This is a genomic window from Nocardiopsis akebiae (assembly GCF_018316795.1).
Classification (GTDB): Bacteria; Actinomycetota; Actinomycetes; order Streptosporangiales; family Streptosporangiaceae; genus Nocardiopsis; species Nocardiopsis dassonvillei.
In genome coordinates this window covers 1-113,382 of record NZ_CP074132.1, presented here as the reverse complement: position 1 = coordinate 113,382, position 113,382 = coordinate 1, and the positions used below count along the sequence as shown (strand labels likewise).

101 protein-coding genes, 4 tRNA genes, 3 rRNA genes and 2 pseudogenes are annotated in these 113,382 nt (G+C 69.8%); 61 read left to right on the top strand and 49 right to left on the bottom strand.

From position 1 onward, the window contains the following. Positions 1 to 243 precede the first annotated feature (243 nt). The 3 genes and pseudogenes from KGD83_RS00545 to KGD83_RS00535 all read left to right on the top strand — a co-directional run bounded on the left by KGD83_RS00545 (position 244) and on the right by KGD83_RS00535 (position 2,532). A tRNA-Ala gene (locus KGD83_RS00545) sits at positions 244 to 316 on the top strand. Positions 317 to 1,213: 897 nt separating this feature from the next. Beyond that, positions 1,214 to 1,507: pseudogene (locus KGD83_RS29065) on the top strand (WhiB family transcriptional regulator); the annotation flags it as partial. A 383-nt stretch (positions 1,508 to 1,890) separates the two neighbouring features. Next, positions 1,891 to 2,532 carry a DUF1707 and DUF4870 domain-containing protein gene (locus KGD83_RS00535; protein WP_212642018.1) on the top strand — a complete coding sequence of 214 codons (642 nt, stop codon included), beginning with the start codon at positions 1,891 to 1,893 and terminating at the stop codon, positions 2,530 to 2,532. 250 nt (positions 2,533 to 2,782) lie between these two features. Here the strand turns inward: KGD83_RS00535 and KGD83_RS00530 are convergent, their stop codons facing one another. After that, positions 2,783 to 3,415, bottom strand: coding sequence for a hypothetical protein (locus KGD83_RS00530; protein WP_212642017.1), 633 nt, complete (start codon positions 3,413 to 3,415; stop codon positions 2,783 to 2,785). Positions 3,416 to 3,820: 405 nt separating this feature from the next. Between KGD83_RS00530 and KGD83_RS00525 the strand changes: the two genes are divergently transcribed. Together KGD83_RS00525 and KGD83_RS00520 are read left to right on the top strand one after the other, a co-directional pair. Further along, positions 3,821 to 4,345 (top strand): peptidylprolyl isomerase, encoded by a 525-nt coding sequence (locus KGD83_RS00525; protein WP_212642016.1) that lies wholly within the window; start codon positions 3,821 to 3,823, stop codon positions 4,343 to 4,345. Positions 4,346 to 4,382: 37 nt separating this feature from the next. Next, positions 4,383 to 5,303, top strand: coding sequence for a rhomboid family intramembrane serine protease (locus tag KGD83_RS00520; RefSeq protein ID WP_249352063.1), 921 nt, complete (start codon positions 4,383 to 4,385; stop codon positions 5,301 to 5,303). A gap of 238 nt (positions 5,304 to 5,541) precedes the next feature. Here KGD83_RS00520 and KGD83_RS00515 read toward each other — a convergent pair whose 3' ends face one another. The 8 genes from KGD83_RS00515 to KGD83_RS00480 all read right to left on the bottom strand — a co-directional run bounded on the left by KGD83_RS00515 (position 5,542) and on the right by KGD83_RS00480 (position 15,225). After that, entirely contained in the window at positions 5,542 to 5,796 is a 255-nt protein-coding gene (locus KGD83_RS00515; RefSeq protein ID WP_013156232.1) for a cell division protein CrgA, read from the bottom strand. Positions 5,797 to 6,040: 244 nt separating this feature from the next. Continuing rightward, on the bottom strand, positions 6,041 to 7,882 hold the full coding sequence (gene pknB / locus KGD83_RS00510) for a Stk1 family PASTA domain-containing Ser/Thr kinase (RefSeq protein ID WP_212642015.1): 1,842 nt from the start codon (positions 7,880 to 7,882) through the stop codon (positions 6,041 to 6,043). A gap of 78 nt (positions 7,883 to 7,960) precedes the next feature. Beyond that, entirely contained in the window at positions 7,961 to 9,472 is a 1,512-nt protein-coding gene (locus KGD83_RS00505; protein ID WP_212642014.1) for a serine/threonine-protein kinase, read from the bottom strand. Next, a complete protein-coding gene (locus KGD83_RS00500; protein ID WP_212642013.1) occupies positions 9,472 to 10,926 on the bottom strand; it encodes a peptidoglycan D,D-transpeptidase FtsI family protein in 1,455 nt (484 codons plus the stop codon). Before KGD83_RS00500 ends, KGD83_RS00505 begins: the two co-directional genes overlap by 1 nt. Then, positions 10,923 to 12,332: an FtsW/RodA/SpoVE family cell cycle protein gene (locus KGD83_RS00495; RefSeq protein ID WP_212642012.1), complete on the bottom strand. Its 1,410-nt coding sequence runs from the start codon at positions 12,330 to 12,332 to the stop codon at positions 10,923 to 10,925. The genes KGD83_RS00500 and KGD83_RS00495 overlap by 4 nt, the downstream gene beginning before the upstream one ends. 6 nt (positions 12,333 to 12,338) lie before the next feature. Then, positions 12,339 to 13,688 (bottom strand): Stp1/IreP family PP2C-type Ser/Thr phosphatase, encoded by a 1,350-nt coding sequence (locus tag KGD83_RS00490; protein WP_212642011.1) that lies wholly within the window; start codon positions 13,686 to 13,688, stop codon positions 12,339 to 12,341. After that, a complete protein-coding gene (locus KGD83_RS00485; protein WP_200904095.1) occupies positions 13,685 to 14,200 on the bottom strand; it encodes an FHA domain-containing protein FhaB/FipA in 516 nt (171 codons plus the stop codon). The genes KGD83_RS00490 and KGD83_RS00485 overlap by 4 nt, the downstream gene beginning before the upstream one ends. A 257-nt stretch (positions 14,201 to 14,457) precedes the next feature. Then, a complete protein-coding gene (locus KGD83_RS00480) occupies positions 14,458 to 15,225 on the bottom strand; it encodes an FhaA domain-containing protein (protein ID WP_449411439.1) in 768 nt (255 codons plus the stop codon). A gap of 230 nt (positions 15,226 to 15,455) precedes the next feature. Here KGD83_RS00480 and KGD83_RS00475 point away from each other — a divergent pair. Then, positions 15,456 to 15,538 (top strand) — tRNA-Leu (locus KGD83_RS00475). A gap of 672 nt (positions 15,539 to 16,210) precedes the next feature. Here the strand turns inward: KGD83_RS00475 and KGD83_RS00470 are convergent. Next, positions 16,211 to 18,631 (bottom strand): beta-xylosidase/alpha-l-arabinosidase, encoded by a 2,421-nt coding sequence (locus tag KGD83_RS00470; protein ID WP_212642010.1) that lies wholly within the window; start codon positions 18,629 to 18,631, stop codon positions 16,211 to 16,213. A gap of 350 nt (positions 18,632 to 18,981) precedes the next feature. Between KGD83_RS00470 and KGD83_RS00465 the strand changes: the two genes are divergently transcribed. Next, positions 18,982 to 19,605 carry a TenA family protein gene (locus KGD83_RS00465; protein WP_130395953.1) on the top strand — a complete coding sequence of 208 codons (624 nt, stop codon included), beginning with the start codon at positions 18,982 to 18,984 and terminating at the stop codon, positions 19,603 to 19,605. Positions 19,606 to 19,865: 260 nt separating this feature from the next. On the opposite strand, the gene KGD83_RS00460 is transcribed toward KGD83_RS00465, so the two are convergent. Then, the gene (locus KGD83_RS00460; protein WP_212642009.1) at positions 19,866 to 20,393 is read right to left on the bottom strand and encodes an SSI family serine proteinase inhibitor; all 528 of its coding nucleotides are present in this window, start codon (positions 20,391 to 20,393) and stop codon (positions 19,866 to 19,868) included. A gap of 78 nt (positions 20,394 to 20,471) precedes the next feature. On the opposite strand from KGD83_RS00460, the gene KGD83_RS00455 reads away from it, so the two are divergent. From KGD83_RS00455 to pheA, 7 genes are all read left to right on the top strand, one after another. Continuing rightward, on the top strand, positions 20,472 to 20,804 hold the full coding sequence (locus KGD83_RS00455; protein ID WP_212642008.1) for a rhodanese-like domain-containing protein: 333 nt from the start codon (positions 20,472 to 20,474) through the stop codon (positions 20,802 to 20,804). 74 nt (positions 20,805 to 20,878) lie between these two features. Continuing rightward, complete coding sequence (locus KGD83_RS00450) at positions 20,879 to 22,864, top strand: sensor histidine kinase (protein ID WP_212642007.1); 1,986 nt, start codon at positions 20,879 to 20,881, stop codon at positions 22,862 to 22,864. Between the two features lie 124 nt (positions 22,865 to 22,988). Further along, a complete protein-coding gene (locus tag KGD83_RS00445; RefSeq protein WP_212642006.1) occupies positions 22,989 to 23,603 on the top strand; it encodes an ATP-binding protein in 615 nt (204 codons plus the stop codon). Positions 23,604 to 23,711: 108 nt separating this feature from the next. Continuing rightward, complete coding sequence (locus tag KGD83_RS00440; protein WP_013156254.1) at positions 23,712 to 24,068, top strand: STAS domain-containing protein; 357 nt, start codon at positions 23,712 to 23,714, stop codon at positions 24,066 to 24,068. Positions 24,069 to 24,079: 11 nt separating this feature from the next. Next, on the top strand, positions 24,080 to 24,928 hold the full coding sequence (locus KGD83_RS00435) for a glycosyltransferase (RefSeq protein WP_212642005.1): 849 nt from the start codon (positions 24,080 to 24,082) through the stop codon (positions 24,926 to 24,928). Positions 24,929 to 24,964: 36 nt separating this feature from the next. After that, positions 24,965 to 26,248, top strand: a complete 1,284-nt coding sequence (locus KGD83_RS00430; RefSeq protein WP_249352062.1) for a DUF4446 family protein — start codon at positions 24,965 to 24,967, stop codon at positions 26,246 to 26,248. Between the two features lie 101 nt (positions 26,249 to 26,349). Continuing rightward, a complete protein-coding gene (gene pheA / locus KGD83_RS00425) occupies positions 26,350 to 27,297 on the top strand; it encodes a prephenate dehydratase (RefSeq protein ID WP_212642004.1) in 948 nt (315 codons plus the stop codon). 127 nt (positions 27,298 to 27,424) lie between these two features. On the opposite strand, the gene KGD83_RS00420 is transcribed toward pheA, so the two are convergent. Continuing rightward, positions 27,425 to 27,598 (bottom strand): mechanosensitive ion channel, encoded by a 174-nt coding sequence (locus tag KGD83_RS00420; RefSeq protein WP_212642003.1) that lies wholly within the window; start codon positions 27,596 to 27,598, stop codon positions 27,425 to 27,427. Positions 27,599 to 27,709: 111 nt separating this feature from the next. Here KGD83_RS00420 and serS point away from each other — a divergent pair, with 111 nt between their 5' ends. Further along, entirely contained in the window at positions 27,710 to 28,981 is a 1,272-nt protein-coding gene (serS, locus tag KGD83_RS00415; RefSeq protein WP_212642002.1) for a serine--tRNA ligase, read from the top strand. A 98-nt stretch (positions 28,982 to 29,079) separates the two neighbouring features. Here the strand turns inward: serS and KGD83_RS00410 are convergent, their stop codons facing one another. Together KGD83_RS00410 and KGD83_RS00405 are read right to left on the bottom strand one after the other, a co-directional pair. Next, positions 29,080 to 29,625 (bottom strand): bacterial proteasome activator family protein, encoded by a 546-nt coding sequence (locus KGD83_RS00410; protein WP_212642001.1) that lies wholly within the window; start codon positions 29,623 to 29,625, stop codon positions 29,080 to 29,082. A 33-nt stretch (positions 29,626 to 29,658) separates the two neighbouring features. Next, positions 29,659 to 30,633 (bottom strand): NAD(P)H-quinone oxidoreductase, encoded by a 975-nt coding sequence (locus tag KGD83_RS00405; RefSeq protein WP_212642000.1) that lies wholly within the window; start codon positions 30,631 to 30,633, stop codon positions 29,659 to 29,661. A 180-nt stretch (positions 30,634 to 30,813) separates the two neighbouring features. Here KGD83_RS00405 and KGD83_RS00400 point away from each other — a divergent pair, with 180 nt between their 5' ends. The 3 genes from KGD83_RS00400 (at position 30,814) to KGD83_RS00390 (ending at position 34,987) form a co-directional block, all read left to right on the top strand. Further along, a complete protein-coding gene (locus KGD83_RS00400; protein WP_212641999.1) occupies positions 30,814 to 32,877 on the top strand; it encodes a MinD/ParA family ATP-binding protein in 2,064 nt (687 codons plus the stop codon). Positions 32,878 to 32,985: 108 nt separating this feature from the next. After that, positions 32,986 to 33,894, top strand: a complete 909-nt coding sequence (locus KGD83_RS00395) for a universal stress protein (protein ID WP_212641998.1) — start codon at positions 32,986 to 32,988, stop codon at positions 33,892 to 33,894. Positions 33,895 to 34,060: 166 nt separating this feature from the next. Further along, positions 34,061 to 34,987 carry a universal stress protein gene (locus KGD83_RS00390; RefSeq protein WP_212641997.1) on the top strand — a complete coding sequence of 309 codons (927 nt, stop codon included), beginning with the start codon at positions 34,061 to 34,063 and terminating at the stop codon, positions 34,985 to 34,987. A 59-nt stretch (positions 34,988 to 35,046) separates the two neighbouring features. On the opposite strand, the gene KGD83_RS00385 is transcribed toward KGD83_RS00390, so the two are convergent. From KGD83_RS00385 to KGD83_RS00375, 3 genes are all read right to left on the bottom strand, one after another. Beyond that, positions 35,047 to 35,421 (bottom strand): VOC family protein, encoded by a 375-nt coding sequence (locus KGD83_RS00385; RefSeq protein WP_212641996.1) that lies wholly within the window; start codon positions 35,419 to 35,421, stop codon positions 35,047 to 35,049. Positions 35,422 to 35,495: 74 nt separating this feature from the next. Further along, entirely contained in the window at positions 35,496 to 35,699 is a 204-nt protein-coding gene (locus KGD83_RS00380) for a hypothetical protein (protein ID WP_212641995.1), read from the bottom strand. Beyond that, the gene (locus KGD83_RS00375) at positions 35,689 to 35,931 is read right to left on the bottom strand and encodes a GntR family transcriptional regulator (protein WP_212641994.1); all 243 of its coding nucleotides are present in this window, start codon (positions 35,929 to 35,931) and stop codon (positions 35,689 to 35,691) included. Before KGD83_RS00375 ends, KGD83_RS00380 begins: the two co-directional genes overlap by 11 nt. Before the next feature lie 157 nt (positions 35,932 to 36,088). On the opposite strand from KGD83_RS00375, the gene KGD83_RS00370 reads away from it, so the two are divergent. After that, positions 36,089 to 36,433: a hypothetical protein gene (locus tag KGD83_RS00370; RefSeq protein ID WP_212641993.1), complete on the top strand. Its 345-nt coding sequence runs from the start codon at positions 36,089 to 36,091 to the stop codon at positions 36,431 to 36,433. Beyond that, positions 36,430 to 36,663: a hypothetical protein gene (locus tag KGD83_RS00365; protein ID WP_249352061.1), complete on the top strand. Its 234-nt coding sequence runs from the start codon at positions 36,430 to 36,432 to the stop codon at positions 36,661 to 36,663. The genes KGD83_RS00370 and KGD83_RS00365 overlap by 4 nt, the downstream gene beginning before the upstream one ends. A gap of 248 nt (positions 36,664 to 36,911) precedes the next feature. On the opposite strand, the gene KGD83_RS00360 is transcribed toward KGD83_RS00365, so the two are convergent. From KGD83_RS00360 to KGD83_RS00350, 3 genes are all read right to left on the bottom strand, one after another. Beyond that, positions 36,912 to 37,166, bottom strand: a complete 255-nt coding sequence (locus KGD83_RS00360; RefSeq protein WP_212641992.1) for a hypothetical protein — start codon at positions 37,164 to 37,166, stop codon at positions 36,912 to 36,914. Between the two features lie 41 nt (positions 37,167 to 37,207). Continuing rightward, entirely contained in the window at positions 37,208 to 37,447 is a 240-nt protein-coding gene (locus tag KGD83_RS00355) for a hypothetical protein (RefSeq protein ID WP_212641991.1), read from the bottom strand. A gap of 458 nt (positions 37,448 to 37,905) precedes the next feature. Continuing rightward, positions 37,906 to 38,400 (bottom strand): hypothetical protein, encoded by a 495-nt coding sequence (locus tag KGD83_RS00350; RefSeq protein ID WP_212641990.1) that lies wholly within the window; start codon positions 38,398 to 38,400, stop codon positions 37,906 to 37,908. A gap of 723 nt (positions 38,401 to 39,123) precedes the next feature. Here KGD83_RS00350 and KGD83_RS00345 point away from each other — a divergent pair. Beyond that, a complete protein-coding gene (locus KGD83_RS00345) occupies positions 39,124 to 39,984 on the top strand; it encodes an abortive infection family protein (RefSeq protein ID WP_212641989.1) in 861 nt (286 codons plus the stop codon). Positions 39,985 to 40,467: 483 nt separating this feature from the next. Here KGD83_RS00345 and KGD83_RS00340 read toward each other — a convergent pair whose 3' ends face one another. The 3 genes from KGD83_RS00340 to KGD83_RS00330 are packed head-to-tail and all read right to left on the bottom strand — an operon-like array spanning position 40,468 to position 44,116. Continuing rightward, positions 40,468 to 42,123: a DUF262 domain-containing protein gene (locus KGD83_RS00340; RefSeq protein WP_212641988.1), complete on the bottom strand. Its 1,656-nt coding sequence runs from the start codon at positions 42,121 to 42,123 to the stop codon at positions 40,468 to 40,470. Between the two features lie 21 nt (positions 42,124 to 42,144). Beyond that, positions 42,145 to 42,711: a flavoprotein gene (locus KGD83_RS00335; RefSeq protein WP_212641987.1), complete on the bottom strand. Its 567-nt coding sequence runs from the start codon at positions 42,709 to 42,711 to the stop codon at positions 42,145 to 42,147. Beyond that, the gene (locus KGD83_RS00330) at positions 42,704 to 44,116 is read right to left on the bottom strand and encodes a helix-turn-helix domain-containing protein (RefSeq protein WP_212641986.1); all 1,413 of its coding nucleotides are present in this window, start codon (positions 44,114 to 44,116) and stop codon (positions 42,704 to 42,706) included. The genes KGD83_RS00335 and KGD83_RS00330 overlap by 8 nt, the downstream gene beginning before the upstream one ends. A 158-nt stretch (positions 44,117 to 44,274) precedes the next feature. On the opposite strand from KGD83_RS00330, the gene KGD83_RS00325 reads away from it, so the two are divergent. Beyond that, positions 44,275 to 44,706, top strand: a complete 432-nt coding sequence (locus KGD83_RS00325; RefSeq protein ID WP_212641985.1) for a hypothetical protein — start codon at positions 44,275 to 44,277, stop codon at positions 44,704 to 44,706. Between the two features lie 267 nt (positions 44,707 to 44,973). Here the strand turns inward: KGD83_RS00325 and KGD83_RS00320 are convergent, their stop codons facing one another. The 5 genes from KGD83_RS00320 to KGD83_RS00300 all read right to left on the bottom strand — a co-directional run bounded on the left by KGD83_RS00320 (position 44,974) and on the right by KGD83_RS00300 (position 46,610). After that, positions 44,974 to 45,168 carry a hypothetical protein gene (locus tag KGD83_RS00320; RefSeq protein WP_212641984.1) on the bottom strand — a complete coding sequence of 65 codons (195 nt, stop codon included), beginning with the start codon at positions 45,166 to 45,168 and terminating at the stop codon, positions 44,974 to 44,976. A gap of 175 nt (positions 45,169 to 45,343) precedes the next feature. Further along, a complete protein-coding gene (locus KGD83_RS28375; RefSeq protein WP_249352060.1) occupies positions 45,344 to 45,730 on the bottom strand; it encodes a hypothetical protein in 387 nt (128 codons plus the stop codon). Between the two features lie 41 nt (positions 45,731 to 45,771). Continuing rightward, the gene (locus tag KGD83_RS00310) at positions 45,772 to 46,053 is read right to left on the bottom strand and encodes a hypothetical protein (protein WP_212641983.1); all 282 of its coding nucleotides are present in this window, start codon (positions 46,051 to 46,053) and stop codon (positions 45,772 to 45,774) included. Next, positions 45,998 to 46,252 carry a hypothetical protein gene (locus KGD83_RS00305; RefSeq protein WP_212641982.1) on the bottom strand — a complete coding sequence of 85 codons (255 nt, stop codon included), beginning with the start codon at positions 46,250 to 46,252 and terminating at the stop codon, positions 45,998 to 46,000. The genes KGD83_RS00310 and KGD83_RS00305 overlap by 56 nt, the downstream gene beginning before the upstream one ends. 269 nt (positions 46,253 to 46,521) lie before the next feature. After that, positions 46,522 to 46,610 (bottom strand) — tRNA-Ser (locus KGD83_RS00300). A gap of 144 nt (positions 46,611 to 46,754) precedes the next feature. Between KGD83_RS00300 and KGD83_RS00295 the strand changes: the two genes are divergently transcribed. Both KGD83_RS00295 and dnaN read left to right on the top strand, forming a co-directional pair. Then, a complete protein-coding gene (locus tag KGD83_RS00295) occupies positions 46,755 to 47,213 on the top strand; it encodes a hotdog fold domain-containing protein (protein WP_212644208.1) in 459 nt (152 codons plus the stop codon). Between the two features lie 259 nt (positions 47,214 to 47,472). Next, positions 47,473 to 48,615 (top strand): DNA polymerase III subunit beta, encoded by a 1,143-nt coding sequence (gene dnaN, locus KGD83_RS00290; protein ID WP_249352369.1) that lies wholly within the window; start codon positions 47,473 to 47,475, stop codon positions 48,613 to 48,615. 212 nt (positions 48,616 to 48,827) lie between these two features. Here the strand turns inward: dnaN and KGD83_RS00285 are convergent, their stop codons facing one another. From KGD83_RS00285 to KGD83_RS00275, 3 genes are all read right to left on the bottom strand, one after another. Continuing rightward, positions 48,828 to 49,631 carry a DUF2786 domain-containing protein gene (locus tag KGD83_RS00285; RefSeq protein ID WP_212644207.1) on the bottom strand — a complete coding sequence of 268 codons (804 nt, stop codon included), beginning with the start codon at positions 49,629 to 49,631 and terminating at the stop codon, positions 48,828 to 48,830. Between the two features lie 87 nt (positions 49,632 to 49,718). Continuing rightward, positions 49,719 to 50,138, bottom strand: coding sequence for a hypothetical protein (locus KGD83_RS00280; protein ID WP_212644206.1), 420 nt, complete (start codon positions 50,136 to 50,138; stop codon positions 49,719 to 49,721). A 196-nt stretch (positions 50,139 to 50,334) separates the two neighbouring features. Further along, positions 50,335 to 50,847: an NUDIX hydrolase gene (locus tag KGD83_RS00275; protein ID WP_212641980.1), complete on the bottom strand. Its 513-nt coding sequence runs from the start codon at positions 50,845 to 50,847 to the stop codon at positions 50,335 to 50,337. A gap of 865 nt (positions 50,848 to 51,712) precedes the next feature. Here KGD83_RS00275 and KGD83_RS00270 point away from each other — a divergent pair. Beyond that, a complete protein-coding gene (locus tag KGD83_RS00270) occupies positions 51,713 to 51,892 on the top strand; it encodes a hypothetical protein (protein ID WP_212641979.1) in 180 nt (59 codons plus the stop codon). Between the two features lie 132 nt (positions 51,893 to 52,024). Next, positions 52,025 to 55,012: an AfsR/SARP family transcriptional regulator gene (locus KGD83_RS00265; RefSeq protein WP_256448839.1), complete on the top strand. Its 2,988-nt coding sequence runs from the start codon at positions 52,025 to 52,027 to the stop codon at positions 55,010 to 55,012. A gap of 9 nt (positions 55,013 to 55,021) precedes the next feature. On the opposite strand, the gene KGD83_RS00260 is transcribed toward KGD83_RS00265, so the two are convergent. After that, a complete protein-coding gene (locus tag KGD83_RS00260) occupies positions 55,022 to 55,879 on the bottom strand; it encodes an oxygenase MpaB family protein (RefSeq protein ID WP_212641978.1) in 858 nt (285 codons plus the stop codon). 215 nt (positions 55,880 to 56,094) lie between these two features. Beyond that, entirely contained in the window at positions 56,095 to 57,150 is a 1,056-nt protein-coding gene (locus KGD83_RS00255) for a DUF4037 domain-containing protein (protein WP_212641977.1), read from the bottom strand. Positions 57,151 to 57,751: 601 nt separating this feature from the next. Between KGD83_RS00255 and KGD83_RS00250 the strand changes: the two genes are divergently transcribed. From KGD83_RS00250 to KGD83_RS00240, 3 genes are all read left to right on the top strand, one after another. Next, on the top strand, positions 57,752 to 58,270 hold the full coding sequence (locus tag KGD83_RS00250) for a lytic polysaccharide monooxygenase auxiliary activity family 9 protein (protein ID WP_212641976.1): 519 nt from the start codon (positions 57,752 to 57,754) through the stop codon (positions 58,268 to 58,270). Between the two features lie 252 nt (positions 58,271 to 58,522). Continuing rightward, the gene (locus tag KGD83_RS00245) at positions 58,523 to 60,064 is read left to right on the top strand and encodes a serine hydrolase domain-containing protein (RefSeq protein ID WP_212641975.1); all 1,542 of its coding nucleotides are present in this window, start codon (positions 58,523 to 58,525) and stop codon (positions 60,062 to 60,064) included. An 815-nt stretch (positions 60,065 to 60,879) separates the two neighbouring features. After that, positions 60,880 to 62,586 (top strand): AIPR family protein, encoded by a 1,707-nt coding sequence (locus KGD83_RS00240; protein ID WP_212641974.1) that lies wholly within the window; start codon positions 60,880 to 60,882, stop codon positions 62,584 to 62,586. Between the two features lie 442 nt (positions 62,587 to 63,028). Here the strand turns inward: KGD83_RS00240 and KGD83_RS00235 are convergent, their stop codons facing one another. The 3 genes from KGD83_RS00235 to KGD83_RS00225 are packed head-to-tail and all read right to left on the bottom strand — an operon-like array spanning position 63,029 to position 65,770. Further along, complete coding sequence (locus KGD83_RS00235) at positions 63,029 to 63,793, bottom strand: hypothetical protein (RefSeq protein ID WP_212641973.1); 765 nt, start codon at positions 63,791 to 63,793, stop codon at positions 63,029 to 63,031. 14 nt (positions 63,794 to 63,807) lie between these two features. After that, complete coding sequence (locus KGD83_RS00230; RefSeq protein WP_212641972.1) at positions 63,808 to 64,365, bottom strand: flavoprotein; 558 nt, start codon at positions 64,363 to 64,365, stop codon at positions 63,808 to 63,810. Beyond that, positions 64,358 to 65,770 carry an XRE family transcriptional regulator gene (locus KGD83_RS00225; RefSeq protein ID WP_212641971.1) on the bottom strand — a complete coding sequence of 471 codons (1,413 nt, stop codon included), beginning with the start codon at positions 65,768 to 65,770 and terminating at the stop codon, positions 64,358 to 64,360. The genes KGD83_RS00230 and KGD83_RS00225 overlap by 8 nt, the downstream gene beginning before the upstream one ends. A gap of 474 nt (positions 65,771 to 66,244) precedes the next feature. Here KGD83_RS00225 and KGD83_RS00220 point away from each other — a divergent pair, with 474 nt between their 5' ends. The 9 genes from KGD83_RS00220 (at position 66,245) to KGD83_RS00180 (ending at position 73,551) form a co-directional block, all read left to right on the top strand. Then, a complete protein-coding gene (locus KGD83_RS00220; protein ID WP_249352059.1) occupies positions 66,245 to 66,505 on the top strand; it encodes a hypothetical protein in 261 nt (86 codons plus the stop codon). After that, entirely contained in the window at positions 66,502 to 66,933 is a 432-nt protein-coding gene (locus KGD83_RS00215) for a hypothetical protein (protein WP_249352058.1), read from the top strand. The genes KGD83_RS00220 and KGD83_RS00215 overlap by 4 nt, the downstream gene beginning before the upstream one ends. 215 nt (positions 66,934 to 67,148) lie before the next feature. Then, complete coding sequence (locus KGD83_RS00210; protein ID WP_212641970.1) at positions 67,149 to 67,889, top strand: GntR family transcriptional regulator; 741 nt, start codon at positions 67,149 to 67,151, stop codon at positions 67,887 to 67,889. Between the two features lie 113 nt (positions 67,890 to 68,002). Further along, positions 68,003 to 68,410: a plasmid replication, integration and excision activator gene (locus tag KGD83_RS00205; protein ID WP_212641969.1), complete on the top strand. Its 408-nt coding sequence runs from the start codon at positions 68,003 to 68,005 to the stop codon at positions 68,408 to 68,410. Positions 68,411 to 68,513: 103 nt separating this feature from the next. Further along, on the top strand, positions 68,514 to 68,765 hold the full coding sequence (locus KGD83_RS00200) for a hypothetical protein (protein WP_212641968.1): 252 nt from the start codon (positions 68,514 to 68,516) through the stop codon (positions 68,763 to 68,765). Continuing rightward, positions 68,765 to 70,186, top strand: coding sequence for an FtsK/SpoIIIE domain-containing protein (locus KGD83_RS00195; protein ID WP_212641967.1), 1,422 nt, complete (start codon positions 68,765 to 68,767; stop codon positions 70,184 to 70,186). The genes KGD83_RS00200 and KGD83_RS00195 overlap by 1 nt, the downstream gene beginning before the upstream one ends. 241 nt (positions 70,187 to 70,427) lie before the next feature. Beyond that, the gene (locus tag KGD83_RS00190) at positions 70,428 to 72,119 is read left to right on the top strand and encodes a replication initiator (RefSeq protein WP_212641966.1); all 1,692 of its coding nucleotides are present in this window, start codon (positions 70,428 to 70,430) and stop codon (positions 72,117 to 72,119) included. Next, entirely contained in the window at positions 72,116 to 72,325 is a 210-nt protein-coding gene (locus KGD83_RS00185; RefSeq protein WP_212641965.1) for a helix-turn-helix transcriptional regulator, read from the top strand. The genes KGD83_RS00190 and KGD83_RS00185 overlap by 4 nt, the downstream gene beginning before the upstream one ends. Before the next feature lie 26 nt (positions 72,326 to 72,351). After that, positions 72,352 to 73,551: a tyrosine-type recombinase/integrase gene (locus KGD83_RS00180; RefSeq protein ID WP_212641964.1), complete on the top strand. Its 1,200-nt coding sequence runs from the start codon at positions 72,352 to 72,354 to the stop codon at positions 73,549 to 73,551. Positions 73,552 to 73,662: 111 nt separating this feature from the next. Here the strand turns inward: KGD83_RS00180 and KGD83_RS00175 are convergent. Then, positions 73,663 to 73,736 (bottom strand) — tRNA-Pro (locus KGD83_RS00175). A gap of 73 nt (positions 73,737 to 73,809) precedes the next feature. Continuing rightward, on the bottom strand, positions 73,810 to 74,730 hold the full coding sequence (locus KGD83_RS00170; protein WP_212641963.1) for a metallophosphoesterase: 921 nt from the start codon (positions 74,728 to 74,730) through the stop codon (positions 73,810 to 73,812). Between the two features lie 158 nt (positions 74,731 to 74,888). Here KGD83_RS00170 and KGD83_RS00165 point away from each other — a divergent pair, with 158 nt between their 5' ends. Next, a complete protein-coding gene (locus KGD83_RS00165; protein WP_061082867.1) occupies positions 74,889 to 75,344 on the top strand; it encodes a GatB/YqeY domain-containing protein in 456 nt (151 codons plus the stop codon). 108 nt (positions 75,345 to 75,452) lie between these two features. Here the strand turns inward: KGD83_RS00165 and KGD83_RS00160 are convergent, their stop codons facing one another. Beyond that, the gene (locus KGD83_RS00160) at positions 75,453 to 77,822 is read right to left on the bottom strand and encodes a penicillin-binding protein (protein WP_212641962.1); all 2,370 of its coding nucleotides are present in this window, start codon (positions 77,820 to 77,822) and stop codon (positions 75,453 to 75,455) included. 440 nt (positions 77,823 to 78,262) lie between these two features. Between KGD83_RS00160 and KGD83_RS00155 the strand changes: the two genes are divergently transcribed. Further along, positions 78,263 to 78,586 (top strand): WhiB family transcriptional regulator, encoded by a 324-nt coding sequence (locus tag KGD83_RS00155; protein WP_212641961.1) that lies wholly within the window; start codon positions 78,263 to 78,265, stop codon positions 78,584 to 78,586. Between the two features lie 14 nt (positions 78,587 to 78,600). Here the strand turns inward: KGD83_RS00155 and KGD83_RS00150 are convergent, their stop codons facing one another. Further along, the gene (locus tag KGD83_RS00150) at positions 78,601 to 79,746 is read right to left on the bottom strand and encodes an ArsA family ATPase (protein ID WP_212641960.1); all 1,146 of its coding nucleotides are present in this window, start codon (positions 79,744 to 79,746) and stop codon (positions 78,601 to 78,603) included. Continuing rightward, on the bottom strand, positions 79,743 to 80,789 hold the full coding sequence (locus KGD83_RS00145; RefSeq protein WP_212641959.1) for an ArsA-related P-loop ATPase: 1,047 nt from the start codon (positions 80,787 to 80,789) through the stop codon (positions 79,743 to 79,745). The genes KGD83_RS00150 and KGD83_RS00145 overlap by 4 nt, the downstream gene beginning before the upstream one ends. Before the next feature lie 151 nt (positions 80,790 to 80,940). Between KGD83_RS00145 and KGD83_RS00140 the strand changes: the two genes are divergently transcribed. The 4 genes from KGD83_RS00140 to KGD83_RS00125 all read left to right on the top strand — a co-directional run bounded on the left by KGD83_RS00140 (position 80,941) and on the right by KGD83_RS00125 (position 83,428). Then, positions 80,941 to 81,114 carry a DUF4177 domain-containing protein gene (locus tag KGD83_RS00140; protein WP_013156298.1) on the top strand — a complete coding sequence of 58 codons (174 nt, stop codon included), beginning with the start codon at positions 80,941 to 80,943 and terminating at the stop codon, positions 81,112 to 81,114. Further along, positions 81,114 to 81,575: a RidA family protein gene (locus KGD83_RS00135; protein ID WP_212641958.1), complete on the top strand. Its 462-nt coding sequence runs from the start codon at positions 81,114 to 81,116 to the stop codon at positions 81,573 to 81,575. The genes KGD83_RS00140 and KGD83_RS00135 overlap by 1 nt, the downstream gene beginning before the upstream one ends. 71 nt (positions 81,576 to 81,646) lie before the next feature. Then, positions 81,647 to 82,540 carry an NUDIX hydrolase gene (locus tag KGD83_RS00130; RefSeq protein WP_212641957.1) on the top strand — a complete coding sequence of 298 codons (894 nt, stop codon included), beginning with the start codon at positions 81,647 to 81,649 and terminating at the stop codon, positions 82,538 to 82,540. 81 nt (positions 82,541 to 82,621) lie between these two features. Next, positions 82,622 to 83,428, top strand: a complete 807-nt coding sequence (locus KGD83_RS00125; RefSeq protein ID WP_212641956.1) for an MBL fold metallo-hydrolase — start codon at positions 82,622 to 82,624, stop codon at positions 83,426 to 83,428. Between the two features lie 348 nt (positions 83,429 to 83,776). Here KGD83_RS00125 and KGD83_RS00120 read toward each other — a convergent pair whose 3' ends face one another. Beyond that, entirely contained in the window at positions 83,777 to 84,463 is a 687-nt protein-coding gene (locus KGD83_RS00120; RefSeq protein WP_013156302.1) for a Crp/Fnr family transcriptional regulator, read from the bottom strand. A 289-nt stretch (positions 84,464 to 84,752) separates the two neighbouring features. Here KGD83_RS00120 and nth point away from each other — a divergent pair, with 289 nt between their 5' ends. The 3 genes from nth (at position 84,753) to KGD83_RS00105 (ending at position 87,730) form a co-directional block, all read left to right on the top strand. Then, positions 84,753 to 85,499, top strand: coding sequence for an endonuclease III (gene nth, locus KGD83_RS00115; protein WP_013156303.1), 747 nt, complete (start codon positions 84,753 to 84,755; stop codon positions 85,497 to 85,499). 377 nt (positions 85,500 to 85,876) lie between these two features. After that, positions 85,877 to 86,530: an NUDIX hydrolase gene (locus KGD83_RS00110; RefSeq protein ID WP_212641955.1), complete on the top strand. Its 654-nt coding sequence runs from the start codon at positions 85,877 to 85,879 to the stop codon at positions 86,528 to 86,530. 21 nt (positions 86,531 to 86,551) lie between these two features. Beyond that, positions 86,552 to 87,730: a MarP family serine protease gene (locus KGD83_RS00105; protein WP_212641954.1), complete on the top strand. Its 1,179-nt coding sequence runs from the start codon at positions 86,552 to 86,554 to the stop codon at positions 87,728 to 87,730. A gap of 281 nt (positions 87,731 to 88,011) precedes the next feature. On the opposite strand, the gene KGD83_RS00100 is transcribed toward KGD83_RS00105, so the two are convergent. Both KGD83_RS00100 and KGD83_RS00095 read right to left on the bottom strand, forming a co-directional pair. Continuing rightward, positions 88,012 to 88,560: an ATP-binding protein gene (locus KGD83_RS00100; protein WP_212641953.1), complete on the bottom strand. Its 549-nt coding sequence runs from the start codon at positions 88,558 to 88,560 to the stop codon at positions 88,012 to 88,014. Positions 88,561 to 88,573: 13 nt separating this feature from the next. After that, on the bottom strand, positions 88,574 to 88,921 hold the full coding sequence (locus KGD83_RS00095) for an STAS domain-containing protein (RefSeq protein ID WP_013156307.1): 348 nt from the start codon (positions 88,919 to 88,921) through the stop codon (positions 88,574 to 88,576). 233 nt (positions 88,922 to 89,154) lie between these two features. On the opposite strand from KGD83_RS00095, the gene KGD83_RS00090 reads away from it, so the two are divergent. From KGD83_RS00090 to KGD83_RS28370, 5 genes are all read left to right on the top strand, one after another. Further along, positions 89,155 to 91,449, top strand: a complete 2,295-nt coding sequence (locus KGD83_RS00090) for a DEAD/DEAH box helicase (RefSeq protein ID WP_212641952.1) — start codon at positions 89,155 to 89,157, stop codon at positions 91,447 to 91,449. Positions 91,450 to 91,712: 263 nt separating this feature from the next. Further along, positions 91,713 to 91,904, top strand: a complete 192-nt coding sequence (locus KGD83_RS00085; RefSeq protein ID WP_212641951.1) for a DUF4244 domain-containing protein — start codon at positions 91,713 to 91,715, stop codon at positions 91,902 to 91,904. Next, entirely contained in the window at positions 91,882 to 92,232 is a 351-nt protein-coding gene (locus KGD83_RS00080) for a TadE family type IV pilus minor pilin (RefSeq protein ID WP_212641950.1), read from the top strand. The genes KGD83_RS00085 and KGD83_RS00080 overlap by 23 nt, the downstream gene beginning before the upstream one ends. 5 nt (positions 92,233 to 92,237) lie before the next feature. Further along, the gene (locus tag KGD83_RS00075) at positions 92,238 to 92,594 is read left to right on the top strand and encodes an Rv3654c family TadE-like protein (RefSeq protein ID WP_212641949.1); all 357 of its coding nucleotides are present in this window, start codon (positions 92,238 to 92,240) and stop codon (positions 92,592 to 92,594) included. Next, positions 92,591 to 93,247, top strand: coding sequence for a hypothetical protein (locus tag KGD83_RS28370; protein ID WP_249352056.1), 657 nt, complete (start codon positions 92,591 to 92,593; stop codon positions 93,245 to 93,247). Before KGD83_RS00075 ends, KGD83_RS28370 begins: the two co-directional genes overlap by 4 nt. A 40-nt stretch (positions 93,248 to 93,287) precedes the next feature. Here KGD83_RS28370 and KGD83_RS00065 read toward each other — a convergent pair whose 3' ends face one another. The 5 genes from KGD83_RS00065 to KGD83_RS00045 all read right to left on the bottom strand — a co-directional run bounded on the left by KGD83_RS00065 (position 93,288) and on the right by KGD83_RS00045 (position 99,363). Continuing rightward, positions 93,288 to 93,998, bottom strand: coding sequence for a type II secretion system F family protein (locus KGD83_RS00065; RefSeq protein ID WP_212641948.1), 711 nt, complete (start codon positions 93,996 to 93,998; stop codon positions 93,288 to 93,290). Positions 93,999 to 94,321: 323 nt separating this feature from the next. Then, on the bottom strand, positions 94,322 to 95,002 hold the full coding sequence (locus KGD83_RS00060; RefSeq protein ID WP_212641947.1) for a type II secretion system F family protein: 681 nt from the start codon (positions 95,000 to 95,002) through the stop codon (positions 94,322 to 94,324). After that, positions 94,987 to 96,138, bottom strand: a complete 1,152-nt coding sequence (locus KGD83_RS00055) for a TadA family conjugal transfer-associated ATPase (RefSeq protein WP_212641946.1) — start codon at positions 96,136 to 96,138, stop codon at positions 94,987 to 94,989. Before KGD83_RS00055 ends, KGD83_RS00060 begins: the two co-directional genes overlap by 16 nt. Further along, entirely contained in the window at positions 96,135 to 97,508 is a 1,374-nt protein-coding gene (gene ssd, locus KGD83_RS00050; protein WP_212641945.1) for a septum site-determining protein Ssd, read from the bottom strand. The genes KGD83_RS00055 and ssd overlap by 4 nt, the downstream gene beginning before the upstream one ends. A gap of 1,042 nt (positions 97,509 to 98,550) precedes the next feature. After that, positions 98,551 to 99,363 carry a Fic family protein gene (locus KGD83_RS00045; RefSeq protein ID WP_212641944.1) on the bottom strand — a complete coding sequence of 271 codons (813 nt, stop codon included), beginning with the start codon at positions 99,361 to 99,363 and terminating at the stop codon, positions 98,551 to 98,553. A 242-nt stretch (positions 99,364 to 99,605) separates the two neighbouring features. Here KGD83_RS00045 and acs point away from each other — a divergent pair, with 242 nt between their 5' ends. The 9 genes and pseudogenes from acs (at position 99,606) to rrf (ending at position 113,258) form a co-directional block, all read left to right on the top strand. Then, positions 99,606 to 101,576 carry an acetate--CoA ligase gene (acs, locus tag KGD83_RS00040; protein ID WP_212641943.1) on the top strand — a complete coding sequence of 657 codons (1,971 nt, stop codon included), beginning with the start codon at positions 99,606 to 99,608 and terminating at the stop codon, positions 101,574 to 101,576. 241 nt (positions 101,577 to 101,817) lie between these two features. Next, the gene (locus tag KGD83_RS00035; protein WP_212644201.1) at positions 101,818 to 102,294 is read left to right on the top strand and encodes a phage holin family protein; all 477 of its coding nucleotides are present in this window, start codon (positions 101,818 to 101,820) and stop codon (positions 102,292 to 102,294) included. Positions 102,295 to 102,408: 114 nt separating this feature from the next. Beyond that, positions 102,409 to 103,110: pseudogene (locus KGD83_RS28365) on the top strand (alpha/beta fold hydrolase); the annotation flags it as partial. Between the two features lie 144 nt (positions 103,111 to 103,254). Then, the gene (locus KGD83_RS28360) at positions 103,255 to 103,788 is read left to right on the top strand and encodes a DUF309 domain-containing protein (RefSeq protein ID WP_249352365.1); all 534 of its coding nucleotides are present in this window, start codon (positions 103,255 to 103,257) and stop codon (positions 103,786 to 103,788) included. Between the two features lie 607 nt (positions 103,789 to 104,395). Continuing rightward, entirely contained in the window at positions 104,396 to 106,816 is a 2,421-nt protein-coding gene (locus KGD83_RS00025) for a sodium-translocating pyrophosphatase (protein WP_212644200.1), read from the top strand. 201 nt (positions 106,817 to 107,017) lie between these two features. Continuing rightward, positions 107,018 to 107,491 (top strand): SixA phosphatase family protein, encoded by a 474-nt coding sequence (locus KGD83_RS00020; protein WP_212641941.1) that lies wholly within the window; start codon positions 107,018 to 107,020, stop codon positions 107,489 to 107,491. Between the two features lie 580 nt (positions 107,492 to 108,071). Next, a 16S ribosomal RNA gene (locus KGD83_RS00015) occupies positions 108,072 to 109,604 on the top strand. A gap of 339 nt (positions 109,605 to 109,943) precedes the next feature. Further along, positions 109,944 to 113,038 (top strand): 23S ribosomal RNA (locus KGD83_RS00010). Positions 113,039 to 113,142: 104 nt separating this feature from the next. After that, positions 113,143 to 113,258 (top strand): 5S ribosomal RNA (gene rrf / locus KGD83_RS00005). The 16S, 23S and 5S rRNA genes sit together here, the layout of an rRNA operon. Positions 113,259 to 113,382 lie beyond the last annotated feature (124 nt).

The following is a 113,382-nucleotide window of genomic DNA, read 5'->3' as shown; positions in this document are numbered from 1 at the left end:
CCGCCCGAGCGGCCATGGGGCTTCCACAGGGCGAACCGGGGACCGGCGTGAGCCGTCCCGGCCCGCTCGTGAGTGACACGAAGACGTGGGTGGGCCGATGATCCCGAGGTGCGACCCACGGCTTTGTGCTGCTCCCGAGCTGTGAACCGTGGCTCCGCGTGCGGGATCCCGGCCGGGTGAGCGGGACCGCCCTCCGATGAAGGTATGCTCTCCAGAGTGACCAGGGCTCGCGCCCGGGTCCATGGGGCCATAGCTCAGCTGGCAGAGCGCCGGTTTTGCATACCGGAGGTCAGGGGTTCGACTCCCCTTGGCTCCACCCAGGAAAAGCGCGGAACAGGCGTTGTGACGGGGACTCCCTACGGGGGTCCCCGTTTTCCGTTGCGGGCGGCCGGACGCGGGCCGTGCGGCGGCGGAGCCCGCCGTCCCCGAAAGCCCCCGGGGCGCCCCTTCCTCCGCGCTCCGGAGAACCGCGGGTGCTCACGCGGCGCGGCGCCAGCGGGCGCGGCCGGGTCCGCGCCGTGCTCCTGACCGAGGGCCCTCCGGCCCTCCCGCGCGGGCGGCGCGGCTCTTGGAAGATACGTCACTAAAAAGCGGAATGGGCGTTTCGTGTCGACCCGTAAAGGCCCTTCCGTCATCGAAGTGCACACAACTGATTTTGTTACTAATCGGTAGTTCCGGTTCGTCCGTCAAGGTGCGAAATGGGGGGCGGGTGTGGTCGCACGGTACGTACGACCGAGGGGTCTGTATAGCCCGTTCGGATGACATGGATGACGCAGAGTCCACTTCGCCCGGTCGCGTCCGGGTACCCGGTCCCACTGTGTCAGCGCTATGAATCCGCAGGTCATCGCCCATGTAATGGAAAGCCGGGGAGGTGCCTTCGCGTCTTCGCGCATCGGGCTCGCCCCTACCATATGCAGTTACTCTGCGTGTGTGTATGATGACACTTCCCCTTAGTGCAATGGTCCTACTGGGCCATATGAGAAATAGGCCTCTTGGGGTCTGTTGGTGAACTGGGACGAACCGTAGTTTCGACACCAGCGACAACGAGGAAGACAGCGCGCCGAAACGATCGACCCCCGAAGGCGAGCCTGGCGGCCCCCGCCCGGCCTCGTAACACCGTCCTCGGATCGGCCCGCTTCTCCTCACCCGCCGGCGGTCGCGCCAGCCGGCGGATTCCGATCACCACACATGCTGATCTTGGGAGTGGGGCAACATGTGGAATGAGAAGATGGCGGCCCGTGCCAAATGCCGCGAGATCGACCCGGACGCGCTGTTCGTGCAGGGCGCTGCGCAGAACCGCGCCAAACTGATCTGCCGGGGCTGTCCGGTCCGGACACAATGCCTGGCGGAGGCGTTGGACAGCCGTATCGAGTTCGGTGTCTGGGGAGGCATGACCGAACGCGAGCGCCGCGCCCTGCTGCGCCGGCGCAAGGACGTCACCAACTGGTACGAGCTGCTCACCAGCGCCGAGCGCCAGTACGAGCGGGAGCAGGCCGAGCAGGAGCCCCCGACCTCTCCGGCCCCGACCTCCTCGCCCGCTCCGGACCCGGCGCCGGTTCCCGTTCCGGATCCGGTCGCGGCCGGGGACCCGGCCAGGGCCGTCTCGCCGGTCCCGACCCGGCTTCCCGCCGCCGTCGCCGCCAGGTGACCACGGGCTCCCGGGGAGGGGAGCCCCAGCGGTCCGGGGCACCGGGCCGTGGCGGCCCGGCGGCCCGACGGCCGGGAACCCGACAGACGAAAGTCGATGCGGCCTCCACCGAAAGGGGGAGGACCGGATCAGGGGAGGATCAGGGACGGCCCCGATAGCCGTAGCCGTTCCTATGGCGCATCATGAGGGGAGTACGGCCGATCCGTGCCGTACTCCCGTCGCCGTTGGGAGTGGGAGTGGCTGTGCAGGACCCTCAGTATCCGGCGAGGCGCCCCTGGGAACCGCAGGCCAGGCCGCAGATCCGCCTCACCGACGCCGAACGCGACGCCGCGATCAAGGTCCTCCAGGAGGCCTTCGGCCGCGGCCAGCTCGACGAGGAGGAACTCGACGAGCGCACCGACAGGGCCATGCGGGCCAAGTTCGGGGCCGACCTGGCCCCCCTCACCGAGGACCTGGGCGTCACCCCGGCGGGGACGCCCCAGGCGGCCCCCGGCCCCTTCGGCCGGTTCACCGGTCAGGGCGGCAGCCAGAGCGCGGACTCGCGTGAGCCCCTGCCGAGCACCCCGGTCGACCGGGTCGTGGCCGCGGTCGGGCACGCGGGGAACTACTTCCTCCCCGTCATCGCCCCCCTGCTGCTCCTCCTCGTGAGCGACAGGATCTCGCCCTACGTGCGGCGCCAGGCCATGGAGTCGCTCAACTTCCAGCTCTTCTGCGTCATCGCCGGACTCACGAGCCTGGCCCTGTTCTGGCTCGTCGCGCCGCTGCTGGTGACGCTGGCGGTCGCCCTGGGCTGGGCGATCCTCCCGGCCATCGCCAGCATCTCCAGCCTCTTGGGCAACAACTGGCGCTACCCCTTCACCGTCCGCGTCCTCAAGGACTCCTGAGGGCCCGCCCGGAGGCGGGGCGGGGGCGCGACGGGGAACGGACTCCGAGCGCCCCGGAGCCGCGCGCTGCGGGCCGCACGGACGCCTGGGGGCCGACTCGTCGGTCCACACGCGTACCCCGCCCGCGGACACGCCCCCGACACGACGAAGCCGGGACGGAAGGATCCGTCCCGGCGGAGGGAGGGTAGCCAGTCCGGGGTCGGGGTCTCCCCCGCACGGCACGGCTGTCCGTCTCTCGTCGCTCCCGCGATCAGCCCTGGTGTCCGGGCTTGCCGTTCTCCTTGGCCCGGTTCTCGCCCGCGGCGGTGCGAACGGTCTCCTTGGTCTTGTTCTTCGCGGTCTTGGCCGCCTTGGCGGTCTCCTCCGCGGCCTCCGCGGCCTTGTCCGCCGTCGCGGAGGCCCGCTCCTCCAGGTTCTCCCGCGTCTCGCGGACCTGGTCGCGCGCCTGGTCCAGGTGCTCCTGCCACTCGGCGTCCTGGGCCGCCTGGCGCATACGGACCAGCGAGTACACCACGATGCCGCCGACCACGGCGGCGCCGCCGATCAGGACTCCCCGGGGGACCCGGCGGTTGCCCCGCCGGAGCAGCATGAGCCCGCGACGACCCGGGTTCGGGTCGACGCGGTGGGCGGCCGCGGTGAGCACCTCGGCGACCCGCGGTGCCACGGTGTCCTCCACGCGCAGCGCGGCGTTCTCCAGCCGGGGTGCGGTCCAGTCGCGCGCCTGGAGGAGCTTCAGAGCGGCCTGGTCGCGTGCCTGGTCGGCGTACGGGCCCAGCCGTTCGGCCTGTTCCCGGGCTTTCTCCCGGGCCATGCCCTGCAGGCGAGCCAAGCTCGCCTCAGTCTCCTTCTTGCGTGCCTTGAGTCGCTTGGAAGAGATAGGCACGTCGTCAGCTCCTTCGGTCGTTCACCGGTTCTGCGGTCTCCACCCGGTGCGGCCGACGCTCGACGCCACACGGATGGTTCCTCCGTCGTCCTTACCCGTTACCCGGGTGTTATCTCAACATACGTCCTCTCCGTGTGTGATCTTCGTTTCGACACCGGCCGAGGGTTTTTCTCCTGTCCGCCCGCCGCGAACGGAGAACCCGGGAGGAGGAGTCGCCACCCTCCGGATCCGAGCGGACGCCCGGAGTGGGGGAGGGGCCCTTCCGAGGCGGGCGGAGTCCCAGGCGCCGGGGCGCAGGAGGGGCGAGCTGCCCGGACGCCGCGCAACCGCGGCGGATCCAGGACGAGCGCGGGGGACGGACGGGTAACGTGAGCACGTAAACGAAGTCGACCGAAAGGCACGTAGGTGTCCGACTCCACGGCTCAGCCCACCGCGCGGCTGAACACCTCCAAGGGAACCATCGTCATCAGGCTGTTCGAGAATGAGGCACCGAAGACGGTCGCCAACTTCATCGGCCTGGCCGAGGGCTCGAAGCAGTGGGTGGACCCCACCACGGGCAAGCCCTCCAACAGCAGCCTCTACGAGGGCACGATCTTCCACCGCGTCATCGACGGTTTCATGATCCAGGGCGGTGACCCGCTCGGCACCGGTCGCGGCGGCCCCGGCTACAAGTTCGAGGACGAGATCCACCCGAACCTGCGCTTCGACCGCCCGTTCCTGCTGGCCATGGCCAACGCGGGCCCCGGCACCAACGGTTCGCAGTTCTTCGTCACCGTGGACAAGCCGTACTGGCTCGACGGCCGCCACACCATCTTCGGTGAGGTCGTCGAGGGGGACGACGTGGTCACCGCGATCTCCAAGGTCGCCACCGACTCCCAGGACCGTCCCACCGAGGACGTGGTGATCAACAGCGTCGAGATCACCCGATAGCGGTGACGGCGCCCCGGCTCCGAGGAGGAACCCGCCCATGACCGCATCCCCACCGCCGTCCGGAGCGGCTCCGGAGCCGGAGCGCCCGGCCCCGCGCACCTGCTACCGCCACCCCGACAGGGAGACCGGGGTCAGCTGCAGCAGGTGTGAGCGGCCGATCTGCCCGGACTGCATGGTCGAGGCGTCCGTGGGCTTCCAGTGCCCCGGGTGCGTCTCGGAGGGGAACCGCGGGGTGCGCCGGGCCAGGACCGCCTTCGGAGGCAGGGCCGTCGCCAAGCCGTACGTCACCTGGACGATCCTCGGCATGATGGTGGCCGGGTTCCTCGCCCAGCTGGGTACGTCCACCCCGATCGGGCAGGCGGGCGCCTCACCGCTGGTCTGGGAGTTCGCCATGCTCGGCGTCGGCCGGGTCGAGGACGGAACCCTGCTCGGGGTGATCCCGGGCGAGTGGTACCGGCTCCTCACGGCCGCGTTCCTGCACGGCAGCGTCTTCCACCTGCTGTTCAACGGGTACGCCATGTACCTGCTGGGCACGCAGCTGGAGCGCTGGCTGGGACACGTCCGCTTCCTGACCCTGTGGGTGCTCGGCGCGCTCGCGGGATCGGTGCTCAGCCTCCTGGCGGAGCCCAACCAGTTCTCCGTCGGCGCCTCCGGAGCGATCTTCGCCCTGTTCGGGGCGGTGCTCGTCATCGGCAGGCGGCTGCGCCTGGACCTGCGCATGATCGGCGTCCTGCTGGCGGTCAACCTCGTGTTGACCTTCGTGGTCCCCAACATCTCGTGGACCGCGCACATCGGCGGTCTGGTCGCCGGGCTCGTGCTCGGCGCGGTGTTCGCCTACCTGCCCGGAGGGTCCGCCGGGAACCGGGCCCGTACGGTCACGCACGTCCTGCTGGCGGCTGCGTTCGCCGCCCTGCTCGTGGCCCTGGTGGCCACGGCGCCGCTGATCATCCTCCGCTGAGGGCGGAGAGGTCGGGGCCCGGAGGAGGCCTCCTCCGGGCCCCGACCTCCGCGGAAACCCCCGCGCGGTCTCCGGTCCCTGTGCGCGGGCATGGCGAAGAGAGCTACCCACAGCCTGTGGATAACTCTGTGGAAAACCCGTGTCGCTGCTGTTCAGCCGGGTGCGGACATGCCAGTGGAGAGCACCCGGAGAAAGGGTCCGCCGTCGTCGCCGGGCGCTCCGACCGCCCGGCCGGGGGTCAGTGCCAGCGCGTGGAAAGGATGACGGCCACGATGATGCCGCTGAAGCCGATCAGCAGGTTCCAGTTCTGCCAGTCCTGCATGTAGGGGATCTGGCTGCCCGCGATGTAGTAGACGGCGATCCACAGGATGCCCAGCGTGAAGAAGCCGAGCATCGCCGGGGCCAGCCAGCGCGGACTGACCTTGGGCTTCTCCTTCGAAGGAGGCGGCGTGTAGACGGCCTTCTTCTTGCGATCGCTGCGGGACTTGGGCACGGTCGCTGCTCCAGTACGTGGGGCGGGTTCCTGAACGAGAACACAGTCTACGCCCCGGGGGGAGCCCCCGTCACCGGCGGGAGGGCACCGGTTCCGCGTCGGTTTCCGGGGGCGCCGGATCGCCCCAGTACAGCCCGGGGGACCCGTCCACGGCGGCCGACCTCCGCCCCGGACGGGCCCCGCACACGAAGGCGGGCCGCCCCGTGCTGTCGCACGGAACGGCCCGCCGTCACGTCCGGTCCGCTCAGTCCCTGCGCATGGACGGGAAATCGAAGCCGCCGTCGTCGCCGCCGGGCGGGGTCTGGCCCCCGTCCTCGCCGTCGGGAGGGGACTCCCCGCCCTCACCCGGAGGGGACTCGCCGCCGTCGTCGCCGTCCGTCGGCCCCTCCGTGGCCGGTTCGGTGGCGAGCACGACGTTCACCGTGCTCCCGGGAGCCACGTTCTGCCCCGCCCCCGGGTCCTGCCGGATGACCGTGCCGACCGGGCCCTCCCCGCTCGGCTCCTCGGAGAAGGAGGCGCTCAGGTCCCTCTGCGCCAGCGCCGACTCCGCGCCCTCGCGGGTCATGCCGACCAGGTCGGGCACCTGCACCTGGTCGGGGCCCGAGGAGATCAGCAGCGTGATGTCTGTGTCCGGTGCGACCGACTCCCCGGCGGCCGGGTCGGTGCCGATGGCCTGTCCCTCGGGCACGCTGTCGTCCGCCCTCTGCTCTGAGGTGACGTTCTCGAAGCCCGCGTCGTTCAGCGTGCCGGTCGCGTCGGACTCGGACTGGCCCTGCACGGACGGGATCTCCAGGGCGTCCGGGCCGCTGGAGACGTACAGGACGATCTCCTCGTCCACCGGGACCTCGTCGCCGGCGGGCGGGTCGGTCTCGATGACCTGGCCCTCCTCGACGTCCTGGCTCGCCTGCTGCTCCTGGGTGACGCTCTCGAAGCCCGCCTCGCTGAGGGAGGACTGGGCCTCCGCGACGGTGGACCCCGCCACGTCCGGTACCGCGGCCGTCTGCGTCTCGGAATCCCCTCCGCCCAGGTTCATCAGCACGAACACCAGGATCAGGGAGGCGATCACGCCGACGCCCAGCAGGACCCACAGCGCGGTCTTGCCGCGGCCGTCCTTCCCGCGGTCGTCGTACCGGTCGTCGTAGTCGTCGTCGTAGTCGTCGTAGTCGTCGTACCGTTCGGCGGGCGCGGGCGGCATCGCCGTCGTGGCGCCGGCGGCGGCCATGGCCATGGTGCCCGCCTGGGTGGGCATCCCCGCCAGGCCGCGCTGGATGTCGGCGCGCATCTCGGCCGCGTTCTGGTACCGCTCCTCGCGGTTCTTGGTCATCGCCCGGAGGGTGACGTCCTCCAGCCAGTGGGGGATCTGGGGGTCGATCTCGCTCGGGGGGACCGGCTCCTCGCGCACGTGCTGGTAGGCGATCGAGACGGGAGAGTCGCCCGTGAACGGCGGACGGCCCGTGAGCAGCTCGTAGAGCACGCAGCCGGTGGAGTAGATGTCGCTGCGCGGGTCCACCCGCTCACCGCGCGCCTGCTCGGGGGACAGGTACTGGGCGGTGCCGATGACCTGCGAGGCCTGCGTCATCGTCGCCTGGTTGTCGTCCATGGACCGCGCGATGCCGAAGTCCATCACCTTGACGTCGGCGTTGCGGGTCAGCATCACGTTCGCGGGCTTGATGTCGCGGTGGACGATCCCGTTGTCGTGGCTGTACTCCAGAGCCTTGAGGATGCCGTCGACCAGCTCCGCCGAGCGCTCCGGCAGGAGGCGTCGGTCGTCGTCCAGCAGCTCCTTCAGGGTCCGCCCGTCCACGTACTCCATGACGATGTAGGGGATGGACACCCCGTCGATCATGTCCTCGCCGGTGTCGTACACCGCGATGATGGCCGGGTGGTTCAGGGAGGCGGCGGACTGCGCCTCCCGTCTGAACCTGGCCTGGAAGATGTGGTCCCGGGCCATGTCGTGTCGGAGGGTCTTGATGGCGACGAGCCGGTCGAGACGCAGGTCGCGTGCGCGGTAGACCTCGGCCATGCCGCCACGCCCGACGATGGTGTCGAGCTCGTAGCGTCCGCCGAGGAGCCGGGGCTGGGACATGTCGTGTAGTGATCCTCGTGTCTTCCGGAGGCCGCCCGCGGGCCGCCGCCTACCCTGAACGTCTCTCGCTCACGGTCTCTAGGTGGTGCCTACTTCTTCTCCGCCGCCGTTTCCGCCGCCGTTGTTGCCGCCGCTGCCGCCGTCATCGCCGCCACCGTTGTCTCCCCCGCCGTTGTTCGGCGGGGGATCCTGGGGCTCACCCGTGCCGGGGTCGGGTGGAGGGCTCTGGCCGCCCTCGGAGTCGTCGTCCTCACCGTCTTCGGGGGCGTCGCTCTCCTCGGCCTCCTCGTCCGGAGGGGGGCTCGGACTCCCCACCGGGTCCTGCGGCTGCGTGTTCCAGCCGGTGTCGCCCTCCGGAGCCGCGGGGACGTCCGCCGGGGCGGACTCCACGGGCTCCTCGGTCTCCTCCGGGGAGGACGAAGGGGGCGCCGCGGGAGGGTCGACGGTGTCGCGCATGTTGCCCACCTCGGACCTCCCGTTGGACAGGAATCCGGCCACCACCGCGGCCGCGATGATGATCGCCGCGGCCGCGGCCGCGATGATCACGGGCACGCTGACGCGGCGGCGCTCCGGTGCCCCGGCCAGCCTAGCCGACGCGTCCTCCTGACCGGCGACGGTGGTCGGCTGACCCCCGGTCCGGTGCGTCATCGCGCCCGAGCCGGGCCCGGTCACCGCTCCCACCACGGCGGTCTGCGCCATGCCCTGGAACCCGGTGGAGGGCGTGGGCGGACCGGTTCCGGCGTTGGAGCGGATCACCGCGGCCGTGTGCGCGACCTCGCTGGCCGAGGCGGGGCGGTCCTCGGGCTCCTTCAGCAGCAGGGAGGACACCAGGTGGTCGACGTCGTCGGGCACGTCCTCGGGCAGCTCCGGCGGCTCCTCGCGGGTGTGCGCCAGAGCGAGCGCCACCGGGGTGTCGCCGGTGAACGGCGGTGTTCCGGCCAGGCACTCGTAGGCCACCACGCCGAGGGCGTACAGGTCCGAGGAGGAGGTCGCGGGCCTGCCCGAGGCCTGCTCGGGGGAGATGTACTGGGCGGTCCCCATGACCATGCCGGTCTGCGTGAGGGTGACCGACATGTCGCCGCGGGCGATGCCGAAGTCGGTCAGCTTGAGCTGGCCGTCCGGGGTGACCAGCAGGTTGCCCGGCTTGATGTCGCGGTGCACCACGCCGCGCGCGTGCGCGGCGGCCAGGGCCTTGGCCGCCTGGTACACGAAGTCCAGGGTCTGGTCCGCGCTGAGGTGGCCCTGCTCGCGCAGGACCTGCGAGAGCGGTTCGCCGACCACGAGTTCCATGATCAGGAAGGCGCGGCCGTTCTCCTCGCCGTAGTCGTAGACCTGGGCGATCCCGGGGTGGGAGAGGCCGGCGGTGATGCGGCCCTCGGTGCGGAACCGCTCCCTGGCCGTCGGCTCGGCCATCTGGGAGGGGTGCAGCAGTTTGACCGCCACGGGCCGGTTGAGCAGGGTGTCGGTGGCCTTCCAGACCGTGCCCATGCCACCGGAGCCCACCTGCTCCTCCAGGCGGTAGCGGTCGCTCAGAACGGTCCCGGTGAGGTCACCGGGACCGTTCTGGGAAGACGGTTCGTAGGCGCTCACTACTGAACCACTGCCTCCATCATCTGCCGGGCGATCGGCGCGGCCAGCTCGTTGCCGCTGCCGCCGCCGAACTCGACCACGACCGCGACCGCGACCTGCGGGTCGTCAGCCGGGGCGAAGCCGATGAACCAGTTGTGGGTGGGGTTTCCTTCACCGGTCTCGGCCGTACCGGTCTTGCCCGCGACCTCCATACCGGAGATGGCCGCGTTGGTACCCGAGCCGCCCGGGCCGGTGACCAGGGTCATCATCTCGGTGAGGTCCTCGGCCGTGCTGGCGCTGACCGCCTGCGAGTAGCTCTCCGGGCTGGTCTGGGTGACCACGGACAGGTCCGAGTCGCGCACGGTGTCCACCGCGTAGGGCTTCATGACCTCACCCGAGTTGGCCACGCCCGCGGCGACCATCGCCATCTGGAGCGGGGTCGCCTGCACGTTGGACTGGCCGATGCCGGCGCGGCCCAGGATGTTGCGGTCGGTCTCCGCCGGTGCGCTGCTCGGGATCACCGGCAGCGGGACCGTCAGCTCCTCCTCGCGGTTGAACCCGAACGCGGTGGCCTGCTCCGACAGGGCCTCGCCCCCCATCTCGATCGCCCAGTTGGCCATCGAGGTGTTGCACGAGATCTGGATCGAGTGCGCCAGGGTGTCGGGCTGGCCGCCGTTGCAGGTCCCGCCCGGCGTGGCGTTGGGCAGCGTGCCGCCCAGCTCCAGCACGTCGGGCGCCTCCTGGGTGCTCTCCGGGGTGGCGCCCATGTGCTCCATGGCCGCCGCGGCGGTCACCACCTTGAACGTCGAACCCGGCGGGTAGAACTCGTGGAGGGCCCGGTTGAGCAGCGGCTTGCGCGGGTCGGCCTCCAACTCCGTGTAGTTGGCCACGGCCGCCTCGGTGTCGGTGACGCTGACGACCTCGTTGGCGTCGTAGGACGGGTAGGACACCGCGCCGAGGATCGCCCCCGTGCTGGGGTCGAGCGCCACGGCCGCGCCGTTCTTGTCGCCCAGGCCCTGGAAGGCCTCGTAGCCCGCCTGCTGCACCTCCGGGTCCAGGGTGAGCTGGACCTGGGCGCCCTCGGGCTCGCGGCCGGTGATGATGTCGCGGAAGTTGCGCACCGCGAGCCGGTCGTCGGTGCCGTCGAGGAGCGAGTTCTCGGTGAGTTCGATGCCCGAGGCGCCGTAGGTGCGGAAGGACCCGACGATCGGCGTGTACAGTCCGCCGCCCTGGTACATGCGCTGGTACTGGGGGGACTGGCCGTCGTCGGCGATGTCCTCCGAGTAGGCCACGTTGTCGTCCGCTACCAGGATGGGACCGCGGGCCTCGCTGAGCCGTTCGGTGAACTGGCGCCGGTTGAGCGGGTCGTCCTTGATCGCCTGCGCCTGGAAGCCCTGGAGCCAGGTGACGTTGGCCATCAGGATCAGGATCAGCAGGAAGGCGAAGATGCTGAGTCTGCGGATCGGTGTGTTCATCGTTGGATCACCTGTGTCGCGCCCTCGTCCTGGATGGCCTGCGGTGCCGGGCGCCTGGCGTTGTCACTGATGCGGAGCAGGATCCCTATCATGATCCAGTTCGCCATCAGCGCGGAGCCGCCCGCCGCCATGAAGGGCGTGGTCGAGCCGGTCAGCGGGATCACCCGGGTCAGGCCGCCCAGGACGATGAAGACCTGGTAGGCGAGAAGGAAGGCGACACCGCTGGCCAGCAGCTTGTTGAACGCGCCGGTGGTCGCGAGCGCCATGCGCATGCCGCGCTCCACCAACAGGCCGAGCACCATGAGGATGGCGAGCAGGCCGGTCACGCCCAGCTCCTCGCCGACCGTGGCGAGGATGAGGTCGCTGTCGGCGGCGAAGGTGTCGTACAGCTGCCCCGCGCCGAGGCCGGTGCCGAAGAGGCCGCCGTAGGCCATGGCCACCAATCCCTGCACCAGCTGCGCGCTGCCGCCGACCGCGTCGTAGACCTCCTGGTCGAAGGCGTTGAACCAGATGTTGACGCGGGCCTGGACGTGCCAGAACAGCAGGTAGGCCACGAACGCGCCGCCGACGAACAGGACGAGGCCGATGGTCACCCACGAGGAGCGCTGGGTGGCCACGTACAGCATCGCCAGGAACGTGCCGAACAGCAGCAGCGAGGTGCCCAGGTCGCGCAGGAGCACCAGCATGCCGATGGCCAGCACCCAGCCGACCAGGAGCGGCGCCAGGTCGCGCGCCCGGGGCAGTTCGATGAGCGTGAAGCGGCCGACCTTGATCGGCTTGCCGACGATCTGCAGGACCTGGCGTTTGCTCATCAGATAGGACGCCAGGAAGATCACCAGGGCGATCTTGGCGAACTCCGACGGCTGCATGGTGAACGGCCCGATGCCGATCCACAGCCGGGCGCCGTACACCTCCTGGCCCAGGCCGGGGATGATGGGCAGGGCGAGCAGGATGATAGCGACCAGGCCGCTGATGTAGGTGTAGCGCTGGAGGACCCTGGGGTCCTTGAGGAAGATGATGATGAGGAAGCACAGGACCAGGCCGACCGCGGTCCACATCACCTGCGAACCGGCCCCGGCGCGCTCGATGTCCTCGGCCTCGCCGGCCTGGATCCGCCAGATCATCGCCACGCCGATCCCGTTGAGGAACAGCGTGCAGGGCAGGATCAGCGGGTCGGCGTAGGGCGCCACGAAGCGCATCGCCACGTGCGCGGCGGCGGACAGGGCCGCGAAGGTCAGGCCCACCGTCCACATCGCGCCGGGGACCTGGCCGTTGAGGTTGACGCCCGCGATCGCGATGCCCGCCATGGTGATGACGATGGCGAAGAGGATGAGGACCAGTTCGGCGTTGCGCCTCTTGACGGGCGGCAGCGCGGTGGGAGCCTCGGGTTCGGAAGCCTTACTCACGCGGGCTCACCCGGACCCTTCCTCGGCCCGGGACCCGGACGTGCCCTCGCTCAGCACGTCCACGCTCGCCCGGGCGTCGTCCAGGCTCTCCGCGGGCAGGGTGTTCTCCACCGAGCCGCGGTCGGCCTCCGAGAGCGAGTCCAGGGTGATCCGGGTCTCCTCCACCTCCTCCGACAGGCTGAAGCCCGCGATGTCGGTGTTGATGCCCTGGTAGATGCTGACGGTGTCCCCCGAGGGGGAGGGGCCCACGTAGTACTGGCTGTTCACGTAGCGGCTGCCGAAGTAGTACGTGGCTCCCGCGACGACGGCGACCACGACCACGAACACCAGCACCATCGGCCACCAGCGCCTGCGGCGGTACTCGGGTTCGGGACGGCCCTGCCGGTCGGCCGGCGGGGCCTCGTAGTCGTCGTAGTCGTCGTTGTAGGGCTCCTGGTAGGCGCCGCCCGCGGCGTAGGCGTCCGGGCCGGGTTCGTCGCGGACGGGGTCCATCTCCGCGGTGTCGCCGGATCCCCCGCGCAGTTCCTGCGCCCGTCTGGCGGGTGTGTCGTTGCCCTGGTCGACGTTCTCGCGGCGCTGGTCGGCTGCGCCGACCACCTGGGAGGTGCGGGTGGGCCCCTCGCCGTCGGTCTCGGCCTCGATGACGTCGGCGACGACCGCGGTGATGTTGTCCGGGCCGCCTCCGCGGATGGCCAACTCGATGAGCTTCTTGGCCGCGCCGCGCGGGTCGGCCTCGGTGGCGAGGGTCTCGTGGATGGTCTTCTTGCTGACCACGCCGGAGAGCCCGTCGGAGCAGAGCAGGTAGCGGTCGCCCGCCTTGGCCTCGCTGATGGAGATGTCGGGGTCGACCGGGCTCTTGCCGTCCAGGGCGCGCAGGATGAGGGAGCGCTGCGGGTGGGTGGCGACCTCCTCCTCGGTGATCTTGCCCTCGTCCACCAGGGTCTGCACCAGGGTGTGGTCGTGGGTGATCTGCTCGAAGCGGGGGCCGCGCATGAGGTAGGCGCGGGAGTCGCCGATGTGGATGAGCGCCACCCGCGGACCGGCCCAGAGCATGGCGGTCAGGGTGGTGCCCATGTTCTCCAGCTGGGGCTCCTCCATGATCCTGCGCGACAGGGAGGCGTTGGCCTGTTCGACGGCGCGCTGGAGCACCTCGGCCATCTCGTCGGACCGGGGCGGCTCGGAGTCGAGGCGGCGGATCGAGGAGATCGCGATGGAGCTGGCCACCTCGCCGCCCGCGTAACCGCCCATGCCGTCGGCGACCGCGAGGAGGTTCTGGCCGGCGTAGCCGGAGTCTTCGTTGCCTTCGCGGAGGCATCCTACGTCGGAGTACGCCGCGTATCGGAGAGCGATTGTCATTTGCGCAGTTCCAGGACGGTTTTGCCGATACGGATGGGCTGTCCCACCGTGATGGGCTGGGGGCGGTTCAGCTTCTGCTGGCCGAGGTAGGTGCCGTTCGTCGAGTTCAGGTCCTCGACGAACCAGCGGCCGTTGTCGGAGTAGACGCGCGCGTGGCGGCCGGACGCGTAGTCGTCGGTGATGACGAGCGTGGAGTCCGGGGCGCGTCCGATGAGGATGGGCTGCGAGGCGAGGTCGACGCTGGTGCCCTTGAGCGACCCCTGGGTGACGACCAGGGCCGTGGGCTCGTTCCGGCGCGCGCGGGGCTGCCGCGGCGGCCGGGCGGGCTGCGCCGACGAGTACGACGCGGAGGGGTCCTGGTCCCGGCGCGGCGCCGCCGGGCGCGGTTTCCTCCGGGGCTTCTTCTTGGAGCCGAAGAGATCCGTGCGGATCACACCGATCGCGGTGAGGACGAACAGCCAAAGCCCCGCGAGATACACGATCTTGATCAGTATGAGGGTCAAGTTGGACATCGAACTGCTCTTCAGCCCCTGTCGTGCTTCGGCCGGGATGGCGGTCATCTGCGCCGCCACCGTGTCTGCCCACCTTCGGGTCGGTGAGTCTCGAGGTCGCTGGACGCGGCCTGCGGCCGCGGCCATTGTGCCCGATCGGTCAGGTCTTCGCGGAGACTACCTTCCCGGCCGGATGTCCGACAGCGGGCCTGAGCCCGGCCCGCCCCTTGTCAGACGCCGGCGGAACCGCGTTGGTTTTCCGGTTCCGCCGCCGGACGTCAGTCGCGGCGGAACGTCATGGTCGTGCGGCCGAGGCTGATCCTGCTGCCGTCCACCAGGCGGGCCTGCCTGACCTGTTGTCCGTTGACGAAGGTCCCGTTCGTGGACCCCTTGTCCACGAGGACGGCCTCGTCGCCGTCCAGCCGGATCTCCACGTGGTGACGGGAGACGCCGTTGTCGACCAGGCGCAGGTCGCAGTCGGTGCCGCGGCCCAGGAGGGTGACCGGGGTGGTCAGCTCGAAGGACTGCTGCATCCCGTGGCTGGCGATGGCGCCCTCGGCGGCGGCGCCGCCGGGGGAGATCAGCAGGCGCGGACGCCCGGCCTGCTGCTGGCCCCCGCTCGGGCCGGGGTCGCCGACGGGCTGGCGGACCTCGCCGTCCTTGCCGACCATGGTGCCGCGCACGACGCCGGAACGGATGCGGAAGCGGCCGGTCTTGAGGCCTTCGTCGGACCTGAAGTGCACGCGGACCGGCCCGACGAAGGAGTAGCCCTGCTCCGTCGCGTAGTCGCGTGCCAGCTTGGACAGCTCCTGCCCCAGGCTGTCGGCGTAGACTTCGAGGCGCTCCTTGTCGCTGCTGGCCAGCTCGACGATGAAGTCGTTCGGAACCAGGGTGCGGCCCTGGGCGACGATGGCCGCCCGCTCGTCCATCTCACGCTGGACGGCGCTCGCCACCTCGACCGGTTGGAGCTCGGACTTGAAGGCCATCGCGAAGGTGCCTTCGATCATGCCCTCAAGCCTGCGCTCGAAGCGTTGGAGCACTCCCACGAGGTACCTCCCTTTGTACTCCACTTCGTATGTGTAGACGATCGTAACCGGGTCAAGGTGCCCCTGGTTTCAGGCGCACCCCCGGGACGGCCGCCCGGGGGCCGCGGACCGGTGGTCCGAAAAGCGTGTGCGACCCACCTTCAGACCGTGCTAGCCTTATGCATGTCGCCAGGGGGAAACGGCCGAAAAGCCCGGTTCACCTGGCAACACAACTGAATGGCATGTCACTCGGGCGGGTGGCGGAACGGTAGACGCGCACGGTTCAGGTCCGTGTGTCCGAAAGGATGTGAGGGTTCAAATCCCTCCTCGCCCACGTTGCGCGGGTTGCTGCTCGCCGACCTCCGGTCGGCTCGCGGCAGCCCGCGATCTCTTTTTCGGGGGGCGACCCCCGTGCCCCCGGTCGGCGCGGGTCGCTGCTCGCCCACCTCCGGTCGGCTCGCGGCAGCCCGCGATCTCTTTCTCGGGAGGCGACCCCCGTGCCCCCGGTCGGCGCGGGTCGCCGCTCGCGGTCAGTCTTGGGGCACGACTTCTTCGTACCCCGGTGGCGTCAGGTTATCCGGCGAGGGTCGTTCGACCCCTCCACCGGTTTCCCGCTTCCTCTGGTCTCCTCCCCGGTCCCGCGGCCGGACCGGGAGCGCGCCACGGACCGGAACCGGGCGGCGTCCCCGCCCGGCCCGGTCCCGGCGCCCGTGTCCTCGGCTCCGGTCCTCCCTCTCCCCTCTCGGTCACCCACTCCAGCCGTTCGCAGATCGAGACCCGTTCCGGTGAGGCCTCGATCCGATCGGAGGAGCGGTGCTCTGCCGAGCCGTCGTCGGCGGGCTGCCGGTACCCCGCGTCCCGGAGACACGTCCGGGGCGCGTGTCGACGTCGACGACGAACCCGGCCCGGTCCGGTCCGGCAGGGACGGCAGCGCCTCCGCGTGGAAGCGGGCGGTGTTCCCGGTCACCACGAGGGCGACGCGGGCGGGACCGCGGACCCCCGGCGCTCAGCCGCGTGCGGCCACCTCCCTCCAGTCGGACCCGCCGGGCTGGTCGACGGGGTCGAGTCGGACACCGCACGCCAGGCGCCGGGTGTGGTCCACGGCGCGCGTGGGCCCGTCGAGCAGGACCGGCACGGTGTGCCGGACGTCCTCGCTGGACGCGGACAGCAGCAGCTCCAGGCGGCCGGGTTCGACGAGGCGCCGACCGTCCGGGCCGGTGTAGGAGGCCAGGTCGGCGTGGACGGAGAAGTCCACCGCCCGCGCCTCCCCGGGCTCCAGGTGCACCCGCGCGTAGCCGATCAGCTGTCTGCGGGGCCTGGCCACCTGGGCGACGGGGTCGTGCAGGTAGAGCTGGACGACCTCGGTCCCGGCGGCGCCGCCGACGTTGCGGACGGTGCAGCCGACGGTGACCTCGCCGTCGGTGCCCACCCGGGGTACCTCCTCCGGTCGGACGGCGCCCGTGTCCACGCGCGGGTCCTCCCAGACGAACCGTGTGTAGGACAGGCCGTGGCCGAAGGGGTGGCGAGGGGTGGGGTCCACCGAGCTGACCTCGCTGCGGTGGGCCAGGTCCGGGCCCAGGTAGGTGGTCGGCTGGCCGCCGGGCGCGCGCGGCACGGACACCGGCAGGCGTCCGCTGGGGTTGACCCTGCCCGAGAGCACCCCCGCCACGGCGGGCATGCCCTCCTCGCCGGGCAGGAAGGCCTGGACGACGGCGGCCAGCCGGTCGGCGACCGGGCCCAGCGCGTAGGGCCGTCCGGACACCACCACCGCGACCACGGGGGTGCCGGTGTCGGCCAGGGCCTCCAGGAGCTCCTGCTGGACCCCGGGAAGGCGCAGGTCCTCGGCGTCGCAGCCCTCGCCGGAGGTGCCCCGGCCGAACAGGTCGGAGCGGTCGCCCACCACGGCCACGCACACCCGGGCGCGCCCGGCCGCCGACACGGCCTCGGCGAAGCCGTCGGTGGAGTCGCCGTCCACCGAGCACCCGGCGCGGTGCTCGACACGGACGCCGGGCAGTTCGGCGCTCAGGGACTCCAGCAGGGTGGGGATCTCCACGCCGACGGCGGTGCCGGGGTGGCGCCTGCCCACGTGGGCGGGGAAGGAGTAGCAGCCGAGCACGGCGTCGGCGGTGTCGGAGAGCGGACCGACCAGGGCCAGGTCCCCGGTGTCGGCCAGGGGGAGCGCGTCGTCGGTGTTGGAGAGCAGGACCACCGAGCGCTCGGCGAGTTCGCGGGCCAGCGCGCGGTGTTCGGCGGGGTCCAGGTCCACGGGGGCGGCGGGGTCCCCGGGCTCCGGGGCCCAGTCGGCGTCGAGCAGGCCCAACTGGCACTTCTGCGTCAGCACGCGCCGGGCTGCCCGGTCGACCAGCTCCTCGGGCACCTCGCCCGAGCGGACCAGGGCGGTGAGCCGGTCGCCGTAGCAGTGCACGGTGGGCAGTTCGACGTCCACGCCCGCGCTCAGGGCCAGGGCGCCGGCCCGCTCGGCGGAGTCGGCGACGCGGTGCAGGGTCTGGAGGAAGGCGACGCCGAAGTAGTCGGCCACCACGGTGCCCTCGAAGCCCCACTGGTCGCGCAGCAGGCCGGTGAGCAGGCGCGTGTCCGCGGCGGCGGGCACCCCGTCGTTGTCGTTGTAGGCGGACATGACCGACCCGGCGCCTCCGTCGCGCACGGCCATCTCGAAGGGGGGCAGCAGGACGTCGGCGAACTCGCGCGGGCCGATCGAGACCGGCGCGAGGTTGCGGCCGCCGCGGGAGGCCGAGTAGCCCGTGAAGTGCTTGAGGGTGGCCACGATCCCGGCGGACTGGAGGCCGCGCACGTAGGCGGTGCCCACGGTGGCCACGAGGTGGGGGTCCTCGCCGATGGTCTCCTCGGTGCGGCCCCAGCGGGGATCGCGGGAAACGTCCAGGACGGGGGCCAGGCCCTGGTGGACGCCGACCCGGCGCATGCTCGCGCCGATCTGCGCGGCCATCCGCTCGACCAGGTCGGGGTCGAAGCTGGCGCCCCAGGCCAGGGGGACCGGGTAGATCGTCGCGGTCCAGGCGGCGAACCCGGCCAGGCACTCCTCGTGGGCCAGGGCCGGGATGCCGAAGCGGTTGGCGGCCATGATCTCCCGCTGGCTGCGGGCCAGCGACGCCCGGCCGGCGGCGGGGTCGACCGGGGCGGTGCCGAAGGGCCGGGTGAGCTGGCCGAGGCCGTGCTCGATGACCTTGTCCCAGGCGGGGGGCTCCTGGGTGAGGTCGTGCTGGTGCGGTGCGACGGCCTCGCCGGAGGCGTCCGCGCTCACCCACACACCGTGAAGCTGGGCGACCTTCTCCTCCAGGGTCATCGATCCCAGCAGTCGCTCGACGCGCGTCGCGCCGGGGAGGGAGGGGTTCCGCCAACCGTGGTCGGCGGCCTCCCGGTCCGCGACGTGTTCCGAGGGTCCGGTCATGTGGGTGGGCCTTTCTGTGCTCAGTGGGGATGCGGGGGAGTGGTGTGTCCGGGTGGTGGCCCGCGCGCCATGGAACTTCGAAACTTTCGAATCTAGTATCGAAACTTACTGACGGAGAATGTACGTAGTCGCGGTAGGCAGGTCAACCCCCGCGAGAGATATGCGTCACAGGAAGGTGGTGGCCTGCAGTGTCGCGGGGAGGGCCTGTGGGCAGCGGAGAAGGGGTTTCGTCAGCCGCGTCCAGGGGAACCCGGAGGAGTCCGAAACTTTCGGAAAGGCGACCGGGGCCAGCCGCGCGGGCCGTGCGGGCCGCCCGGAATCTCCGAAGGGGCGGATGGGACACTTCGGGCGTGGGAATTCTCGAACGACTCCATGAGATCGGGCGGCCGCTGGTCGCCGAGCAGCTGGCGCACCCGACCGTCGCCGGGATCGCCCGGGGCGACCTCGACGAGCGCGCCTTCCGGTACTGGCTGGAGCAGGACCACCTCTACCTGCTCGACTACGCGCGGGCCTTCTCCCGGCTGGCCTGGCAGGCCCCCGACGGGCACCTCGCCGACCTGGTGGGCATCGCGCACAGCACCCTCAACGAGGAACTGGAGCTGCACCGCTCCCTGTCCGGGGAGTTCGGCGCCGACCTGACCACCCGGGACAAGGGCCCGGCGTGCGCGGCCTACACCGCCTGGCTGCTCGACGCCGCCGCCGACTACCGCGACGGGCTCGCCGCGGTGTACCCGTGCATGTGGGGCTACAACCAGCTCGGGCTCGCCCTCGCCGAGAGCCGCCCGGAGGAGCCGCGCTACCGCCGGTGGGTCGACACCTACGCCGACCCGGAGTTCACCACCCTCACCGAGCACTACGGGCGGATGCTGGAGGAGGCCGCCCCGGAGCCCGCGCGCGCCGAGCGCCTCTTCCTGGAGGGCATGCGCCACGAGGTCGCCTTCTGGGACACGCCCCACACCGCGCGCACCGCCTGAACCGCGCGCACGCGCGACGGGGCCCGCGGTCGTCCACAGCACGGAGAACGTTCCGGTGCCGCTTGTCGGCGGGCGCCTAGCCTTGATGCGGGGGGACCGGGTTCCGCCGACGGGCGCCCCACGCGCCCCCGTGTCCATGGTCTCCCGGTCGGCCCTTCGGAAGCGATCCCCTTCCGCTGCCTGTGGACGAACGGCGCACGCGCCACGGGGAGCCGGGCGGCGCGGCCCGGCTCCCCGCTCTGCCGTCGGGTGCCGCCCCGTCAGGGGTTGAGTACCGTGGACAGGGTCTCGAAGCGCTCGATCTCGCAGCCGTTGCGCTTGTTGAACTCGGTGTCGACCTCGGTCCCGCCGACGTGCCCGGTCACGTGGACGACCTCGGGGCCGCCCACCTGCATCGTGCACATCGTGTCGGAGGTGTCGCCGCTGCTGAAGGGGCCGGTGCCGACCGCCTCGATCTCGGCGCAGGCCGCCTCGGGGTCGGGGTGGTCGCCGCCCGCGGGGGAGCAGGTGAGGGTCCACACCCCCTCCTCGTAGCCCTCCGCGGGCTCCAGGCCCTCGTCCCCGCTGAGGGTGCGTTCGATGGTGAGGCTGGTCTCGGCCTCCCCGCCGCCGTTCTCCCCCGGGGACGGGGAGGCCGCGTCGGAGGCGGAGGAGCTGGTGTCGTCGGGTGCGGACTCGGGTGCGTTCACCTCGGCGGGTTCGTTGCCGCAGGCCGTGAGGAGCAGGCCAAGGGCTGCGAGGGCGGCGAGGCGGACCGGCAGGGCCGTCGCGAAGGTGTGCTGAGCCATACAGTTCGGACGCGGGGGGTTTCCGACGGGTTCCCCCGCTTCTCACATTTTTCGGAGTACACGGATACAGGGGGTCACATGTTCGGCAGCGGTGTTCCGGAGGCCAACGCCACCGAGGTGCCCGAGGGCGCCTACCTCCTCGACGTCCGCGAGGACGACGAGTGGAACGCGGGCCACGCGCCCGACGCGACGCACATCCCGCTCGGCCAGCTCAACGAGCGCGCGGGCGAGATCCCGCGCGACCAGCGGGTCTACGTCGTCTGCCGGGTGGGGGGCCGCTCGGCGCAGGCCGTCACGGCGATGAACCAGGCCGGGTGGGACGCGGTCAACGTCTCCGGCGGCATGCAGGCCTGGCAGCACGCCGGACGCGACATGGCCGCGGAGGGCGGCGCGGAGCCCCGGGTGATCTAGCGCGCGGGAGCCGATTTGGCTCCGATTGCGCAAAGCCCTGCCCCCGGGCCGCTTCCGGGTGGCACTATGACGTCGTGAGTTCCGAGCGCGCGCCCCTCAGCGCCGAAGCCGTGCTGGCCGCCTCAGCGGACGCGGTGGTCTGCGTCGACAGCGAACTCCGAGTCACCCTCTGGAACCCGGCCGCCGAGCGGTTGTTCGGCTGGCGTGCGGAGGAGGTGCTCGGGGGCGAGCTGCCGATCGTCCCCGCCGAGCTGAGGGCCGAGCACGGCGCGGTGCTCGAACACGTGCGCGCCGGAACCCCGCTGTCCATCCACACCCGCCGGGTGCGCAGGGACGGCGCGGTCGTCGACGTGCGGATCAACACCAACCGGGTGCCCGGCGCCGACGGCGGCGTGGCCGGGTGGGTGCTCAACCTCTACCCCTCCGACAGCGACGTGCGGGCCCGCTCCTCGGCGATGGAGCGGGCCCGCCTCGTGCGGCGGCTCACCGACGTGGTCGTCGACATCAACGCCGACCTCAGCCTCAAGACCGTGCTCGACCGCATATCCCGCGGCATCACCGAGCTCACCGGGGCGGACGCGGGCGGCTTCGTCCTGCTCAACGAGGACCGCGTGGAGCTGGTCAGCATCTCGGAGCTGTCGGAGGACCTCCAGGGGTTCAGCTCGGCGCTGGACGACAGCCTGTTCGGCGAGCTGCTGCGCAGCGGCAAGTCCGTGCTGCTGGCCAACGAGGACACCCGCGGCCTCCAGGACCTGGTCTGGGCCGACCTGCCCGGGCTGCACACCATCGCGCTGGGCGTGTCCAACGTGCACGGCCGCCCCTACGGCGCCCTCTACGCGCTCTACAGCCAGCGCAAGGTCGGGCACGTGGAGCTGGAGCTGCTCGAACTGCTCGCCGCGCACGCCGGGGTGGCGATCGGCAACGCGCTGGCCTACGAGGAGCTCAACCGCCAGCGCGTCCACGAACAGGCCGTGGCCGACTCAAGCGCCGACGGGATCGCCGTGCTCGACTTCGGCGGCCGGGTGCGCAAGTGGAACCGGTCGGCGGTGGAGCTCACCGGCTACCCGGCCGAGGTGATGGAGGGGCGCCACCCGCCCTTCCCTCTGCCCGCCTGCCACGGCCAGCCCGTCAAGCACAAGCTCCGCGACGGCCGCTGGCTGGAGATCCTGATGGCGCAGATCCCGCGCACCCACGAGTGGGTGGTGGACTTTCGCGACATCACCGCGCAGAAGGCCATGGAGGACGAGCGCGAGGAGTTCCTGGCCACGAGCGGACACGAGCTGCGCACCCCCATCACCGTCATCCACGGCTACGCCACCACTCTCCTGCGCAAGTGGTCCCGGCTCAGCCCGGACTCGCAGTACCAGGCCGTCGGCACCATCGCGGAGCGCTCCTCTGCCCTGGCCGCGCTGGTGGACCGGCTCCAGCTGGGCTCGGACGTGGCGCGCGGCGAGATGCGGGTCGGCCGCGACCGGTTCGACCTGCCCGAGGTGCTGCGGCAGGCGGTCAGCGCCTTCCGGCCCCTGTCCGACCGGCACGACGTCACCCTGGACGACCTGCCCGACATCCCGCCCACGGCGGGAGACCCGCTGGCCACGAGCATGATCATGGACCAGCTGCTGGACAACGCCCTCAAGTTCTCGCCCCGGGGCGGGGCCGTGCGCGTCAGCGCCCGGAAGGAGGGCGACGCCGTCGCGGTCGTGGTCGACGACGAGGGCGTGGGGCTGCGCCCGGGCGACGAGGAGCGGATCTTCGACCGCTTCGTGCAGTCCGGGGTGCGCGGTGAGGAGTCCCGCTTCGGCGGGTTCGGTCTCGGCCTCTACATCGTGCGCCAGCTGGCCAGGGACCAGGGCGGCGACGTGACCGCCCAGCGCTTGGAGTGCGGGACGCGCATGCGGTTCACCGTTCCGCTGCACTCCGGCGGGGACACGGGGCCCTCCGCGCGCGGCGAACCGCTCCACAGGCAACCTGAGTCCCAGGAAACAACAAAAACCTCACCAACCCCTGAACCCCTGTCCCGTCAGCGTTCCCCGCGCCGACGTGCGAGCCGTACGCCGTGATTCACCTCGCGGTGGGTTTCCTTCCGAGGTGAACGGGGCATTTCCACCCCTGGTGGAATTCGCTGGCACACATCGGGCGGGTTCCGGACGGCCCGAGAAAGCACCAACGCGCAGGGATTTCGACGTGTCAGGAGACCACACCCCACTCGACGCGGGGGACAGCCCGCACAAGGTCGAGCGGAGCGTCACGCTCCCCCACACCCCCGCCACCGTGGCCGGTGCCAGGCAGCGGCTCTGCCGCGACCTCCGCGCCATGTGCGTCAGCGAGGAGTGCGTGGACGACGCGGCCCTCGTTCTCAGCGAACTCGTCAGCAACGCCCTCCGCCACGCCCGTCCCCTGCCCACCCCCGAGAACCCCGAGGACAGCGTCGGTGTGTCCTGGCGGGCCGAGGTGGACCACGGGTCGGGGGCGTGCGGCTGGGTGGAGATCGCCGTACGCGACGGCGGCTCCAGCACCATGCCCCGGGTGGCGCGCCCCTCGGTCTCCGGCCTGGGCGGCCGGGGCCTGGGCATCGTCCAGTCCCTGTCCGGCCGCTGGGGCACCGAGATGGACGCGACCACCACCACGGTGTGGGCGGTCCTGGAGATCCCCGCCGAGGACTCCGCCGCCGAGGAGGAGGACACGACCCGGGGGCTGCCGGAGGGTCTCGGGGCGAACCCGTCCCCGAACGCCGCCGACGTCGTCGAGTTGCGGCTGGGCTCCGCCGAGGACACCAGGGCCCGCAGCGCCCTGCTCTGAGGCAGGCCGCCGCCGGGCGCCGCCGCCACCGCGGAGGAACGTCACCGATGTCGCGAAACACCGCCAACGAGGTGGCCCGGCGCTGGTGGGGCCGCTACAGTCACGACTGTGGAGTTGAAGATATCAAGCCGGTCTCAGCAAGACGTCGCGGTGGTAACCGTTGGCGGTGAGATCGACCTGTACACGGCACCCCAGTTGCGTGACGAGCTCATCGGAGCCCTGGAGGACGGGGCGCGACGTCTGGTCGTCGACATGTCGCGTGTGGAGTTCTGCGACTCGACCGGCATCAGCGTGCTGCTCTCCGCCATGAAGCGCTCCCGCGACAAGGACGGCGACCTGGAACTCGTGGCTCCCAGGCCCGCGGTGACCAAGGTCCTGGAGGTGACCGGGCTCGACGCGGTGTTCGTCATCCACCCCGACCTCGACGCGTTGCCGGTGGCCGCGGGAACCGGCACCGCCCAGTAGACGGGACGCGCGTGCTTCGTGAGGAGGGCGCCGGTCCCGAGGGGACCGCGATCGCCGTTGTCATCGCCGCCAAGGACGAGGCGGCGCGCGTGGGCAGTACCGTCGAGGCCGCCCGCGCACTGCCCGGGGTGGACCTGGTCGTCGTGGTCGACGACGGCTCCGCCGACCGCACGGCCGAACTCGCGCTCGACGCCGGGGCCCGGGTGATCAGGCACAGCCGCAACCGCGGCAAGGGGGCCGCGATGGAGACGGGCGCGGAGGGCGTCCGGCTCATCGAGGAGCACGAGGCGGGGGACGGAGCCCCGCGCTCCCCCCGGCACCTGCTGTTCCTGGACGCCGACCTGGAGGCGACCGCCGCGGAGGCGGCGCCGCTCGTCGAACCGGTCCGCGGCGGCAAGGCCGACATGACCATCGCCCTCTTCCCCGCGACCCGCATGCGCCTGGGCGGCCACGGGTTCGTGGTGCGCCTCGCGCGCGGCGGCGTCCGCAAGGCCACCGGGTGGGAGCCCGAGCAGCCCCTAAACGGACAGCGCTGCCTCACGCGCGCGGCCTTCGAGGCGGCCAGGCCGCTGGCCCCCGGCTTCGGCGTGGAGACCGGCCTGACCATCGACGTGCTGAGGGCGGGCTACCGGGTGCTGGAGGTGGAGGTGCCGCTGGAGCACCGGGCCACCGGCACCGACCTGCGCGCACAGCTGCACCGGGCCCACCAGTTCGCGGACGTGGCCCGGGCCCTGGCGGTGCGCGAACTTCGGCCCACCGTGCGGCGCGGGTGGGACCGCGCCCGTGGGCGCACGCGCACGGCGGGACGGCAACTGTCCCGCAAAATCGGGCACATGACTTGGAGAAACCGCCCGAAGTAGCCACATGGGTGCACTGCGTAGCTATACGCTCGCTCCGTGTTCACTACGATCCTGGCTTTGACGGGAATGCTCTCGGGACTGGGCGCGCTCGCCCTCGGCTGGCACGCGCTGTCCAGTGCCCGTGCGGTCGGCAGCGAGTCCCGGGCACTCGCCCAGCGGGCGGCCGCGGTCGGCGCCTCGGGCGTGGACCCCTTCGCCGTGCGCGACGTGGCGGTGCTCCACTACGACGCCCTGGAGGAGATGTCCGGCGCCCGCTCCTTCTCCCTGGCGCTGCTCAACAGCGAGGGCGACGGCGTCGTCGTCACCTCCATCAACGGCCGCACCGAGTCGCGCACCTACGCCAAGGCGGTGGTGGGCGGGGAGTGCGACACCCTGCTCAGCCCGGAGGAGTACCGGGTCGTGCGGTCGGCCCGCCTCGGGGAGGGCGTCGGCGCAGCCGCGACCGCGGAAAGCCCCTCGTCGCACGGGGTCTCCTCCCCCGGAGGACTGCCGAAGCCCCCGTCCGCCGACCGGGAGGAGCCCGGGTCCCCGTCGTCCCGGGACGGGGACCGGGGCGCGAGGGAGGACGCGGAGGCCGTTGACGCGGCTCCGGTCCGGGAGCGGGAAGAGGACGCTCCGGCAGCCTCAGCCGCCCCGAACGGCACGGGCGCGACCCGGGCGAACGCGGAACCGGCTCCGGCGGACCCGTCAGCACGGACGGCCCGCGCCACCGAACCCGCCGCGGACGACGAACGAGAGGCTTCCGAGGTCGTACCGGCCTCAACCGGCACGGGAGCCTCGGCCGCCCCGGGCGACAGCCGCGAGGCACCGGACGCGGCTCCGGTCTTCTCGAACGCCACGGGAGACCAGCGGGGCGCTCCGGCCGCCGGAGCCGCTTCGGCCACGGGAACCCCAGCCGCCACGGAGGTCGCCGCCGACAGCCACGAGGGAGCCTCGGCAACCCCGGCCAACCCGTCAGTCCGGCCCGCCTCAACCGCTCCGACAGCCCCGGCCAACCCGGCAGCCCCGGGCGGCGACCGGGAGGAGCGGGGGCCCCGCGGTCTCGTCTCCGTGATCCGCAGGACCATCGGGCGCGTCGGCGCCGACCGTCGGCCCCCCGTCGCGGCCGTGCGTTCGGGCGTCGGAGCGGCCAGGCCGATCGCCTCCGCCAACGTCACGGTGCGGCCGGGGCCCTGCGCCACCGAGGCGGGGAGCACCGGGGCCCCGGCCACCGGGAACGCCACGGCCGCCCAGCCGCGTCCGGAGGCCCCGGCCTACGAGGAGACCGGCGGGAAGGGCGCCCGGGAGACGGAAGCCCCCGCGTCTGAGGCGCGCGGGTGACCGCTCCGACACGGCCCGGACTCCGGTCCGACCCCGGACGCGGGCCCGTACCGCGTCCCGAACCGCCGCACCCGGCGCACCGGTCCGTATAGCCTGGTGCTATGCCCAACCGCTACGCCTACCTCGGCCCCGAGGGCACCTTCACCGAAGCCGCGCTGCGCAACCTGCGTCCGGACGCGCCCGACGAGGCCCGCGTCCCCTGCGAGGGGGTCGCCGCGGTCTTCGACGCGGTCCGCTCCGGGGCGGTCGACGGCGGAGTCGTCCCCCTGGAGAACTCGGTCGAGGGCGGTGTCACCGCGACCATCGCCGAACTCGTCAACGGCGCCCCGCTCCTCGTCACCGGCGAGACCGCGGTCCCGGTCGAGTTCTCCCTGTTCGTGCGGGGCGGGACGGCGCTGGAGGACGTCAAGCGGGTGGCCACCCACCCCCACGCCCTCGCCCAGTGCCGGGGCTGGCTCTCCCGCAACCTGCCCGACGCGGACACGCACACCGTCTCCTCCACGGCGGCCGCCGCGCGCGCCGTCTCCGAGCCCGGCGCGCCCTACGACGCGGCCATCTGCGCCGTGATCGCCGGGGAGCGCTACGGCCTGCACGCCCTGGCCTCGGGTATCGGCGACCGCTCCGACGCGGCCACCCGCTTCATCTACCTGTCCCGGCCCGGCGTACTGCCCGCGCCCACCGGGGCCGACCTGACCTCGCTCGTCGCCTTCATCGCCGACGACCACCCCGGAGCCCTGATCGAGGTCCTCAACCAGTTCGCCGTGCGCGGGGTCAACCTCACCCGGCTGGAGTCGCGCCCCACCGGAGACCGGCTCGGCAGCTACTGCTTCTGCATCGACGCCGAGGGTCACGTGGCCGAGGCCCGGGTCGGCGAGGCCCTCATGGGTATCCGTCGGGTCTGCCGGGACGTGCGCTTCCTGGGCAGCTACCCGCGCAGCGGCCGCACCACCGAGAACGACCCGCCGCTGCGGCCCCGACCGGCCACCGACGCCGACTTCGCCGAGGCCGAGCAGTGGCTGGCGCGCATCCGCGTCGGCCAGGTCGACTGAGGCCGGGCCCCGGCTCCGCCGGCGGCTCCCCGCGCGGCGCGCGAGCGCGGGCGGCCCCGACCGCTGGCCGCCCGCTCCCGCCCGATCCCGGGTTCGCGCTCCCCACGGACCCCGGGACCGGCGGCCCTCAGGCCCGGACCACCTCCCTCGGGACGCCCCGGCGGACCTCCTCCCCCGCGTCCGCGCGGTCCAGCTCCAGGCACAGCGCCAGCCTCAGCGCGAAGTCCTCGGGGCGCGTCGCCCCCAGCACCTCCAGCGCGCTGCTGAGCTCCTGCGCGGTCATCTCGTTCAACGGCTTCACGATCGTCCCCCTCCTCGGTCTTTCAAGGGAAGGACGAGGTCAGCGGGCATCCATGACGCGGTTGCGGAAAAGATGTCGGGAGGATCGGGCCCGGACGGTAACCTGCAAGACGTGATCGACCTTCGCGCTCTTCGAGAAGACCCCGAACGACTCCGCGCCTCGCAGCGGGCACGGGGGGAGGACCCCTCCGTCGCCGACCGCCTGCTCGGGCTCGACGCCGACCGACGCTCCGCGCTGTCCCGGTTCGAGACCCTGCGCGCCGAGCAGAAGAGCGTGGGCAGGTCCGTCTCCAAGGCCTCCCCGGAGGAGCGTGAGCAACTCCTGACCCGCGCCAAGGCCCTGGCCGCCGAGGTCAAGGAGGCCGAGGCCGAGGCGGGCCGCCTCGCCGACGAGCTGGACGCCCTCCTGGTCGGCGTGCCCAACCTCGTGGAGGAGGGCGCACCCGAGGGCGGCGTGGACGACTTCAGGATCCTGGAGACCGTCGGTACCCCCCGCTCGTTCGACTTCACCCCGCGCGACCACCTGGAGCTGGGCGAGATGCTCGGCGCCATCGACATGGAGCGGGGTGCCAAGGTCTCCGGGGCCCGGTTCTACTTCCTCACCGGCGTGGGGGCCCAGCTGGAGCTGGCGCTGCTCAACATGGCCATGAACCAGGCCGTCCAGGCGGGCTTCACGCCGATGATCCCGCCGGTGCTGGTGCGGCCCGAGACCATGGAGGGCACCGGGTTCCTCGGTTCGCACGCCGACGAGGTCTACCACCTGCCCGCCGACGACCTCTACCTCGTGGGCACCTCCGAGGTGCCGCTGGCCGGGTACCACTCGGGGGAGATCCTGCCGGCCGACGCCCTGCCCAACCGCTACATCGGCTGGTCGCCGTGCTTCCGCCGCGAGGCGGGCTCCTACGGCAAGGACACCCGCGGCATCATCCGCGTCCACCAGTTCAACAAGGTGGAGATGTTCGTCTACACCCACCCCGACCAGGCGCACGAGGAGCACAAGCGGCTGCTCGCCTGGGAGCGGGAGATGCTGGACAAGCTGGAGCTGCCCTACCGCGTGGTGGACATCGCCGGCGGCGACCTGGGCACCAGCGCCGCCCGCAAGTACGACTGCGAGGCGTGGGTCCCCACCCAGGAGACCTACCGGGAGCTGACCTCCACCTCCAACTGCACCGAGTTCCAGGCCCGCCGCCTCAACGTGCGGTTCCGGGACGAGGACGGCAAGCCCCGCTTCGCCGCCACCCTGAACGGCACGCTGGCCACCACCCGCTGGATCGTCGCCATCCTGGAGAACCACCAGCGCGAGGACGGCTCCGTGGTGGTTCCCGAGGCGCTGCGCCCCTACCTGGGCCGCGACGTCCTGGAGCCGGTCGCCAAGGGCAGGTAGCACCCGGGACCCGGCACCCGTACACCCGGGTAGCGGGGCCCCGGCTCCGGACACGCGAGGAGCCCGCCCCCGGCCGGGGGCGGGCTCCTCGTCCGGTGCTACAGGTACGGTCCGGAGCCGTGCCGCTCCTCGTCCAGGCCGCCTGGGACGCCGGGCCCCTGGGCCTGAAGGCCCGCGACGCCGGGCGGCAGGGCCTTGCGCATGTTCTCCAGCTGGGCGCGGGCCGCCATCTGCTGGGCGAACAGGGTGGTCTGGATGCCGTGGAACAGCCCCTCCAGCCAGCCCACCAGCTGCGCCTGCGCGATGCGCAGCTCGGCGTCGCTGGGTGCCGCGCCCTCCGCGAACGGCAGGGTCAGCCGCTCCAGCTCCTCGATCAGCTCGGGGGCCAGACCGTCCTCCAGCTCCTTGATGGACGAGGTGTGTATCTCCTTGAGCCTGGCCCGGCTCGCCTCGTCCAGGGGAGCGGCCTTGACCTCCTCCAGGAGCTGCCGGATCATGCTGCCGATCCGCATCACCTTGGCGGGCTGCTCCACCATGTCGGCGAGGGTGCGCGGCTCCTCCGCGCCCTCCTCGCCGTCCCCGTCGCGGTCGGTTCCCATGACCAGGATCCGAGCCTGCTCCTCCGGGTTCTCTGCGCTGCTCATCAGTCCCCTTACGTGGATGTCACCGGCACGCCGTCAACGGGGAAGAAGGATCTTTCCGGTGTGCGCGCTCGTTTCCATGACGCGGTGCGCCTCCGCCGCGTTCCGCATCGGGACCGAGCGGTCGACGACGGGGCGGACGACTCCCTGTTCTACCAACGGCCACACCTGCTCGCGTACTCCCGAGACGATGGCGGCCTTCTCCTCCAGGGGGCGGGAACGCAGGGTCGTCGCGTGGACGGAGAGCCTCTTCGCGAGCATACGCCCCAGATCGGCCTCGGCGCGGCGCCCGCCCATCAGCGCGATGATCACCAGGCGGCCGTCGGTGGCCAGCGAGCGCAGGTTGGCGTCCAGGTAGGAGCCGCCCATGATGTCGAGGACGAGGTCCGCGCCGCCCGCCTCGCGCACGCGCTCGGTGAAGTCCTCCTCCTTGTAGTTGACCAGGATCTCCGCGCCCAGTTCACGGCAGCGCTCCAGCTTCTCCCGGCTGCCCGCCGTGACCGCCACCCGGGCGCCCAGGGCGCGGGCGAACTGGACCGCGAAGGTGCCGATGCCGCTGCCGCCGCCGTGGACCAGGACGGTCTCCCCGGCGCGCAGGCCGCCGACCATCACCAGGTTGGACCACACGGTGCAGGCCACCTCGGGCAGCGCGGCGGCCTCCACCAGGTCCACGCCCGCGGGGACCGGCAGCAGTTGGCCCACCGGAACGGCGACCTTCTCGGCGTAGCCGCCCCCGGACAGCAGTGCGCACACCCGGTCGCCCACGGACCAGCCCGAGTCCTCGGTGCCGGGGCCGAGCTCGGCGACGGTGCCAGAGCACTCCAGCCCGGGGTACTCGGAGGCGCCGGGCGGGGGCGGGTAGGCGCCCTGGCGCTGGGAGACGTCGGCCCGGTTGGCCGCGCTCGCGGCCACGTCCACCAGGACCTCCCCCTCGCCGGGGACGGGGTCGGGAACCTCGGTCCAGGCCAGGACCTCGGGTCCGCCCGGTTCACTGATACGGATCGCGTACATGAGCCAGACAGTACCCGGGGAGGTTCCGCGGCAGGCAACGGATTCCTCTGTTCACCTGCTCGTAAGGATGCTTCGGTGGGGGCGGGCGGGTAAGAGTGATCCCAGGGAGCGGATCCCGTCTCTTCCCCGCTGGGGTATCCCTCCCTCCACAGCACGCCCCCTTCAAGCAGGAGAACTCCGGTGGCACACCAGGAACACAACGGGTCGGGTCGAAGCTCTGAGACGGGCCCCGGACCCGCGGCCGGGGAGCACGTCGAACCGGACCGCTCGGCGGGTGACCCGGAGGAGCACGACCCGGACGCCGCCGCACCGGGGCCGACCGCGCCCGAGCCCTCGCCCCACGACCAGTGGTTCGGCGGCTTCGAGGGCGAGGCGCCGCCTCCGCCGCCCTACGCCAGGCTGCCCGAGGACACACCGCTGCTGGGCATGGGGCACCACACGCCGCCTCCGCCGGACGGGGCGGGCGGGGCGGAGGGGTTCGGCGGTGAGCCGGAGCGGCCGGCCTCCGCTGCTCCCGAGCCTTCGGGGCCTTCGGCCGTCCCCGATCCGGAGGGTCTCCCCGAGGAGCCCGAGGCCGATGTTCCTCCGGCCCCTTCCGGTGCTCCCGGGACTTCCACCGGGACTCCCGAGGGCCCCGCCGACGCCACCGGGCCTTCCGGAACGTCCGAGCCCCTGCTCCCCCCGCGGACCCCCGGGGCCTCCGGGCCCCCGGAGTTCCCGGCGGGTTCGGAGACCGACGAGACCGCCGCCGCTGCCGAGCCCGCCGACGACAACGGCGACGGCGAGGAGGAGGGCACGGTCCGCCTGACGCCGGGGGCTGCGCGCAGACGCCCGCAGCGCCCGCAGCGGCAGCGCCTCCAGCGCCCCACCCGTCCGGGCGAGGACCCGCTGGCGCCCCGCAGGCTGCGCCGCGACCCCGACGTGCCCGAACCGGAGCAGCTGCCCCCCCTGGACACCGAGCGCGACGACGCACACGGCGGACCGCGGACCACGGAGCCGGTTCCGACGGAGACGGGATCGGGTCCGCTCGCCTTTCGGACACCCGGATCGAGCCCCGTCCGGGGACCGGGGGGCGGTGGGCCGGTCACGGACTCCGAGCCCCGGCCCGCGCGGGACACTGGGCCGGGCGCGTGGCTGGACGAGGACTCAGGGCCGTTCCGGACCGCGTCGCCACCGGGCGAGCCCGTCCCTCCGGCGCCGCCCCGCACCCCCGAACCGCCGTCCGCGCTCACCGGGCCCCGGGCCGACCTCGCGCCGCCACCGCCCCCGACCGCTCCGCCGGGTTCACCGGACCGGCGCCCCGAACAGGAGCGGCAGACCTCAGACGCGCTCAACGCGGCCACCCTCGTGCGCAACCGGCGCCAGGGCCCCAGCGGCGGGTGGCGGCGTGCCGTGCACGCCGCCACCCTGGGCCTGGTCAACCCGGGGGAGTCGGCCAAGGTGCTGCGCCAGCGCGAACTGGTGGCCCGGGCGAGCACACCCGTGGCTGCCGGGCACCACCGGGTGGCCGTGCTCAGCCTCAAGGGAGGGGTGGGCAAGACGACCACCACGGTCGCCCTCGGCGCGACGCTGGCCTCCCTGCGCGGCGACCGGGTGCTCGCGGTGGACGCCAACCCCGACCGCGGCACGCTGTCGGACAAGGTGCGGCTGGAGACCGCGGCGACCATCCGCGACCTGCTCAACGAACGCCACCTGGTGTCGCGCTACGCCGACATCCGCGGGTTCACCTCGCAGGCGCCCAGCCGGCTGGAGATCCTGGCCTCCGACCGCGACCCGGCGGTCTCCGAGGCATTCAGCGACGCCGACTACCGCGAGGTCTCCCGCATCGTCGAGCACTTCTACTCCATCTGCCTCACCGACTGCGGAACCGGCCTTCTGCACTCGGCGATGCGCGGGGTGCTGGGGCTGGCCGACCAGGTCGTCCTGGTCAGCTCGGCGTCCGTGGACGGGGCCCGCAGCGCCAGCGCCACCCTGGACTGGCTGGAGGCGCACGGCCACGGCGGCCTCGTCCGCGACGCCGTGGTGGTGCTGTCGATGGTGCGCTCCGACAGCAAGAGCAGCGTGGACCTGAACCGGCTGGAGGAGCACTTCTCCGGTCGGTGCCGCGACGTCGTGCGGGTGCCCTGGGACGGCCACCTGGAGGAGGGCGCGGAGGTGGACCTCGAACGGCTCTCCCCCGCCACACGGGACGCCTACCTCCAGCTGGCCGCGTCGGTCGGGGAGGCGTTCGCCTGGCAGAGGTGAGGCGATCGCGGGCGGGGCGCGGCGCGCGCGGCCCCTCCCCCCGCCCCCGCCCTGGTTTTCCGGAGCCCGCTTTCGGACAGGGGAAGGGCGAGGGGGAAGGGGTTGGGGATGAACGCACAGGAACGCCCGCCCGCGGTCGTGGTCGGCGTGGACGGCACACCCGCCTCCCACGCCGCCCTGCTCTGGGCGACCGAGGAGGCGGCCAGGCGCGGCACACAGCTGCGGATCGTGCACGGCCTCGGGATGCCGGTGGTCATCGGCGCCTACGGGGCCGCCGGGCGCACGGCCGTCGAGGACCAGCGGGAGGCGGGGCACGACCTGCTCACCGCGGGCGCCGCGTACGCGCACCGGGCCCGGCCCGGCCTGGACGTGGCGACCGTCCTCGCTCCGGAGGACGCGCCCGCGGTCCTGCTCAACGACGCCCTGCCCGAGGACGTCGTCGTGGTCGGGTCGCGGGGACTGGGCGGTGTCCGGGCGATCATGCTGGGCTCGATCAGCGTGCGCGCCTCCTCCCACGCGCCCTGTCCCGTGGTGGTCGTCCCCAACCAGGAGAAGCCGCCGCCGCGGCGCGGCCGCGTCGTCGTGGGCGTGGACGGGTCCGGGTCCTCCCGCCGGGCGCTGCGCTTCGCCCTCCACGAGGCGCTGTCGAGCGGCTCGGAGGTCGTGGTGGTCAACAGCTGGGAGGTGCCGCTGCCCGCGGACACCGAGTCGCTGGCCGCCGACGCACGGGTCCCGCGAGAGCAGATGTTCGACCGCCAGTCGGAGGAGATCGTCGCGGGCCTGCTCGCGGAGGTGGTCGACGAGCGGACCGAGCACCTGGAGATCAGTGCGCTCAGGACGCAGGCCAACCCCGTGGACGCCCTTCTGGAGGCGGGCCGGGAGGCGGACCTGCTGGTGGTGGGCTCGCGCGGACGCGGAGGCGTGCGGGGACTGGTGATGGGTTCGGTCAGCCAGGGGGTGCTGCGGCACGCGCCGGTGCCCGTGGCCGTCCTGCCGCCGCTGGCGGAGGACGAGTGACCGGCGGGGAGGGACGGACGAGCGAGGGGAGCGTCCCAGGGGGGAACGGAGGCCTGAGGGAAGTGGGCGGCCCGGTGGGAGCAGGCGGTCCGGAGCGTGACCGTGCCGTTCCCGGGAACTGCCGCCCTCCCCGGCGATGATGGACAGCGTTACCAAGGGGGAAACCATGCCAAGCAACGAGGAGCACTCGTCCAGGGTCGTGGTCGGCGTCGACGGCTCCGACCACTCCCGGGCGGCGCTGGAGTGGGCGGCCGCCGAGGCGGAGCGCAGGGGCGTGCCGCTGCGGGCCGTCCACGCGCTGGGAATGCCGCTGATCGTGTCGGCCGGCTCCGTACCCGCCCGTTTCGACCCCACCGCGGAGATCTCGGACCAGGCCGACGAGGTGCTCACCAAGGCCGCGGAGCACGTGCGCCGCGTCCGGCCGTCGGTGACGGTGGAGACCGAGACCGCCCTGGAGGAGCCGCCGCTGGCGCTGCTGAGCCACAGCCGGACGCATGACGTGCTCGTGCTCGGCACGCGGGGACTGGGCACGTTCGCTTCGGTGTTCGTGGGTTCGGTGAGCATTCGCGTGGCCGCCCAGGCGGCCTGCCCGGTCGTGGTGGTGCCCTCGCACGGGGGCAGCCCCGCGACTACCTCGCTCGGCCGGGTCGTGGTCGGCGTGGACGGGTCCAGCAACGCCCGCCGGGCGCTGCGCCTGGCAGTGGACCTGGTGCGGGAGAGCGGTGGCGAACTCGTCGTGGTCAACAGCTGGGAGGTGCCCTACCCCTACGACCCGATCGCGATGACCTCCATGGGCTACGAGCCCCAGGAGAAGCTGTTCGACCGCAAGTCCGAGGAGCTGGTGGGCGAGATGCTGCTCGACGTCACCGGCAGGCGGCGCGAGGACCTCGACTTCGAGGTCAGCGTGGTGCGCACCCAGGACAGCCCGGTCAACGCGCTGCTGGGGGCCGCCGAGGGGGCCGACGCCATCGTGGTGGGCTCCCGGGGCCGGGGGAGCGTGCGCGGACTGCTCCTGGGCTCGGTCAGCCAGGGCGTGCTGCACCACTCCGAGATCCCGGTGGTGATCCTTCCGCACCACGCGGAGGAGGAGTAGCGAGTAGCCCGTAAAGCCCGTCCGGGCGTCCCCGGACGGGCTCAGGCGTTCCTGGCGCCTCAGGCGCCTCTTGCGGCGTACTCCAGGCAGAAGGGGTGCCCGGCGGGGTCGGCGTAGACCCGGAACAGGTTCCGGGGGTCGTCCTCGGCGACCGCGAGCCTGCGCGCCCCGAGCGCCAGCACGCGCTCCTCGGCCGCCTCGATGTCCTCCACCCAGACGTCGAGGTGCGCCTGCTGGGGCCGTTCGGGGTCCGGCCACGCCGGGGCCTTGTGGTCGGGCGCGTGCTGGAAGGCGAGCCGCGGCCAGTCCTCCCCGACCACCACCCAGTGCTCCTCGCGTTTGGTGACGGTGAGTCCGAGCAGTTCGGCGTAGAAGCCCGCGAGCGCGCCGGGGTCGGGGCAGTCCAGGGCGATGGTGTGCAGTCGTCCGATCATGGCTTGCACCTGCCCAGCCGCATCGGAACGATGCGGCGGCATGTCGACACGTCACCAGGGCGGTCGGGCGCCGGTCACTGCCGGGCGCGGGGCTTCCTCGGTCTGGTGCGGCCGTGGACGGCGAACCCCAGACAGACCAGCCAGGTGATGAGGACGTCCCAGGCGAGGAAGGTCAGCCAGACACCCAGGTCGGGGCCCACCGCGATCCACGCTGCGCTGCACGCGACAATGGCGATGCTGAGGAGTAGGAACCAGGGGCGCGGCCGCTCAGGGCGCATGTCGTGGGGACTCCCGGACAGTGGACCCGATCCCCGGTTCGGTGCGCGTCAGCCCCCGATCGCGCAGCCCGGAGAGCGCCTTCTGCGCCGTCGCGGAGGCCACCTGGAACTCGTCCATGAGCTTGAGCACCGACGGGACGCGACTCCCGGGCGGGTACTCGCCCTCTCGGATGCGCCTCTCCAGTTCGTCCGCTATCTGCACCCATCTGGGCAGACCCTCACGCCACTCCATGTCAGGGACGCTAGGCACCCTCAGAACACCTAGCAATGCTGGCATGCCTAGCGTGCTATATGTGAGCTGGTCTATTATCAGGAATTGAACATGAAGCGGCCCGGTGGTGCGGCGAACACCCCCGGGCCCAGTCCACCTGGTGAAAGCAGGCAGACAAGTGCACATCGTAACGGCCCTGGTGGCCGTCCTCCTTCGTTGCCTCCGTCCGGCACGGGGCCTCCACGCGGCACCCCGCGTCCTCGCCGCAGAACTGCGCGCCGAGGCCCGCAGGCGCCGCGCCTCCCGGGTGCGCCGCTACGCCGCCGACCCCGGCACGGTCGCGAGCGCACCGGCTTCCCCTCCGGTCCCCGCTCCGCGCCCGGCTCCCGACGACGCCCGGCGTGCCCCGCTGCCTCCGGTCGATCCGCCGGAAGCCCTCGTACGCGGCTACTACCTGGCCCACGAGGCGCGGCGCCAGCCGGTGGGGGACCTTCTGACGGGTCCGGGGGTGCTCGTCTCGTGAGTGTGCCGATTCCGCCGGACCGCCCCGGGCCCGCACCCGGACCGGACACCGCCACGGACCTGTACGACACCCTGTCCGAGGCACTCCGGACGCGACCGCGTCACGCCGGTGAGGCCTACACGGCGCTGCACGAGGCCGATCGATTGCTGTCGCTGCTCGATACCCACCTGCGCGCGGGCGGGCCGCTGCCCGAGCCGTGGCGCACCGCAGGAGGCCGTCGCGACGGGTAGCGATCGGGCCTGAAGAAGAGCACCCGCGGTCGACAAGGGCTGCTCAGCGGACTGACAGAAGGGGGTGAAGGCCCTTGGCTCCGCGGGGTCACGGGATACGAACCCACGAAACCCCGCTGTACCGAGGGCCTTGACCATCTGTCGACAAAACGACGAATCGGCTGGTGGATGGGTGCGTGGACACGGTGGCGGTCGTCATTCCGGCGTCGACATGGCGGAGTGACCGTGCCCTCGCCGACGCGCGCGGTCTACTCCCGATGTGACTCCGGGCCGTCGTCGTTCGGGGTGCCGCCATTCCCGCGTCGCCGTGCGGCAAGGGAGTCCTCGCGGTCCTGCCTGCGGAACCTGAGGAGGTAACCGAGGCCCGTCCCGCCGAAGCACAGCGCGGCCACCGCGCTGGCCCACGCCGCCCACGTGGACCCCTCCAACGCGAAGCGGCCCACGGCCTGGAACGCCCATACCCCGCCAGTCACCAGGTTGCACCAGACGAGGAAGGGTCTCATCCATCCGGTTGGTCCCCGACGCTCGGGCTGACGACGCATGGCTACGACTCCTCGTGCGGGCGGGCGGCACGGTGGCGTCGTCGCCGGTACAGCAGAAGCAGCACGTACACCTGGACTCCGAGCGCGACGAAGACCAACAGAGCGCAGAACGCCAGGAAGCCGTAGTTTCCGTTTGCGTAAGCCGAGGTGCCGCCGGACAGCATGGCCACCATGCCCAGGAACGGGCTGAGCAGGTGTACTGGCCGCACATGGTCGGGGGAGTTGTCAGCGATGGTTCTCACGGAACCTTCCGTGGTCACTGCCGGTTGCGATCCGGTGCTGGCCCGAGCAGGCGGTGGAAGCGGGTCAGGCAACCCGGCTTCACCGGCCGGTGAAGCCGCAGAACGGACCGCGAGCCGACAAGGGGGTGTGTGTCCGGTCGCTCTCCCCGAGAACTACCTGTCCCGCTCCGGGCCAAACCGGAACCGCCGAGGGGAGGTGGGGGCGGGGTTTGAACCCGCCGAGCCCCGTTGCACCGAGGGGCCTTGGCGACCTGTCGACAAACCGACCAGCTGCGTCGTGGCGTTCGGTCCGATCAGAGGGAACCTTGAACGGAACGCCTACCCATCAAAGTTTCTGTCCTTATCCTTGAATCGGCGAGCCGGCCTATGGCCTGTGCTGGCGCTTCAAAGGGTTTCCGGCGGCTCCAGCTTCTTTCCGGAGTCCCACACATACTGAGTGCGCGCTGCGACGGTGCCGTCTACGGCTCAGGCCAGAACTGTGCGAGGTACTGCTCGCGGCCCTCGAGGTCGCGCTTGGCGGCGGCGAAGCCCGCTCCGCGTATGTCGCCGAACCTGTCAAAGAGAGCCATGTAGGCCTCGCTGACCAGGCGGCGGTTGCGGTGCGCGATCCGAATCCGGTAGCGGCCCGGTGCGGGGAGGGTGAGCAGGTTGTGCTGCGATCCGTACGTCAGCTCGCTGACGCCGATCACGCCGCTGGGAAGGGTGACGGCTGTGGTGTGGTCAGCTTCCCACTCCCCGCCCAAGGCGGGGGGTTCAGATCGCCAGGACTCCAGGTCGAGGCGGACGCGAAGGTTGGTCTGGAAGCTGCGGAGGAACACGGAGTGTTTACCAACGCTGAAGTCGTCGTGTCCGGGCAAGGGGGCATCCGGTTCGTCCTGAGCACAGTCGATGATTTGGAAGATCCCGTAATCGGGGTAGACGAGTGCGTAACGCGTGGATAGAGGGCGGCTCACAGCGCTCTTCCGTCCCTATAGGGGGCATAGGCCACCGAGAGTAGTCTCTGCTGCCGTCAGAACGTCTTGTGAACCCCGCTCATGAGATAACTACGTACGCTCCCCGTCCCCGCTGTCCGTTTCCGCTCACACGACGCTTGGACCGGCCCCGATCCCTGAAACGCCGAGGACCGGCGGGCCCGAGCCATGACATGGCCCTAACCCACTGGTCCCGGTCACTGCGGAGAGTGTGGGATTTGAACCCACGAAGTCCCGTTGTGCCGAGGGGCCCTGGCGACCTGTCGACAAACCGACGAAACGCCTTGTGACCTGCGCGGATGTTCCGAGGGCTTCCCAGCGCTTCCGGCCCCTTCCCGGAGCCATGTGCGATGAATGTGCGATGCGGTGGGGTGCGCTGCTGTGGTCCTGGCTGCACACGCGGATGGCGGTGACGTCCTTAGCTTAGGAAGCCGAGAACACCTATGGCGGCTGTCCTCGTGACTCGCTCACCTGCGCTGACGCGGATTGTCTGCCTGTGAGCCCCCGTGGTTTCCCGCTGTTGACCACCCTGCGTAGCACGGAATCATGATGGTCGTCGGTCAATGATTGTGCCCGAGGGTGACAGCTGAAGGACATGAGGAGTCCGAAACGCTGACATGCCAGAGCCTCCACCGTATCTAAGATGAAACAGTTGTTCTGAAAAAGTCTATGACGCTGTCAGGGTCTGCTTCTATGCTTCACGTCATGACTGTCACCGTGCGGCGGGAGCTCGTGAGCCCTGCGACTCGCAACGCCTTCCGATCTCTTGCCACAGACTTGACCATACGGATCGTGGCCGAGCTATGGGAGGATCACGGGTTCGCCCCCATCCCTCCAGACGAGCTGAAGTACCAGGACTCAGGCCAACGGCGGACCGAATTTATGCTCTATGCAGAGGGGGTTGACTGGTCGGATCCGAACCAGGTTCGACGTGCTCTCCTGGTCTTCGAGGACTTCATCCGTGCTCATAGAAGCCCGGACGAACAAGGAATGCCGAAGTGGCTGGACGACATCAGGGTCCGCTTGGAGCGGGATGGGTTAGCTCTGGACAAGGATGGGAAAATATCCTCGTCCAATCCTCCTGTGCTAGTTCGTGGTCTTAGCAACCTGAGTGAAGCATCCGGGATCATGATCGAGTTGGAGCGTATTCGGAGGGATCTGAATGCTGACCCATCTGGGGCCATTGGTGCGTCCAAGCAACTCATCGAGGCAACAGCTAAGACCGCTCTCCGAGAGATGAATATCGAATTTGACCGAAATACTGCGCTCCCAACTTTGATCAGCACTGTCCAGAAGGCACTAAAGCTCGACGCTGGCTCAGCTCCTGAAGGGCCTGACGGCAGTAAGGCTGTGAAGAAGATACTTTCAGGTTCAGTGAATATCGCGGTTGGGGTCGCTGAACTGCGTAACCAAGGCTTCGGCAGCGGTCACGGTCAGGTGAGCGCACCCTCCGGGCTTGGAGTGCGCCATGCCCGTCTGACGGTCAATGCTGCTGTAACCTGGTGTGAACTGATTCTTGACACGCTCTCTGACCCTGCCGCGCCGTGGCGCGGGGCTAATATATAATCGCCCCCAGAAGCTCTCGATTCAGATCAGAATGCATCTGTGGTCACATCTTCTGGAGTGGTTTAAATTAGTGGGGCCTCATTCTTTGAGGTCCCTCATTCCAGGGAACAGGACCACCGTTTCGGTCCCGCGCGGGTTCTGGCGCGAACCTACTGAACCCACTGCACGCCCTGGGCGCGCCAGGTTCCGTGCGGGTTCGGGGGTCCATGGGGCGTGAGCCCCTGGTTCCACCAGCGCTCAACCCCAGTAACCACGAGTTTACCGAGATTGGGATGACAGGAGCTGGACTGCCAGCGTTGCTCCCAAAACTGAAACCACTTTTCGTGGGGAGCGTTAATCTGGAAACAGCATGGCCGTCGGCCGTGCTCGGGACCGGGCGGTAGCCCTCAGCCCGAGCACGGGCCGGAGGCCGCTGCGACGGCGCTTGCGCCATCGCCTTGATTTCATACAGCCTAACTCGGCAGATGCGTGCTCCCGCGTTGGCTATTTCGGCCAGGTTGCCACTGCAATTTCTGCAAGATGCTTTGCTCTCAATTCGAGCTCTGTAATGCTCCATTCTCCCCGGTCTGCGATTTCTCGAGTGATGAGAAAGGCGGACTCCCTATAGTTTTCAAGCTTCTCCAGTGTTGGCTTATCATCTAGTTTTCTATTTATTTTCCTCTCGAGTAGGGTAAGGTTTTCAATGCTGTTTTTCGAAAATTCGAACTTATCGTATTCGTTCTCTGATTCAAAGTCCTTTGATTTAAGGGATTTTGCATATATGTGTTCCACGCTAATTGCTTTGCTGCTCCAGTCAGGCAAGCTTTCCAGGTTTGTACCAGCTCTCCTTGATTGCTCACGGTTAAGCATGGCAAGCAAATATTTGGCGCGAGTTGTGGTAGTTGATCCGAAGCGAAGGAAGGAGCGCTTGAATTCTTCGTCGTCTGGAATTAGTCGATCAATGATGCGCTTAACGTCGTTCTGATTTTTAGCTTCTCCTGTGGCGATAGCTCTTGCAGCGGCGCAGAATCGTTCTTCGGCAAGCCCGCCGCCGAGGCGTCCCGCCATCATCGCTCGGATTGACCAGGCCGCAACTTTATTAGTCAATTTTGCCGCGTCTTCTATTTTCCAATTATTGAAAGCTGCCATCAGGAGCGGTGTGCTGGACTCGAGGCCAAAGCGTCGAAAAGCCAGTAGTGAGTCCTTGACGTCGACACTTATCCCTGACCAGTACCTGTCATCGGGTTCACGCAATGACTGGTAAATATTTAGGGATGTCTCTAGATTCGAAAGGTAGTCTTTAACGCTATTTCGGCCGGTGCCAATAGAGCTTTGGAGGTTCCTGTATAGTTCTCGATTTTTCACCTTGCCATGGCGAGCGGCATGCTCATGACGGATAAATTTTACGAGATCGTCGGATTTTTCGAATTCCTTCTGTATCGCTGCCCATTTGTCTTCGACGTAGGTTAGGTAATCTCCAGCGTTGCTAAGGAGGTAGTTTTTCAGCAGGTCTGCCGTTGTGAGATCGGCACCTCTGTCGTTCAGAGTCTCAAAAATAACATAAGCTTCAGGGATTCCAGATGCGACGGCTAGGAGAACCTGGACTTCAGATTCGAGCTGGTCTATTATTCTTTTCAGGTGTTCGTAGTTATCTTTATTCGGGGATACGCGGTCGACGTACTCCTTGCATATTCTGTAGCAATTATATATCGTGGAATTTTGTGTGGGTGGGGCTAGGTGATCTAGGTGCCCTGTGTATATTTCCAGGTCTGTTGCATTGAGGATTAGGCGGGTGATTTCCTTTTCTTCTTTCCTGTCATATCGCTGTAGGTAGTCTCTATTTATTGAGTTTGCTAGTTCGATTTTTCCTAGTTCGATGAGGCGATCCCGAATTGCGACAATGAGGATTGCAGTTGTGGTCAGTCGCTGCTGGCCGTCAACTATTAGTTTCCACGGGGGGTTTTCATGTTCCTCTGCAAGAACAATTGTCCCCATAAAGTATGAAGAATGATAATTTCTTGCTTTTGAGAGATCGGTAAGGAATTCTTCTATATTTTCTTCTGTCCAAGAGTAGCTTCTCTGGAACCTAGGGACCTTGAGGAGCTGGTCCGAGAGGAGGTGGCCGAGTCGATCGTGTCCAAATCGTGCTGGATCGGTCATTATTTTTTCCTTGCTTTATTATTATTTTTTCTTTGGTGCTCTAAGTTTTTGCTCTACCAGTGTAAATGAGTGGTGCCATGGGAAATTGTCGATCGCATTAGCCCCTCCTCTTGCTTCGTGTGGCATGAACGCATCTGAGCCAATCAAAACTGGAATCCGCTCGCCCCGTAGTTTCTCAACGCTAACCTTAAAAGGTCTGCGACTGGCATAGGCGGAGTTTACGAACGGGAGGATGACGGTTAGCACTCCGAGGCCGATGGCCTCGTTCACCACGTCCAGGACGTAGTTGTCGGCGATCCCGTTGGCCAGCTTGTTGATCGTGTTGAAGGTGGCCGGGGCGATGATGATGGCGTCCGCCTTGGAAGAACGCGGGTCTCCCGGAGCGCGGTGCTGGCTCCGCACCGGCCTGCCGGTCTGCTTCTCCAGCGCCTCGACGTCGATGAAACCCACCGCCGCTGGCGTGGCCATGACCTGAACGGTCCAACCCTGCTCCTGGGCCAGATCGACCAGCTTGCCGACATCCGAAGCCGGACCTGCCGCGCACACCACCACGTAGAGGGTCTTCCGCTCACTCACTGAGTCAGACACCGACCCTTTCCGCTAGTTCGCTGACGTTGTCGTACAGGTGACCACTCGCCCGGGTACGGATGTCGTTGATCAACTGGTGCACCACCGGACGGGCGGTCAGTTCCTCGCTCGCCATCTCCTCGGCGTTGCTCAACGCGTGGTAGGCGTGCTCGGTCTTTCCCCACTGCTGATACGCACGGGCCGCGTCGATGAACAGCGTCACCCGGCGTTCCATCACGTCGATGTTGTCCAACCGCACCTGGCGTGCGTAGTCGATCGCGCTACCCGCGTCGCCCAACTCGACTGCCGCGCTCACCCGGTGCAGCAGGACGTTGGTCGGCCCGAAGGCGGTCCACTGGTAGTTGAAATCCCCGCCGAGCCGTTCACCCGCGTCACCGGCCTCGTCAAGCAGGCTGAGAGCCTGACCCCGGTTTTCGCGCTTGGCCGCCGAGACCGCGCCGCTCAGCAGAAGCGACCCGTACACCGACAGGGATTCCGGCGTGGCCTCGTCCGTGGCGCTGTCCACCCGTTCGGCGGTGCTCATCGCCAGTTCCGTCGCCGCCTTGTAGTGGCGCTCACGCATCAGCGCCCGGGTGAACGCCCTGGCGCTCGCACCCACGACCGCGGGGCTCTCGCTCGCCTCGGCCGCGCGCATGCTTCGGTCGGCCGCGAGGTAGGACAGACCGCGCTCCTCGCACTTGAGCAGGAGGCTCGCCGCCACGTGGTACGCCTCCGCCCGAAGCGCGTGCACCCGGAAGAGGTCGTCGTCTTCGACACCGGACACCGCGTCATCCAGGCCGCGCAGCAGTTCGGGTAGCCGCTTGGCCACCGCCGTGTAATGGCACGCCTGGTATCCGGCCTTGGCCGCGTGCGTCCGCTTGGCGAGCTCGCCGAGGCTCGTCGCCGCTCCTACAGCCGACCGACGACCTCCCGCGTACCTGGTGAGTGCTGCGGCGATCTCGTCCATGTCCAGCACTGAACCTGTGGTGGCCTGGAACAGGGCGGTTCCGGCCAGTCCGACGAATGCGCGACGTCGCACCTTCTCATCCTCCCCCGGGCCCGGACTCCTGGGTGCGGGTCGCCTCGGTGCTGCCGAGGACTCCGCGCTGTCGGATCCAGTGAACGTGCCGGGGTTCTTCGGTGCAAGGCCGAACAGCATCCGCGCGCGGTCGGGCATCCCGAAGCCGTCGGCGATCCGTTCGTACACCTCGAAGGCCGTGACGGTCTTGCGGCCGTTCAGCACCTCGCTCACCCGCCCCTGTGAGAGGCCGGTCGCCGCCGAGATCGCCATCTGGCTCGCACCGCCGTACCGGCGCCCGAACCGGAAAAGTGCCTGGACATCGCGCCTTCTCAGGAACTCCGCCGTGTGCTCGCGTTCCCATGCCCACGACGGGATGGTGATCCGGCTCGTCGGGTGTCCCGGCATCGTGACTCCTCGGCGATGCGAGTACGGGGGTGGCCAGTATCCCTCCTCGGCATCCCGAGGAGGTATGGGTTTCGAGGATTCGAACCGGGATTGTTGCTCTCATGGACGGCAGCAGCGCAACCACGTACAGGGCGTATCTCGGCCGGAGCGGTGCGGCGATGACCACCGAACCCTCCACACCGATCGCCGACCGGGGGACCCTGACGGCTTGGGCACGGGAACAGGGCGTGCGGGTGCGGATCTCCGCCGAGGACTGGGACTCCATCACCTACGAAGCCCTTTCCACCGGCCCGGACGGAACCCCTCTGGTGGAGCGGTACCGGTGCGTGCTGCCCGCCTCCCTCGCGCTGCGGCGTCTGCGGCTGTCCTACGTCGTCGGGCTCTGCCACGACGCGGGCGGGGCGGCGTGCAACCATGTCCGCCGGGTCGTGCCCCCAGTGCTCTCGGCCTCCGAGTCGGCCGCCCGCCATGACGCGGCGCTGGTCGCTGCCGCGCTGGTGGAGTCCGAGCGCCGGGAGGTGTGCGGGGCGACGGTGGACAACCTGACCGTGTACACCGTGCAGCGCGCCCAGGACTGGCAACCCTTCTGAGGGTCCTTCCTCCGGCACTTCTGTGACCCCCGCGTGCCCTGATGTCTCTTCGAGACCACGGGGCCCAGGGCACGCGGGCTCCTTCTTCGCGGCGACGTGCACGCCTCGGGGGGTGCTTCCCGCCGTGTCCTCCGGCTTGCCCGGGCACAGCGGCCCGGAACTGGTCCGTCTGCTGCTGGAAACGACCACCCACCACCGGCACCGGACGCCGGTGCGGGTCCGGACCGCTTATGTCTCGGACGAGGACATCACCGCTATGGCTGAGGACTACGGGCCTTCCGAGGCGGTGGGATCACGCTGACCTTGGCGGTAGAGCTTCATCAGCATGTACGCGAGGAAGGAAGCTGTGAACAGGGCTGCCAGCACGAAGAAGACCAAGAACACAAGCGTCTGGTTCAGGTACGCCGCAAACCCACCAGCCGTGAACGCCAGCAAACTCAGAGCCGGTGCGATCAGGTGCACCTTGCGGAGTCCGCTCGTTGATTGATCGCTGATCGTCTCTTCCTCTCGGTTCGCTGTACGGGGGCCTGATGCTCAGCCCCGCCGCTAAGAGCACGCGGGCCGAACGGTTGACACGATCCCCAGCCTGTGAGGTGGCTGAACAGGACGCCGCCGACACCACCGCAATGGCCAAGGGCTACGGATCGGACTCTTCACCGGTGGAAGAGGTGGCCTGATGACTTCGGAACCGGCTTCGTTCCGCCCAGTAGAGGGCCAGCGCGAGTACGAGGTTGAACAACCCCATCCCAATCGCGAACCACTCGATGAAAGGGACCAGAAAATCGAAGACGGCCCCAGCGGTGCCGAGCGTGATCAGCCCAATACCGACGATCAGGCACTCCAGCGGCGTTCGTGTGTTCATCAGGTGGGGGTCTCCCGTTCTGCGGTAGGTGGGGGTGGGCTGATGCCGACGCCTACTGGTGAGACGTCCCGGGCCGAGCACCTCGCGCAACCGCTCGCGTGGGAGGTCATCGAACAGGTCGCCTGCGACCACGTTGTGTGCCCTGGGGCTGAGTTCGTTCATGACGCTGACCATCAGAGCGGCGAGGACGGTAGAACGCCCTGTCACTTGTCCGGCCCCCGCTCTCCCCTCCATGCGCCGGGTCCGATGAACCCCGCCATCTTCAAGGGCCAGACAGCGCCAAGGCCGCACGCACCGCCCGTGACCGCTGCGACCACCCACGTCGGCGGGTCCAAGAGCCGGTCGGCTGAGGCGCCGATGACGACCGCCGCCGTTATGACCAGGATCGACGCTGCGATCGCGGCCAGTCGACGACGCCTGGAACCGTGTTCACCCACGAACGTCCATTCGGTCGGAGGCGGCCCGATGGCCGTGCTCTTCAGCATGACGGCGTCGGTACTCCCCGATGATGAAGGGCAGCGCCACGGCGTTCAGGATGCCGCCCGACCACGTGGCCGCTCCCACGCCTTCCCAACCCTGGTGTTGGCTCAGGCCCACAGCGATGTCTCCGACCAGCCACACCAGGGTGATGGTGCACAGGGCTGCCCCCGCCGGAAGGGGAAGCTCCTTTGGGTTCCGGGCCATGGGGGGTGCTCCTACCCGCGTCCGGGGGTGGGCTGATGCCGATGCCTACCGGTAAGACAACCCTGGCCGAGCGCCTCGCGCAACCGCTCGCTCCTGAGGCGGCCGACGCGATGGACGCCGCCCGTCGGCGGGTCCTCGCCGCCTGACCGGTGAACGGCGAAGGCCGGTGGCTCCCCGGGCCGTGTGCGACGAATGTGCTACGGGCCCGGACCACCGGCCTTCGCCGTGTTCCGTGGAAGGCTCCCACCTGGGGAAACTCCCTGATTCTGCGGAGGGTGTGGGATTTGAACCCACGAAGTCCCGTCAAGGACTTGGTGCTTTTCAAGAGCACTGCACTCGGCCGCTATGCGAACCCTCCCCGCGGAGAGCGAATCTCCGCCACGTCATGGTAGCCCACACCCCTCCGCCCGCGCGGCCCGCCCGGGGACACGTTTCCGTCCACCGGCCCCTGTGGGGTGGCGCCCATAGGTTACTCGGAAGTAACATGAGCGCCATGGCACACATGAACCCCGAGGCGGCGGATGCGGTCAAGGCCGGCTTCCTGGCCGCGGTCCCCTTCGTCCGGACCCTCGGCCTGACCTTCACGGAGCTGGACCACGGGCGCGCCGTCATGCGCCTGCCCGACAACGCCGACCACCACAACCACGTCGGCGGCCCCCACGCGGGCGCCATGTTCACCCTGGCCGAGTCCGCCTCCGGCGCCGTCATCATCGGCACCTTCGGCGACCAGCTCGACCGCGCAGTGCCCCTGCCGACCACCTCCACGATCGACTTCCTGAAGGTCGCGACGGGCGACCTGACCGCCGAGGCCGTCCTGGGCCGCCCGCGCGAGGAGATCATCGCCGAGCTGGACGAGGGCAGGCGCCCCGAGTTCCCCATCAACGTCGAGCTGCGCACGGAGGACGGCACCGTCACCGGTCGCATGAGCATCACCTGGACCCTGCGCCCCAACCGCAAGTAGAGCCACTGGAGCCACAACCGTCACGTTCCCGGCCGGGCTCGCTCGCGCTCAGCGCCCGGCCGGAACCCGCACCGGTGTCGGCCCCGTCCGATACCCGGCCCCCGCCCTCCGCGGGCCGTGCCCGGTCAGCGCTTCGCAGCGCCTTCTCCCAGGTCGCACCCCGTCCACGGCCGCGTCCGGAGGGGGGCGAATGTCGTCGCCACTGGGTACGTTGTCGGCAACGACAGCGCTACGAGGAGGCCTCACCGTGAAACTTCGAGTGGACCGCGACGCGTTCGCCGAGGCGGTCGCCTGGACGGCCCGGGCCCTCCCCACCCGGCCCGCCGTCCCGGTGCTCTCGGGTATCCGCATGGAGCTCTCCCAGGACGGCGCCTCCCTGCACCTGTCGGGTTTCGACTACGAGGTCTCCACCCGCGCCTCGGTGGACGTCCTCTCCGAGGAGTCCGGCGCCGCCCTCGTCCCCGGCCGCCTCCTGGCCGAGATCGTGCGCAACCTGCCCTCCGGTTCGGTGCACATCGACAGCGACGGCCCCAAGCTGCGCATCGTCGGCGGCGCCGCGCGCTTCACCCTCATCACCATGCCGCTGGAGGACTACCCCACCCTGCCAGGCATGCCCGGACGCATCGGCTCCGTCGCCTCGGACGCCTTCGCGGCGGCCGTGCGCCAGGTGGCTCCGGCGGCCAGCCGCGACGACACCCTGCCCATGCTCACCGGCGTCTACCTCGACTTCAGCGGCGACACCCTGAGCCTGGTCGCCACCGACCGCTACCGCATCGCCGTGCGCGAACTGTGGTGGAGCCCCGAGGACCAGGGCCTGGACGCGGCCGCCCTGGTGCCCGCGCGCACACTGAGCGACACCGTGCGCGGTCTGCTCACCAAGTCCAACGTGGACATAGCCCTGTCCACGGCCGGCGGCGGCGAGGGCGTCAGCCTCTCCCCGGGCGAGGGCATGATCGGCTTCGAGAACGGCGAGCGCCGCACCACCACGCGGCTGATCGACAGCGAGTTCGTCAAGTACGCCGCCTGGTTCCCCAAGGAGTTCTCCGCGCGCGCCGAGGTGGCCGTGACGCCCCTGGCGGAGGCGGTCAAGCGCGTGGCGCTGGTCGCCGACCGCAACACCCCGCTGCGGCTGGCCTTCTCCGAGGGCGAGGTCGTGCTGGAGGCGGGGTCGGGGGAGGACGCCCAGGCCGTGGAGGCGATCGAGGTCGGCTACGAGGGCGAGCCCCTGCGGCTGGCCTTCCGTCCGGACTACCTCATGGACGGGCTGGCGGGCGTGGAGACCGACACCGCCCACCTCAACTTCACCGAGCCGACCAAACCCGCCGTGTTCACCGACGTGCCGGTCAAGGAGGGGGAGAGCCCCTCCTTCCGCTACCTGGTCCAGCCTTTGCGGGTGTCCTGATAAGAGGTTATGGACCCATTCTCAACCGGGCCGCCACCTTATCCACAGAGTTATCCACAGGAGGCCGCCCTTCCTGTGGATAACCCCGGGTAATCACCCCCAGGAACACCCGAACCGCCCCGATTGAACTCTCGCATTTCGCCTCTGACATGCGAGAACAACAATCGGGGCGGTTCTGTGCACAGCCTGTGGACAACTTCGCCGAGAGAGGCCTACTCGCTCTCGTTCAGCGCGGACGAACCACCGCTCCCCACCGGCGTGTCCAGTCCCAGTTCGGCCTGGCGCCCCCGCCGGTAGCCCGCCCGGTACCCCGCGGCGCTGTGCGTGCGCTCGGGCCGGTGCTTGCGCAGCTGCGGGAACTGCTTCTGGAACTCCTCGCTCACCCGGTGCACGTCGTTGAGCAGTACCAGCTCCGCGCCGCGGGAGGCGTCCACGCTCTCCCCCGACCCGCCCGAGCCGCCCGGCGAGGCCATCTCCTGCAACCGCGCGCGGAACTCGCGGATGCGCTCGGCCACCGCCTGCCCGTAGGCGCGCACGAACGACCGGTAGTAGCGCTTGCGCTCGGTCTCCAGCTCCGAGCGCGTGTAGTTGCGCAGTTCCCGGATGTCGGCCACGTGCGACGAACTCATGAACTTCGCGGAGGCCTCCATCTGCATGGAGATCGACGGCAGCAGCATCCGCAGCGCGTCCAGCGCGCTCACCGTGCCCACGAGGATCATGACGCGCTCGGTGTTCTCGGAGTTGTTGCCCCGTACCGCGGACTGGCACCCGTAGGCGGCGGAGATGTCGGCCAGCGCGCGCACCCGTGCCTTGCCGTGGCCCCCCACCCCCGAGACGGCGTAGTCCATGCGGCTGATCGCGTCCGGCGCCTCGCCCCTCTCGGCGCGGGCCTCGGCCTCCGCGATCGCGTGGCGGGTCATCAGCTCGGCGGCCTTGGCGGTGAACGCCTGGCTCTCGGCATCAGTAACCGCGGGGTCCTCCGCCATGCGGAGGAGCCCGCGGACCCGCTCGACCATCTTCTGACGAGCAGATTCAGTCATCGGCGCCCGGTTGTCTCCCCTAGGTGAGTATCTGCCTTCCACCATCGGCGGAAGATACCGAGCCTAGGCGTTCTTGTTGCCGACCACCATCGCGATGAGACCAACGGTGATCCAGATCGCCGCCGCGACGAACAGTCCGCCGAACAGGCCGCCGATGATCGAGCCGGTGAAGATGCTGACCAGGGCGTACCCCGCGCCGCCGATCCCGGCGGGCACGGCCGCGTACCGGAACGGGTAGGTGGCGGCGTAGCGCTTGCCCCGGCGGTCGGCCTTGCCGCTCATCACGCCGCCGACGCCGCCGATCAGCGAGAAGAAGATCACCGCAGCGGTCAGACCGGAGGCGATCGCGCCCAGGCCCGAGCCCAGGTTGAGGAGGAAGAAGAGTGCACCGCCGGCGGCGCCACCCAGCACCGAGGTGGTCCAGGGCCAGATCATCGTCGCCGAGGCGACGGGAGTGAATGCGTTACCGCGCTCCAGCGTCATGTCCACTGCTCCAGTCGAATAGCGTGACGACCGCTCTGCGCCGGGCCGTCCCCTCCAGCATGCGGGGCCGGAGCCCGGAGCGCATCAGGGATCCGCCCCTGACATTCCCCCGAGACCGCCCTCCGGCACCCCGCCCGGTCCCCGGTCCGGCCCGGGGGAGCGGGTGCGCGGAAGACCCCTGCACAGGGTCCAACGCTCAACCGGTCGCGGAAGTGCCCGGGCCGCGGCCGTTCTCCGAGAAGGCCGCGACCAGGTTCGCGTGCAGGTGCGGCCACGCGGCGCGGAACGGCGGCAGCAGCGGGAGCGAGTGGGCGGACTCCACCGGCACCCAGCGCACCTCCTTGCTCTCGGAGTTGCCCGGCCGGAACGGTGCCAGCCCCGGCAGGCTCGCCATGAACGTGTCGTAGCGCCACACGGTCAGGTCCTCCTCGTGGACGCCGAGGAGGCTGTACCCCTCCAGGTCGCCCTCGACCTCCTCCTCGAACTCGCGCACGGCGGCCTCCAGGGGTGTCTCGTCCCGGTTGCGGGCGCCCCCGGGGATGCCCCAGGTGCCTCCCATGTGGGTCCAGCCCGCCCGGTGCTGGAGCAGTACGTGGCCCGCTCCGGCGGTGTCGGTGGCGTACAGCAGCAGCCCGGCCGCGCCGTAGATCCCCCACCTGCGGGTTCCGTCCGGCAGGCTCACCCAGCCGTTTCCGTCGCCCTCCAGCATCACGTCCTCCAACTTCGCGCCCTCCGGGACCGCCGGTGCCGTCCGATCGGCACGCTCCCTAGCAACCTATGGCCCGACACCGGGCTCGCGCAGCCCTCCTCCCGGTGTACGTGCCCGGTGCCACAGGGAGTTCCCGGCCGAGGGCGTGCGCACTCGGGACGTCACGGCCGTCCGGGCGTGTCGTGGCCTGCCGAAGGGGCGCCGGTCCGGGGGAGCGTTCGGCCCACGGACGGGGAGGAAGAACGCAAGAGGTACGAAAGGCTTCGCAAGGGAACACCCGTCGCGTCCGGGGCGCGGGCCCCCGGCGGACGGGAACGAGCGCGCCCTCCTGGGCCCGGGGATTTTCCGGGTTTCGGCGATGAGGGGAACGTCCGGTTTTTCCCCCGCCGTTCCCCGGAGGGCCGGAGAGGAAGCGGGAGCGGCCCGGCGGAGGGTGTCCTCCCTGGTCGATGCGCATCCGCGGGCGGCGGCCGCGTGGCACGCGGCGGCGGTCGCACGCCAGGTGAACGGACTCTGACCGTCCGCAACCGGCCAATCACTGGCCTCGGCGGCCCCCGGTGGCCGATGATGGCGCGGTCCCCGAACCGCCGTCGCCGCACCGGTTTCAGCGCTGAAAGAAGACTGAAAGCGCAGTGGAAGAGGATCTCTCTAGTGTGGAACACGTTCGACGCGTTCGTACCCGCGAGAGGACGGCTCGCGGGTCCGACACAGTGCGACGTTCGTTGGACACATGCCACCCGTGGTGTGCTTTGAGGCGGAACCCGCCACGGGTGGCCAGTCCGCCGGAAGGCGGGGTCCCTTGATGCTTCGTAGACGTAGGGCTACCTTGCGGCTCTACGCGAGTGCCGTGAGAAGAGGAGTCCGAGTGCCGAAGATGCTGACCGTGGACGAGGAGTTCGAGGCGATCGTCGCCGGTGACCTCCGCGAGGTGCGCGCGGACAAGATGCGCCCCCTCCGCGAGCCGGACCCGTCGAAGCCCTCTCCCGAGGAGGAGTCTCCCGTGGAGACCGCGCCCCTCGAGGAGAAGCCCGCCCAGGAGAAGTAGACCCTTTTCCGGGTAGCCCAACGGTGACTCCGAGTACCTAGGTGGAGGGGGGTACTCGGAGCCGTTGGCGTGCCCGTATTCCTTATTTCATGCTAATAGCCCTTGCTAGGGTTGCTGATTGTGGAATTCGGCGTGCTTGGCCCCATCACCGTCTGGTCAGACGGTCGACCCGTCCAGGTCGGCGGTCCGCGCCAGCGCTGTGTGCTGGGAGCGCTGCTGGTCCACCTGGGCCGCGAGGTCACCGTCGACCAGCTCATCGGCTACCTCTGGAGCGACGACCCGCCCCGCACCGCACGATCGGTGATCCAGGTCCAGATCTCCCATCTGCGCAGGGCCTTTCCGGACAGCATCTCCACGACATCCGGCGGCTACGTCCTCGACGTGGACCCGGACTCGGTCGACCTGCACCGTTTCCGCAGCCTCCGGGACCGGGCCGCCTCGGCCGAGCCCAAGGCGGCCGTCGAGATGCTGGAACAGGCGTTGGAGTGCTGGCGGGGACTGCCCTTCTCCGGTGTCGGTTCGGAGTACCTGGACCACTCCGTCGTCGCGCCCCTGCGTGAGGAGCGCTGGTCCTGCGTCGTCGCCTGGGCCACCTGTGCCCTGGAGCTGGGCAGGTACTCGGACGTGGTCTCCCGGCTGACGCCCCTGGTCAGCGAGGAACCCTTCAGGGAGCGTCCGCACCACCTGCTCATCACGGCCCTGTGGCGCGACAACGAGCGGGCCAGGGCGCTCTCCGTCTACGAGGAGTTCCGGGCCAGGCTCGCCGACGAACTGGGCGTCGACCCCGGGCCGGAGCTGACCGCCCTGCACACCCGGATCCTCCAGGAGGACTTCCACGAAGCGGCCCAGGACCCGGCGGCCGGAGAACCCGGAACGCGTTTCGTGGTGCGCAACGACCTCCCCCGGGACCTGCCCGACTTCACTGGGCGCCGCGACTCCCTGCGCCAGTTGGACGAGGTGGCGCGCACCGGAGAGGCCCGCGCGCAGGTCTGCGTCATCACGGGCAGCGGCGGCGAGGGGAAGACGACCACCGCCGTCCGCTTCGGTTACGAGGCGGCCAAGCGCTACCCCGACGGACAGCTGTTCATCGACCTGTACGGCTACACGACGGACAGGGAACCGCTCGACGTCGCCTCCGCGCTCGGCGCCCTGCTCCGCGCGGTCGGTATCGACCCCGAGGCGGTGCCCGAGTCCCTCGACGAGCGGTCGGCGCTGTGGAGGGCCACCCTCATGGGGCGCAGGGTCCTGGTCATCCTCGACAACGCGCTCAGCTACGCCCAGGTCAGCCCGCTCCTCTCCTCCTCCCCGGGGTCGATGACCCTCATCACGACCCGCAACGAGCTCTCCGGGCTCAGCGGCGCCCGCTTCCTGTCGCTGGGGGTGTTCGACGAGCAGTCCTCCCTGGAACTGCTCGGGCGCGTCCTGGGGGAGGAGCGCGTCCGGCGCGAACCCGACCAGGCCCGGGAGATCATCCGGATCTGCGGCGGCCTCCCCCTCGCCCTGCGCGTGGTGGCCGGTCGGATGCTCAGCCGCCCCAGGTGGTCGTTCGCGCACGTCGCCCGCCGCCTCGGTGAGCAGAACCGGAAGTTCCGTGAACTCCAGGTGGAGGGGCAGAGCGTCGAGGCCGCCATCGACCTGTCCTTCCAGAGCCTCAACCGGGACCAGAGCCGGACCTTCCTCCTGCTGGGCCTGATGATCGGCAGCACGATCGACCTCGGCGGTGCGGCCGCCCTCCTGGACATGACCGTGGAGGACGCGGACGACATCCTCCAGGAGCTGGTCGGGGTGTGCCTGCTGGAGGAGCCCCAGGGAGACGTGTACCGCCTGCACGACCTGATCGGCGCCTTCTCCCGGGACCGCGCGGCCATGCTCCTGTCGGCCGAGGAGATCGACGCGGCGAGGCTTCGTCTGGCGGAGCAGTACATGGCCACGGCCCAGCACGCCGCCGACCTCCTGGGCCCTCGCGCACATGACGACACGGTCGAGGTGAACCAGGGTTACAGGACGGAGCTCTCCGGGCGGGAGGACGCCGGGAACTGGTTCACCCTGCACCAGGAGAACCTGGCGGACACGATCGAGTACTTCGCCTCCCACGACAACGGCGAGTACGCCTGGCGGATGGCCGACGCGGTGTGGCGCTTCTACGCCCTGCACGGCCAGATGGGCCTGCTGATCAGCTCCCACCAGAGGGCGCTCCAGATCAGTGACAAACAGGGGAACCGGCGCGGACGCGCGGTGACCCTCATCGGCCTGGGCATCGCCCACTGCCTCTCGGGACGCTTCGACGAGTCACTGGACCTCCTCACCGAGGCCCGGGACCTGCTGACCGCGATCGGCGACAGCAGGGGGATCATCCGGGCACTGTCCAACCTGGGGATGGTCTACGAGCGTGTCGGCCGACTGGCCGACGCCGCGGAGGCCATCCAAGGCGTGCTGGACCACGCGATCGAGTTGAAGGACGTCCAGGTGGAGGCGTTGCAGTGGGGCAACCTCGCCGTCCTGAAACAGACTCTCGGGGCCTACGGGGAGGCGCTCCACTGCGCCGGGCGTTCCTTGGAGAAGTCGGTGGGGGAGGACCGGGACGAGACCAGGGCCTACGCCAAGCGCGTCATGGGGGAGGCCCGCACCGGACTCGGAGAGCTGGACGCGGCCTTCGACGACCTGAACGAGGCTCTGGAGCTGTCATACGAGCTGCGCCTGGTGGGAAACCAGGTCTACGTCCACAACTCCCTGGGGCTGGCGCACCGGGCCGCGGAGCAGTGGGATCGGGCGATCGAGTCCCACGCCACCGCACTGGACCTGGCCGAGCAGCACGGGCGCCGCAGCGGTGACGCCGAGATCCGCGTCGACCTGGGGATGACCTACGCGGCCGCCGGACGCCACGGCGAGGCCCTGCACGAACTGGAGAGGGCCCACGCCATCGCGGTCGAGCGCAGCGAGCGCTACATGGTCGCCCGGGCCGCGCTCGCCCTCGGACGCCTGCCCGCACCGGTCATGGCCGCGGACCGGGCGAGGGGGTTCCTCAACGAGGCCGAGGAGATCTTCACCGGGCTGGGGCTGAGCGAGGCGGAACAGGCCAGGAAGGCTCTGAAGGAGCGCCCGCCCGCGTCCCTCGGCTGACGGTCGCGGTCAGCCCCGGCCGACGGCTCCCCCGGCCCCGCGGCGGGGACCGGCCCCCGGACCCGAACGGCGCCGCGGCGGTCCCAGCCAGCGCGGGCCCAGGGTTCCGCGCCGCATGGTCCACAGGCACAGCGTGGCGGGCAGGACGCGCACCGGCCGGGGGACGTACGGGTACACCGCGCGGGTCGTCCGCAGGATCCGGTCGAAGCGGCGCTGGCGCGCCCGCGACCACGGGATGGCGAACCCCTCGCGCAGGTCGGGCGGGAGCAGCCCGCCGGTGAGCAGGAGCTGGACCCGCATCAGCGGGCGCAGGGGCGCGCTCGCCGGGTGGAACAGCTGACCGGTGATGGTGCGCGCCTCCTCGCCCACCTCCAACCGGGCCAGGGCGCCGTCCCAGTAGGCGGCGAACTCCTCGGGGGAGGCCGGCCACCTCTCCTCGGGCAGGCCCAGGGCGGTGGCGAACGCCGACGCCTCGCGCAGGTGCAGGGCGCGCTCCTCCTCGCCGAGCTCACCGAACACCATCGCGTGCAGCCGCGAGGCGGTCTGGAACAGGGTGGCGGCCACCCACAGCAGGAGGTCGTCGTCCAGGGCCCGGTACCCGGGGCCGTTCACCTTGCGGTGCAGTGCCCGCACGATGGCGTGCAGGCGCTTCCTCTCCTCCTCGGTGCCGTAGACCGTGCCGTAGACGAAGTAGAGGGTGCCGAGCAGACGGTTGAACGGCCGGGAGGAGAAGTCGCTGTGGTCGTGCACCCCGCGGGCGACGCCGGGGTGGGCGATCTGGAGCAGGACGGCGTATCCCGCGCCGCCGAGGACGCAGGCCTCCGCGCTGATCCGTCGCAGAGGTGATCGGTCGGACGGTCTGCCCATGCCTGGGATCGTACGGCACCCCGCCCGCGCACGTGGGAGGGCCACGCCTTCGCGGGCGCACCCGCGGTGACGGGGCGGGCCGGGCGTGTGCGGGGCCCGGGGACGGGCGAGGAAGGGGAGCGGTCGACCCGCTTGACGGCGGGCTTGCTGCCCGGGCCCGACGACTGGCGGGGGGAACCCGTCCACGGGGGTGCCTCCGTCGGCCGGGACGCGGCTCACGGCCCCAGGGCGCGGAACACCTCCGGCCGGGTCAGCGCGTCGGTGTTGTCCGCGAACTGGTCGACCGCGCCCACCGGCGGCCGCGCGGCCAGTCCGGGGTCGGTGACCCCCGCCAGCAGGGCACGGGCGAACCGGGCCGCGTCCAGCACCGGCCAGGGGCGCCCGTGGAACGGTCGGGGCCGGACGTCCAGGGCGGCGGCGAGGCCGGTCCGGTTCTGCCGGTCTGCCACCAGGGAGGACGCCTCGGCGAGGGCCGCGGCGTCCGCGTCCAGCGCCCGCGCCAGGAGGGGGGTCAGCTCCGACGCCCCGGGCAGGAGGGCGAAGGCGCTTCCCAGCCACTTGGAGTAGGGCGGGTAGCGGCGCTCCAGCAGCAGCGCCAGGCGCATGAGGTCGCGGACCACCCGGGCCGCGACCACCCGCGCGCCCAGGCGGTCGCCCACCTCCGCGCAGCGGCCGACGAACGCCTCCTCCTGGGACACGCGCCGCCACTGGCAGGCCAGCACGTACCGCCACACGTCGTCCGGGTACCAGGCCAGGCGCTCCCTGGCCCGTGTGACCGCGCCGACGCCGTCGTGGAAGACGGCTCCGCCCACCACCTCGGCCAGCCGCTGGGTGGGCGCGGCGAGCCAGTCGGCGACTCCCACCCCCTCACACGGGTCGAAGCCGAGCCGCCCCCGCAGCCAGTCGCCGGATCCGCTGACCTCCACGCGGTGCCGGCCGTCGGGCGCGTCGGCGTCGGGCCGCCCGGTCCGGGGATGGCCGCCGTTCGGGCCGAACCGGACCGGCCAGCCCCGCACCCGCTCGGGCAGGCCCCCGGCGAGCAGCGCCAGCACGCGGTCGCGCTCATCGGGTTCGTCCACGAAGACCTGGAGCCGCGGGCCCCAGCCGTGGTCGGTGGAGCGCTCGGTGTCCAGTCCGAGGACCTCGGACCCGGCACCGAGCAGCGCGGCGGCGTGCGCGACCGGCCGGGGCCCGCGGGCGAGCAGGGGCGCTACCGCGTCGGTGTACAGGGCCCGGGACAGTTCCAGGCCGGGGAGGAAGACCGGGGGCATGCCCGAGAGCCTAGGTCCGGCCTCCGCACGCGGCCACGCGTTTTCCGGCGCGGCAGCCGGTCCTTCCCGGGCCGCAGCCGAGCCGGAGCGGGGCCGCTGCCGGGCCGCCAGCGGATCGCCGTCGGACCACGCCGGAGCAGGGGTAAGGAGAATCTATCTATCTGGTTAGATCCGGTCCGGCGGGCGGTTCGGTCTCTCGGTGGACCACAACGTTTTACGACAGACCGGGGATAGCTACTGTAAGGTGTCTTTCCAGTTCGCGGCGCAAATGACGGAGGAAGCGCCGTCAGTACCAGTGCCGGAATGCGTCCGACCGGCCGAGTCGCCGGTTCGGTGGTACGCCGTCCCCGCGCGCAACAGGGGTATTGACGTGTAGTGACAGGGTCTTTACGGTCTACCGACAACAGGTGGAAGGAAATTCCGGGGACGCCCGGAATGGCCGGGACAACACTGTCCGGTGTCCGCGGGGGAAATATCCGAGCCCCCACGGACGCACTCCACTTCCTGGACCGGAAACGGTCCGGGTCACCCCGCTACGAATCCCCCGCACCGCGCCGCGAGGCCGGCCGGGATCGTGACCCGAAGAGAAGGGCCCCGTTCAATGAAGACCCTCAGCAGGATCCGCTCCGCCTCCGCCGTCGCCGCGGCCACCGCTCTGATCTTCACCCTCATGCCAGCCAGCGCGGCCAGCGCGCACGGCTACGTCTCGGCGCCCATGAGCCGCCAGGCGCAGTGCGCCGCGGGCATGGTCCAGTGCGGCGGCATCCAGTGGGAGCCGCAGAGCGTGGAGGGCCCCAAGGGCCTGATGAGCTGTTCCGGCGGCAACTCCCGGTTCTCCGAGCTCGACGACGACAACCACGGCTGGCACGTCACCCAGGTCGGCACCTCGCTGAACTTCACCTGGACCCTGACCGTCACTCACGCCACCGCCAACTGGGAGTACTTCATCGGCGGTCAGCGCATCGCCAACTTCGACGACGGCGGGGCGCGGCCCGACTCGACCGTCCAGCACAACGTGGACCTGTCCGGCTACAACGGCCGCCACACGATCCTGGCCCGCTGGAACGTCGCCGACACCGGCAACGCCTTCTACGCCTGCGTGGACGTGAACATCCGCTAGCGGCCCGACGCCTCCCCCGGCCCGGTTCCCCGCACCCGGGCCGGGGTCGCGTCGTCCCCGGCCCACAAGGCCCCCCGTCTGGCCCCCGACACGACGAAGGCCGGTCCCGTAGGACCGGCCTTCGTCGTGTCGGGGTGGGCCCCGCCCCACCTCCGGAACGGGGTCCACCCGTAGTGCTCCGCCGTGTTCCGCGGCCGTAGGTTCGGGCGAGCCCGGATCACCGACGACCCGGCCGGAGACTAGGAGACCCGAGTGACCGCATCCGACCCCTCTACCCGACACCGTCCGCGCGGGCCGAGACGGTGGGCGGTCACGGCACTGACCGCCGTCCTCGTCACCGTCGGCGCGGCCACCGTCGCTCCGCGCCCCTACGAGCTCGGCGCGGAGTCCTACGGGGACACGGAGCTGGTCGAGCGCGTGCGCGGGGGGATCGTCGACACCACGGGGTACCACGGCCTGTCGGTCGCGCTCGTGGAGACGGGCGGGGACGGGGGACTCCGCGTGCGCACGGCGGGGCTGGGCGGCACCGGGGCCGACCGGGAACCGGTGGGGGAACACACCCCGTTCGGCTCCGCGTCGGTCGCCAAGGTCCTGCCCGGCATGCTGCTCGCCGACATGGTGGACCGCGGTGAACTCGCTCCGCACGCCCGGGTCGGCGACCTCCTGGAAGACGTCGACTTCGCCGATCCAGTACTCGCCGACGTCACGGTCGAGGAGCTGGCGACGCACACCGCGGGCCTCTCCAGGGAGGAGACCAGCCCGCTCCAGACGCTGTGGCAGTTCGCGGCCAAACGCCACCCGGACCCGCCCGGGTCGGTCGAGGAGTTCCTGCGGACCGTGGCGGAGGACGTGCGGGTCGATCCCGCGCTGCGAGGCGGCAACCACTACTCCAACACCGGGATCGACCTGCTCGGGCACGCCCTGGCGGCGCACGCCGGGACCAGTTACGCCCAGCTCGTCCGGGAACGGATCCTCGACCCGTTGGGGATGGAGGACAGCGCGATCTGGACCACCGGTGACGGCGCCCTCTTCCAGGTGCACAACGCCGATCTCGGCCGCCCCCTCGTTCCGGATGGCTCGGAGGCATCCGGTCCCTCGGGAGGGCTGGTCACGACCGCGGGCGACCTCGGACTGCTCCTGGCGTCGGTGATGGAGGGCACCGCCCCGGGGGCCGCGGCCGTGCGACCCGTGGCGCCGGGGGACGTCGAGCGCCGCGAACAGGGCCTCGGCTGGTACGTGGAGACACTGGGAGGGGTGCCGATCACCGGTCACGGCGGCAACGCCACGACCAACGGCCACACGGCGTGGATCGGCTACAGCGGTGACCGGGGAGCCGTGGTCCTGTCCAACACGCACCGGTTCAGCGAGGACATCGGCATCCGCCTGCTCGGTGTCGACGAACCGAGCCCCGACAACGCGGCGGGCGAGAGGCTCTACGCGGCCGCGACGGTCCTGCTCGCTCTCACCCCCGGTCTCCTCGCCCTGGGATTCGCCTCGCGGAGGCGCCCCGGCCGCTGGTGGCGCCGCCCCGCAGACCGCCTGGGGCTGGTGTCCCACTGGGTCGGCGGCGCCGCGGCGCTCACGTACGCGTTCCTCGCCGGGTTCTGGCACCTGGTGACCCCGTGGGCGTGGGTCGCGGGTGTGCTCCTCCTGACCGCCGCCGTCCTGGTCGGGGCGTACCGGTGGCCGCGACTCCCGACCGCGAGGGGCGCACGGCCGTGGATGCGGTGGTCGCTGGCGGCTCCCGTCGCCGCGGGGAGCGCGGTCCTCCTCGTCCTGCTGGCCTCGGTCTAGCGGCGGTCCGGGCGGCGGTCGGCCCGGCCGTGGGGACCGCAGCGCCGGGCCGGCCGCCGCGTGAACCCGGGCTGCCGCCTCTGACGCGACGGTGACGCACGGAAGCCGACAGACCGACGGTTCCGGCCGTGTGCGCTGGGGACGCGGAGCCGCAGGGGGGAGCCCCGGACCCGCGAAAACGAAGAACGGGTGCCCACCTGTGTGGACACCCGTTCCTTTGTCGGGGTGGCGGGATTTGAACCCACGACCTCTTCCCGTACCGGGGGTCTCCGGTGGTCTGTGGGCGGACCTCAGAAACCGGTCCTGACCTCGGTCTTCGTCCTGGACGCTTCTCACCGCTTCCGGTACCCTCCCAGAGCCATGTGCACTGAATGTGCACTGATATCTGAGGGTCGCCGTGGTACTGGCGTTGCGCCCTGGAGCCTCATCCTCTATCAGTTCGACCGGCCACCAGCGTGGAAGCCTGCCCGCCTGGGGAGATCACTCGTTGAGATCCGCTGTGGTTCCCCTGCGTCCGGTCGCGTTGCTGTCTCCACTGCTGTCAAGTTGGGAATCCAGTATTGTGGGGGCTGACCTGCGGTAAGCCGGGTCCGACTGTTTATCGCCCGGGCTGCTCTCCGATGTCCCCACCGTCCCTCTTACGATCCCGTGCCGGCCTCGCCCCTCGGAACACCATCTGCTGTTCTGGCCGAGGTCCGGCAGCATCAGCACGGTGAAGTGCAGATTTCAATCCATGGGCATGTCACCGACGAAACCTGGGTATTGTGGTCGCTCAACGTCGTGCCGACTGGACTCGGGAAGAACAGGGAGACTCCATGGACAGGGTTACTCGTGGGCTCATGGATAGTTGGGCCAAGGACGCTGGGGTCGGGCATCTCAAGGAATATGTTGCCTTTGAGCGCTTCGTCAACTTCATCATCCTTTCTCGCCACCACGACCAGCAGTTCAGTGTAGAGGATTATTCCTGCGGAGATGACGGAACACTTGGCATTGATGGGTTCGCCCTCTCTATCAATAGTGAACTCGTCCCCGACATGACGGAATTGGAAGATGCCCTTTCGGGCGATGGGCCGATTGAGGTTTCAATCACTCTGACACAGGTGAAGACATCGGCGAGTTTCGACCTAGGTGACTTGAGCATCTTCTCAGATGCGTCAATCTCCCTTCTTACGGAAGACGAGCCGCCTCACCCGAATCTCGAAAACCAACAGAAGATGCTACATAGGGTTCTTAAGGAATCGAGTCGTTTTCGCGAAAATCCCACCTGCCGCCTCTACTACGCAACGCTTGGATCATGGAATAACCGTGGCCCCATAGTAAGGAAAACCAAGGACACCCAAAAGCGACTCATGAACTCGAATCTGTTCTCGCGAGTTGACTTTCATGTATGGGGCGCAAGTGAGGTGCAGAGGAACTGGCGCGCAATCGATTCCGCTTTGGAGGTGACTGTCCAATTTGAAAATCGGACCACCCTGCCAGAAGTTGAAGGAGTAAGGGAGGCCTACCTAGGCGTCCTGCCGGGTAGCGAGTTTATCAAGCTTGTGACTGACGAGGAAGGAGAAATTCGCAATACGCTATTCTTTGACAATGTCCGCGACTTCCAAGGGGAGACCGATGTCAACGCAGACATTCGACAGACACTTACTTCCGCCGATCGGAGTCGCTTTTGTGTCCTCAACAATGGTGTCACGGTCGTCGCTCACGACCTCAAAGCCACAGGCAACCGCTTGACTCTGATCGACTTCCAAGTCGTCAATGGGTGTCAGACCAGCCATATTCTTCATTCTGAGCGGGAGAATTTGGACGGCGTATACGTGCCATTTCGACTGATTGTAACCCTCGATGATGAGGTTGCCAAAAGCATCACCAAGGCAACCAACAAGCAGGGGCAGGTAACCAAAGAGAATCTTTTCTCCCTATCCGAATTGCAGAAGAGAATCGAAGCCTACTTCAACTCCTTTGAGGCAGATCCGGGGAAGCGCATCTACTATGAACGCCGTTCTCGGCAGTGGTCCGGGTCTGACCAGGTTCGAGGTACATGGAGGGTTATCTCACTCCGCAACCTTATGCAGGCCTTTGCTTCACTTTATTTGAGGATCCCTCACACGGCCGCCCGGTACTACGGAGACCTACGAAATCGTGTCGGAAATGATGTTTTCTCAGACTCGCACAATGAAGCTTATTACTACTCTTCTGCATATGCCTTCTGTAAACTGGACCATTTCTTTAGGAGCGGCGCCATTGCGCGAGAGCTGAAACCCGCAAGGTATCACCTCCTGGCAGGAGTGCGAACCATCTATACCGCGTCCAGTACTCCCGAAAAGGTAGAGAGCACTGGAAAGAAGGCAGAAAAGGCTTGCAAGCCTTTCAACGCCTTCCTGTGGGACGATAATCAATACCTAGAGGCAATCCAGACGTGCTCAGATGCCCTTGTGCAACTCGCCGGAGGGAAAGAAATCAACCGTGACTTTGGGCGCACACGCGATTTTACTGAGCAATATTTGTCCGAACTTCTCAAGTAGCGCGCCACTGAAAGTTCTTGTGTATCGCTCTGCTTTCCCCGCCAGAGGCCTTAGTTTCAGGTAGATGCGCGCTCCAAAAAACCTCACCACAGCTCCCCGACCCCAGTTCTCGGCAACCACGGTTTCGATCCCGCATGGGTTCTGGCGCGATCGGCCTGTACCCCCGCACGTCCTGTGTCGCGCCAGGTTCCATGCGGGCCCGGGGGGTCCAGGGGGTTGGCCCCCTGGTACCACCAGTCACTGACCGAGTCCGTTTGTCGAGTGGAACCGGTTCGCAGAGCTGTGATGGCGTGGCCGCCGACCGAGCGAGGGACCGGGCGGCAGCCCGCAGCCCTCGCCGGACGGCGAGCCGCTGCGACGGCGCTTGCGCCGTCGCCTTGATCCCATACAGCCCGACTCGGCAATTTCGATACTGCGCTACAAAAGTCCTCGATGTGTGGAATTAATTGAGATTGAATATGAGATTCAAAACTCTTGTGGCTGAATTCCCCTCGGATGCTAGGCTGGATATCAGATCTAGTTGCACCCCATTAATTGTATGAGTTGAGGCCAGGTCGGTTGGGAGGCCAACTCTGGAAAGCACCTCTGGTTGATGAGTCAGTTCGAGCCAGCCTTCAATTCGTGCTGTCGAGTAGTGGGATCGGGGGACGTAGCCGTAGACGATCATTTCAAGGGGGCTGTAGGATATTTCGACGTTAATGTGAAAATTAACGGATGCATCTTCTGCTATATATGTTAGTTCGGCGCTCGTGGGAGTGTTTAGGCACAGCGTCGTAACCTTGAGAAAGTACCAGACGGCTTCCGCGTAGCTCTCGCACTCCTCAATAGACGGAGGGCTTGCTCCGTCGTGTTCGACTGTGTTTCGCACCTGGTTTAGCTTCTTTAGAGTGCTCTTTCTGATGACTCCGATTGATTCGAGTTTTCCAAGCCAGTCGCCCGAGTCAGGCCCGGGAATGGTCTTAAAATCCAACTTTTCGTTCAGGTGTTCAAGGCGGCTTCGAATGGATCTTTTTAAGGCGAGGATCGCATCTGTTCGATCGTAGTCGCTCTCGTTTCTTAATATGCGGTACTCGGCGTGGTCGAATGACCTCCTGGCATGAAAATATTCCTTGCTGGTTGCTCGATCGAACAGATCGCTGGATCCCGATGAACGCTCCCATTGGTGCTCATTTAATGGTATCCAAACGGCCTTCTCTGTTTTTTTCATTGAGGAGACTCGATTCAAGTGTCAGAGCTGATTTGTTGGATTTCTTTTAATGCAGATCCCCAAGGGAAGGTGGCGAGGACATTCGAGCCATGTCCTGCTCTGTGGGGTTTGAAGCCACCTGGCCCTATCAGTACGGGGATCCGTTCATCTCGGAGCTTCTCAACGCTGGTTTTGAACGGTGTGCGGCTGGCATAAGCCGAGTTTACGAACGGCAGGATGATGATTGGCACACCGAGCCCGATCGCCTCGCTCACCACATCCAAGACGTAGTTGTCAGCGATCCCGTTGGCCAACTTGTTGATGGTGTTGAACGTCGCGGGGGCGATGATGATGGCATCCGCTTTAGGGCTGCGGGGGTCTCCTGGCGCGCGGTGCTGACTCCGCACTGGTCGGCCGGTCTGCTTCTCTAAGGCTTCGACGTCGATGAAGCTGACAGCGGCTGGGGTGGCCATGACTTGAACGGTCCAGCCTCGGTCTTGGGCCAATCCGACCAGGGTCCCGACTTCCGAAGCCGGTCCGGCTGCGCACACCACGATATAGAGTGTCTTCTGCTCGCTCACTGACTCAGGCACCGACCCTTTCCGCGAGTTCAGTAACGTTCCCGTACAGATGTCCGCTGGCGCAGGTACGGATTTCGTTGATCAGCTGGTGCACCACCGGACGTGCAGTCAGTTCCTCGCTCGCCATCTCTTCGGCGTTGCGCAACGCGTGGTAGGCGTGCTCGGTCTTCCCCCACTGCTGATACGCGCGGGCCGCGTCGATGAACAGTGTCACCCGGCGTTCCATGACCTCGATGTTGTCCAATTGCACTTGTCGTGCGTAGTCGATGGCGCTGCCCGCGTCGCCCAGTTCCACTGCCGCACTGACCCGGTGGAGGAGAACGTTGGTGGGGCCAAAGGCCGTCCATTGGTAGTTGAAATCGCCGCCGAGACGTTCGCCCGCGTGGCCGGCCTCGTCAAGCAGACTGAGCGCCTGGCCTCGGTCCTCGCGCTTGGCCGCTGATACTGCGCCGCTCAGCAGAAGCGACCCGTACACCGACAGGGACTCCGGCGTGGGCTCGTCCATGGCGCTGTCCACACGTTCGGCGGTGCTCGTCGCCAGTTCCGTCGCTGCCTTGTAGTGCCGTTCACGCATGAGTGCTCGGGTGAACGCTCGGGCGCTGGCTCCCACGACTGCGGGATTCTCGCTGTCCTCGGCGGCGCGCATGCTTCGGTCGGCCGCGAGGTAGGACAGTCCCCGCTCCTCGCACTTGAGTAGCAGGCTTGCCGCGACGTGATACGCCTCCGCGCGGAGCGCGTGGACCTGGGCGACGTCGTCCCCGTCGACTCCGGTGGCGGCATCATCCAGGTTCCGCAGCAACTCGGGAAGCTGCTTGGCCACGGCCGTGTAGTGGCACGCCTGGTATCCGACCTTGGCGGAGTGCGTCCGCTGGGCGAGTTCTCTCAGACTGGTCGCTGCTCGGGCGGTGCTTCGGTCGGTGCCCGCGTACCTCGTGAGTGCCGCTGCGATCTCGTCCATGTCCAGCATCGAACCACCTGTGGCTTGGAAGAGGGCCGTTCCGGCCAGTCCGACGAATTCGCGGCGGCGCACGTTCGAGACCTCCCCCGGGCCTGGGCTCCTCTGCGCGGGCAAGCTCGGGACTGCCGAGGGCACCGCACTCTGGTGTCCAGTGAACGCTTTCGGATTCCTCGGGGCAAGGCCGAACATCATCCGGGACGTGTCGGGCATGCTGATGCCCTCGGCGATCCGCTCGTACACCTCGAAGGCCGTGACGGTCTTGCGGCCGTTCAGGATCTCGCTCACCCGTCCCTGAGACAGGCCGGTTGCCGCCGAGATCGCCATCTGGCTCGCGCCGCCGTACTGGCGCACGAAGTGAAAAAGCGCCTGAACATCGCGCCTGCGCAGGAACTCGGCCGTCTGTTCTCGCTCCCATGCCCACGACGGGATGGTGATCCGGCTCGTCGGGTGTCCCTGCATCCTGACTCCTCGGCGCTGCGAGTACGGGGACGGCCAGTATCCCTCTTTGTCATCCCGAGGAGGAATGGGTTTCGGATTCCCAATCCGGGATGGTTGGCCCTATGGATGCCAGGAACGGAATGAAGTGCAGGTCATGCCGTGGGCGGGGCTGGAAGTCCGTCCGACCGCGACGACTGGTCGTCGTGCGATCTGTGCCTGGTGAGAAGCAGGCGACGCGCGCTGCGGTCTGCCCCTTCTGCAAGGGGACGGGAGAGCGCTCCGTCACGGCGGAGCCCTCCACTGACAGCGGTCTCGCCTGCTGATCCATGACACGACAGACCCCCGCGACGCGGTGGAAGGCGTCCGGGGGCGCGGCCAACCTGAGGAAAGCAGGCTGACGTGAGAGACCTTATCGCCCTGATTCGGGCGCTGGTGACCCTGATCCGACCGACCCGACACGGCAGGCACCACCGCGCTGGCCCTCCGCCACTCCGGGTGCCGACTACCAAGCGGGTGGAGGTCTGGCCCGCTCCGGAACCCATCGTGATGGACGGCGACGACCCCCGCGCCTACTCCCTCGTGCGTGGCCCCTACGCGCACGTGGAGCGTCGTCGCTCCGCTCAGCGGGCCGAGAACGACCGCCGGGGGATTGACCTCCTGGTGCAGATCGCGAAGCGGTCCCCCGCTCTGGATGACATGGCCGAGTTGCGTGACCTGGTGCGCATGGCCATAGCGATAGGGGCGGTGCGGCGATGAACGGCCACGGACGCGGCACGGTGATCGACCGCGAATCCCTGATGACCTGGGCCCGTTCCCAGGGTGTACGGGTGCGTGTGGCCTGTGAGGACTGGGAGTCCATCACCTACGAGACCCTGGCCCGGCAACCGGATGGGACGTCCCTGATCCAGCGGCATCGGTGGGTGCTGCCCGAACCGGTTACGCGGCGACGGCTGATGATGACGTACGTGGTCGGGCTGCGTCACGAGGTCGACGGGGCCGAGTGCAACCACGTCCGGCGCATCGTGCCCCCGGTGCTCTCCTCAGCGGACGAGGCGGCCCGGCATGACGTGGCCCTGGTCGCCGCCGCTCTGGTGGAGGCCGAGCGTCGTGCGGTGTGCGGGGCGACGGTGGACAGCCTGCGGGTCTACACCGTCGAACGCGCTGTGCACTGGCGGCCCTTCTGAGAAACCCCCGCGTGCTCCGGCCTCTCTCTCCCTGACCCCGGGCGACCGGGGCACGCGGGCCTCGTTCTTCCTCACACGGTGACGTGTGCGCCCGAGCGGCGTGCTTCCCGCCGTGCTCCCTGATCACAGGTCGGGGCTCAAATGTGCCCCCACCTGCTGACAGGGCCAGACCACGCAAGTAAGCTACTCGACCATACGAGTACTAGAGTCACCAGGTGGACAACATGTCGAGTCTGGAGTTCGCTCCGCCCAAGTACGTGCAGATCGTGCGGGCGATCCAAGAGCGCATCGAAGACGGTACGTATCCCGTGGGGGAGATGCTTCCCTCGGAATCCCGGATGGTGCGCGAGTTCGGGGCCGGACGCTCCACAGTGGTGCGGGCCTTGCAGATCCTGAGCATGCAGGGGTGGATCGAACGCGAACACGGGCGCGGGTCGTTCGTGCGGGGTATTCCGCAGCAGACCTCCGAGCGTTCCCATGCCGGCGCCAGTGCCTTCGACGCCTCCGAGGAGGCCAAGACCAACCGCATTTTCAAGGCGGGCCGTACGCCCGTGCCCGCTGCTGTGGCTGAGGCGGTCGGTGTGCCCGAGGGTTCCCCGGCGATCATGCGGCAACGCCTGGTCCTGGATGACGGCCAACCCAGTGAGCTGGTCACCCTGTGGTTCCCGCTCGACGTCGCTGACGGCACCGACCTGGGCGACGAACAGCCGATCAGCATCGGCGCGCGCGAACACGTGCAGATGGTCAAGCAGGTGCGCCCCTCCCGGGTCTCCGAACGGCTGTGTGCCCGGCTGGCCACGGACGAGGAGTCCGAGCGCCTGGGCCTGGACGAGGGGACTCCCGTGCTCGGCATCACGGCTCGGATACTGGATGCCTCAGAGAAAGTGATCGCGGTCGCCGAGGTGGTCCTTCCCGGTGACCTGCACGAACTGGAGGACTCCTACCCGGCGGGGTAGACGCGGGCGAACACCGGCCACTTATCTACTTGTCCGATCAAGTGTGGCCGGTTATCCTGAACTCAACTTGACCGGACAAGTGGTTGAGTGATCATCAAGTGGAAGGCTGATCGATGGCTATTCAGGGTGCGTTGCCGGTCGCGTTCGGGACGGTGTTCCCGCACGGTGCCTTCGCGCTGGGCGTGGAGGCGATCACGGACTTCGAGACCAAGCGTCCGCAGATGGACAAGGAATCGGGGCTGCCGTTGTGGGCGGTGGACGTGATCGACGCCGATCCCGAAGCGCGGGGCAAGGCCAAGTCGGTGAAGGTCAAGGTCGCCGCCGAGGTGTGCCCGACCCTGCCCGACGAGGTTCCCGGGCTGCCGTTCCGGCCGGTCGAGTTCGAGGCGATGGCGGTCATGCCCTACGTCGACGACAACGGCCGTCGTCCCCGGGTGGCGTACTCGTTGCGCGCTCGTGGCGTGAAGGCACCTGGTGGTGCTGCTGGTGGTCGTCGCGCTCCGGCCAAGGAAGCGGCCTGACCGCCTCCTGACATGTAAGCGGGGCGGCCTGGTGCGCCAACACCTAGCCGCCCCTGAACCCCTCCCGTTACCTGCGAAAGCTTCGTGAAGAGGTGTCTTCAGTATGTCCGATTACCCCACCGACCTGTCCACTCTGACCGGTCCGCAGCTGGTCCGGCTGTTCCTGGACGCGGTCGACTCACACCCTTCTACCGACTCTGACCGTGCGGCGTTCTTCGACTTCAAGGCCCGTGTGTTCGCCACGCTCGCGGACCGGGACCACAACCCGGACGCGGCCAAGGCCGCTGCCCGCGCCCGCGCCGACCGTGACCGGATCCTGGCCCGGATCGAAGACGCGATGGGCGGTGACCGGTGATGGCGAAGATCGGTGCTGCCCAGACCCCTCCGACGCTGCCGACCCCGGCTCAGGGCGTGCGGTGGACCACGCCCATCGTGGAGACGCCCGGGATCGTCGTGCTCGGCTCGTGGATCTGGCGGCTGACACGGTTCCTGGTCACTCTCCCGTTCCGCTTTCCCGTCCTCATCGCCGCCCTGGCCGTGTCGTTCGCCGCCTGGTGGTGGCTGGACTGGCCCGGCCTGGCCGGACTGTGGGCGACGGCTTCGGTCGCCTCGCTGGTGTGGTGGCGGACCTGGCCCGACTCCTATCGGTACTGCGTCACGCTGCGCTTGTTGGCCTGGTGGCGGCACGTGTTCGTCTACCGGCGCCACTGGCAACCGGTGCTGGTGATCTCGGGGCTCGCCGAGTCCTACCAGGAACGCCACTACCTCCCCCGCATCCGCCGCGTCACCTGTGACACCTGGGCTGACCGTGTCCGGGTCTCCCTCGTCGCCGGGACGTCCCCGGCAGACTTCGAGACGCGGGTGGCCGAGCTGGCGCACGGGTTCGCCGCTCCCTCGTGCCGGGTGATCGTGAACGGGCCGAGGGACATCACCTTGGAGTTCCCCCGGCGCGACACCCTGGCCGAACCCCTCGATGCCCTTCCGGTCCCCGTCGCCCCGGAACTGGACGCGCTCCACGTGGGCCAGAGGGAAGACGGCTCTCCGTGGCGTTTGCGGCTGCACGGGACTCATGTCCTGGTGGCCGGGGTGACCGGGTCCGGGAAGGGGTCGGTGATCTGGTCCGCCATCCGGGCCATGCTCCCCGCCGTCGCGGACAACACCGCGCAGGTGTGGGCGATCGACCCCAAGCGCATGGAACTCGCCTACGGGCGGGACCTGTTCGCGCACTATGCCGATGACGGTGAATCCGCGGTGGCGATGCTGGAACTGGCCGTGTCCCAGATGCAAGACCGGGCCCGGCGCTACGCGGGCAAGCGGCGCTCCCACACCCCCACGATGGAAGACCCGTTCGTCCTGGTGGTGCTCGATGAGGTGGCGTTCCTGACCGCCTACCACCCCGACCGGGACATCCGGAAGCGCTCGGAGAACGCCATCGCCACCCTGACCTCGCAGGGGCGTTCGGTCGGCTTCTCGGTCCTGGCCGCATTGCAGGACCCACGCAAGGAGGTGATGAACCTTCGGAACCTGTTCCCGGACAAGGTCGCCCTGCGCCTGGACGAGGCGTCCCAGGTCGACATGATCCTCGGCGAGGGTGCCCGGGACCGAGGGGCGAACGCTCACCTGATCGACCCCACATTGCCCGGGGTGGGCTACGTCCGTGTGGAGGGCTCACCGGCCCCGGTGCGGGTGCGGGCCGCCTACGTCTCCGATGGCGACATCACGGCTATGACCGACGCCTACGGGGCGGATTCGTCCTCGGACGGGGAGACTGCCTGATGTTCCAGTTACTCACACATCGAGCGCCGGTACTTCCGGGTGTCACGGACCAGGAACCACAGGAACAGCAACCAACAGAAGGGGAGAACCTTCCACCGGCCGTCCTCGAAGGCCCACATCCACCAGCCCAAGAAGGGGATGAAGACCAGGCATCCAACCCAGTGGAAGATCATGCCCGACTTCGGCCGCTCGGGTTTCACGCGGTGCGGTCCCTCCGGTTCCTGATGTTGGGGGTGGGCTGATGCCGACTCCTACCGGTAAGTCGACACGTGCTGAACGGCTTGCGCAACCCCTGGCGCGTGAGGTGGCCGAACAGGTCGCTGCCGACCACGGGGTCTGCATCCGGCCGGTGTCCCTTCGACGCACGGACATCGCGACCGGTGCCACTGAGGTGATCGACGTTCCGTGCGGGTCCACGCTGGAATCCCGGTGCCCGGCCTGCGCGAAGCGGAAGAGGTCGCTGCGGCGCACTCAGTGTGAAGAGGGCTGGCACCTCGAAGCGGAACCTGTCGTTCAGCCAGACCCGTCCTCCGAGGAACAGCGCGGCTGGGTGGAACAGCGGGCCATGGTGACGGCCGAACGTGACCGGATCGCCGCCACGGGAGCGGCCTCGGCTGAGGACCTGGCCCGGCTCGACGCAGTGATCGCGGACCTGGACGAGGAGATCACGGCGTCCGGGCTGCGGGGATCGGTGACCCGCTCCGCTGATACCTCTTCCTCGTCGGGGTCGCGTCGTGTCCGCTCGACCAAGCGCCGGCAGGACGTCCCGGACCTTCCCAAGCGACCGATGACCAGGAAAACGGTCGGGCGGGCCTTCACCGATCCGGCCTCGGGCAAGGTGTTCCGGCCCTCCCTGTTCATCACGCTCACGCTCGACTCCTACGGGCGGGTGCGCTCGGACGGGACCCCGGTGGACTTCTCGACCTACGACTACCGTCGGGCGGCTCGGGACGCGCTGCACTTCTCCAAGCTGGTCGATCGGTTCGTGCAGAACCTGCGCCGGGTGGCTGGGTTCGATGTGCAGTACTTCGCGGCCGTGGAACCCCAACGCCGTCTGGCTCCGCACCTGCACATGGCCACGCGGGGAACGATTCCTCGGGCGGAGCTTCGGCAGATCGCGGCGGCGACGTACCACCAGGTGTGGTGGCCTCCGGCTGATCGTGTGGTTTTCGAGGGTGACCTGCTTCCCGAGTGGGATGAGGCGATAGGTGTCTTTGTCGACCCGTCGACAGGCGAAGTCCTGCCCACCTGGGATGAGGCGTTGGACGACATCGACGCCGATCCCGAAGCGGAACCTCATCACGTGGTCCGGTTCGGTCGACAAGTCGATGCCAAGGGTGTGGTGGCTGGCTCCGCTGACGCTGACCGGTGCGTGCGCTACTTGGCCAAGTACCTGACGAAGGACATCGCCGACTGCCATGCCGCCGAGACAACTCGCCAGGAACAGCATGTAGACCGGCTCCTGGACGCTCTTCGCTTCGAGCCGTGTTCTCCTCGGTGCTCGAACTGGCTCCGCTACGGCATTCAGCCTGAGAACGCTAAGGCGGGGATGCGTCCGGGGTTCTGCCGGTCCAAGGCACACAGGCGCGAGTACCTGGGCTACGCGGGTCGTCGGGTGCTCATCTCTCGCAAGTGGTCGGGCAAGACTCTCGCCGATCACAAGGCTGACCGGCTGGCCTGGGTCCTGGACGCTCTGGGCATCGACCCCACCGACGACGACCAGGATGACGAGGGCAACCCCCGTCCTCCGGTCTTGGCCTCTGTTGCTTCGGGCTCCTTCGCCTGGGAGCTGGCGCGGCCCACTGACCCGGACGTCGCTCCCCGCGAACAGCGGCTCCTCCGGGCTGTCGGCGAAGCGCTCAAACGCCGTTCCCAACTCGACGCGGCTCGGCAAACCAATCTTCCGGCAACTCCAGAGACGAGGGTGGCATGAGTGCAGCGACGGCCCGTGTAGACGTCCCCGAACAGCGTCGGGCCGACGTCCTGTGGTCGGTCAAGGATGCCGCCGCCTACCTCCGGGTCCCCCCGAAGACTCTCTACGAATGGAGGTACAAGGGCGACGGGCCTCCCTCCTACCGGGTCGGCCGGTACGTCCGCTACGTGTCCGCTGAGGTCCATGCCTGGGTCCGATCCCAGTAACCCCAACCCCGAGAGGAACACTCCCCATGGCTCGCGCGTGGGTCTACGACCGCACCAAGGACAAGGCATACGTGGAGGCGGTGAAGAAGGCCAAAGCGACCAAGCGCACGCCTCCCGCACGCTGGATGGTCCGCTATTACGACCCTTCCGGCCGGATCAAGAGCGGTGGAACGTTCAAGAAGAAGCCGGACGCGGAGAAGAAGCAGACCGAGATCGAGAACAGCCTTCATGAAGGCTCCTACCGCAACCCCCACGACGCCAAGGTCACCGTGGCCGAGATGGCTGAGAAGTGGCTGAGCACGCGCACCGACATCAAGCGATCGACCTGGTGGAAGTACCGGGGCCTCCTGGACGCGCACGTGTTGCCTCGATGGGGAGAGCTTCCGGTCTCGGCGGTGTACTCCGAAGACGTCGCCGTGTTGGTGGCCGAACTCCAGAAGCCGCGGGACGAGGGCGGCGCCAATCTCGGAGCCTCGCAGACCAGGCACGCCTACGGCGTTCTCTCCATGGTCCTGGAATGGTGTGTGCCGCGTCGCCTCCCCGCCAACCCTGCTCGCGGGGTCCCGCTTCCGAAGCCGAGTGAGGCTGAACACGTCTACCTCGATCACCTCCAGGTGGAGGCGCTGGCAGACACGGCGGGATCACTGCGCACCAAGTACGGCCAGATCGCCGCCGCTGCGAACATCAACCGGCCCCTCATCCTCCTCCTGGCCTACACGGGTCTTCGCTTCAACGAAGCCGCCGCGCTCCGGGTCGGCAGGGTGGATCTGGAGACACGGCGCATCCGGATCGTGACGGCCTTCGCCGAGGTGGAGGGAAAGCTTGTCGAACAGTCGCCCAAGACGGGTAAGAGTCGGACCGTGCCCATTCCCAGGTCCCTCGTCGCCGAGCTGCTTCCGCTCGTGGAGGGGCGGCCGGACTCGGCGCTGGTGTTCACCACCAAGCGAGGGACCGAGGTACGTCTACGCAACTGGCGCAACCGAGAGTTCGGCAAAGCGCTCAAGGCCGCTGGGCTCGACGGGATGGGCCTGACGCCGCACAAGCTCCGGCACACCGCCGCGTCACTCGCCATCGCGGCCGGCGCTGACGTCAAGGTCGTGCAAGCGATGCTCGGGCACGCCACCGCGACCATGACCCTGGACCGGTACGGGCATCTCTTCCCTGACCGCCTGGACGAGGTCGCCGAAGCGATGGATGCGGCCCGGCTGCGAGTGCTTGCTGCCTGAGACAGGGACATGACCCCCACCATGTGCAATGAATGTGCACTGCGGCCCTGAGGGCTCCATGCTCAGAAAACGAAGAACGGGTGCCCACCTGCGTGGACACCCGTTCCTTTGTCGGGGTGGCGGGATTTGAACCCACGACCTCTTCGTCCCGAACGAAGCGCGCTGCCAAGCTGCGCTACACCCCGAAGCAACGTCCACAAGTCTAGCGGACGCCCGGGAGTGCTCGCGCACGGTTTTCGGCCGGAGCGCCGAGGAGGGTCAGGAGGAGGCCACGAGGTCCAGCAGTGAGGCCTCCGGGCGGCAGCAGAACCGCACCGGGGCGTACGGGGAGGTGCCCAGGCCGCCGGACACGTGCAGCCACGCGTCCCCGTACTCGTGCAGTCCCCAGGCGCGTTCGCGGTCAATCCCGCAGTTGGTGACCAGGGTCCCGTAGAACGGCAGGCACAGCTGGCCGCCGTGCGTGTGCCCGGCCAGGAGGAGCTGGTAGCCGTCGGCCGCGAACCGGTCCAGGTTGGACGGCTCCGGCGAGTGCAGCACGCCCAGGCGCAGGTCCGCCGAGGGGTCGGCCGGTCCGGCGACCTCCTCGTACCTGTCCAGTTTGATGTGCGAGTCGTGCACCCCGGCCAGGGCGACGTCGAGCCCGCCCGCCTTCAGCCCGCCCCTGCGGTTGTTCAGGTCCAGCCACCCGGCCGCGGTCATGGCCTCGCCCAGGTCGCGCCAGGGCAGGTCCGGCGTCCGGCGCTTGTTGTAGTCGGTCTTGCTGGTCCGCCACAGGTAGCGGGCCGGGTTCTTCGGCTGCGGCGAGAACAGGTCGTTGGACCCGTACACGAACGCGCCCGGCCGGTCCAGCAGCGGCCCCAGGGCCTTCGTGAACGGCCCCACCGCGTCCGGGTGCGCCAGCGAGTCGCCCGTGTTGACCACGAGGTCCGGCTCGTGGGCCTCCAGCCCCCGGATCCACTCGATGAGCATCTTCCGGTCGGGCGTCAGGTGCGCGTCGGACAGGTGCAGGATCCGCAGCCGCGGGCTGCCGGGGGGCAGCAGGGGCAGCTCGTAGCGGCGCAGCCGGAACCAGTTGCGCTCGATGACCGAGGCGTAGACCAGCCCCGCCGCTCCGACGGCGCCCGTGATCGCGGCCGCGCGCCCCACCCGGCGCAGGATTCGTCTGTTGTCGGCGCCCATCGCCCTCCTTCGTCGTCACAGAGATCGTCGCAGATCCACGGAGCACGCGTGTGCGAATCCCCTTCGCGGGCCGCCGGACCGATGTGAGCTGCACCCGCACGGCGTCCGCGCGCGCAAACCGTTGGTGGCTCCGTGACGCCGCGCCGTAGGATCGGCTCATGTCCGAACTCAAAGCCCGTCTCAAGAACGACCTGACCACCGCCATCAAGGCGCGTGACAAGGTGCGCACCGGCACCCTGCGCATGGTCCTGGCCGCCATCTCCACCGAGGAGGCCGCCGGCAGCACCTCGCGCTCCCTCGGCGACGACGAGATCACCCGTCTGCTCACCCGGGAGGCCAAGAAGCGCCGCGAGGCCGCCGAGGCGTTCGACAAGGGCGACCGGCCCGAGCAGGCCGCGGCCGAGCGGGCCGAGAGCGAGGTCATCTCCGACTACCTGCCCAAGCAGCTCACCGACGAGGAGCTGTCGTCTCTGGTGGCCGAGGCCGTCACCGAGACCGGCGCCGACGGCCCCCGCGCCATGGGCCAGGTCATGAAGGTCGTCAACCCCAAGATCGCCGGTCGGGCCGAGGGCGCCCGCGTGGCCGCCGAGGTCAAGCGCCAGCTGGCCGGATGACCTGACCCGGCCGGGAAAGGCCTGGACGGGCCGTGCCCCACGCGGGAACGGCGGGGAACGCGAAGGGGCGGCGGTGCACGCACCGCCGCCCCTCTCACGTGCCAGGCCTCAGTCGTCCTCCCGGCCGGGCGGGTTCGACGCGGGCGCGACCGGGAACCAGTCCTCGTCCTCCTCCGGCCCGCTGGCGGTTCCGCCGCCGCTGCTGAGGAACACGTTGACCGTGGCCCCCTCCGGCAGCCGCGTCCCCGGGTCCGGGTTGACCGCGGCCACGGTCCCCTCGGGCTCGGGGGAGCGGACCCGGGTCGAGGACACGTTCGCCGTGTAGCCCGCGGCCTCCAGGACGCTCACCGCCTCCGGCTCGGATTGGCCGATCACGTCCGGCACGCCGCCGTCGTCACTGGCCGGGCTGGCGTCCTCCTCCGGGCGCGGTGCCGACGTCGAGCCGAACTGCGACGGCGGCGACGGAAGCTGCTCGACGTCCAGGCCCTCGTGGGCGCCGCGCATGGTCTCCTGCCAGATCGGGCCCGGGATCGTCGCCCCGTACACCACCCCGTAGTACCGGTCGCCGACGGTGACGTTGCGCAGCGGGTACTGCTGCGGGCCGCGCGGGTCGCCGACGAAGACTGCACCGGCCATCTGCGGGGTGAACCCGGCGAACCAGGCCGCGGCCGAGCCGTCGGTGGTACCGGTCTTGCCCGCCGCCGGGCGGCCGATGCCCAGGGAGGCCGCGGTGCCGCCGTTGAAGGGCTGCTCCAGCAGGTAGCTGACCCCGTCGGCCACCTCCTCGTCGATCACCTGCTCGCACTCGGGCTCGATCTCGATCGTCTCCTGCGCGTGCTGGTCGATGATCTTGGTGATGGCCTGCGGCTCGCACAGGATCCCGCCCGAGGCGAAGACCGAGTAGGCGTTGGCCACCCGCAGCGGGGAGACCTCCTCGCTGCCCAGGGTGAAGCTGCTGTTGGCCAGCGTCCGCTCGTTCTCGGTGAACAGCGTGCCGTCCGCGCGCCGCAGCCCCAGGTCCTCGGCCATCTCCATCACGTCGCAGATGCCCACCCGCGCCTGGAGCTGCGCGAAGTAGGTGTTGGACGAGGCCCTCGTCCCGGTCATCATGTTGTGCGTGGTGTTGGAGTTGGTGTCACCGGAGTTGCTGGGTGACCAGGGACTCAGGGTGCCGCCGTTACAGCTGCGCTGCCCGGAGACGGTCACACTGGCCGGTGAGTTGAACGAGGTGCCGAACGGCATCCCCTCGGCCAGCGCCGCCGCCAGGGTGAACGCCTTGAACGTGGAACCCGCCTGGAATCCGCTGCTGCCGCCCCGGTCCGCGTCGGTGGCGAAGTTGATGGAGGTCTCGCCGAGCTTGCTCTCGTCTGGCCCGTAGTTGCGGCTCTGCACCATGCCCAGGATGTGGCCGGTGCCCGGCTGGATGACCACCTCGGCGGCCACCTTGCGGGACTCGTTCTCGCGCGGGACCCACTCGTCCACGGCCTCCTGCGCCGACACCTGGGTCTGCGGGTCGAGCGTGGTGTGGATCTGGAGTCCGGCGGTGCGCAGCCAGCGCGCCCGCTCGGTCTCGTTCTGGCCGAAGCGCTCGTCCTTCTCGATCTCCTGGACCACGTAGTCGCAGAAGAACGGCTGGTCGCTGGGCACGCAGCCGTTGGGCGGGGTGGAGACCTCCACCTCCATCGGGACCTGCTTGGCCTCCTCGGCCTCCGCCTCGGTGATGGCGCCGGTGGCCACCATGCGGTCGAGCACGACGTTGCGGCGGTCGGTGGTCTGCTCGGGGAAGAAACGGGGGTTGTAGAGGTAGGGGTAGCGGACCAGGCCCGCGATGGTGGCGGCCTGGTGCAGCTCCAGGTCGCTGGCGGGCACCTGGAAGAAGTGCTGCGCGGCGGACTCGACCCCGTAGGCGCCGTCGCTGAAGTAGGCGATGTTGAGGTAGCCCTCGAGGATCTCGTCCTTGGTCATCCGCTGCTCCAGGGCGACGGCGTAGCGCAGCTCCCGGATCTTGCGGGCGATCGTCGTCTCGGAGGCCTCCTCCAGCTCCTCCTGGGTGGTGGCCGCCTCGATCTGGACGTTCTTGACGTACTGCTGGGTTATGGAGGACGCGCCCTGGGTGTCGCCGCTGAGCGTGCGGAGCGCGGCGCGCAGCGTGCCCGACACGTCCATGCCGCCGTGCTCGTAGAAGTGGGCGTCCTCGATGGCGAGGATCGCGTCGATCATGACCGGCGAGACGTCCTCGATCTCGACGAGTTCGCGGTTCTGGTCGAAGATCTCCGCGATGACGCCGCCGTCGCTGTCATAGATCGTCGATCTCTGAGGAGGCGGCGGAGTCTCCAGGTTGCTTGGCATCTCCAGGAAGCCGCTGGCCACGTTGCGCGCCGTGATGCCCAGTCCCCCGACGGCGGGGAGCGCGAGTGCGGCGACGAGGAGTCCAGCGACGACGCCGACGACGACCAGTTGGCTGATTCTTTGAAGCAATGTCCCCTGACCCACCCCATCAGACTAGGTGACCACGTACGTGCTAAGTGGTCCGATGTGGAACGGATAGTGCGCGAACGCGCGTAAATGACCCGCGTACCGCGGGCTGTGCCCCCATGCCATCTTTTCATGCCTATCGCCGGCCGGGCACTGACCGGTTCGGCGGCGCGGCACGCCCACCCCGTCCGATGCGGAGAGCCACCGGGCCCCCACGCAATGGCCCGAGCGGGCCATATTGGTGAGACATGAAGGGGGTCCATCGGGTTCTGTTGGCGCGGCGAACGAATCCGTAACTTCTAGGCAACGGGGGTTGGCGTCGACCACCGCACCCCACGCGGCAGCGGGAGCCCACGGTGTTCTCCACTCCGGCCGGGGCACGCGCGTGCCCCGGGTCCGGATCCGCTGGCGCGGGGACCGGGTGCGCACAGGGGAGTAGAGGCATGTGGACCGACCAGTGGACGACCAGGGCGCTGTGCCGGCGGGTGGACCCCGACGCGCTGTTCGTCCAGGGCGCGGCGCAGCACCGCGCCAAACTCATCTGCCGGGAGTGCCCGGTACGCACCGACTGCCTGACCGACGCCCTCGACAACCGGGTCGAGTTCGGCGTCTGGGGCGGCATGACCGAACGCGAACGCCGCGCCCTGCTGCGCAAGCACCCCGGCGTCACCAGCTGGGGCCCGCTCCTGGCGGAGGCCCTCAGGGAGGGTGACGTCGACCTCGCCAGCTACGCCGCCGAGCACGCCGAGCGCACCTCGGCGGCCTGAGTTCCGGCAACGCCCTAACGGCCCCGGCCCGCCAGCTCCTCGCCGACGTCGCGCAGCCCCGCCAGGTCGTGCACGTCCTCCGGCATGGCGGCCACCTCGGCCACGCGCACACCGCCGTGCTCCGCCAGCAGGGCGTCCCTCAGCCGTACCTCGCGCCCGCGCGTGCGCACCCTCTCCGCGTGCAGCCGCAGGGCCGCCGAAGCCGGCGTCCGCGTGCCCGAGCGCTCCAGCGCCTCCGCCGCGGCGACCGCCTCGCGCGCGTCCAGGGTTTCGCCCGCCCCCTCCGGCAGCGGATGCGTCCGGTTGACCACCAGTCCGGCCAGCGGCATGGCGTCGGTGGCCAGCCGCTCCACGAAGTAGGCCGCCTCGCGCATCGCGTCCGTGTCCGGCACGGCCACCACCACGAAGGCCGTCCCCGGTGCCTGGAGCAACCGGTAGGTGCGCTCGGCGCGCTTCTGGAAACCGCCGAACACCGTGTCGAACGCGGCGACGAAGGACCGCAGGTCGTCGAGGAGCTGAGCGCCCACGACCTTGCTGACCGCCGAGGTCACCAGGTTGAACCCGGCGCCGATCAGCCGGAGGGCCCCCGTGCTGGCCGGGGCGCTCAGGAAGCGGATCAGGCGCCCGTCCAGGAAGCGGCCGAGCCTCTTGGGCGCGTCCAGGAAGTCCAGCGCGGACCGGCTGGGCGGGGTGTCCACCACGATCAGGTCCCAGTCCCCCGACTGGCGCAGCTGGCCGAGCTTCTCCATGGCCATGTACTCCTGCGTGCCCGAGAAGCTCGTGGAGAGGGTCTGGTAGAAGGGGTTGGCCAGGATCTGCCGGGCACGCTCGGGGTCCGCGTGCTCCCTGACGACCTCGTCGAAGGTCCGCTTCATGTCGAGCATCATCGCGTGCAGGCTGCCGCCCGACCCCTCCGGCAGCGGGACCGGCCGCGGCGTGTCGTCCAGCGACTCCAACCCGAGGGACTGGGCCAGCCGCCGAGCCGGGTCCACGGTGATCACCACGGCCCGCCGCCCGCGCTCGACGGCGCGCAGCCCCAGCGCCGCGGCCGTCGTGGTCTTGCCGACCCCGCCCGCGCCGCAGCACACGATGATCCGCGTGCCGGGGTCGTCCACGAGGGCGTCCGCGTCCAGGCGCCCGGCCTCCACGGCCGCGCTCACAGCCGCACCCCCTGCTCGACCAGCCGCCGCGCCAGGGAGTCCAGCGCGGCGCGGTCCACACCGCCCTCCAGCAGCGGCAGCTCCAGCAGCGGGCGGCCCAGATCCTCCAGGTCCGAACGCATCCGGCGCTCCAGCCGCACCCGAAGGGCGTGGGCGCGCAGTTCCGCGGCCAGAGGCTCCGCGAGTTCCCGCGCGTCCTCCAGACGCGCCTCCTTCAGCCCGGCGGCCAGCGCGTCCAGGTCGGTCTCCCCCTCCGCGGCGGCGGCGAGGTCGGCCTCGTCCAGCAGAGGCCGCCGCACCATGTTCACCAGCACCGAGCCGACGTTGAGACCCAGACCGCCGACCTCGGCGATCCCGTCCCGGGTCTCCTGGACGGGCATCTCCTCCAGCAGGGACACGAAGTGCACCCGGGTCTGCCCCGAGCGGATGACCTCCATGACCCGGTCGGCGTGGTTGCGGATCGGCCCTACGCGGGCCAGTCCCGCCACCTCGGAGTTCACGTTGAGGAACTGGGCGATCCGGCCGGTGGGCGGCGCGTCCATCACCACCGCGTCGTAGTGGAAGGGGGCCGTCGGCGCGCCCTCGGCGGACCTGCGGCGGCCGCCCCGGCGGCGGCGCACCGCCTCGGTGGCCTTGCCGGTGAGCAGGACGTCGCGCAGCCCGGGGGCGATGGTGGTGGCGAAGTCCACGGCGCCCAGCCGGTTCAGCGCCTGGCCCGCCCGGCGCATCCCGTAGAACATCTCCAGGTACTCCAGCAGCGCCGCCTCGGCGTCGGCCGCCAGCACGCTCACGCTGCCGCCGCCGGGCGCGGCCATCATCTCCCGCTCCTCGTAGGGCAGCGGCGGGCTGCCGAGGAGGGTCGCGAGGCCCTGGCGGCCCTCCACCTCGACCAGGAGCACCCTCGCGCCGCCGGAGGACAGCGCCAGCGCCAGCGCGGCGGCGGCTGTGGTCTTGCCGGTCCCGCCCTTGCCGGTGACGATGTGCAGTCGTGCTCCCGCGCGGGCCTCTCCCGGAGGCTTCGGTCCGTGCTCGCTCTCGCTCACTCCAGGCAGTCTATGCGGGCGTTCCAAGCGGTGCCGGGAGCGGTGCCGCGGTGGGCACGCGAGGGCACGCGGATGAGTAAGGTGGCGGCGTTGACGTGCGGCGCCCCGCCGTGGGGCGGTCCGCCGGTGAGAGAGCAAGGGTGAGGGACGCATGAGCAAGTGGGAGTACCAGACGGTGGCGCTGCTGTCGCACGCCACCAAGCAGATCCTGGACAACTGGGGCGCCGACGGCTGGGAGCTCGTCTCCGTCGTGCCCGCTCCGCTGCCGGAGGGCACCGACCCCCGCAACCAGCAGTACGTCGCGTACATGAAGCGGGAGCTGTGATGGCCACCCCCGAGGAGCGGATCGCCGAGCTGGGCCTGACCCTGCCCGAGGTGGCCGCGCCGGTCGCGTCGTACGCGCCCGCGGTGCGCAGCGGAGCCCACGTCTACGTGTCCGGCCAGCTGCCGTTCGTGGACGGGAAGCTCCCCGCCACGGGCAAGGTCGGCGCCGAGGTCACCCCGGAGACGGCCAAGGAGCTGGCCGCGCGGTGCGCGCTGAACGCGGTGGCCGCGGTGCGCGCCGAGATCGGCGAGCTGTCCGGCGTGGTCCGCGTGGTCAAGGTGGGCGGCTTCGTGGCCAGCACCCCCGACTTCACCGGGCAGCCCGGCGTGGTGAACGGGGCCAGCGACCTGCTGGCCGAGGTCTTCGGCGACGCCGGTGTGCACGCGCGCGCCGCCGTGGGCGTGGCCGCCCTGCCGTTGGACGCGCCGGTCGAGGTTGAGATGATCGTCGAGGTCCGCTGAGCGGGCCGTCCCCTTCCGGGGCGGCGGCCCCCGTTTCGCGGCGCTCTGTCCCCGAGGAGGAGGGTACGCCGATGCGCGACGTCCCGGCAGGCGACGGCACCGAGCGCGGGGGCGCGGCGCCGGGCGGCTCCGCGTCCGGCGGCGCCGTCGCGCCCCGCCCGGCCGCCACGGTCATGCTCCTGCGCCCCCGCGGCGGCGTCCGGGACGGGGGCGCGGACGGCCCCGTGGAGGTCCTGCTCATGCGCAGGGTCCGCTCCATGGGGTTCGCCCCGGGCGCCTACGTCTTCCCCGGAGGCGGGGTGGACGCGCGCGACGCCGACGGCGACCTGCCCTGGACCGGCCCCGGCCCCGAGGAGTGGGCGCGCACGCTGGGCACCGACGTGCGCATGGCCCGGGCGCTGGTGTGCGCCGCGGTCCGCGAGACCTTCGAGGAGACCGGCGTCCTGCTGGCCGGCGAACCGGGGCGCGCGGGCGGGGAGGCCGTCACGCTCGACACCACCTCCGAGGATTGGGAGCGGGACCGGCTCGGGCTGATCGACCGCTCCCGCTCCTTCACCGAGGTACTCAACCGGCGCGGCCTCGTGCTCCGATCGGAGTGGCTGCGCGCGTGGTCGCGCTGGATCACCCCGAGGGCCGAACCGCGCCGCTACGACACCTGGTTCTTCGCGGCCGAGCTCCCCCCGGGGCAGGCCTCGCGCGACGTGGGCGGCGAGGCCGACCTCACCCGGTGGACCGACCCCGCCGCCGTCCACGGCGAGTGGGAGGCGGGCCGGATGCCGATGCTGCCGCCCACGGTCGTGAACTGCGCCGAGCTCGCGGAGTGCCGGACCCTCCGGGGAGTACGGGAGGCCCGACGGGATATCGTCCCCATTGAGCCGGTTGTCCGGGAGATCGGCGGCCAGTTGCGCGTCGTGGCGCCGAACGGGGTGGACTACCCCCTCCCGGGGCCCGACGCGACTCCCTGAGGCGCCGCCGGGCGGCGGAGCCGCGCGTGCCGGATTCCCCGGCCGCTCCCCGGTCCGGTTCGGCGAGCGAAGCGAGGTGCGATGAGGATCGACGGTTCCGGGACACTGCGCGCCAGCTGCGTGCTGTGCCCCAATCCCGGCCCGATGACGCTGGAGGGCACCAACACCTGGATCCTTCGGGAGCCGGGCGCGCGCGGGGTCGTGGTGGTCGACCCCGGCCCCCACGACGAACGCCACCTGGAGCGCGTGGCGCGGACCGTGCAGGAGCAGGGCGCCCAGGTGCTGATGGCCGTGGTGACCCACCGCCACCCCGACCACGGGGAGGGCGCCCGGTACTTCTCGGAGCTGACCGGAGCCCCCGTGCACGCGGTCGACCCGGGGACCAGGGTCGGCGGACGCGGCCTGTCCGACGGAGAGGTCCTGGAGGCCGACGGCCTGCGGGTGCGGGTGATCGCCACCCCAGGTCACACCGAGGACTCCGTCTGTCTGATGGTGGAGGCCGACAACACCATCCTGACCGGCGACACGGTCCTGGGCCACGGCACCACGGTGATCGACGGCGACGACGGGCTGGGCCCCTACATGGAGTCGCTGTACCGGCTGCGCTCCCTGGTGCGCGAGCACGACGTGCGCACCCTGCTGCCCGGCCACGGCCCGATCATCACGGCTCCGTCGACGGTGCTGGACTCCTACGTCGACCACCGCGAGTCGCGCCTTGGGCAGGTCCTGGACGCTGTGCGCGCGGGGGCGACCGGGGTCGAGCAGGTCGTCGACCGCGTCTACCCCGACGTCACCGAGCAGATCCGGTTCGCTGCCGCCTCGTCGGTGCGCGCCCAGCTGCGCTACCTCTCGGCGCGCGGCGAACTGCCCGACGGCGTCGAGGTCTAGGCAGTGTTTCCCGGACCTTCCGCTCCGCTTCGTGCCGCCCGTCGCACGCCACCACCCCCAACGGACGCTGCGCGCGGTTCCCCCCACGGGAACCCGTCTCCGGCCCCTCCGGAACCCCGTGAGCGCCCGAACCGACCCCCGCAAGCCGAGACCGGTTCAAAGAACAGCCCTTGCGCGGCGAGCGCTCCCCCGACCCAGGGGGCCGGGGCGCCGGGCGCGGACGGCCCCGGACACGGCTGCGGCCGCCCACCCCGCAGGGTGGAGCGGCCACACAGCTTTCGGGCCCGGGAAGCCCCGGCACGGGGCGCGGACGTCGGCCCCCGGGAGCCCCCGCCCGAGGAACACGGCCTAGCGGGCGCGGCGGCGCATCCGCTCGACGTCGAGCAGGACGACGGCCTTGGCCTCGATCCGCAGCCAGCCGCGCAGGGCGAACTCGGCGAGGGCCTTGTTGACCGTCTCACGGGAGGCGCCGACCAGCTGGGCGAGCTCCTCCTGGGTGAGGTCGTGGTGGACGTGCAGCCCGTCCTCGCCCTCCTTGCCGAACTTGTCGGCCAGCTCCAGCAGCGCCTTGGCGACGCGGCCGGGCACGTCGGTGAAGACGAGGTCGGCCATCACGTCGTTGGTCCGGCGCAGGCGGGCGGCCAGCGCCTTGAGCAGCTGGAGCGACACCTGCGGGCGGCTGGACAGGAACGGGCGCAGGTCGTCGTGGCCCAGCCCCGCGAGCACCGAGTCGGTGACCGCGACGGCGCTCGCGGTGCGCGGGCGCGGGTCGAACAGCGACAGCTCGCCGAACATCTCGCTGGGGCCGAGCACCCCGAGCAGGTTCTCGCGGCCGTCCACGGCCGTGCGGGTCAGCTTCACCTTCCCGCTGAGGATGACGTACAGGCGGTCGCCCTCGTCACCCTCGCTGAACAGGGTCTGGCCGCGGCCGAGACGCACCTCGTTCACCGAGGAGCGGAGTGCGGCCGTGTCCTCCTCGTCCAGCGCCTCGAACAGAGGGGCCTTCCGCAGCACCTCGTTGATCTCGTCCACCACACGTCCTCCTAAAACCTGACCGCCAACAGTGTGACGTATATCGCACCCGGGTGTGAAACCAGGTCGTGATCCCGGCTTGTCCGCCGAGAGACAACTGCCCACAACAGCCGACGTCAGCCCCTGCGATCCTAGCCGTCATCAGTTCTGTACCAGGGCTGTCCGCGCCGCGCCACCGGACATTGGTTACATAGCTCCGTTCGTCCTCGGCGGCGCGGCCCCGCTTCCGACGGTCGCGCGGACACGGCCGCCGGGCCGGGGACCGCCCCGTCACCGGGACGCCTACCCTGTGATGATGCCCCGTGACACACCAGACGCGACCGAGCCGACGACCACGCCCACCGGTGAGAGCCGACTCGCGCTGGTCCGCCGCGCCCGCAGGATGTACCGGGAGCTCATCGAGCTGTACCCGGACGCCCACTGCGAACTGAACTTCACGACCCCCCTGGAACTGCTGGTCGCGACGATCCTGTCCGCCCAGTGCACGGACAAGCGGGTCAACCAGGTCACCCCCGCCCTCTTCGCCCGTTACCCCGACGCGGAGGGCTACGCCTCGGCGCGGCGGGAGGAGTTGGAGGAGATGATCCGCTCGACCGGCTTCTTCCGGGCCAAGGCCAACAGCCTCATCGGACTCGGGCAGGAACTGTGCGAACGGCACGGTGGAGAGGTTCCGAGGAAACTCTCCGACCTGGTCAAACTACCCGGTGTAGGGCGAAAGACCGCAAACGTACTGCTCGGTAACGCCTTCGATGTGCCCGGTATCACCGTTGACACACATTTCGGGCGACTCGTCCGTCGTTTCGGGTGGACCGACGAGGAGGACCCGGTCAAGGTCGAGCACGAGATCGGCGCGCTCTTCCCCCGCCGGGACTGGACGATGCTCTCCCACCGCGTCATCTGGCACGGCCGCCGCGTATGCCACTCCCGCAAGCCCGCGTGCGGGGCCTGCGGCCTGGCCCGCCTGTGCCCCTCCTTCGGCGAGGGGCCAACGGACACCGCCACCGCGACCAAGCTGCTGCGGATGCGCTCCTTCTCCTGAGACCCCCCAGGGCGGCCAGGGTGCGCGGGGCGCCGACCCGGCGCCGGGCGGCCCTTCCGTAGGCCCGGTCGCGCGCCGAACGCTCGGGGCGGCCGGGAGGGCATCGGGAGCAGGCGTCGGAGGTTTGTACCCTGAGCACGTGAGTGTGCGCACATCGGCCCCGTCGCGGGCGTCCCGGTCCGCGGCGCCCCGCGTGACGGCGGTACCCCCGTCCGCCGGTGCCGGGGGAGGTCCGACGACGTGACGACTCCCCGGGAACGACGCGCTCCCTCGCGCGGCGCTCCCCCGGGCACGGGCCCCGCGGCCCAGCGAGGAGCCCGGCGCACGGCCCCTCCGACCCACCGACGGCGCGACGACTCCCGGAACAGGTTCCCCGCATGAACTCGATCCCGCTCTGGCTGGCCGCGCTCGCGGACGCCGCCGAGACGATGACCGTGCCGCCGCCCATGCGGCCGCCCGCCGAGGGAGGGCGCGAGTCCGCCGTCCTCATCCTCTTCGGCGAGGGGCCCAGGGGCCCCGACCTCCTCCTCATCCAGCGCAGCGAGGGCTTGCGCCGCCACGCCGGACAGCCCGCCTTCCCCGGCGGCCGGATCGAGCCCTCGGACGCCTCCCCGGAGGCCGCGGCGCTGCGCGAGGCCGCCGAGGAGACCGGCCTCCTCCCCGAGGGGGTCGACGTCGTCGGCAGCCTCCCAGAGCTGTACCTGAGCTTCAGCGACTTCCGGGTGGCGCCCGTCCTGGGCTGGTGGCGCGAGCCCAGCGAGGTGCGGCCGACCGACCTGGGCGAGGTCGCCGCGGTCTCCCGAGTGCCCGTCGCCGACCTCGCCGACCCGGCCAACCGGGTCAAGGTGCGCTACGGGGCCGGGCCGCGCTGGGGGCCCGGCTTCCGGGTGGAGGGGATGCTCGTGTGGGGTTTCACCGGCGCGGTGATCGACAGCCTGCTCGCCCTGGGCGGTTGGGAACTTCCCTGGCGCGACGAGGGTCTCACCGATGTGTTCGAAGCAACCCCGCAGGGCCTGCGGCCGGTCGGTTAGCGCTCACTCTTGGAGGGCAATGTGCTCGACGTGATCCTGGTCGTCCTGCTGCTGCTGTTCGCGGTGACGGGGTACCGACAGGGTTTCATCGTCGGTGTCTTCAGCTTCGCGGGCTTCGTCGGCGGGGGCGTCCTCGCCGCCCTGACGGCCCCGCAGCCCATCCAGGCCTGGGTGGACGACCCCGGCAGGCAGGCGCTGCTGGCGATCGCCGTGGTGTTCCTGTCCGCGGCGCTCGGCCAGTTCCTGCTCTCCTACCTGGGCACCTTCGTCCGCAACAAGGTGACGTGGGACTCGGCGCGGGTCCTGGACGCCATCGGCGGCGCCGTGGTCAGCGGCCTGTCGGTGCTGCTCGTGGCCTGGTTCATCGGCAGCACGGTCGCCAACTCGGCGCTGCCGTTCGTCGCGGGACAGGTCAGGGACTCGCGCATCCTCCACTCGGTGGACACGCTGATGCCCGAGGCGGCCCACAGCGGGTTCTCCACGTTCCGCCGGATCGTGGACCAGAGCGCCTTCCCGCAAGTGTTCAGCGGCCTGGGCACCGGTGAGCTCGCCGAGGTGGCGCCGCCGGACCCCGACGTGCTCACCACCCCCGAGCTGATCGAGTCGAGCCGCAGTGTGGTGAAGGTGCTGGGCACCGCACCCTCCTGCCAGCGCCGAGTGGAGGGGACCGGCTTCGCCTACGCGGAGGACCGGATCATGACCAACGCGCACGTGGTCGCCGGGGTCACCGACGACCTGCGGGTGGTCACCCGGGAGGGCTACCAGCTCGACGCCACGCTGGTGCTCTTCGACGCCCAGCAGGACCTGGCGGTGCTGCACGTGCCGGGCCTGGACCTGGAGCCGCTGGAGTTCGACCACGAGGCCCCGCAGGGCGGTGACGCGGTCGTGGCGGGCTTCCCGCGCAACAGCGGCTTCACGGCCGTCCCGGCGCGAGTCCGCGCCCGCCAGACGGCGCAGGGGCCGGACTTCTACCACTCCCAGCAGGTGAGCCGGGAGATCTACCAGGTGCGCGCCGTGGTGCGCCCGGGCAACTCCGGCGGCCCGCTGCTGTCGCCGGACGGCACCGTCTACGGGGTGGTCTTCGCCGCCGCCACGAACGAGCCCGAGACGGGCTACGTGCTCACCGCCGACGAGGTCGCGGAGAACGCCCGGAGCGGCCTGGAGAACAACGAGCAGGTCTCCTCCCAGGCCTGCGACTGACCGCGCCGCTCCGTCGTCCACAGGGCGCATCCTGGGCTTTCGGGGGCGTGCGGGAGGCGGTTGACTGGATGTACAGGGGGCCCGGGGGCACGGTCGGCACCGTGCTGCCCACCTTCCGGGTCCCGCGCCCCACGGCCGCCTCGGGGACCCGCGGGCGCGTCGGCGCAGGTCTCGCGGTCACCACGGGCCCACCGGCGCTGCGGGCGGCCCCGTGACGCGCCGAGGGCGCCTCCCCGCGGGGAGGCGCCCTCGTGAGCGTTCGGGTACCGGCCCGGCCGGCCCTAGTTGGAACTCGGGTCGGGCGAGTGCTCCGTGGCCAGCGGCCAGCTCATCCGCACCACGGTCCCCCGGTCGCTGGGGTCGATCTTCACCTCGTCGGCCAGGCCCGTGATGACCGCCAGGCCCAGCCCCGGGGAGAACCCGGAGATCCCGCCGGGAGGCGTGTCCTCACCGTCCAGGAAGAGCCCGTCGAGCAGGGACGTGTTGGCGGGTTCCTCCGTGTCCTTGGCGGGGGCACGGTCGGAGACGACGACCTCGAAACGTTGCGTCGCGCCCCCGTTGGCGCGCAGGATGCTGCTCGTGGCGTCGGTGCGGGACTCCGACGCCGGATCAGGCCCGCTGCCGTCGATCAGCTGGAGCAGGATCGGCTGTGTGGGGCAGTGCAGCTTGTGCGCCGCCACCGCCCGGGAACACGCCTCACCGACCGCCAGCCTGATTTCGTCGATCGCTGAGGCGGCGATACCCGCCCGCCGCGCCACGGTGGCGGCCATGAGCCGCGCCGTGCGCACGTGAGCGGGGAGCGCGCTGATCGTGAGCGTGATGGTTGCCATCGCTCGCTCGGGGCTACTTCGCGGAACGCTTGTCGATGGCTTCCTGCACCGAGTCGTGGATACCGAAGACCTTGGTCAGACCGGTGATCCGGAAGATCTTCAGGATGCGCTCCTGGGTGCAGACCAGGTCGAGGGTCCCGTCGTGGGCCCGGACGCGCTTGAGCCCGCCCACGAGCACACCGAGGCCCGTCGAGTCCAGGAACTCCACCTTCTCCATGTTGACCACGAGGTGGAAGTTGCCCTTGTTGACCAGGTCGATCAGCAGCTCGCGGAGCCGGGGCGCGGTATAGACATCGATCTCACCCTCAACGACGACGATCTCGGTGTCGCCCTCGGTGTAATGATCAAGCTTCAAGTCCACTAGTCCTCCAGCGCCGAACCGCGAAAAACGCGAATGATCTCTGCCGGGCGTTACCCCACCAGCACGCATTCAACCACGCGTGTCGAGTGCGTCTTCCTGTGATGCACAGAAAAACCGTGACACCGCGCCACTGTTCCCCCGGATGTCACACTGAAACCAATGTCCCAGTGCTCCACCCTTGGGTAGGAGGCGCCTGCGGGCCTCGAACGCGTACCAGTGAGGAGGGGTCTCGGATGAGCCGACCGGAGCCCGTGCTTCCCGGTGTGTGGCGTGACGATACCCGGTACCCGCAGGTGACCCACATCGAGCACGTGGCCCGCAACGACGGGGTGAGCGGGCAATGGCCGGTGTGGACCGCGCCCCACCTGGTCGAACGGCTCGCCGACAGGGGGATCACGGGACCGTGGTCCCACCAGGCCGAAGCCGCCGACCTCGCACGTTCGGGCCGTGATGTGATCATAGCCACGGGCACCGCCTCGGGAAAGTCACTGTCCTTCCTCCTACCCGCTGTGGACGCGGTTGACGCGGGCGGAACCGTGCTCTACCTCTCCCCGACCAAGGCGCTCGCCCAGGATCAGCTGCGGTGGATAACGGACCTCTCCCTGCCGGGGATGCGGACAGCCGTCTATGACGGCGACACCTCGTCGGAGGAGCGCTCCTGGGTGCGCGAGCACGGCAACTACGTGCTCACCAACCCGGACATGCTGCACCACGGCATCCTGCCCCGGCACGGGGCGTGGGCGCGCTTCCTGCGTCGGCTGCGCTACGTGGTGATCGACGAGGCGCACCGATACCGGGGGGTTTTCGGTTCGCACGTCGCGCAGATCCTGCGTCGGCTGCGCCGCGTGTGCGCCCGCTACCGGTCGCGTCCGGTGTTCGTGCTCGCCTCGGCCACCTCCGGCAGCCCCGCCGAGAGCGCCACCCGGCTGACCGGTGTGCCCGTCACGGCGGTCAGCCGGGACGGTTCCCCGCGTCCGGGGATGTCCGTGGCGCTGGTGGAGCCGGAGCTGACCGACCTGACCGGCGAGCACGGGGCGCCGATCCGCAGGACGGCGCCCTCGCAGGCCGCCGAGATGCTCGCCGACCTGGTACGCGACGGTGTGCGCACCCTGGTGTTCGTCCGCTCCCGGCAGGGCGCGGAGGTGGTCGCGCTGACCACCCAGCGCCTGCTGTCCGAGCGCGGCGACCACGCCCTGGCCGGGAGGGTGGCCGCCTACAGGGGCGGATACCTGGCCTCGGAGCGCCGTGAGCTGGAGGAGGCCCTGCGCTCGGGTGAGATCCTCGGCCTGGCCAGCACCAACGCCCTGGAACTGGGGGTGGACATCAGCGGCCTGGACGCGGTGCTCATCGCTGGGTGGCCGGGGACCCTGGCTTCGCTGTGGCAGCAGGCGGGCCGCGCCGGACGGCGCGGGGAGGACGCGCTCGCGGTGTTCATCGCCCGCGACGACCCTTTGGACACCTACCTGGCGCACCACCCGGAGGCCATTTTCGGTCGGTCCGTAGAAGCGGCCGTCCTTGATCCGGAAAACCCGCACATCCTGGGGCCGCACCTGTGCGCGGCCGCCCAGGAACTGCCGCTCACCAAGGACGACTTCGACCTCTTCGGGGCGACGACCGAGGAGCGGCTCGCCGAACTCGTCGAGCACCGGCTGCTGCGGAGGCGTCCACGGGGCTGGTTCTGGACGAGTAATGAACGGGCCAGTGACCTAGCCGATATCCGCGGGTCGGGCGGGCCGCCCGTGCAGATCGTCGACACCGGCAGCGGCCAGCTGCTCGGCGAGGTGGACGAGCCCGCCGCCCACGGCACCGTCCACCCCGGCGCGGTGTACCTGCACCAGGGGGACACGTACCTGGTCGACGACCTCGACCTCGACGAGGGCGTCGCCCTGGTCCACCCCGCGGAGCCGCCCTACAGCACGTGGGCGCGCGACACCACCGACATCGCGGTCCGTTCGGTGCTGCGCCAGGAGGAGTGGCCGGGCGGGGCCACCGTGTACTTCGGTGAGGTGCAGGTGGTGCGCCAGGTGGTCGGGTTCCTGCGCAGGGACGTGCGCACCGGTTCGGTCCTGGGGGAGCAGTCGCTGGACCTGCCCGAGCGCACCCTCGACACCCGCGCGGTGTGGTGGACGCTGCCCGCCGAGGGAGAGGAGCGGCTGCGCCGGGAGGACGTGGCGCTGCTGGGCGCCGCCCACGCCGCCGAGCACGCCGCGATCGGACTGCTGCCGCTGCTGGCGACCTGCGACCGCTGGGACATCGGCGGGGTGTCCACCTCGATGCACGCTGACACCGGCAGGCTGACGGTGTTCGTCTACGACGGGTACGAGGGCGGCGCGGGCTTCGCCGAACGGGGGTACGCGGCGGCGCGCGAGTGGCTGTCCGCGACCCGAGCGGCCATCGCAGACTGCGAGTGCGACCAGGGCTGCCCGTCGTGCATCCAGTCGCCCAAGTGCGGTAACGGGAACGAGCCGTTGAGCAAGGCCGGTGCGCTGCGCCTGCTCGACGAGGTGCTCGCGGGCGGTGAGGGCTGAGGGAGAGGTCCGGTGCCGTCCACGGCCCGTGGACGGAGCGCGGGGGCGCGGAGGAAGTTATCCACAGGCTGGGGAAGGGGCTTTCGCGTCGGCTGCGGCCCGCCGAACCTGGAGGAAGAGGGCCGGACCAGTCGGCCCCCGCCAGGAAGGCCGCCATGTCCGCTCCCGCGCCCACGTCCGCTCCCGCGCCCACGTCCGCTCCCGCGCCCACGTCCGCTCCCGCGCCCATGTCCGCTCGCGCGCCCATGTCCGCTCGCGCGCCCATGTCCGCTCCCGTACCCTCGCCCGACGCCGCGTCGCCCCCGCCGGACGCCGGGATGACGACCTCCGAATACGCCTTCTGCACCATCGCCGCGGTCGCCTTCGCCGGAGTCCTCTACGCCGTGCTCACCAGCGGTGCGGTCGAGGACGTCCTCACCGATCTCGTGGTCAATGCGCTCGGCTCGGGTTTTTGACCGGGGCTCGGCCACCGCGGAGGCGGCGATGGTGCTGCCCTCCCTGCTGCTCGTCCTGGCCGTGGCCCTCGGTGCCGTCCAGGCCGCGTCGGCCCAGCTCTCCTGTGCCGACGCGGCGCGCATGGGCGCCCGGGCGCTGGCCCGCGGCGAACCCCACGACCGGGCCCGCTCCCTGGCGCTGACCGCCGCTCCCGACGGGGCTGACGTGCACCTGTCCCAGGGCGGGGGCATGGCCCGCGTCACCGTACGGGCCCGGCTCCTGTTCGGACCCGGGATCTCCCTGCCGGTGGACGGCAGCGCCGCCGTCCCCCTCGAACCCGGGAGCTGATCCCGGTGCGCTCCGACTCCGGTTCCGCCACCGTCTGGTGGGTCGCCCTGGGGGCGCTGCTCTGGTTCGTCACCCTCGCCGTCCTCGCGACCTCCGCGGCGCGGCTCGACCGCGACCGCGCCACCACCGCGGCCGACCTGGCCGCGCTCGCCGCCGCCGCCGAGGCGGTCCACGGAACAGAACGGGCCTGCGCGCGGGCCCGCGACACCGCCGAGGCCAATCGCGCCTCCCTCGAATCCTGCGTCCTCACCGGCTCCACCGTCGAGGTGGTGGTCGCGCTCCCCTCGTCTTTCATCGAACGGCCCGTCCGGGCGCGCTCCCTGGCCGGACCGGCCGCCGTCTCCTCCGAGGAAGTGGAATGAGTCCTGCCCCCGTCTCCGTGCTGATGTGCGCTCTCCTGCTGGGTGCCCCCGCCCAGCCCGGGGGCGCGCCGCCCTGCCCCGCCTCGCCCGCGCCACAGAGCCCAGACCCCGTCGGCGCCGACCACTCCAGTGTTTCCATCACTCCCGAGAACTCCGCGCACGGCCACGGTTTCGCCGGTCTCGTCCACGCCGTCGGACCTCAAGACAGCACGGGCACCACCGGCGCGGAGGATTCGGTCCACTCCAGCGGGCCCACCGATGCCGCGCGCTCCGGCGAGCCCCTTCGCTCCGACGCACCCGTCGGCTCCGGAGCCCCGGCGGACTCCGGCCGAACGGCTCCTCCCACCGCCCCTGAGCGGTGCGCCGAACCTTCACCGGCCCCCGCCTCCCCGGAACCCTCCCGCCCCGCGCGGGAGAGTCCACGCGACGCGACGGACGCGCCCCCGCCCGTCAGCGAAACGGTGGTGTACCGCACGGCCGCGGCACCGACCCCGACCGGTACGGCGTTGCGGATCGTCGGCAACGTCTCGACCGGAATCCTGGCGGTGCTGTGCGTCGTGGTGCCGGTGCTGCGCCTGTCCGTCGGCTGGCCCCGCTTCCCCGTCCCCTACGAGGGCCAGCGGCGGCGCGGCTCCGGGGACGGGCGCCGCTGACCGCCACCGCGACACCGCGCACACGACCGGGCCCGGGGCCTCAACCGCCCAGGGCCCGGGACAGCAGCTCGGCGGCCATCGGCACGATGCCGATCAGCACGAACGCGGGCAGGAAGCACAGACCCAGGGGCGCCACCACCAGCACGCCCAGCCGCTCCACCCGGGCCGTCCCCCGGGCCCGCAGGGTCCGGCGCAGATCGACCGCGTGCCGGTCCAGGAGGTCGGCCACCGGCGCCCCGGTGTCGGCGGCCCGGGCCAGGTCGCGCCCCACCTGCACGAGGGGCTCGGGCAGCGCCGGGCGCCGCCACGCCTCGGCGGGAGCGGCGCCCAGACGCAGCCGCTCGGCCACCGCCGCCAGTTCCTCCCCCAGCCCTCCCCGCGTCGCCCGGGACACCGCCGTGAGGCAGGCGGGCACCGTCGCTCCGGCGCGGATACCCGAGGCGAGCAGACCGATCACCACGGGCAGGTCGGCGGACACCGGCAGCCGTCGCGAACGGGAACCGGCGCCCCCGCGGGCGCGTACCCACAGGCCGGCGCACACCCCGGCCACGACGACGCCCCCGGCCGCGCCGAACAGGGCCACCGCGAACGTCAGCGCGAACGCCCCCGCCAGCGTCGTCCCCAGCAGCCGGACCGGCAGCCCCGGCCCGGCCGGAGCGCGGGAGGGCGGACGCGGTCCGCGCGCCGTTCGCCCGCCCAGCAGTACCCACACACACGCGGCTCCCAGGACCGCGGCGGCCGTCAGGAACATCCGTCCTCCCTCTTCCTTCTCTCGCGTGCTCCGCAGCGGCCGGAGCGGTGCCGGCCGTGTCCAGCCGTTCCTCCCCCGGCCCGGCTCGACGGCCGGCGCCCCGGGCCCCGGGCTCCGGGCGCCTGATCCCGGACCCGGGCCGAGGCGCCCGGACTGGCCTCCGGCCGGTTCCTCGGCTGAGCCCCCGGGCCCGCTGTCAGGGCGTCCGACGCGGGTCTTCGGAGCGGAGTCCGCCGACAGGCGCTCGGAGCAGGCGCCCGGACGGGCCTCCGCCAACACCCCGGACCGGGGTCCGCCGCCCGGGGCCCGCTGCCCGGGTCCGGTCAGGGGAAGGCGGTCGCCGAGCGCACCATGCGCAGCGTCCACCAGGTGCCGAGAACGTCCAGGGCCACCCCGCCCACCAGGCAGGCCAAACCCAGCGGCGTGGTGAACAGGAACACCAGCGGTGATCCGCCCAGCCCCGAGGCCAGCAGCAGTCCGACGGCGGGCAGGGCGGCCAGCACGATCGCGGTGGTGCGCGGACCGGTGGTGCGCGCCGCGGCCTCCGTGCGCTGCTCCTCCTGCTCGGTGAGGTTCGCGGCCAGCGCGTCCACCACCTCGGCCAGACCCGCTCCGGTGTCCGCGGCCACCTCCCAGCACACCGCCAGGTAGGCCAGGGCCCACAGGTCCGGTTCGCGCTCCGCCCCGCGGCGCAACGAATCCGCGTCGGTCAGGGCACCCACCAGCGGGCCCGCCTCGGCGGCGGAGATCCGCAGAGCCTCCTCCGGCGGCTGCCCGGCGCGCAGTTCGGCGGCCAGCACCCGGCACAGCACCACCACCGCGGCGCGGCGCCGGGCGCCCTCACCGGCACGGGCCGCCAGCGCCCGCCAGTCCGAGGACCACGACACCGGACGCCGGGTCCGGGGAAGGAGGGACGCCAACCGGCTGCGCCGCGTACCGGGGACCAGGCACAGCAGCACCAGACCTCCCGAACAGGCCGCCACCGCGGTCACCACCGGCGCCACCCCCCGCCCAGGCGGTCGGCCACCTCGCCCGCTCCCGCGTGTTCCCGGCGACTGCCGTCGGAGCCGAAGGACACCGCCGGCACCGCGTCCACCAGTCCGTCCGAACCGCGTCTGAGCACCCGCAGTTCGGCCAGGCGCCGTCCTCCGGAGCCCCGGACCAGGTGCACGACCATGACCCTGGTGGCGGCCAGCTGGCTGTGCACGGCGGCCCGGTCCAGCCCGGCCGCGCACCCCAGCGCCTCCACCCGCGCGGGCACGTCGCCCGCGCCGTTGGCGTGCAGGGTCCCCGAACCACCCTCGTGCCCGGTGTTCAGGGCGCCCAGCAAGGACACGATCTCCGGCCCGCGCGCCTCGCCGACCACCAGCCGGTCCGGGCGCATCCGCAGAGCCTGCCGCACCAGGACCTCCAGCGACACCTCGCCGCTGCCCTCGATGTTGGGCGGCCTGGTCTGGAGCCGGACCACGTGCGGATGCTCGGGCCGAAGCTCGGGGGAGTCCTCGGCCAGGACGATCCGCTCCCCCGGGTCCACCAGGGAGAGCAGGCACGACAGAAGGGTGGTCTTGCCCGTGCCGGTGCCCCCGCTGACCAGGAACGGCACCCGCGAGGCCACCAGGGACCGCAGCAGCTCGGCCCCGCACGGGGTGACCGTTCCCCGTTCGGCCAACCGCTCCAGGGTGAACACCCGCCGGGGCGGCAGCCGCAGCGACACGCACGCCCCGGCGGGCGCCACCGGCGGCAGCACCGCGTGCAGCCGCGCGCCGCCGGGAAGCCTGGCGTCCACGTAGGGCACGGCCGCGTCCAACCGCCTCCCCGCCTGCGCCGCCAGCCGCTGGGCCAGTCGGCGCACCGCGTCCGCCGACTCGAAGCGCACCCCGGCCCGGCGCAGTCCCCCGCCGTCGTCCACCCACACCTCGTCGGGGCCGTTGACGAGGATGTCGGTGACTCCGGACGTCATGAGCTCCTCCAGGGGCCCCGCCCCGGACAGGTCGGCGGCCAGACGGCGGGTCATCGACAGCACCTCGGTGTCGCCCAGCAGACCTCCCTCGGCGCGCAGCGCCGCCGCGACGCTCGACGGGCTCACCGGCGCCCCGGACGCCACCAGGCGGTTGCGCACGGCCTCCACCAGGGGGCTCACCGGAGCTTCCCCGGGGCGGGCAGGCCCGCCACGACCCGGTCGGCGAACCGGGCCAGGGGCGAACGGGGATGGCGGGCGGGCACGTCCCCCGCGGCCAGCGAGCGGGCCAGCCCCGGCTCGGACGGCAGGTCCGCGCCCAGGTCCACCTTCAGGGTCCTGGACACCACGTCCGCGCTCAGTTCGCCCCGGGCACCGCGTACCACCAGACGCACGGTCCGCGTCTCCTCACGCAGCCGGGAGACCGTCCTGGTCGCCGCCACCACCGAGGGCACGTCCGCCGGGACGACCACGAGCACCAGGTCGGACCGGTTCAGGAACACGGTGGTGGCCGGGTCGAAGGAGCGCGGCAGGTCGGCCACCACCAGGTCGGTTCCGTCCCTGGCCGAGGACAGCACCGCGCGCACGGCGCCCACCGGAAGGGGGCCGGTCGGCTCCCTTCCGCGCGTCCAGGTCAGCACCGACACCCGGGAGGTCCCCGGCAGTCCGGCGCGCAGGTCGCGCCAGCGCACCCGTCCGCGCCTGTGCAGCAGGTCTCCCCAGCCGGTCCACCGCTCGGGCCCGGGGGAGGGGCCCCGGTCGCACCCGAGGTAGACGTCGGAGCCGCATCCGAACGGGTCGGCGTCCAGCAGGGCGGTGGAGCGTCCGGCGCGCTCACCGGCCAGGGCGATGGCCACCGCGAGCAGGCTGGCCCCGGCACCGCCCCGGCCGCCGACCACCGACACCGTGGGCGCCGGGGCCCGCACGGGGGAGGACGCCCTCGCGAGCAGGTCGACCAGCAGGGCCTCGTCCCGGGGCAGCAGGAGCACGCGTGCTTCCCGGAACCCCCGGCGGGGACCCTGCCCGGCGGCGTCCGGGCCCGGGTCCTCCACGGGAACGCCCGGCCGGTCCCCGGCCACGCGCGTGCCCGAGGCCGGGTGCTCCGCGGCGAGTCCCGGCCGACACGCCTCCGCGGGGGCGTCCGTCGAGGAGCGCTCCGCGGGAGTGCCCGGCCGGTACGCCGCGTCCGGGCCGTCCGGAGGGGAGCCCTCGGCGGGGGCGCCCGGCGGGTACCGCCCTGGAGGAACGCGCGGCCGGGGCACCGCGGCGACCCGTGGCGGGTCCCCTCCCCCCGGCGGGTTCCCGTCGGCGGCGGCCTCCCGGGGGTCCCGTGTCACGACCACGTGGCGTCCCGGCAGAGGGTCTGCGGACCGCAGGAGCGCGCGCAGGTCGGCGCCGACCACGACGAGCGGGGCGCGCGCCCACGGGCTCAGCGCCCGGTCGAGCGTGTGGGCGACGGAGACCTCGGTGGAGGCGGCGGCGGCCAGCCTGAGGAGGTCGTCGAGGAGGAGGGGGTCGGCGGTCACGAGCAGGGGCCGGTACTGGACGTCCACGGGACCTCCCGGGTCGAGGGCTTTCCTCGACCTTCGCCGACCGGGCACGGCGGCGAAAGCCCCGATTCGAAGCTGTGGACAACGTCGGCGGGGCGGATCTGCGCGGGGAGGCCGGGCGGCGCACAGGCGGGCGACCCGGTCCGTCGGAGACCCGGACCAGCCGGTGCCGGGTCCGTTCGCGGTCCGGTTCACCTGACGGGCGGGATGCGTATACGGGGGCGGATACGCACCCCTGCCCGACAGGCTGGACGAGCGGACGCGGGGACTCGCCTCCACAGGGGGAGAAGGCCGCCACGCGGGGTCCGGTCCCGGGGGGGGTAGGACCGGGTCCGCTCTCTGGTGAGGGTCGGCGGAGAGACGTGCTCTCGCGACCACCGGAAGGCACACGGACGTCATTCGGCGAAGAGGGATACCACCGGAACGCGAAATGGGGCGCGTGCGGCGGAGGCGTGAAGCCGCCCGCCCTCTTGGGAACGACGGGACAGACGTTACCACGCAGAGTTCCGTATCGGTTCTGGAATCAAGGGCAAAAATTCGGGTCAACCGCCTTTTCGACGCCGGAACATCGGCGTAGAAAGAAAGCAGTCGGTGGCTGAGAACCACCCCGACACGACAACCGGGAACCCACGCGCCACTTGGCCCCGTGAGGCCCGTCTAGATCGGACAGGACGATGTCCTGCCTGGTCAGACTAGGGAAATGGACGCCTGCTAACCCGGCGGAACGTGTCGGAGGCGGCGCCCCGGGAGACAGGACGGGGCGCCGTTCGCCGTGTGCGCGCGCAAGGGCCGTGCGACCCCCGTTCCCCGGCGGAACCGACAAGCGTGATCGAACCGATACTCTTCCCGAACCTACCGGTCGGTAAATAAACGATAAGTGTTCAGCCTTTCGGACACGCACAGTTGTCGGCCGTCAAAAGTTGTTGCCCTTTTCCGGCTTCTCCGCGCGTCCCGCGTACCGCCGGGGCGTCGGACCCGTCCGCCCGCCCCGCACACCCCCAGGCATCCGGCCCGGGACCGGGGACCGGGGACCGGAGCCCCGTGCTCAGCCGCGCTTGAGGGCCTCACAGGTGGCCAGCGAGTCCTGCGCCCCCGCGCGGACCGCGCGGCAGCAGTACGCCACCCACCCGGCGACGCCCTCCGGGGTGCCGCCCATGTACCCGCGCAGCGCCGGCCCGTACTCGTCCCGCAGCGTCCGGTGCCCGAGCTCCGAGGGCACCAGCGACTTGGGATCCAGGCCCCGCTCCACCAGCGTCAACCGCTCGGCCGCGCGCGCCACCAGGCCGTCGCCCCACCCGAAGGGCCGGACCGCCATCAGCTCCCCGTGCACCAGGGCGGACATCACCAGCGCGGGGACCGACGTACGCGCGCCCAGCAGCGAGTACAGCCCCTCCAGCCGGGCCATCGCCGTCTCCGGAGCCGGGGCCGGGCCCAGCCCCAGGGGGTCCTCGACGCGCTCCCCGGCCCTGCGGGGGCGCCCCAGCGCGTCCGCGGACACCGCGTCCGCCGCGGCCAGCGTATGCAGCCGGGCCAGGGCCTGGCGCGGCGCCCTCGGCCAGGTGTCCACCAGGCTCCCCAGCTCTCCGGACACCCGCAGCGCGCCCTTGACGCGCGTGTCGTACACGTGCCCCTCGCGGATCTCCTCCATCGAGACCTCGGCGCCCTCCAGCGCCGCCGACGCGACCGCGCCGCGCAGCGCGGACTCCATGGACACGTCGCTGCTGCGGCGGCGCAGCACGCGGTGCCCCAACAGGCGGTCGACCAGGGTCCGCGTCTCGGCGACCGCGTCGGCCACACCGGGCAGTTCGGCGATACGGGCCAGCGGGTCGGACGCGGGGGAAGAAGTCGGTTCGCTCACGGAGGACAACACTACGCGCCGGTAACACGGGAGGCCCACACCGGCGGGCCGGGTCGCCCTGCCGCGCCGGCGGCAACGCGCGAACCGGCCCCCGCGACCGCTCGTCGCGGCAGGGCGACCGCTCGCCGCCCGTTCGTCGCGCGCCCGGCCTTCCCCGCCGCTGGACGCCACCCCGGCTGTTCACGGGTTGTCGCACCACATGATTAATTGGGTGTGAACCAGCCTACGTAAGGAGAATCACAGTGGCCGACAGCACTCCCGCGAGCCAGGAGACACTGTCCAACCTTCTCCACGAGACGCGCAGCTTCCCTCCCCCGGAGGCGCTCGCCGCCGACGCCAACGTCAAGGCCGACGCCTACACCAGGGCCGAAGAGGACCGTCTCGGCTTCTGGGAGGAGCAGGCCCGCAGGCTCCAGTGGGAACAGCCCTGGGACACCGCCCTGGAGTGGAACCCGCCCTTCGCCAAGTGGTTCGTCGGGGGGAAGATCAACGCCTCCGTCAACTGCGTGGACCGCCACGTGGCCAACGGCCTCGGCGACCGGGTCGCCTACCACTGGGAGGGCGAGCCCGGCGACACCCGCACCATCACCTACGCCGAGCTCAAGGACCTGGTCTCCCAGGCGGCCAACGCCATGACCGGACTCGGCGTGCGCAAGGGCGACCGCGTCGCCATCTACATGCCGATGATCCCCGAGACCGTCGTGGCCATGCTCGCCTGCGCCCGGCTCGGCGCCGTCCACATGGTCGTGTTCGGCGGCTTCTCCGTGGACGCCCTGGGCCAGCGCCTCGACGACAGCCAGGCCAAGCTCGTGGTCACCGCCGACGGCGGCTACCGCCGCGGCAAGGCCAGCGCCCTCAAGCCCGCCGTGGACGCCGCCGTCGCGGACCGCCCCGCGGTCGAGAACGTCCTCGTCGTCCGCCGCACCGGCCAGGACGTCGAGTGGACCGACCGCGACGTGTGGTGGCACGACGCCGTGGAGTCCCAGAGCACCGATCACACGCCCGAGGCGCACGACGCCGAGGACCCGCTGTACATCATGTACACCAGCGGCACCACGGCCAAGCCCAAGGGCATCCTGCACACCACCGGCGGATACCTCACCCAGGTCGCCTACACCCACTGGGCGGTCTTCGACCTCAAGCCCGAGACCGACGTCTACTGGTGCGCCGCCGACATCGGCTGGGTCACCGGCCACTCCTACATCGTCTACGGCCCGCTCGCCAACGCGGCCACCACCGTCCTGTACGAGGGCACCCCGGACACCCCGCACAGGGGCCGCTTCTGGGAGATCATCGAGAAGTACGAGGTCACCATCGCCTACATGGCCCCCACGGCGATCCGCACCTTCATGAAGTGGGGGGACGACATCCCCGCCAAGTTCGACCTGTCCAGCCTGCGCGTCATCGGCTCGGTGGGCGAGCCCATCAACCCCGAGGCCTATGTCTGGTACCGCAAGAACATCGGCGGTGACCGCGCCCCGGTCGTGGACACCTGGTGGCAGACCGAGACCGGCGCCGTCATGGTCAGCCCCCTGCCGGGCGTGACCTCCGGCAAGCCCGGCGCGGCCATGCGGGCCATCCCCGGCATCGTCGCCGACGTCGTGGACGAGCAGGGCGAGTCCGTCCCCGACGGCGAGGGCGGCTTCATCGTCATCCGCGAGCCGTGGCCGTCCATGCTCCGCGGGATCTGGGGCGACCCCCAGCGCTACAAGGACACCTACTGGTCGCGCTTCGAGGGCCTGTACTTCCCCGGTGACGGCGCCAAGAAGGACGCGGACGGCGACCTGTGGCTGCTGGGCCGCGTGGACGACGTCATGCTCGTCTCCGGCCACAACATCTCCACCACCGAGGTCGAGTCCGCGCTGGTCTCCCACCCGCGCGTGGCGGAGGCCGCGGTCGTCGGCGCCACCGACAAGGTCACCGGCCAGGCCATCGTCGGCTTCGTGATCCTGCGCGGCGGCGAGGAGGAGGTCCCCGAGGACCTGGTCCAGGAGCTGCGCAACCACGTCGGCACCTCGCTCGGCCCGATCGCCAAGCCCGCCCGCCTCCTGGCGGTGCCCGAGCTGCCCAAGACCCGCTCGGGCAAGATCATGCGGCGCCTGCTGCGCGACATCGCCGAGAACCGGGCCGTCGGCGACACCTCCACGCTCACCGACTCCTCGATCATGGAGGTCATCGCCAAGCAGCTGCCCTCCGCCAAGCGGGAGGACTGAGCCGAGGGCCCATGCGGCCCCTCGTCCAGCGGTGAACGGCGCCCCGGACCGGGCGCCGTTCGCTGTCTCCCCCTCTCCCCGCGTCCTCCGGTCCGCGGACCCGTGGCCGCCGCGCCCGCCGCCCGTGCGGCCGAAGGAGGCGGTGCCGTTGTGCGTGCCGTGAGAGACGTCCGGGACGGGGTATGTGCGAGGATGCGGAGGATCATCCGTGCGTTCGGACCGAGAGAAGGGAACCCCCACGATGGCGGAGAAGCCGGGTACCGGTGAACCTGGCGCCACCAGGGACACCGACCGTTCGATCAGCGAACTGGTCTCAGACGCCACGGGCAACATCTCCCGTCTGGTCAGCCTGGAGATCAAGCTGGCCAAGCTGGAGGCCAAGGCCGACGCGGCCAAGATCGGCAAGGGCGTCGCCGGTTTCGCCGTGGTCGGGGTCCTCGCCCACATCTTCGTCATCCTCCTCTCGGTGACCGGGGCCTTCGTCCTGTACGAGGTCGCCGGGCTCCCCGGCTGGGCCAGCTTCGGCATCGTCACCCTCGTCTACCTGCTGCTCGCCGCGGCCGTCGGGCTGTACGCGATCGCCACCCTGCGCAAGCGGGAGGGCCTCCAGCGCACCGCGCTGACCACCTCGCGCTTCGCCGGCATCCTGCGCGGCGACATCCGCCCGCCCTCGAACGCCGTCCAGACCGCCGAGGCGTCCGCTCCCGCGACCCGGTAGGCCCGCGCGTTGTTGGACGACTCGGCCGCCTACGTCGACGGCCCCTGGACCCACAGGACCGTCAGCGCGGCGGGGGCCCGGTTCCACGTCGCCGAGGCCGGTGACGGGCCCCTGGTGCTCCTCCTCCACGGCTTCCCCCAGTTCTGGTGGGCCTGGCGCGCCCAACTGACCGCGCTCGCCGGCGCCGGTTACCGCGCGGTCGCCGCGGACCTGCGCGGCTACGGCGCCAGTGACAAGACCCCGCGCGGCTACGACCTCGTCACCCTCGCCCAGGACGCCGCCGGACTGGTCCGCGCCCTCGGCTCGCGGGACGCGGCCGTGGTCGGCCACGGCTTGGGCGGCCTCGTCGCCTGGACGATGACCGCCTACCACCCCGGCACCGTTCGCGCCCTGGCCGCGGTGTCGTCGCCGCACCCGCTGCGCGCGGCCCGCGTCCTGGCCTCCGGCGGCCCCGGCGTCCGCCACATGCTCCGGGCGCAACTGCCGATCCTCCCCGAGCACCGGCTCCTGAGCGACGGGTGCGAACGCGTGGGCGACCTGCTCCGGGCGTGGTCGGGCCCCGACTGGCCCGACACCGAGGCCGAGGAGCACTACCGCCGCGCCTTCGCCATCCCCAAGGTCTCCCACTGCTCCCTGGAGAGCCACCGCTGGATCTTCCGGTCGCGCTGGCGCACGGACGGACTCCGCTACAACGCGCGGATGCGCCGTGCTCCCGTGGGCGTCCCCGTCCTCCAGCTCCACGGGTCCCTGGACCCGGTGTGCCCGACCGGGCCCGCACGCGCCTCACGGGGCCTGGTGGCGGGGGCCTACCGTTGGAGGCAGGTTCACGGCGCGGGACACTTCCCCCACGAGGAACGGCCGGAGGAGGTCTCCCGCGCGCTCGTCGAGTGGCTCGCGGAGGTCTCGACGGGGAGGCGGACGGAGTCCTCGCAAGCGAGGGGGAACGGCGGTGGGGTACCGATGGCGACGGAGACCGCGGACGGGCACCGGGAGTCCGGGGGCCGCGGAGGCGGGCGGGACCGCAACGAGACCGGCCAGGCTCAGAACCAGCGCCCCCGGGACCGGTACGGACGTCCGATGCCGCACGGGAGCAGGGGCGAGGTGGAGCGGGTACCCGACGACGCCGAGTTCTCCGCGGAGGAAGGTCTGGAGGAGGCCCAGCGGCTGCTCGACGGCGGATACGCTTTCACCGCACACGAAGTCCTCGAAGCAGTGTGGAAGTCCGCGCCCGAACCCGAGCGGGAGCTGTGGCGCGGCCTCGCCCAGACGGCGGTGGGGGTCACCCACGCACAGCGCGGCAACATGATCGGCGCGGCACGACTGCTGAGGCGGGGCGCGGACCGCGTGGAGCCGTTCGGACCGGGCGCCCCCCACGGGGTGGACGTGGCGGGGGTGGCGGCGTTCGCCCGCGCCCTGGCCGACGACCTCGACGCCGGGCGCGCTCGTCCGGGTGACGGAATCGACCCTTCGGGGATGCGCCTGCTCGGCGGGTAGCCGCCGAACAGCCTGTCCTCCGGCCGACGCGGCCGGAGTCGTGCGGGCGTCGGCGCACCCGCCCGCGACTCCCGCCGCGGACCGGCGGCGGGTCCCTCGGAGGGCCCTGTGGCACCAGCACCTCCTGTGACCAGTGAGGTCCGTGTGACCTGCGGGGCCCATTCCCTTTTTGTGGTCTTATGAACGCTTTAGCGTTAACATCGTATTACGGCATTATGAGATGTTATATGATCTGCATATCACCGAAAAAGGCATTTATCCTTTTCTTGAGATCACCGGAAGATCACATCTTCGGATTTTCTTGAGGAATGGCGGGCTCGGCTCTCACCTTTCTTTGTCGCCGTGCGTAGACTCCCCGGATCACCGCCCGTGAACACGCGGCACGGGCGGTACGCACCACAACCAAAGGTGGCACCGCTTCGACCCCGCCAAGCGTGCCGTCGAGCCAGCTCAGGCTCCTTCCGGACGGCGGTACGTCCACGGCCGCGAGGACCGGCGCCCACAGGGCGAGCCGTTCCGCGCGTTCTCCCGTGGACGGGGCCGAAAAGGTCGTGCCCGTCTCAAGGAGGACGGATTGTCTGGGCTCAACCTCGCCGCTGAAGGCGGCATGGCCCTATCACTGGCAGGCACCGACTTCACCCTCGTCATCATCGTCATGGTGGTGGCCCTTCTGGCACTCGCCGTCGCGGGCGTGCTGGTACGTGAGGTCCTCGCCGCAGGGCAGGGCACAGAGCGAATGCGCGGCATCGCGCTCGCGGTGCAGGAAGGAGCGGCGGCCTACCTCAAACGACAGTTCCGCACCCTCGCGGTCTTCGTCGTGCTCATCCCGCTCCTGCTGCTCCTGCTCCCCGCCGACTCGTGGGCCATCGCGATCGGCCGGTCGGTCTTCTTCGCCCTCGGCGCCCTGCTCTCGGCGGCGACCGGCTTCATCGGCATGTGGCTCGCCGTGCGCGGCAACGTCCGGGTCGCCGCGGCCGCCCGGGGAGGTGACGACGCCTCCAACCGCACCGCCATGCGCATCGCCTTCCGCACCGGCGGCGTGGCGGGCATGATCACCGTCGGCCTCGGCCTGTTCGGCGCGGCCGTCGTCGTCCTCCTCTACCGGGGCGACGCCCCCATCGTCCTGGAGGGCTTCGGCTTCGGCGCGGCCCTCCTCGCCATGTTCATGCGCGTGGGCGGCGGCATCTTCACCAAGGCCGCCGACGTCGGCGCCGACCTCGTCGGCAAGGTCGAGCAGGGCATCCCCGAGGACGACCCCCGCAACGCGGCCACCATCGCCGACAACGTCGGCGACAACGTGGGCGACTGCGCCGGCATGGCCGCGGACCTGTTCGAGTCCTACGCGGTCGTGCTCGTCGCCTCACTGATCCTCGGCCGCGTCGCCTTCGGCACCGAGGGACTCGTGTTCCCGCTCCTCGTCCCCATGATCGGCGTGCTCACCGCCATCGTCGGCATCTTCCTCGTCGCCCCCCGCGCCAGGGACAAGACGGCGATGTCGGCGATCAACCGCGGGTTCTTCATCTCCGCGGCGATCTCCGCCGTGCTCGTCGTCGGCACCGCCTTCTGGTACCTGCCCTCCAGCTTCGACCAGCTCTCCGGAGTCAGCCCGCAGGTCCTGGCCGAGATCGAGGAGGCCGGGACCAACCCGGACCCGAGGGTCCTCGCGGTCGTGGCGGTCCTCATCGGCCTCGTACTCGCCGCCGCCATCCAGCTGCTCACCGGTTACTTCACCGAGACCGACCGGCGCCCCGTCCGCGAGATCGGCGACAGCTCCGAGACCGGCGCGGCGACCGTCATCCTCTCCGGCATCTCCGTCGGCCTGGAGTCGGCCGTCTACTCCGCCCTCCTCATCGCCGGAGCCGTCTACGCCGCGTTCCTGCTCGGAGGCGGCTCCATCACCCTGAGCCTGTTCGCCGTCGCCCTCGCCGGAACCGGCCTGCTCACCACCGTCGGCATCATCGTGGCGATGGACACCTTCGGACCCGTCTCCGACAACGCCCAGGGCATCGCGGAGATGTCCGGCGACGTGGAGGGCCCGGGAGCGGAGATCCTCACCGGGCTCGACGCCGTCGGCAACACCACCAAGGCCATCACCAAGGGCATCGCGATCGCGACCGCGGTCCTGGCCGCGACCGCGCTCTTCGGCGCCTTCCGCACCTCCGTGCAGGCCCAGCTCGGCGACGCCGACGAGGCGTTCTCGCTCTCACTCGACCAGCCCGACGTTCTCGTCGGCGTCATCATCGGCGCCAGCGTGGTGTTCTTCTTCTCCGGACTCGCCATCATGGCTGTCGGCCGGGCGGCGGGCCGCGTGGTCATGGAGGTGCGCGACCAGTTCCGCACCCGCCCGGGGATCATGGACGGCACGGAGAAGCCCGAGTACGCGCGCGTGGTCGACATCTGCACCAAGGACTCGCTGCGGGAGCTGGTCACCCCGGGCCTGCTGGCCGTCCTCGCGCCGATCGCGGTCGGCTTCGCCCTCGGCTACGCCCCGCTGGGCGCCTTCCTGGGCGGCGCCATCGCCGCGGGTGTGCTCATGGCCGTCTTCCTCTCCAACTCGGGCGGCGCCTGGGACAACGCCAAGAAGCTCGTCGAGGACGGCCACCACGGCGGCAAGGGCTCGGAGGCCCACGCCGCCACGGTCATCGGCGACACGGTCGGCGACCCCTTCAAGGACACCGCGGGCCCCGCCATCAACCCCCTGCTCAAGGTGATGAACCTCGTCGCCCTGATCGTGGCGCCCAGCGTGGTGATCTACGCCGACAACGTCGTCCTGCGGGCGGGGATCGCGGTGGCGGCCGTCGCCGTGCTCGTCGGCGCGATCCTGTGGTCCAAGCGCCGCGGGGGAGGCACCGAGACCGACCTCGCGGAGACCGGCGGCCGGTCCGCCCCCAAGGGCGCCCCGGAGGCCGACGGAGGGGCCTCGCCGAAGGGCGGGATCTCCGCGGCCGGGGACGGCGGTGTCGGCGAGGACACCGCCGAGGGCGCCGACGACCGCAAGGAGGAGGCCCGCGCCGGAGAGGGGAAGTAGGGGAGAGCACCGACCCTCCGCGGCCGCCCGGGTACCCCCCGGGCGGCCGCGCCCGTGTTCGGGCGGGGCCTAACCTGGGAGCACAGCCGAGCGAGCGAAGGGGTGGTTCCCGGTGTCCGGGATGAAGGGACTGTTCGTCATCGTGGGTGTCATGGTGGCGTTCATCGCGGCCCTCTCCGTCGTCGCGACGGCGGTGTCCCCGTGAGCGCCGCGCGGAGGCTGCTGCTGATGCGGCACGCCCAGGCCGAGAACGGCTTCGAGGACTTCGAACGCGGTCTCACCGACCGGGGCCGGAGCCAGGCCGAGGCGGTCGGCCGCCTGCTCGCCGAGCGGGGGTACGTGCCCGACCACGTCATCTGCTCCGCGGCCAGGCGGACGCGGCAGACGCTGGACGGTGTCCTCGGGGCCATGGAGCCGGGTGTCCGCCCGGAGGTGGACTACTCCGAGGCGGCGTACTCGGCGGGGGTGGACACACTCCTCGAGCTGGTGAACCAGGTGGACCCCGACGCGGGGACCGTCCTGGTCGTCGCACACAACCCGACGGTGGCCCAGCTGGCCGGTGCCTTCCTGGGGGGCCCTGCCGCCTACCCGCCGGCCACGGTCGCGGCCGTCGAGCTGGAGGTGGAGTGGCTCTACGCCGCTCCGGGAACCGGTTCCGGCGCACTGCTGAACTAGTGTGACCCAGGACACGCTGACTTCGAGTTGCCAGACCCGGGGTCCGCGGGTAATGTACTCCGAGTCGCCTCCCAACGGCCCAAGGTCGAGAGGGGTCGCGACACCCTTCCGAGCGAAACGAACGCGATTTTCCGCGGGCGTGCCGGACACCCCTTCTTCCTCCGGATCACCGTTCCGAGCACTGCTTCGGTGCGGGTAGGCTCGGGGGGCGCTTCCAAGGAAACACGGAAGCGGAACAGGAAACGGGCTTTACCCCGATCAGAAACACCGCAAACCGCCGATTTGGCGGGGCGCGGAACACCTGATAAAGTAAAGACACAACAAAGCGGAAACGCACAACGCCTTCGGCGGAAAAGCTCACAGCAGCTTGTACACGAAGAGCGGTTGTTTCTTGAGAACTCAACAGCGCGTGTTTGATTTTCTTTAAGCCATGTTTGTTTTGGCCCCGTCACACGGAACCACACCGGTTCGTGTGCGGAGGTTCCTTTGATTAGCCGGGGTGACCCGGTTGGTCAGGATTACTTCTAGGTTTACCCGCCCGAACGGACCCTCCGGGGAACGCGGGCCGGGTTGAGTGACCTTTATGGAGAGTTTGATCCTGGCTCAGGACGAACGCTGGCGGCGTGCTTAACACATGCAAGTCGAGCGGTAAGGCCCTTCGGGGTACACGAGCGGCGAACGGGTGAGTAACACGTGAGCAACCTGCCCCTGACTCCGGGATAAGCGGTGGAAACGCCGTCTAATACCGGATACGACCCGCCACCTCATGGTGGAGGGTGGAAAGTTTTTCGGTCAGGGATGGGCTCGCGGCCTATCAGCTTGTTGGTGGGGTAACGGCCTACCAAGGCGATTACGGGTAGCCGGCCTGAGAGGGCGACCGGCCACACTGGGACTGAGACACGGCCCAGACTCCTGCGGGAGGCAGCAGTGGGGAATATTGCGCAATGGGCGAAAGCCTGACGCAGCGACGCCGCGTGGGGGATGACGGCCTTCGGGTTGTAAACCTCTTTTACCACCAACGCAGGCTCCCAGTTCTCTGGGGGTTGACGGTAGGTGGGGAATAAGGACCGGCTAACTACGTGCCAGCAGCCGCGGTAATACGTAGGGTCCGAGCGTTGTCCGGAATTATTGGGCGTAAAGAGCTCGTAGGCGGCGTGTCGCGTCTGCTGTGAAAGACCGGGGCTTAACTCCGGTTCTGCAGTGGATACGGGCATGCTAGAGGTAGGTAGGGGAGACTGGAATTCCTGGTGTAGCGGTGAAATGCGCAGATATCAGGAGGAACACCGGTGGCGAAGGCGGGTCTCTGGGCCTTACCTGACGCTGAGGAGCGAAAGCATGGGGAGCGAACAGGATTAGATACCCTGGTAGTCCATGCCGTAAACGTTGGGCGCTAGGTGTGGGGACTTTCCACGGTTTCCGCGCCGTAGCTAACGCATTAAGCGCCCCGCCTGGGGAGTACGGCCGCAAGGCTAAAACTCAAAGGAATTGACGGGGGCCCGCACAAGCGGCGGAGCATGTTGCTTAATTCGACGCAACGCGAAGAACCTTACCAAGGTTTGACATCACCCGTGGACTCGCAGAGATGTGAGGTCATTTAGTTGGCGGGTGACAGGTGGTGCATGGCTGTCGTCAGCTCGTGTCGTGAGATGTTGGGTTAAGTCCCGCAACGAGCGCAACCCTTGTTCCATGTTGCCAGCACGTAATGGTGGGGACTCATGGGAGACTGCCGGGGTCAACTCGGAGGAAGGTGGGGATGACGTCAAGTCATCATGCCCCTTATGTCTTGGGCTGCAAACATGCTACAATGGCCGGTACAATGGGCGTGCGATACCGTAAGGTGGAGCGAATCCCTAAAAGCCGGTCTCAGTTCGGATTGGGGTCTGCAACTCGACCCCATGAAGGTGGAGTCGCTAGTAATCGCGGATCAGCAACGCCGCGGTGAATACGTTCCCGGGCCTTGTACACACCGCCCGTCACGTCATGAAAGTCGGCAACACCCGAAACTTGCGGCCTAACCCCTTGTGGGAGGGAGTGAGTGAAGGTGGGGCTGGCGATTGGGACGAAGTCGTAACAAGGTAGCCGTACCGGAAGGTGCGGCTGGATCACCTCCTTTCTAAGGAGTCTTTACAGGTCGGCATTACTTCTACAGCCGGCCGGACTCGAAAGTGGACCTGGTGCTGCGTGCAGCATCCAGGATGGCTCAAAGACGAATCGAACTTGACCTCGGGCGACTAGAAGCGTCCGGGGGCGCGCTGTTGGGTGTCTGAGGAAGCAACCTCTGGCTGGTGGCCTTGTGGTCCTGGTCGGGTGTTGGTTCCCGCGGACCGCCTCTGAGAACTCTCGGTGGGTGTGCGGACCTTGATGTTCGCTGCTTGTGGCCGATGTGGTGTTGGGGTATGCGGTTGGTGTTTTGATTTGTGAATAGTGTGCGCGAGCATCTTATTATCTGTAGTGGCCAAGTGATAGTGGCACACGGTGGATGCCTTGGCACCAGGCGCCGATGAAGGACGTGGGAGGCCGCGATAGGCCACGGGGAGCTGTCAACCGAGCTGTGATCCGTGGGTGTCCGAATGGGGAAACCTAGCCCGAGTTGTGTCGGGTTGCCGCCATCTGAATGTATAGGGTGGTTGGTGGTGACGCGGGGAAGTGAAACATCTCAGTACCCGTAGGAAGAGTAAACAACAGTGATTCTCCTAGTAGTGGTGAGCGAACGGGGAAGAGGCTAAACCGTAGGCGTGTGATAGACGGCAGTCGTTGCGTTTGCGGGGTTGTGGGACATGTCTGTTCAGGTCTGCCGGCCTGGAGCGTTGATGTCGGTGGTAGTTGAAACCGTTGGGAAGCGGTACCGGAGTGGGTGAGAGTCCCGTAGATGAAGGTACCGGCTAGACGTTGATGTGTTCCCGAGTAGCGCGGAGCCCGTGAAAGTCCGTGTGAATCTGGCAGGACCACCTGCTAAGCCAAAATACGTCCTGGTGACCGATAGTGCACTAGTACCGTGAGGGAAAGGTGAAAAGTGCCCCGGTGAGGGGTCGTGAAATAGTACCTGAAACCGTGTGCTGTCAAGCCGTCAGAGCTGGACCTTCGGGTGTGGTGATGGCGTGCCTTTTGAAGAATGAGCCTGCGAGTCATGGTGTGTGGCGAGGTTAACCCGGGTGGGGTAGCCGTAGGGAAACCGAGTCTGAATAGGGCGGTTGAGTCGCATGCTGTGGACCCGAAGCGGAGTGATCTACCCATGTCCAGGGTGAAGCGGGGGTAAGACCTCGTGGAGGCCCGAACCCACCAGGGTTGAAAACCTGGGGGATGAGGTGTGGGTAGGGGTGAAAGGCCAATCAAACTCCGTGATAGCTGGTTCTCCCCGAAATGCATTTAGGTGCAGCGTCGCGTGTTTCTTGCTGGAGGTAGAGCTACTGTTTGGCTGATGGGCCCGACAAGGTTACTGACGTCAGACAAACTCCGAATGCCGGTGAAGTGAAGCGTGGCAGTGAGACTGCGGGGGATAAGCTTCGTAGTCGAGAGGGAAACAGCCCAGATCATCAGCTAAGGCCCCTAAGCGTGTGCTAAGTGGGAAAGGTTGTGGAGTTGCTGAGACAACCAGGAGGTTGGCTTAGAAGCAGCCATCCTTTAAAGAGTGCGTAATAGCTCACTGGTCAAGTGGTTCTGCGCCGATAATGTAGCGGGGCTAAAGCACACCGCCGAAGCTGTGAAGCTCAAGACTTGTTCTTGGGTTGGTAGGGGAGCGTCGTGCGTCCGGTGAAGCTGCCGAGTGATCGTGTGGTGGAGGGCGTGCGAGTGAGAATGCAGGCATGAGTAGCGAAAGCAACGTGAGAAACGTTGCCGCCGATTGACTAAGGGTTCCTGGGGCAGGTTAATCCGCCCAGGGTGAGTCTGGACCTAAGGCGAGGCCGACAGGCGTAGTCGATGGATAACGGGTTGATATTCCCGTACCCGTGCACGAGCGTCCAGTACTGAATCAGGTGATGCTAACCACGCTGGTGGTCTTGGGTCCCTTCGGGGAGCTTTGGCTTACTGGTCTGGGAACCGAGCTTGTAGTAGGTAAGTGATGGGGTGACGCAGGAGGGTAGCTCTACCCGGCGGTGGTTGTCCGGGGGTAAGCGTGTAGGCTGAGGGGTTGGCAAATCCGCCTCTCGTGTGAGCTGAGACGTGATGCCGAGCCGTTTTTGGTGAAGTGAGTGATCCCATGCTGTCGAGAAAAGCCTCTAGCGAGTTCGTGTGTGGCCAGTACCCTAAACCGACGCAGGTGGTCAGGTAGAGAATACCGAGGCGTTCGGGTGAACCATGGTTAAGGAACTCGGCAAATTGTCCCCGTAACTTTGGGAGAAGGGGAGCCCTGTCTGGTGATGGATCTTGCATCCTGAGCTGGGTGGGGTCGCAGATAGCGGGGGGAAGCGACTGTTTATTAAAAACACAGGTCCGTGCGAAGTCGTAAGACGCTGTATACGGACTGACGCCTGCCCGGTGCTGGAACGTTAAGAGGACTGGTTAGTGGGGGTTCGCCCCTGCGAAGCTGGGAATCTAAGCGCCAGTAAACGGCGGTGGTAACTATAACCATCCTAAGGTAGCGAAATTCCTTGTCGGGTAAGTTCCGACCTGCACGAATGGCGTAACGACTTCCCCACTGTCTCAACCATGGGCCCGGTGAAATTGCACTACGAGTAAAGATGCTCGTTTCGCGCAGCAGGACGGAAAGACCCCGGGACCTTCACTATAGCTTGACATTGGTGTTTGGGATGGTTTGTGTAGGATAGGTGGGAGCCGGTGAAGCTGTCACGCTAGTGGCGGTGGAGGCGTTGGTGAAATACCACTCTGACTGTTTCGGGCATCTAACTTTGGACCGTGATCCGGTTCGGGGACAGTGTCTGGTGGGTAGTTTAACTGGGGCGGTTGCCTCCCAAAGAGTAACGGAGGCGCCCAAAGGTTCCCTCAGCCTGGTTGGTAATCAGGTGTTGAGTGTAAGTGCACAAGGGAGCTTGACTGTGAGACGGACGTGTCGAGCAGGAGCGAAAGCTGGGACTAGTGATCCGGCACCGGCGTGTGGAAGCGGTGTCGCTCAACGGCTAAAAGGTACCCCGGGGATAACAGGCTGATCTTCCCCAAGAGTCCATATCGACGGGATGGTTTGGCACCTCGATGTCGGCTCGTCGCATCCTGGGGCTGGAGTTGGTCCCAAGGGTTGGGCTGTTCGCCCATTAAAGCGGCACGCGAGCTGGGTTTAGAACGTCGTGAGACAGTTCGGTCCCTATCCGCTGTGCGCGTTGGAGACTTGAGAAGGGCTGTCCCTAGTACGAGAGGACCGGGACGGACGAACCTCTGGTGTGCCAGTTGTCCTGCCAAGGGCATGGCTGGTTGGCTACGTTCGGGAGGGATAACCGCTGAAAGCATCTAAGCGGGAAGCTTGCTTCGAGATGAGGTCTCCTGCCTCCTTGAGGGGGTAAGGCTCCCTATAGACGATGGGGTTGATAGGCCGGGTGTGGAAGCCCTGTGAGGGGTGGAGCTGACCGGTACTAATAGGCCGAGGGCTTGTCCGCTGCAGATAATTGGATGTTCGCGCACACTTTTCACGGAGCTTGCTGCTCGCTGTGATTCCCTGCCTTGTGGGGTGGGTTGAGTTGGGGTGGGTGGTGTGTGGTTTCCGTGGTGGTTATTGCTGGAGGGTCACACCCGGTCTCTTTCCGAACCCGGTCGTTAAGTCTCTTTGCGCTGATGGTACTGCCCTGTGGTGGGGTGGGAGAGTAGGTCGCTGCCACGGTTTTTCTTGAAGGAGGGGTGGGGTTGCCTGTTAGGGCGGCTCCGCCCCTTTTTTTTTGTGTGGGGGTTTGTGCGTTTGTGAACGTTGGGGTGGGCGTGCGGGGGTGTGGGTGCCTGGGTGGGCC

Excerpts from the sequence above, each read along its gene's own strand:
- KGD83_RS00520 (WP_249352063.1), top strand. The coding sequence starts at position 4,383 with ATGACCGCATCCCCACCGCCGTCCGGAGCGGCTCCGGAGCCGGAGCGC.
- pknB (WP_212642015.1), bottom strand. The coding sequence starts at position 7,882 with ATGTCCCAGCCCCGGCTCCTCGGCGGACGCTACGAGCTCGACACCATC.
- KGD83_RS00500 (WP_212642013.1), bottom strand. The coding sequence starts at position 10,926 with ATGAACACACCGATCCGCAGACTCAGCATCTTCGCCTTCCTGCTGATC.
- KGD83_RS00490 (WP_212642011.1), bottom strand. The coding sequence starts at position 13,688 with ATGACAATCGCTCTCCGATACGCGGCGTACTCCGACGTAGGATGCCTC.
- KGD83_RS00485 (WP_200904095.1), bottom strand. The coding sequence starts at position 14,200 with ATGTCCAACTTGACCCTCATACTGATCAAGATCGTGTATCTCGCGGGG.
- KGD83_RS00470 (WP_212642010.1), bottom strand. The coding sequence starts at position 18,631 with ATGACCGGACCCTCGGAACACGTCGCGGACCGGGAGGCCGCCGACCAC.
- KGD83_RS00460 (WP_212642009.1), bottom strand. The coding sequence starts at position 20,393 with ATGGCTCAGCACACCTTCGCGACGGCCCTGCCGGTCCGCCTCGCCGCC.
- KGD83_RS00455 (WP_212642008.1), top strand. The coding sequence starts at position 20,472 with ATGTTCGGCAGCGGTGTTCCGGAGGCCAACGCCACCGAGGTGCCCGAG.
- pheA (WP_212642004.1), top strand. The coding sequence starts at position 26,350 with ATGCCCAACCGCTACGCCTACCTCGGCCCCGAGGGCACCTTCACCGAA.
- KGD83_RS00410 (WP_212642001.1), bottom strand. The coding sequence starts at position 29,625 with ATGAGCAGCGCAGAGAACCCGGAGGAGCAGGCTCGGATCCTGGTCATG.
- KGD83_RS00405 (WP_212642000.1), bottom strand. The coding sequence starts at position 30,633 with ATGTACGCGATCCGTATCAGTGAACCGGGCGGACCCGAGGTCCTGGCC.
- KGD83_RS00395 (WP_212641998.1), top strand. The coding sequence starts at position 32,986 with ATGAACGCACAGGAACGCCCGCCCGCGGTCGTGGTCGGCGTGGACGGC.
- KGD83_RS00390 (WP_212641997.1), top strand. The coding sequence starts at position 34,061 with ATGCCAAGCAACGAGGAGCACTCGTCCAGGGTCGTGGTCGGCGTCGAC.
- KGD83_RS00385 (WP_212641996.1), bottom strand. The coding sequence starts at position 35,421 with ATGATCGGACGACTGCACACCATCGCCCTGGACTGCCCCGACCCCGGC.
- KGD83_RS00380 (WP_212641995.1), bottom strand. The coding sequence starts at position 35,699 with ATGCGCCCTGAGCGGCCGCGCCCCTGGTTCCTACTCCTCAGCATCGCC.
- KGD83_RS00375 (WP_212641994.1), bottom strand. The coding sequence starts at position 35,931 with ATGGAGTGGCGTGAGGGTCTGCCCAGATGGGTGCAGATAGCGGACGAA.
- KGD83_RS00360 (WP_212641992.1), bottom strand. The coding sequence starts at position 37,166 with ATGAGACCCTTCCTCGTCTGGTGCAACCTGGTGACTGGCGGGGTATGG.
- KGD83_RS00345 (WP_212641989.1), top strand. The coding sequence starts at position 39,124 with ATGACTGTCACCGTGCGGCGGGAGCTCGTGAGCCCTGCGACTCGCAAC.
- KGD83_RS00340 (WP_212641988.1), bottom strand. The coding sequence starts at position 42,123 with ATGACCGATCCAGCACGATTTGGACACGATCGACTCGGCCACCTCCTC.
- KGD83_RS00330 (WP_212641986.1), bottom strand. The coding sequence starts at position 44,116 with ATGCCGGGACACCCGACGAGCCGGATCACCATCCCGTCGTGGGCATGG.
- KGD83_RS00325 (WP_212641985.1), top strand. The coding sequence starts at position 44,275 with ATGACCACCGAACCCTCCACACCGATCGCCGACCGGGGGACCCTGACG.
- KGD83_RS28375 (WP_249352060.1), bottom strand. The coding sequence starts at position 45,730 with ATGAACGAACTCAGCCCCAGGGCACACAACGTGGTCGCAGGCGACCTG.
- KGD83_RS00310 (WP_212641983.1), bottom strand. The coding sequence starts at position 46,053 with ATGCTGAAGAGCACGGCCATCGGGCCGCCTCCGACCGAATGGACGTTC.
- KGD83_RS00305 (WP_212641982.1), bottom strand. The coding sequence starts at position 46,252 with ATGGCCCGGAACCCAAAGGAGCTTCCCCTTCCGGCGGGGGCAGCCCTG.
- KGD83_RS00295 (WP_212644208.1), top strand. The coding sequence starts at position 46,755 with ATGAACCCCGAGGCGGCGGATGCGGTCAAGGCCGGCTTCCTGGCCGCG.
- KGD83_RS00285 (WP_212644207.1), bottom strand. The coding sequence starts at position 49,631 with ATGGTCGAGCGGGTCCGCGGGCTCCTCCGCATGGCGGAGGACCCCGCG.
- KGD83_RS00280 (WP_212644206.1), bottom strand. The coding sequence starts at position 50,138 with ATGACGCTGGAGCGCGGTAACGCATTCACTCCCGTCGCCTCGGCGACG.
- KGD83_RS00275 (WP_212641980.1), bottom strand. The coding sequence starts at position 50,847 with ATGCTGGAGGGCGACGGAAACGGCTGGGTGAGCCTGCCGGACGGAACC.
- KGD83_RS00260 (WP_212641978.1), bottom strand. The coding sequence starts at position 55,879 with ATGGGCAGACCGTCCGACCGATCACCTCTGCGACGGATCAGCGCGGAG.
- KGD83_RS00255 (WP_212641977.1), bottom strand. The coding sequence starts at position 57,150 with ATGCCCCCGGTCTTCCTCCCCGGCCTGGAACTGTCCCGGGCCCTGTAC.
- KGD83_RS00250 (WP_212641976.1), top strand. The coding sequence starts at position 57,752 with ATGAAGACCCTCAGCAGGATCCGCTCCGCCTCCGCCGTCGCCGCGGCC.
- KGD83_RS00240 (WP_212641974.1), top strand. The coding sequence starts at position 60,880 with ATGGACAGGGTTACTCGTGGGCTCATGGATAGTTGGGCCAAGGACGCT.
- KGD83_RS00235 (WP_212641973.1), bottom strand. The coding sequence starts at position 63,793 with ATGAAAAAAACAGAGAAGGCCGTTTGGATACCATTAAATGAGCACCAA.
- KGD83_RS00225 (WP_212641971.1), bottom strand. The coding sequence starts at position 65,770 with ATGCAGGGACACCCGACGAGCCGGATCACCATCCCGTCGTGGGCATGG.
- KGD83_RS00215 (WP_249352058.1), top strand. The coding sequence starts at position 66,502 with ATGAACGGCCACGGACGCGGCACGGTGATCGACCGCGAATCCCTGATG.
- KGD83_RS00205 (WP_212641969.1), top strand. The coding sequence starts at position 68,003 with ATGGCTATTCAGGGTGCGTTGCCGGTCGCGTTCGGGACGGTGTTCCCG.
- KGD83_RS00200 (WP_212641968.1), top strand. The coding sequence starts at position 68,514 with ATGTCCGATTACCCCACCGACCTGTCCACTCTGACCGGTCCGCAGCTG.
- KGD83_RS00195 (WP_212641967.1), top strand. The coding sequence starts at position 68,765 with ATGGCGAAGATCGGTGCTGCCCAGACCCCTCCGACGCTGCCGACCCCG.
- KGD83_RS00190 (WP_212641966.1), top strand. The coding sequence starts at position 70,428 with ATGCCGACTCCTACCGGTAAGTCGACACGTGCTGAACGGCTTGCGCAA.
- KGD83_RS00185 (WP_212641965.1), top strand. The coding sequence starts at position 72,116 with ATGAGTGCAGCGACGGCCCGTGTAGACGTCCCCGAACAGCGTCGGGCC.
- KGD83_RS00180 (WP_212641964.1), top strand. The coding sequence starts at position 72,352 with ATGGCTCGCGCGTGGGTCTACGACCGCACCAAGGACAAGGCATACGTG.
- KGD83_RS00170 (WP_212641963.1), bottom strand. The coding sequence starts at position 74,730 with ATGGGCGCCGACAACAGACGAATCCTGCGCCGGGTGGGGCGCGCGGCC.
- KGD83_RS00165 (WP_061082867.1), top strand. The coding sequence starts at position 74,889 with ATGTCCGAACTCAAAGCCCGTCTCAAGAACGACCTGACCACCGCCATC.
- KGD83_RS00155 (WP_212641961.1), top strand. The coding sequence starts at position 78,263 with ATGTGGACCGACCAGTGGACGACCAGGGCGCTGTGCCGGCGGGTGGAC.
- KGD83_RS00140 (WP_013156298.1), top strand. The coding sequence starts at position 80,941 with ATGAGCAAGTGGGAGTACCAGACGGTGGCGCTGCTGTCGCACGCCACC.
- KGD83_RS00135 (WP_212641958.1), top strand. The coding sequence starts at position 81,114 with ATGGCCACCCCCGAGGAGCGGATCGCCGAGCTGGGCCTGACCCTGCCC.
- KGD83_RS00130 (WP_212641957.1), top strand. The coding sequence starts at position 81,647 with ATGCGCGACGTCCCGGCAGGCGACGGCACCGAGCGCGGGGGCGCGGCG.
- KGD83_RS00125 (WP_212641956.1), top strand. The coding sequence starts at position 82,622 with ATGAGGATCGACGGTTCCGGGACACTGCGCGCCAGCTGCGTGCTGTGC.
- nth (WP_013156303.1), top strand. The coding sequence starts at position 84,753 with ATGATGCCCCGTGACACACCAGACGCGACCGAGCCGACGACCACGCCC.
- KGD83_RS00110 (WP_212641955.1), top strand. The coding sequence starts at position 85,877 with ATGAACTCGATCCCGCTCTGGCTGGCCGCGCTCGCGGACGCCGCCGAG.
- KGD83_RS00100 (WP_212641953.1), bottom strand. The coding sequence starts at position 88,560 with ATGGCAACCATCACGCTCACGATCAGCGCGCTCCCCGCTCACGTGCGC.
- KGD83_RS00090 (WP_212641952.1), top strand. The coding sequence starts at position 89,155 with ATGAGCCGACCGGAGCCCGTGCTTCCCGGTGTGTGGCGTGACGATACC.
- KGD83_RS00085 (WP_212641951.1), top strand. The coding sequence starts at position 91,713 with ATGTCCGCTCCCGTACCCTCGCCCGACGCCGCGTCGCCCCCGCCGGAC.
- KGD83_RS00080 (WP_212641950.1), top strand. The coding sequence starts at position 91,882 with ATGCGCTCGGCTCGGGTTTTTGACCGGGGCTCGGCCACCGCGGAGGCG.
- KGD83_RS28370 (WP_249352056.1), top strand. The coding sequence starts at position 92,591 with ATGAGTCCTGCCCCCGTCTCCGTGCTGATGTGCGCTCTCCTGCTGGGT.
- KGD83_RS00065 (WP_212641948.1), bottom strand. The coding sequence starts at position 93,998 with ATGTTCCTGACGGCCGCCGCGGTCCTGGGAGCCGCGTGTGTGTGGGTA.
- KGD83_RS00035 (WP_212644201.1), top strand. The coding sequence starts at position 101,818 with ATGGCGGAGAAGCCGGGTACCGGTGAACCTGGCGCCACCAGGGACACC.
- KGD83_RS28360 (WP_249352365.1), top strand. The coding sequence starts at position 103,255 with ATGGCGACGGAGACCGCGGACGGGCACCGGGAGTCCGGGGGCCGCGGA.
- KGD83_RS00025 (WP_212644200.1), top strand. The coding sequence starts at position 104,396 with ATGGCCCTATCACTGGCAGGCACCGACTTCACCCTCGTCATCATCGTC.